The organism is Paracoccus sphaerophysae (assembly GCF_000763805.1).
GTDB lineage: Bacteria > Pseudomonadota > Alphaproteobacteria > Rhodobacterales > Rhodobacteraceae > Paracoccus > Paracoccus sphaerophysae.
Genome location: NZ_JRKS01000001.1, coordinates 1 through 109,810, shown reverse-complemented (window position 1 = coordinate 109,810; position 109,810 = coordinate 1). Strand labels below are relative to the sequence as shown.

Annotated in this window: 116 protein-coding genes, 2 tRNA genes, 1 other RNA gene and 4 pseudogenes (1 of these 123 cut by a window edge); 73 read left to right on the top strand and 50 right to left on the bottom strand. The window is 68.9% G+C overall.

Translation table 11 applies throughout. The features are described from left to right. Window positions 1–1,477, bottom strand: partial view of a methionine synthase gene (gene metH / locus IC63_RS00595; RefSeq protein ID WP_036715939.1) — the start only. Its footprint begins 2,243 nt before the window's first position; 1,477 of the gene's 3,720 nt are visible here — the first part of the coding sequence; its start codon is at window positions 1,475–1,477; its stop codon lies off the left edge, out of view. Between the two features lie 190 nt (window positions 1,478–1,667). Between metH and lipB the strand changes: the two genes are divergently transcribed. From lipB to trpB, 12 genes are all read left to right on the top strand, one after another. Then, window positions 1,668–2,336, top strand: coding sequence for a lipoyl(octanoyl) transferase LipB (gene lipB, locus IC63_RS00590; protein ID WP_036716126.1), 669 nt, complete (start codon window positions 1,668–1,670; stop codon window positions 2,334–2,336). A gap of 114 nt (window positions 2,337–2,450) precedes the next feature. Next, the gene (locus tag IC63_RS00585; protein WP_036715937.1) at window positions 2,451–2,987 is read left to right on the top strand and encodes a c-type cytochrome; all 537 of its coding nucleotides are present in this window, start codon (window positions 2,451–2,453) and stop codon (window positions 2,985–2,987) included. A gap of 222 nt (window positions 2,988–3,209) precedes the next feature. After that, on the top strand, window positions 3,210–4,889 hold the full coding sequence (locus tag IC63_RS00580; protein WP_036715933.1) for a cytochrome c oxidase subunit I: 1,680 nt from the start codon (window positions 3,210–3,212) through the stop codon (window positions 4,887–4,889). A gap of 60 nt (window positions 4,890–4,949) precedes the next feature. Continuing rightward, window positions 4,950–5,363 carry a bleomycin resistance protein gene (locus IC63_RS00575; protein ID WP_036715931.1) on the top strand — a complete coding sequence of 138 codons (414 nt, stop codon included), beginning with the start codon at window positions 4,950–4,952 and terminating at the stop codon, window positions 5,361–5,363. Continuing rightward, a complete protein-coding gene (locus IC63_RS00570) occupies window positions 5,353–5,847 on the top strand; it encodes a DUF2244 domain-containing protein (protein WP_036715929.1) in 495 nt (164 codons plus the stop codon). Before IC63_RS00575 ends, IC63_RS00570 begins: the two co-directional genes overlap by 11 nt. A 170-nt stretch (window positions 5,848–6,017) precedes the next feature. Continuing rightward, a complete protein-coding gene (locus IC63_RS00565) occupies window positions 6,018–7,301 on the top strand; it encodes an MFS transporter (protein WP_232222459.1) in 1,284 nt (427 codons plus the stop codon). 213 nt (window positions 7,302–7,514) lie between these two features. Continuing rightward, on the top strand, window positions 7,515–9,194 hold the full coding sequence (gene rpsA, locus IC63_RS00560; RefSeq protein ID WP_036715926.1) for a 30S ribosomal protein S1: 1,680 nt from the start codon (window positions 7,515–7,517) through the stop codon (window positions 9,192–9,194). Between the two features lie 198 nt (window positions 9,195–9,392). Beyond that, window positions 9,393–9,686, top strand: a complete 294-nt coding sequence (gene ihfB / locus IC63_RS00555) for an integration host factor subunit beta (protein ID WP_036715923.1) — start codon at window positions 9,393–9,395, stop codon at window positions 9,684–9,686. A 67-nt stretch (window positions 9,687–9,753) separates the two neighbouring features. Continuing rightward, window positions 9,754–10,155 carry a LapA family protein gene (locus tag IC63_RS00550; RefSeq protein WP_036715921.1) on the top strand — a complete coding sequence of 134 codons (402 nt, stop codon included), beginning with the start codon at window positions 9,754–9,756 and terminating at the stop codon, window positions 10,153–10,155. A 10-nt stretch (window positions 10,156–10,165) separates the two neighbouring features. Beyond that, a complete protein-coding gene (locus IC63_RS00545) occupies window positions 10,166–10,819 on the top strand; it encodes a phosphoribosylanthranilate isomerase (RefSeq protein WP_036715920.1) in 654 nt (217 codons plus the stop codon). Then, window positions 10,816–11,256 (top strand): GNAT family N-acetyltransferase, encoded by a 441-nt coding sequence (locus tag IC63_RS00540; protein WP_036715918.1) that lies wholly within the window; start codon window positions 10,816–10,818, stop codon window positions 11,254–11,256. The genes IC63_RS00545 and IC63_RS00540 overlap by 4 nt, the downstream gene beginning before the upstream one ends. Before the next feature lie 19 nt (window positions 11,257–11,275). Beyond that, window positions 11,276–12,502 carry a tryptophan synthase subunit beta gene (gene trpB, locus IC63_RS00535; protein WP_036715917.1) on the top strand — a complete coding sequence of 409 codons (1,227 nt, stop codon included), beginning with the start codon at window positions 11,276–11,278 and terminating at the stop codon, window positions 12,500–12,502. A gap of 76 nt (window positions 12,503–12,578) precedes the next feature. Here the strand turns inward: trpB and IC63_RS00530 are convergent, their stop codons facing one another. From IC63_RS00530 to pth, 3 genes are read right to left on the bottom strand one after another with little or no spacing between them, the layout of a single operon-like run. Beyond that, complete coding sequence (locus IC63_RS00530; RefSeq protein WP_036715914.1) at window positions 12,579–13,184, bottom strand: DUF4893 domain-containing protein; 606 nt, start codon at window positions 13,182–13,184, stop codon at window positions 12,579–12,581. Between the two features lie 24 nt (window positions 13,185–13,208). After that, the gene (locus IC63_RS00525) at window positions 13,209–13,583 is read right to left on the bottom strand and encodes a DUF2237 family protein (RefSeq protein ID WP_036715912.1); all 375 of its coding nucleotides are present in this window, start codon (window positions 13,581–13,583) and stop codon (window positions 13,209–13,211) included. A gap of 11 nt (window positions 13,584–13,594) precedes the next feature. Further along, the gene (pth, locus tag IC63_RS00520) at window positions 13,595–14,299 is read right to left on the bottom strand and encodes an aminoacyl-tRNA hydrolase (protein WP_036715911.1); all 705 of its coding nucleotides are present in this window, start codon (window positions 14,297–14,299) and stop codon (window positions 13,595–13,597) included. 186 nt (window positions 14,300–14,485) lie between these two features. Between pth and IC63_RS00515 the strand changes: the two genes are divergently transcribed. Together IC63_RS00515 and clpX are read left to right on the top strand one after the other, a co-directional pair. After that, complete coding sequence (locus tag IC63_RS00515; protein WP_036715909.1) at window positions 14,486–15,115, top strand: ATP-dependent Clp protease proteolytic subunit; 630 nt, start codon at window positions 14,486–14,488, stop codon at window positions 15,113–15,115. Between the two features lie 167 nt (window positions 15,116–15,282). Beyond that, entirely contained in the window at window positions 15,283–16,551 is a 1,269-nt protein-coding gene (clpX, locus tag IC63_RS00510) for an ATP-dependent Clp protease ATP-binding subunit ClpX (RefSeq protein WP_036716122.1), read from the top strand. A gap of 652 nt (window positions 16,552–17,203) precedes the next feature. On the opposite strand, the gene IC63_RS00505 is transcribed toward clpX, so the two are convergent. Continuing rightward, window positions 17,204–18,322 carry a DUF1501 domain-containing protein gene (locus IC63_RS00505; RefSeq protein ID WP_052041744.1) on the bottom strand — a complete coding sequence of 373 codons (1,119 nt, stop codon included), beginning with the start codon at window positions 18,320–18,322 and terminating at the stop codon, window positions 17,204–17,206. Between the two features lie 4 nt (window positions 18,323–18,326). Then, a complete protein-coding gene (locus IC63_RS00500) occupies window positions 18,327–19,754 on the bottom strand; it encodes a DUF1800 domain-containing protein (protein WP_052041743.1) in 1,428 nt (475 codons plus the stop codon). A gap of 309 nt (window positions 19,755–20,063) precedes the next feature. Between IC63_RS00500 and IC63_RS00495 the strand changes: the two genes are divergently transcribed. The 4 genes from IC63_RS00495 (at window position 20,064) to IC63_RS00480 (ending at window position 23,924) form a co-directional block, all read left to right on the top strand. Next, entirely contained in the window at window positions 20,064–21,281 is a 1,218-nt protein-coding gene (locus IC63_RS00495) for a glutathionylspermidine synthase family protein (protein WP_036715906.1), read from the top strand. 4 nt (window positions 21,282–21,285) lie between these two features. Continuing rightward, a complete protein-coding gene (locus IC63_RS00490) occupies window positions 21,286–21,933 on the top strand; it encodes a DUF1190 domain-containing protein (RefSeq protein WP_052041742.1) in 648 nt (215 codons plus the stop codon). Between the two features lie 120 nt (window positions 21,934–22,053). After that, a complete protein-coding gene (locus IC63_RS00485; RefSeq protein WP_036715904.1) occupies window positions 22,054–22,695 on the top strand; it encodes a bifunctional 4-hydroxy-2-oxoglutarate aldolase/2-dehydro-3-deoxy-phosphogluconate aldolase in 642 nt (213 codons plus the stop codon). A 62-nt stretch (window positions 22,696–22,757) separates the two neighbouring features. Continuing rightward, the gene (locus IC63_RS00480; RefSeq protein WP_084115330.1) at window positions 22,758–23,924 is read left to right on the top strand and encodes an MFS transporter; all 1,167 of its coding nucleotides are present in this window, start codon (window positions 22,758–22,760) and stop codon (window positions 23,922–23,924) included. On the opposite strand, the gene IC63_RS00475 is transcribed toward IC63_RS00480, so the two are convergent. Next, the gene (locus IC63_RS00475; protein ID WP_036715902.1) at window positions 23,921–26,758 is read right to left on the bottom strand and encodes a [protein-PII] uridylyltransferase family protein; all 2,838 of its coding nucleotides are present in this window, start codon (window positions 26,756–26,758) and stop codon (window positions 23,921–23,923) included. The two genes, IC63_RS00480 and IC63_RS00475, sit on opposite strands and share 4 nt — an antisense overlap. A 227-nt stretch (window positions 26,759–26,985) precedes the next feature. On the opposite strand from IC63_RS00475, the gene IC63_RS00470 reads away from it, so the two are divergent. The 3 genes from IC63_RS00470 (at window position 26,986) to ilvN (ending at window position 30,316) form a co-directional block, all read left to right on the top strand. Further along, window positions 26,986–27,813, top strand: coding sequence for an arginyltransferase (locus tag IC63_RS00470; protein ID WP_036715900.1), 828 nt, complete (start codon window positions 26,986–26,988; stop codon window positions 27,811–27,813). A 168-nt stretch (window positions 27,814–27,981) separates the two neighbouring features. Beyond that, on the top strand, window positions 27,982–29,745 hold the full coding sequence (locus IC63_RS00465) for an acetolactate synthase 3 large subunit (RefSeq protein ID WP_036716115.1): 1,764 nt from the start codon (window positions 27,982–27,984) through the stop codon (window positions 29,743–29,745). A gap of 10 nt (window positions 29,746–29,755) precedes the next feature. After that, the gene (gene ilvN, locus IC63_RS00460; protein ID WP_036715898.1) at window positions 29,756–30,316 is read left to right on the top strand and encodes an acetolactate synthase small subunit; all 561 of its coding nucleotides are present in this window, start codon (window positions 29,756–29,758) and stop codon (window positions 30,314–30,316) included. Between the two features lie 21 nt (window positions 30,317–30,337). Here the strand turns inward: ilvN and IC63_RS00455 are convergent, their stop codons facing one another. Then, complete coding sequence (locus tag IC63_RS00455; protein ID WP_036715895.1) at window positions 30,338–30,619, bottom strand: hypothetical protein; 282 nt, start codon at window positions 30,617–30,619, stop codon at window positions 30,338–30,340. Window positions 30,620–30,844: 225 nt separating this feature from the next. Continuing rightward, the gene (locus IC63_RS00450; RefSeq protein WP_052041741.1) at window positions 30,845–31,669 is read right to left on the bottom strand and encodes a M48 family metalloprotease; all 825 of its coding nucleotides are present in this window, start codon (window positions 31,667–31,669) and stop codon (window positions 30,845–30,847) included. 152 nt (window positions 31,670–31,821) lie between these two features. Here IC63_RS00450 and IC63_RS00445 point away from each other — a divergent pair, with 152 nt between their 5' ends. Next, window positions 31,822–32,064, top strand: a complete 243-nt coding sequence (locus tag IC63_RS00445) for a hypothetical protein (protein WP_036715893.1) — start codon at window positions 31,822–31,824, stop codon at window positions 32,062–32,064. Window positions 32,065–32,087: 23 nt separating this feature from the next. Here IC63_RS00445 and IC63_RS00440 read toward each other — a convergent pair whose 3' ends face one another. Then, entirely contained in the window at window positions 32,088–32,348 is a 261-nt protein-coding gene (locus IC63_RS00440) for a DUF167 domain-containing protein (protein ID WP_036715890.1), read from the bottom strand. A gap of 105 nt (window positions 32,349–32,453) precedes the next feature. Between IC63_RS00440 and IC63_RS00435 the strand changes: the two genes are divergently transcribed. Together IC63_RS00435 and IC63_RS00430 are read left to right on the top strand one after the other, a co-directional pair. Then, complete coding sequence (locus IC63_RS00435; RefSeq protein ID WP_036715888.1) at window positions 32,454–33,023, top strand: nitroreductase family protein; 570 nt, start codon at window positions 32,454–32,456, stop codon at window positions 33,021–33,023. Beyond that, window positions 33,020–33,748 carry an EI24 domain-containing protein gene (locus IC63_RS00430; RefSeq protein WP_232222458.1) on the top strand — a complete coding sequence of 243 codons (729 nt, stop codon included), beginning with the start codon at window positions 33,020–33,022 and terminating at the stop codon, window positions 33,746–33,748. The genes IC63_RS00435 and IC63_RS00430 overlap by 4 nt, the downstream gene beginning before the upstream one ends. On the opposite strand, the gene IC63_RS00425 is transcribed toward IC63_RS00430, so the two are convergent. Together IC63_RS00425 and mce are read right to left on the bottom strand one after the other, a co-directional pair. Further along, window positions 33,735–33,998, bottom strand: coding sequence for a DUF1467 family protein (locus IC63_RS00425; protein ID WP_036715887.1), 264 nt, complete (start codon window positions 33,996–33,998; stop codon window positions 33,735–33,737). The genes IC63_RS00430 and IC63_RS00425 overlap by 14 nt on opposite strands. Next, entirely contained in the window at window positions 33,998–34,402 is a 405-nt protein-coding gene (mce, locus tag IC63_RS00420; RefSeq protein ID WP_036715886.1) for a methylmalonyl-CoA epimerase, read from the bottom strand. The genes IC63_RS00425 and mce overlap by 1 nt, the downstream gene beginning before the upstream one ends. Before the next feature lie 120 nt (window positions 34,403–34,522). On the opposite strand from mce, the gene IC63_RS00415 reads away from it, so the two are divergent. Then, the gene (locus tag IC63_RS00415; RefSeq protein ID WP_084115287.1) at window positions 34,523–35,251 is read left to right on the top strand and encodes a response regulator; all 729 of its coding nucleotides are present in this window, start codon (window positions 34,523–34,525) and stop codon (window positions 35,249–35,251) included. A gap of 94 nt (window positions 35,252–35,345) precedes the next feature. Further along, window positions 35,346–36,104 carry a GNAT family N-acetyltransferase gene (locus IC63_RS00410; protein WP_084115285.1) on the top strand — a complete coding sequence of 253 codons (759 nt, stop codon included), beginning with the start codon at window positions 35,346–35,348 and terminating at the stop codon, window positions 36,102–36,104. Here the strand turns inward: IC63_RS00410 and IC63_RS00405 are convergent. Continuing rightward, complete coding sequence (locus IC63_RS00405) at window positions 36,067–36,336, bottom strand: DksA/TraR family C4-type zinc finger protein (protein ID WP_036715885.1); 270 nt, start codon at window positions 36,334–36,336, stop codon at window positions 36,067–36,069. The genes IC63_RS00410 and IC63_RS00405 overlap by 38 nt on opposite strands. A 188-nt stretch (window positions 36,337–36,524) precedes the next feature. On the opposite strand from IC63_RS00405, the gene ihfA reads away from it, so the two are divergent. From ihfA to IC63_RS00385, 4 genes are all read left to right on the top strand, one after another. Then, the gene (gene ihfA / locus IC63_RS00400; RefSeq protein WP_036715884.1) at window positions 36,525–36,830 is read left to right on the top strand and encodes an integration host factor subunit alpha; all 306 of its coding nucleotides are present in this window, start codon (window positions 36,525–36,527) and stop codon (window positions 36,828–36,830) included. Continuing rightward, entirely contained in the window at window positions 36,827–37,483 is a 657-nt protein-coding gene (locus IC63_RS00395; RefSeq protein ID WP_036715881.1) for a MerR family transcriptional regulator, read from the top strand. The genes ihfA and IC63_RS00395 overlap by 4 nt, the downstream gene beginning before the upstream one ends. 115 nt (window positions 37,484–37,598) lie before the next feature. Beyond that, window positions 37,599–37,676: transfer RNA gene (locus IC63_RS00390), tRNA-Pro, on the top strand. Between the two features lie 54 nt (window positions 37,677–37,730). Beyond that, on the top strand, window positions 37,731–38,798 hold the full coding sequence (locus IC63_RS00385) for a 2'-deoxycytidine 5'-triphosphate deaminase (protein ID WP_036715879.1): 1,068 nt from the start codon (window positions 37,731–37,733) through the stop codon (window positions 38,796–38,798). A gap of 76 nt (window positions 38,799–38,874) precedes the next feature. Here IC63_RS00385 and IC63_RS00380 read toward each other — a convergent pair whose 3' ends face one another. The 15 genes and pseudogenes from IC63_RS00380 to IC63_RS00320 all read right to left on the bottom strand — a co-directional run bounded on the left by IC63_RS00380 (window position 38,875) and on the right by IC63_RS00320 (window position 51,218). After that, window positions 38,875–39,090, bottom strand: a complete 216-nt coding sequence (locus tag IC63_RS00380; RefSeq protein ID WP_036715877.1) for a hypothetical protein — start codon at window positions 39,088–39,090, stop codon at window positions 38,875–38,877. Window positions 39,091–39,100: 10 nt separating this feature from the next. Continuing rightward, on the bottom strand, window positions 39,101–39,751 hold the full coding sequence (scpB, locus tag IC63_RS00375; RefSeq protein WP_036715876.1) for an SMC-Scp complex subunit ScpB: 651 nt from the start codon (window positions 39,749–39,751) through the stop codon (window positions 39,101–39,103). Further along, complete coding sequence (locus tag IC63_RS00370; protein ID WP_036715874.1) at window positions 39,748–40,530, bottom strand: segregation and condensation protein A; 783 nt, start codon at window positions 40,528–40,530, stop codon at window positions 39,748–39,750. The genes scpB and IC63_RS00370 overlap by 4 nt, the downstream gene beginning before the upstream one ends. A 58-nt stretch (window positions 40,531–40,588) precedes the next feature. Further along, window positions 40,589–40,861 carry a hypothetical protein gene (locus IC63_RS00365; protein ID WP_052041740.1) on the bottom strand — a complete coding sequence of 91 codons (273 nt, stop codon included), beginning with the start codon at window positions 40,859–40,861 and terminating at the stop codon, window positions 40,589–40,591. Window positions 40,862–41,100: 239 nt separating this feature from the next. Further along, window positions 41,101–41,721, bottom strand: a complete 621-nt coding sequence (gene rpsD, locus IC63_RS00360; protein ID WP_036715873.1) for a 30S ribosomal protein S4 — start codon at window positions 41,719–41,721, stop codon at window positions 41,101–41,103. 208 nt (window positions 41,722–41,929) lie between these two features. Beyond that, entirely contained in the window at window positions 41,930–43,138 is a 1,209-nt protein-coding gene (locus IC63_RS00355; RefSeq protein WP_036715871.1) for a multidrug effflux MFS transporter, read from the bottom strand. An 84-nt stretch (window positions 43,139–43,222) separates the two neighbouring features. Further along, window positions 43,223–43,774, bottom strand: a complete 552-nt coding sequence (locus IC63_RS18625; protein ID WP_232222457.1) for an ABC transporter permease — start codon at window positions 43,772–43,774, stop codon at window positions 43,223–43,225. Continuing rightward, a complete protein-coding gene (locus IC63_RS18620) occupies window positions 43,771–43,932 on the bottom strand; it encodes a hypothetical protein (RefSeq protein ID WP_232222456.1) in 162 nt (53 codons plus the stop codon). Before IC63_RS18620 ends, IC63_RS18625 begins: the two co-directional genes overlap by 4 nt. Before the next feature lie 130 nt (window positions 43,933–44,062). Continuing rightward, entirely contained in the window at window positions 44,063–44,743 is a 681-nt protein-coding gene (locus tag IC63_RS00345) for an HlyD family secretion protein (protein ID WP_036716105.1), read from the bottom strand. Window positions 44,744–44,813: 70 nt separating this feature from the next. Continuing rightward, window positions 44,814–45,332, bottom strand: a pseudogene (locus IC63_RS17160) (CerR family C-terminal domain-containing protein); the annotation flags it as partial. 86 nt (window positions 45,333–45,418) lie between these two features. Further along, complete coding sequence (locus IC63_RS16755; protein ID WP_052041738.1) at window positions 45,419–46,561, bottom strand: MlaD family protein; 1,143 nt, start codon at window positions 46,559–46,561, stop codon at window positions 45,419–45,421. A 3-nt stretch (window positions 46,562–46,564) separates the two neighbouring features. Then, on the bottom strand, window positions 46,565–47,341 hold the full coding sequence (locus tag IC63_RS00335; RefSeq protein ID WP_408633535.1) for an ABC transporter ATP-binding protein: 777 nt from the start codon (window positions 47,339–47,341) through the stop codon (window positions 46,565–46,567). Continuing rightward, the gene (locus tag IC63_RS00330; RefSeq protein WP_036715868.1) at window positions 47,338–48,432 is read right to left on the bottom strand and encodes an ABC transporter permease; all 1,095 of its coding nucleotides are present in this window, start codon (window positions 48,430–48,432) and stop codon (window positions 47,338–47,340) included. Before IC63_RS00330 ends, IC63_RS00335 begins: the two co-directional genes overlap by 4 nt. A 334-nt stretch (window positions 48,433–48,766) precedes the next feature. Beyond that, entirely contained in the window at window positions 48,767–49,855 is a 1,089-nt protein-coding gene (locus tag IC63_RS00325; protein ID WP_036715865.1) for an ABC transporter substrate-binding protein, read from the bottom strand. A gap of 109 nt (window positions 49,856–49,964) precedes the next feature. Continuing rightward, window positions 49,965–51,218, bottom strand: a complete 1,254-nt coding sequence (locus tag IC63_RS00320; protein ID WP_052041737.1) for an aminopeptidase P family protein — start codon at window positions 51,216–51,218, stop codon at window positions 49,965–49,967. Between the two features lie 107 nt (window positions 51,219–51,325). On the opposite strand from IC63_RS00320, the gene IC63_RS00315 reads away from it, so the two are divergent. Next, window positions 51,326–52,213, top strand: a complete 888-nt coding sequence (locus IC63_RS00315) for a LysR substrate-binding domain-containing protein (RefSeq protein ID WP_036715864.1) — start codon at window positions 51,326–51,328, stop codon at window positions 52,211–52,213. A gap of 40 nt (window positions 52,214–52,253) precedes the next feature. Here the strand turns inward: IC63_RS00315 and IC63_RS00310 are convergent, their stop codons facing one another. Then, a complete protein-coding gene (locus tag IC63_RS00310) occupies window positions 52,254–53,120 on the bottom strand; it encodes a LysR family transcriptional regulator (protein WP_269634650.1) in 867 nt (288 codons plus the stop codon). 13 nt (window positions 53,121–53,133) lie between these two features. Here IC63_RS00310 and IC63_RS00305 point away from each other — a divergent pair, with 13 nt between their 5' ends. From IC63_RS00305 to IC63_RS00290, 4 genes are all read left to right on the top strand, one after another. Beyond that, window positions 53,134–54,270 (top strand): 4-oxalomesaconate tautomerase, encoded by a 1,137-nt coding sequence (locus IC63_RS00305; RefSeq protein WP_198026207.1) that lies wholly within the window; start codon window positions 53,134–53,136, stop codon window positions 54,268–54,270. Further along, on the top strand, window positions 54,267–55,241 hold the full coding sequence (locus IC63_RS00300) for a Bug family tripartite tricarboxylate transporter substrate binding protein (protein ID WP_036715862.1): 975 nt from the start codon (window positions 54,267–54,269) through the stop codon (window positions 55,239–55,241). Before IC63_RS00305 ends, IC63_RS00300 begins: the two co-directional genes overlap by 4 nt. A gap of 6 nt (window positions 55,242–55,247) precedes the next feature. Then, on the top strand, window positions 55,248–55,772 hold the full coding sequence (locus tag IC63_RS00295) for a tripartite tricarboxylate transporter TctB family protein (protein WP_052041735.1): 525 nt from the start codon (window positions 55,248–55,250) through the stop codon (window positions 55,770–55,772). A 76-nt stretch (window positions 55,773–55,848) separates the two neighbouring features. After that, complete coding sequence (locus IC63_RS00290; RefSeq protein WP_232222455.1) at window positions 55,849–56,469, top strand: tripartite tricarboxylate transporter permease; 621 nt, start codon at window positions 55,849–55,851, stop codon at window positions 56,467–56,469. 133 nt (window positions 56,470–56,602) lie between these two features. Here the strand turns inward: IC63_RS00290 and hchA are convergent, their stop codons facing one another. From hchA to IC63_RS00275, 3 genes are all read right to left on the bottom strand, one after another. Further along, window positions 56,603–57,478, bottom strand: coding sequence for a glyoxalase III HchA (gene hchA, locus IC63_RS00285; protein WP_036715860.1), 876 nt, complete (start codon window positions 57,476–57,478; stop codon window positions 56,603–56,605). Window positions 57,479–57,677: 199 nt separating this feature from the next. Then, window positions 57,678–59,126: an IMP dehydrogenase gene (gene guaB / locus IC63_RS00280; protein WP_036715859.1), complete on the bottom strand. Its 1,449-nt coding sequence runs from the start codon at window positions 59,124–59,126 to the stop codon at window positions 57,678–57,680. A gap of 14 nt (window positions 59,127–59,140) precedes the next feature. Next, on the bottom strand, window positions 59,141–60,217 hold the full coding sequence (locus tag IC63_RS00275) for a TDT family transporter (protein ID WP_084115281.1): 1,077 nt from the start codon (window positions 60,215–60,217) through the stop codon (window positions 59,141–59,143). A gap of 176 nt (window positions 60,218–60,393) precedes the next feature. On the opposite strand from IC63_RS00275, the gene IC63_RS00270 reads away from it, so the two are divergent. The 4 genes from IC63_RS00270 to ppk2 all read left to right on the top strand — a co-directional run bounded on the left by IC63_RS00270 (window position 60,394) and on the right by ppk2 (window position 64,424). Beyond that, window positions 60,394–61,551, top strand: coding sequence for an OmpP1/FadL family transporter (locus IC63_RS00270; RefSeq protein WP_036715856.1), 1,158 nt, complete (start codon window positions 60,394–60,396; stop codon window positions 61,549–61,551). A gap of 141 nt (window positions 61,552–61,692) precedes the next feature. Next, the gene (locus IC63_RS00265) at window positions 61,693–62,568 is read left to right on the top strand and encodes a hypothetical protein (RefSeq protein WP_036715853.1); all 876 of its coding nucleotides are present in this window, start codon (window positions 61,693–61,695) and stop codon (window positions 62,566–62,568) included. Then, entirely contained in the window at window positions 62,568–63,491 is a 924-nt protein-coding gene (locus IC63_RS00260; protein ID WP_036715851.1) for a homoserine O-succinyltransferase, read from the top strand. The genes IC63_RS00265 and IC63_RS00260 overlap by 1 nt, the downstream gene beginning before the upstream one ends. Window positions 63,492–63,494: 3 nt before the next feature. Beyond that, a complete protein-coding gene (gene ppk2, locus IC63_RS00255) occupies window positions 63,495–64,424 on the top strand; it encodes a polyphosphate kinase 2 (RefSeq protein ID WP_084115279.1) in 930 nt (309 codons plus the stop codon). Between the two features lie 9 nt (window positions 64,425–64,433). Here ppk2 and IC63_RS00250 read toward each other — a convergent pair whose 3' ends face one another. Beyond that, entirely contained in the window at window positions 64,434–65,066 is a 633-nt protein-coding gene (locus tag IC63_RS00250; protein ID WP_036715849.1) for a hypothetical protein, read from the bottom strand. A 96-nt stretch (window positions 65,067–65,162) separates the two neighbouring features. On the opposite strand from IC63_RS00250, the gene IC63_RS00245 reads away from it, so the two are divergent. The 3 genes from IC63_RS00245 to IC63_RS00235 are packed head-to-tail and all read left to right on the top strand — an operon-like array spanning window position 65,163 to window position 67,887. After that, on the top strand, window positions 65,163–66,089 hold the full coding sequence (locus IC63_RS00245) for a TPM domain-containing protein (protein ID WP_036715846.1): 927 nt from the start codon (window positions 65,163–65,165) through the stop codon (window positions 66,087–66,089). 25 nt (window positions 66,090–66,114) lie between these two features. Continuing rightward, the gene (locus IC63_RS00240; RefSeq protein WP_036715844.1) at window positions 66,115–66,861 is read left to right on the top strand and encodes an SDR family NAD(P)-dependent oxidoreductase; all 747 of its coding nucleotides are present in this window, start codon (window positions 66,115–66,117) and stop codon (window positions 66,859–66,861) included. Between the two features lie 30 nt (window positions 66,862–66,891). Further along, window positions 66,892–67,887 (top strand): NAD(P)/FAD-dependent oxidoreductase, encoded by a 996-nt coding sequence (locus IC63_RS00235; RefSeq protein WP_084115277.1) that lies wholly within the window; start codon window positions 66,892–66,894, stop codon window positions 67,885–67,887. Window positions 67,888–67,891: 4 nt separating this feature from the next. On the opposite strand, the gene IC63_RS00230 is transcribed toward IC63_RS00235, so the two are convergent. Next, window positions 67,892–68,530 (bottom strand): 5'-methylthioadenosine/S-adenosylhomocysteine nucleosidase, encoded by a 639-nt coding sequence (locus tag IC63_RS00230; RefSeq protein WP_036716091.1) that lies wholly within the window; start codon window positions 68,528–68,530, stop codon window positions 67,892–67,894. Between the two features lie 178 nt (window positions 68,531–68,708). Here IC63_RS00230 and IC63_RS00225 point away from each other — a divergent pair, with 178 nt between their 5' ends. The 13 genes and pseudogenes from IC63_RS00225 (at window position 68,709) to IC63_RS00170 (ending at window position 80,102) form a co-directional block, all read left to right on the top strand. Beyond that, window positions 68,709–69,758 (top strand): ABC transporter substrate-binding protein, encoded by a 1,050-nt coding sequence (locus IC63_RS00225; protein ID WP_036715841.1) that lies wholly within the window; start codon window positions 68,709–68,711, stop codon window positions 69,756–69,758. An 87-nt stretch (window positions 69,759–69,845) separates the two neighbouring features. Then, window positions 69,846–70,988: a TRAP transporter substrate-binding protein gene (locus IC63_RS00220; RefSeq protein WP_084115275.1), complete on the top strand. Its 1,143-nt coding sequence runs from the start codon at window positions 69,846–69,848 to the stop codon at window positions 70,986–70,988. A gap of 59 nt (window positions 70,989–71,047) precedes the next feature. Then, window positions 71,048–71,461, top strand: coding sequence for a PaaI family thioesterase (locus IC63_RS00215; RefSeq protein WP_198026206.1), 414 nt, complete (start codon window positions 71,048–71,050; stop codon window positions 71,459–71,461). A gap of 337 nt (window positions 71,462–71,798) precedes the next feature. Continuing rightward, a pseudogene (gene hemP, locus IC63_RS17155) lies at window positions 71,799–71,935 on the top strand (hemin uptake protein HemP). A 29-nt stretch (window positions 71,936–71,964) separates the two neighbouring features. Then, window positions 71,965–73,221, top strand: a complete 1,257-nt coding sequence (locus IC63_RS00205; RefSeq protein ID WP_198026211.1) for an imelysin family protein — start codon at window positions 71,965–71,967, stop codon at window positions 73,219–73,221. 7 nt (window positions 73,222–73,228) lie between these two features. Next, window positions 73,229–73,480 carry a (2Fe-2S)-binding protein gene (locus IC63_RS00200; protein WP_036715834.1) on the top strand — a complete coding sequence of 84 codons (252 nt, stop codon included), beginning with the start codon at window positions 73,229–73,231 and terminating at the stop codon, window positions 73,478–73,480. A 14-nt stretch (window positions 73,481–73,494) separates the two neighbouring features. Continuing rightward, window positions 73,495–73,980, top strand: coding sequence for a bacterioferritin (gene bfr / locus IC63_RS00195; RefSeq protein ID WP_036715831.1), 486 nt, complete (start codon window positions 73,495–73,497; stop codon window positions 73,978–73,980). Between the two features lie 72 nt (window positions 73,981–74,052). Beyond that, window positions 74,053–75,630: a di-heme oxidoreductase family protein gene (locus IC63_RS00190; protein ID WP_036715829.1), complete on the top strand. Its 1,578-nt coding sequence runs from the start codon at window positions 74,053–74,055 to the stop codon at window positions 75,628–75,630. After that, window positions 75,612–76,580 carry an imelysin family protein gene (locus IC63_RS00185; protein WP_036715828.1) on the top strand — a complete coding sequence of 323 codons (969 nt, stop codon included), beginning with the start codon at window positions 75,612–75,614 and terminating at the stop codon, window positions 76,578–76,580. Before IC63_RS00190 ends, IC63_RS00185 begins: the two co-directional genes overlap by 19 nt. A 3-nt stretch (window positions 76,581–76,583) precedes the next feature. Further along, window positions 76,584–77,642, top strand: a complete 1,059-nt coding sequence (locus IC63_RS00180; protein ID WP_036715826.1) for a DUF1513 domain-containing protein — start codon at window positions 76,584–76,586, stop codon at window positions 77,640–77,642. An 80-nt stretch (window positions 77,643–77,722) separates the two neighbouring features. Further along, window positions 77,723–78,079, top strand: a transfer-messenger RNA (tmRNA) gene (gene ssrA, locus IC63_RS17150). 86 nt (window positions 78,080–78,165) lie between these two features. Continuing rightward, window positions 78,166–78,840, top strand: a complete 675-nt coding sequence (locus tag IC63_RS00175; protein WP_036715824.1) for a glutathione S-transferase — start codon at window positions 78,166–78,168, stop codon at window positions 78,838–78,840. Continuing rightward, complete coding sequence (locus tag IC63_RS00170; protein ID WP_052041755.1) at window positions 78,840–80,102, top strand: glutamate-5-semialdehyde dehydrogenase; 1,263 nt, start codon at window positions 78,840–78,842, stop codon at window positions 80,100–80,102. The genes IC63_RS00175 and IC63_RS00170 overlap by 1 nt, the downstream gene beginning before the upstream one ends. 6 nt (window positions 80,103–80,108) lie before the next feature. Here the strand turns inward: IC63_RS00170 and IC63_RS00165 are convergent, their stop codons facing one another. Further along, window positions 80,109–80,762 carry a histidine phosphotransferase family protein gene (locus tag IC63_RS00165; protein ID WP_052041733.1) on the bottom strand — a complete coding sequence of 218 codons (654 nt, stop codon included), beginning with the start codon at window positions 80,760–80,762 and terminating at the stop codon, window positions 80,109–80,111. A gap of 39 nt (window positions 80,763–80,801) precedes the next feature. On the opposite strand from IC63_RS00165, the gene IC63_RS00160 reads away from it, so the two are divergent. From IC63_RS00160 to IC63_RS00150, 3 genes are all read left to right on the top strand, one after another. After that, entirely contained in the window at window positions 80,802–80,981 is a 180-nt protein-coding gene (locus IC63_RS00160; RefSeq protein WP_036715817.1) for a DUF3553 domain-containing protein, read from the top strand. A 124-nt stretch (window positions 80,982–81,105) separates the two neighbouring features. Further along, window positions 81,106–81,888 carry a GNAT family N-acetyltransferase gene (locus IC63_RS00155; protein ID WP_036715815.1) on the top strand — a complete coding sequence of 261 codons (783 nt, stop codon included), beginning with the start codon at window positions 81,106–81,108 and terminating at the stop codon, window positions 81,886–81,888. Beyond that, window positions 81,885–82,745, top strand: coding sequence for a lysophospholipid acyltransferase family protein (locus IC63_RS00150; protein WP_052041732.1), 861 nt, complete (start codon window positions 81,885–81,887; stop codon window positions 82,743–82,745). Before IC63_RS00155 ends, IC63_RS00150 begins: the two co-directional genes overlap by 4 nt. Window positions 82,746–82,804: 59 nt before the next feature. Here the strand turns inward: IC63_RS00150 and IC63_RS00145 are convergent, their stop codons facing one another. Continuing rightward, window positions 82,805–84,583, bottom strand: coding sequence for an SLC13 family permease (locus IC63_RS00145; protein ID WP_036715812.1), 1,779 nt, complete (start codon window positions 84,581–84,583; stop codon window positions 82,805–82,807). A gap of 128 nt (window positions 84,584–84,711) precedes the next feature. Continuing rightward, window positions 84,712–85,542, bottom strand: a complete 831-nt coding sequence (locus IC63_RS00140; protein ID WP_036715810.1) for a TIGR00282 family metallophosphoesterase — start codon at window positions 85,540–85,542, stop codon at window positions 84,712–84,714. Between the two features lie 76 nt (window positions 85,543–85,618). Between IC63_RS00140 and rarD the strand changes: the two genes are divergently transcribed. Beyond that, a complete protein-coding gene (gene rarD / locus IC63_RS00135) occupies window positions 85,619–86,515 on the top strand; it encodes an EamA family transporter RarD (RefSeq protein WP_036715809.1) in 897 nt (298 codons plus the stop codon). Here rarD and IC63_RS00130 read toward each other — a convergent pair. The 3 genes from IC63_RS00130 to IC63_RS00120 form a co-directional block, all read right to left on the bottom strand. Further along, window positions 86,512–87,561, bottom strand: coding sequence for a histone deacetylase family protein (locus tag IC63_RS00130; RefSeq protein ID WP_198026205.1), 1,050 nt, complete (start codon window positions 87,559–87,561; stop codon window positions 86,512–86,514). The two genes, rarD and IC63_RS00130, sit on opposite strands and share 4 nt — an antisense overlap. Before the next feature lie 142 nt (window positions 87,562–87,703). Further along, window positions 87,704–88,336, bottom strand: a complete 633-nt coding sequence (locus tag IC63_RS00125) for a phosphatase PAP2 family protein (protein ID WP_052041731.1) — start codon at window positions 88,334–88,336, stop codon at window positions 87,704–87,706. A 110-nt stretch (window positions 88,337–88,446) separates the two neighbouring features. Further along, window positions 88,447–89,466 (bottom strand): ribose-phosphate pyrophosphokinase, encoded by a 1,020-nt coding sequence (locus IC63_RS00120; protein WP_036715806.1) that lies wholly within the window; start codon window positions 89,464–89,466, stop codon window positions 88,447–88,449. Between the two features lie 113 nt (window positions 89,467–89,579). Here IC63_RS00120 and IC63_RS00115 point away from each other — a divergent pair, with 113 nt between their 5' ends. Both IC63_RS00115 and IC63_RS00110 read left to right on the top strand, forming a co-directional pair. Continuing rightward, window positions 89,580–90,170, top strand: a complete 591-nt coding sequence (locus tag IC63_RS00115; protein ID WP_036715804.1) for a 2-hydroxychromene-2-carboxylate isomerase — start codon at window positions 89,580–89,582, stop codon at window positions 90,168–90,170. Beyond that, the gene (locus IC63_RS00110; RefSeq protein ID WP_052041730.1) at window positions 90,167–90,967 is read left to right on the top strand and encodes an alpha/beta fold hydrolase; all 801 of its coding nucleotides are present in this window, start codon (window positions 90,167–90,169) and stop codon (window positions 90,965–90,967) included. The genes IC63_RS00115 and IC63_RS00110 overlap by 4 nt, the downstream gene beginning before the upstream one ends. 24 nt (window positions 90,968–90,991) lie before the next feature. On the opposite strand, the gene IC63_RS00105 is transcribed toward IC63_RS00110, so the two are convergent. The 7 genes from IC63_RS00105 to IC63_RS00075 form a co-directional block, all read right to left on the bottom strand. Beyond that, window positions 90,992–91,342 (bottom strand): H-type lectin domain-containing protein, encoded by a 351-nt coding sequence (locus IC63_RS00105; protein WP_036715803.1) that lies wholly within the window; start codon window positions 91,340–91,342, stop codon window positions 90,992–90,994. A 140-nt stretch (window positions 91,343–91,482) separates the two neighbouring features. Further along, a complete protein-coding gene (locus IC63_RS00100; protein ID WP_036715802.1) occupies window positions 91,483–91,932 on the bottom strand; it encodes a F0F1 ATP synthase subunit epsilon in 450 nt (149 codons plus the stop codon). A gap of 9 nt (window positions 91,933–91,941) precedes the next feature. Further along, complete coding sequence (gene atpD, locus IC63_RS00095; protein ID WP_036715801.1) at window positions 91,942–93,363, bottom strand: F0F1 ATP synthase subunit beta; 1,422 nt, start codon at window positions 93,361–93,363, stop codon at window positions 91,942–91,944. Window positions 93,364–93,384: 21 nt separating this feature from the next. After that, window positions 93,385–94,263, bottom strand: coding sequence for a F0F1 ATP synthase subunit gamma (locus tag IC63_RS00090; RefSeq protein ID WP_036715799.1), 879 nt, complete (start codon window positions 94,261–94,263; stop codon window positions 93,385–93,387). A gap of 13 nt (window positions 94,264–94,276) precedes the next feature. Then, window positions 94,277–95,806: a F0F1 ATP synthase subunit alpha gene (atpA, locus tag IC63_RS00085; protein ID WP_036715797.1), complete on the bottom strand. Its 1,530-nt coding sequence runs from the start codon at window positions 95,804–95,806 to the stop codon at window positions 94,277–94,279. Further along, window positions 95,806–96,366: a F0F1 ATP synthase subunit delta gene (locus IC63_RS00080; RefSeq protein ID WP_198026204.1), complete on the bottom strand. Its 561-nt coding sequence runs from the start codon at window positions 96,364–96,366 to the stop codon at window positions 95,806–95,808. Before IC63_RS00080 ends, atpA begins: the two co-directional genes overlap by 1 nt. A 214-nt stretch (window positions 96,367–96,580) precedes the next feature. Further along, the gene (locus IC63_RS00075; protein ID WP_156965306.1) at window positions 96,581–97,414 is read right to left on the bottom strand and encodes a methyltransferase domain-containing protein; all 834 of its coding nucleotides are present in this window, start codon (window positions 97,412–97,414) and stop codon (window positions 96,581–96,583) included. A gap of 102 nt (window positions 97,415–97,516) precedes the next feature. Here IC63_RS00075 and gloB point away from each other — a divergent pair, with 102 nt between their 5' ends. The 8 genes and pseudogenes from gloB (at window position 97,517) to IC63_RS00040 (ending at window position 105,406) form a co-directional block, all read left to right on the top strand. Further along, the gene (gene gloB / locus IC63_RS00070; RefSeq protein ID WP_156965300.1) at window positions 97,517–98,254 is read left to right on the top strand and encodes a hydroxyacylglutathione hydrolase; all 738 of its coding nucleotides are present in this window, start codon (window positions 97,517–97,519) and stop codon (window positions 98,252–98,254) included. Between the two features lie 187 nt (window positions 98,255–98,441). After that, a complete protein-coding gene (clpA, locus tag IC63_RS00065; protein WP_036715789.1) occupies window positions 98,442–100,760 on the top strand; it encodes an ATP-dependent Clp protease ATP-binding subunit ClpA in 2,319 nt (772 codons plus the stop codon). An 802-nt stretch (window positions 100,761–101,562) separates the two neighbouring features. Next, window positions 101,563–101,638: transfer RNA gene (locus IC63_RS00060), tRNA-Ala, on the top strand. Window positions 101,639–101,839: 201 nt separating this feature from the next. Next, window positions 101,840–102,211, top strand: a pseudogene (locus IC63_RS00055) (recombinase family protein); the annotation flags it as partial. Further along, complete coding sequence (locus tag IC63_RS00050) at window positions 102,208–102,588, top strand: hypothetical protein (protein ID WP_036715788.1); 381 nt, start codon at window positions 102,208–102,210, stop codon at window positions 102,586–102,588. The pseudogene IC63_RS00055 and the gene IC63_RS00050, both read left to right, overlap by 4 nt. Window positions 102,589–102,659: 71 nt before the next feature. Further along, window positions 102,660–103,583 (top strand): class I SAM-dependent DNA methyltransferase, encoded by a 924-nt coding sequence (locus IC63_RS19025; RefSeq protein ID WP_198026203.1) that lies wholly within the window; start codon window positions 102,660–102,662, stop codon window positions 103,581–103,583. After that, window positions 103,475–105,097, top strand: a complete 1,623-nt coding sequence (locus tag IC63_RS18615) for an N-6 DNA methylase (RefSeq protein WP_269634649.1) — start codon at window positions 103,475–103,477, stop codon at window positions 105,095–105,097. The genes IC63_RS19025 and IC63_RS18615 overlap by 109 nt, the downstream gene beginning before the upstream one ends. Window positions 105,098–105,145: 48 nt before the next feature. Continuing rightward, on the top strand, window positions 105,146–105,406 hold the full coding sequence (locus tag IC63_RS00040) for a M48 metallopeptidase family protein (RefSeq protein ID WP_084115273.1): 261 nt from the start codon (window positions 105,146–105,148) through the stop codon (window positions 105,404–105,406). 373 nt (window positions 105,407–105,779) lie between these two features. Here the strand turns inward: IC63_RS00040 and IC63_RS00035 are convergent, their stop codons facing one another. From IC63_RS00035 to IC63_RS00025, 3 genes are all read right to left on the bottom strand, one after another. Continuing rightward, window positions 105,780–106,088: a type II toxin-antitoxin system RelE/ParE family toxin gene (locus IC63_RS00035; RefSeq protein ID WP_036715787.1), complete on the bottom strand. Its 309-nt coding sequence runs from the start codon at window positions 106,086–106,088 to the stop codon at window positions 105,780–105,782. A 4-nt stretch (window positions 106,089–106,092) separates the two neighbouring features. Next, the gene (locus IC63_RS00030) at window positions 106,093–106,347 is read right to left on the bottom strand and encodes a ribbon-helix-helix domain-containing protein (protein WP_036715786.1); all 255 of its coding nucleotides are present in this window, start codon (window positions 106,345–106,347) and stop codon (window positions 106,093–106,095) included. A gap of 83 nt (window positions 106,348–106,430) precedes the next feature. Beyond that, complete coding sequence (locus IC63_RS00025) at window positions 106,431–106,754, bottom strand: hypothetical protein (protein ID WP_036715782.1); 324 nt, start codon at window positions 106,752–106,754, stop codon at window positions 106,431–106,433. Between the two features lie 105 nt (window positions 106,755–106,859). Between IC63_RS00025 and IC63_RS00020 the strand changes: the two genes are divergently transcribed. From IC63_RS00020 to IC63_RS00005, 4 genes and pseudogenes are all read left to right on the top strand, one after another. Further along, the gene (locus IC63_RS00020) at window positions 106,860–107,060 is read left to right on the top strand and encodes a hypothetical protein (protein WP_232222465.1); all 201 of its coding nucleotides are present in this window, start codon (window positions 106,860–106,862) and stop codon (window positions 107,058–107,060) included. 15 nt (window positions 107,061–107,075) lie between these two features. After that, window positions 107,076–108,647: a recombinase family protein gene (locus tag IC63_RS00015; protein ID WP_036715780.1), complete on the top strand. Its 1,572-nt coding sequence runs from the start codon at window positions 107,076–107,078 to the stop codon at window positions 108,645–108,647. Continuing rightward, window positions 108,647–109,555 (top strand): plasmid partitioning protein RepB C-terminal domain-containing protein, encoded by a 909-nt coding sequence (locus IC63_RS00010; protein WP_036715776.1) that lies wholly within the window; start codon window positions 108,647–108,649, stop codon window positions 109,553–109,555. Before IC63_RS00015 ends, IC63_RS00010 begins: the two co-directional genes overlap by 1 nt. Further along, window positions 109,552–109,810, top strand: a pseudogene (locus IC63_RS00005) (plasmid partitioning protein RepB C-terminal domain-containing protein); the annotation flags it as partial. The gene IC63_RS00010 and the pseudogene IC63_RS00005, both read left to right, overlap by 4 nt.

The following is a 109,810-nucleotide window of genomic DNA, read 5'->3' as shown; positions in this document are numbered from 1 at the left end:
CGAAGGCCATCACCACGACCGCGGCGCCGTAAAGCCGGCACAGCCGGGCCTGTTCCATGAACGCCGCCTCGCCCTCTTTCAGCGAGATCGAGTTCACCACCGGCTTGCCCTGCAAGCATTTCAGCCCGGCCTCGATCACCTCCCACTTGGAGCTGTCGATCATCACCGGCACCCGGGCGATGTCGGGTTCGGCGGCGATCAGGTTCAGGAAAGTGGTCATGGCGGCGACCGAATCGATCAGCCCCTCGTCCATGTTGATGTCGATGATCTGGGCGCCGTTGTCGACCTGGTCGCGGGCCACGTCCAGCGCGGCGGGAAAGTCGCCCGCGGTGATCAGCTTGCGAAACCGGGCCGAGCCGGTGACGTTGGTGCGCTCGCCCACGTTCACGAAGGGGATGTCGGCGGTCTTGACGAAGGGCTCGAGCCCCGACAGCCGCAGCAAGGGCGCGATCTCCGGCACCTGGCGCGGCGCCTTGCCGGCCACGATGGCAGCGATTTCGGCGATGTGGTCGGGGGTCGAGCCGCAGCAGCCGCCGACCACGTTGACCAGCCCCTCGTCGGCGAAGCCCGCGATCTGGGCGGCCATCGCGGCGGGGGATTCGTCGTATTCGCCCATCTCGTTGGGCAGCCCGGCATTGGGATAGGCGCAGATCAGCGTGTCCGACACCGCCGACAGCTCCGCCAGGTGCGGGCGCATGGCGTTCGCCCCCAGCGCGCAGTTCAGCCCGATGGTCAGCGGGCGCGCGTGACGGACCGAGTGCCAGAACGCCGTCGGCGTCTGCCCCGACAGCGTCCGCCCCGACAGGTCGGTGATCGTGCCCGAGATCATCACCGGCAAGCGCAGCCCGGTCTTGGCGAACACCTCCTCGGCGGCGAAGATCGCGGCCTTGGCGTTCAGCGTGTCGAAGATCGTCTCGATCAGGATCAGGTCGGCGCCCCCGGCGACGAGCCCCTGGATCTGTTCGGTATAGGCCAGCCGCAGGTCGTCGAAGCTGACCGCGCGGAAGCCGGGGTTGTTGACGTCGGGGCTGATCGAGGCGGTGCGGTTGGTCGGCCCCAGCGCCCCGGCGACCCAGCGCGGGCGGCCGTCCTGGGCGGTCGCCTTGTCCAGCGCCTGCCGGGCCAGCCGCGCGCCCTCGCGGTTCAGGTCGAAGACCCGCGCCTGCATCCCGTAATCGGCCTGGGCGATGGAGGTCGAGGAAAACGTGTTGGTTTCGACGATATCCGCCCCGGCCAGCGCATAGCGCAGGTGAATCGCCTCGATCGCCTGCGGCTGGGTCAGGTTCAGCAGGTCGTTGTTGCCCTGCTGCGGATGGTCGCTGTCGATCCGGGCGGCCAGCGCCCCGCCATGACCCAGGAAATCGCCCTCGCCCAGCCCGAGCTGCTGGATCTGGGTCCCCATCGCGCCGTCGAGGATCAGGATTCGCTGCCGCGCGGCCTGACGGATGGCGTCGAAAGCGGGCGAAAGGCGGGACATGGGGACGGCTCCGGTCGGACTGATGCCCATGCTGTATAGGCCAGCGGGCGAGGGAAAGGAAATTCATGTTCTTCAGCGGAAAGATGAAGGACGCTCATGACGACCGGGCAGCCCCGGCGCGACGCTTGCATCCCGGCCGCCGCCGCGGCATCGGATCGCCATGACCCTGCCCACCTCCGACACGACCTCGATGCCCCTCGGCCCCGGCGGCCCGGACTGGCTGGTGACCCCCGGCCTGGTCGCGCATCCCGCTGCCACCGCCTTCATGGAGTCGCGGGTCGCCGCGATCCTCGACGGCACCGCCCCCGAGGCGGTCTGGCTGGTCGAGCACCCGCCGATGTATACCGCCGGGACCAGCGCCCGGCCGGCGGACCTGACCGATCCGGGCCGGTTTCCGGTGTTCCCGACCGGGCGGGGCGGGCAATACACGTATCACGGCCCGGGCCAGCGGGTGATCTATGTGATGCTGGACCTCAACCGCCGCGGGCGCGACGTGCGCGCCTTCGTCCAGCAGCTCGAAGCCTGGGTGATCGACGCGCTGGCCGAGTTCGGGGTCCGGGGCGAGATCCGCGACGGCCGGGTCGGCGTCTGGGTGGCGCGGCCCGACAAGCCTCCCCTGCCCGACGGCACCGGGCGCGAGGACAAGATTGCCGCCATCGGCATCAAGCTGCGCCGCTGGGTCAGCTTTCACGGCATCTCGGTCAATGTCGAACCCGACCTGGACCACTACGCCGGCATCGTGCCCTGCGGTATTTCGGGCCACGGCGTCACCAGCCTGGTCGACCTGGGCCTGCCGGTGACGATGGCCGACCTGGATCACGCGCTGAGGGTCACGTTCCTGCGACATTTTGCGGATTGACGGAGCCATTTGACTTTTGCTGGTGTTGAGCAGCCGAGCGCGTGCTATGCGCATCAGCGAGGGGCCTGCCCCCGCGCAATGACCAACCTGCCGACCTGAGGAAGGGACGACACAATGAAGATCAGCCTCTACGCCACTCTTGCCACGCTCGCCCTCGCCATGCCGGCCGCAGCCCAGGACGCCGCCGCTGGCGATGCCGCGAAGGGCGAGGCCGAGTTCAAGAAATGCAAGGCCTGCCACATGATCCAGGCGCCCGACGGCACCGACATCGTCAAGGGCGGCAAGACCGGGCCGAACCTCTTCGGCGTGGTCGGCCGCAAGGCGGGGACCGAAGAGGGCTTCAAGTACTCCGAGGCCCTGATCAAACTGGGTGAAGCCGGCGAGGTGTGGACGCCGGAGGATCTGGAGCACTACATCACCGACCCCAACAAGTATGTCGAGGAAAAGGTCGGCGACCCGAAGCTGAAGACGAAGATGACCTTCAAGCTGAACAAGAACCAGGCCGACGTCATCGCCTTCCTGACCCAGCATTCGCCTGACGCCGGCGCTGCCCCCGCGGCTGGTGCCGCCCCGGCCGCCGCTGCGCCTGCTGCGGCGCCTGCCGCTGCGGCCCCGGCGGCCGCCACGCCGGCCGCTCCGGCCAGCAACTGATCCTCGCCCGGCGCGGGCGCGCCCGCGCCGGATGCGGAACCCGACCCCGGACCCTGCGGTCCGGGGTCTTTTCATGGACGGCCCGCACCCGTGATCTGGCCCGGCTTTTGTGGCGGGCGCCGTGCCGAACGCATTGCCTCATTCCCATCGGTCGCCTAGAAAGGATCCGAGTCCGCCGGCCACGCCAGCCGGGCCGGTCCCGATTCTGAGGAGAGCATTCGCATGGCTGACGCCGCCGTTCACGGCCACGGTGAGCACCATGACACCCGCGGGTTCTTCACCCGCTGGTTCATGTCCACCAATCACAAGGACATCGGTGTCCTTTACCTGTTCACCGCCGGCATCGTCGGCCTGATCTCGGTCTGCTTCACCGTCTACATGCGGATGGAACTGCAGCATCCGGGCGTGCAGTACATGTGCCTGGAAGGCGCGCGGCTGATTGCCGCAGGCGCGGACGAGGTCTGCACCCCAAACGGGCATCTGTGGAACGTGATGATCACCTATCACGGCGTCCTGATGATGTTCTTCGTCGTGATCCCGGCCCTGTTCGGGGGCTTCGGCAACTACTTCATGCCGCTGCAGATCGGCGCGCCGGACATGGCGTTCCCGCGGCTGAACAACCTCTCCTACTGGCTGTATGTCACCGGCGTCGCGCTGGGTGTCGCCTCGCTGCTGGCGCCGGGCGGCAACGACCAGCTCGGCTCGGGAGTGGGCTGGGTGCTGTATCCGCCGCTGTCGACGACCGAGGCCGGCTATTCGATGGACCTCGCGATCTTCGCCGTCCACGTCTCGGGCGCCTCGTCGATCCTGGGCGCGATCAACATCATCACCACCTTCCTGAACATGCGCGCCCCGGGCATGACGCTGTTCAAGGTGCCGCTGTTCGCCTGGTCGGTGTTCATCACTGCCTGGATGATCCTGCTGTCGCTGCCGGTGCTGGCCGGCGCCATCACCATGCTGCTGATGGACCGCAACTTCGGCACCCATTTCTTCGACCCCGCCGGCGGCGGTGATCCGGTGCTGTACCAGCACATCCTGTGGTTCTTCGGGCACCCCGAGGTCTACATGATCATCCTGCCGGGCTTTGGCATCATCAGCCACGTCATCTCGACCTTCTCGCGCAAGCCGATCTTCGGCTATCTGCCGATGGTTCTGGCGATGGCCGCCATCGCGATCCTGGGCTTCGTCGTGTGGGCGCACCACATGTACACCGCCGGGATGTCGCTGACCCAGCAGGCCTATTTCATGCTGGCCACGATGACGATCGCCGTGCCCACGGGCATCAAGGTGTTCTCGTGGATCGCGACGATGTGGGGCGGCTCGATCGAGTTCAAGACGCCCATGCTGTGGGCCTTCGGCTTCCTGTTCCTGTTCACCGTCGGCGGCGTGACCGGCGTGGTGCTGAGCCAGGCCCCGCTGGACCGGGTCTATCACGACACCTATTACGTCGTGGCCCACTTCCACTATGTGATGAGCCTGGGCGCGGTCTATGCGATCTTCGCCGGGGTCTATTACTGGATCGGCAAGATGTCGGGCCGCCAGTATCCGGAATGGGCGGGCAAGCTGCACTTCTTCGCCATGTTCATCGGGTCGAACCTGATCTTCTTCCCGCAGCACTTCCTGGGCCAGCAGGGCATGCCGCGCCGTTACATCGACTATCCCGAGGCGTTCGCCTACTGGAACAACATCTCGTCGATCGGCGCCTACATCGCCTTTGCCTCGTTCCTGTGGTTCATCGGGGTGGTGTTCTACACCCTGTTTGCCGGTCAGCGCGTGACCCAGAACAACTACTGGAACGAATACGCCGACACGCTGGAATGGACCCTGCCCTCGCCGCCGCCCGAGCACACGTTCGAGCAGCTGCCCAAGCGCGAGGACTGGGACCACGCCCGCGCCCACTGAGCGCGTGACAGACCTGGCGGCCCCGCAGCGATGCGGGGCCGTTTTCATGTGAGGTAAGGCATGGCGGCGCTGGTGCCCGAACTGACGGTGTCGGATTTCCCGGCCTCTCTGGCCTTCTACCGGCGGCTGGGGTGGCAGGTCATATATGACCGCCCCGAGGACGACTTCGCCTGCCTGCGCCTGGGCGAGGCGGAGCTGATGATCGACGGGCTGCCGTTCGGCCGGACCTTCGATCCGACCCTGACCGCCGCGGACCGCCCCTTCGGGCGCGGGATGAACCTGGAAATCACCGTGCCCTCGGTCGCCCCGCTGCTGGCGGCGCTGGAGGGCGCGGCGCTGCATCTGCCGGTGGAAGAGAAATGGTATCGCGCGGGCGACCGGGACCTCGGCGTCCGGCAGTTCGTCGTGGCCGATCCCGACGGCTATCTGCTGCGCTTTTCGGAACCGCTCGGGTCACGGCCCTATGCCCTATGAATGGCAGCCTGACAGCGGCGAAGCGCGCCGGCTGCTGATCTGGCGCCACCGCTCGCTGACGCCGCAGGGGTTTGCCTGGGTGATCGGCGCGGCGGCGGTGGCGCTGGTGCTGCCGCTGGTCGCGGTGATCGGGCGGGCGGTGATGTGGGGGCTGCTGCCCTTCGCCGCTGCGGCGCTGGTCGGGCTGTGGTGGGCGGTCCAGCATGGCTGGCGCGGCGGCGGCCCGTTCGAGGAGGTCACCCTGACCCGCGACCGGATGGGGGTCACCCGCCACGATTCCGGCCGAAAGCCGCGTCACTGGCAGGGCAACCCCTATTGGGTGCGGCTGGCGCTGCACAGCGATGGCCCGGTGGAGGATTACCTCACCCTAAGCGACGGGGCGCGCATGATCGAACTGGGTGCCTTCCTGGCCCCCGAGGAGCGCCGCGCACTGAGGGCCGAGCTGGAAGCCGCGCTGGCCGGCCTGCGGCAGGCGACGGGCTGAGCCCGCAGAGGCCGTCACGCGCCGGGAACGCGACCGCGCCGGGGGCGTTCCGTTGCGAACGTTCCATGCCCGTCAAGTTGGGCCATCTTCCGTCCGGCGCTGCGCCGTGCCACATCAGCCCGTGACCCTCGCCCCATGACGCCCAGCATCCCGACGCAGCTCTCCGCCCGATGATGACCAGCCTTCCCCGCAGCCGCGCCGACCGTCGCCGCGCCGCCTTCCGCCGCAAGGCCGGGCGCGCGGCGCGGATCTTCGTGCTGCTGACGGTGCTGATCGACGCGACCGGCATGGGGCTGATCTTCCCGGTGATGCCCGACCTGCTGGAAGAACTGACCGGGCAGAACCTCGCCGGCGCGGCGATCTGGGGCGGTATCCTCGGCACCGCCTATTCGGCGATGCAGTTTCTATTCGGCCCCATCGTCGGCAACCTCTCGGACGCCTATGGCCGGCGCCCGGTCATGCTGACGGCGCTGTTCGTGATGACGATGGACTACGTGCTGCTGGCCGTTGCCCACACCGTGACGCTGATCCTGATCGGGCGAATCATCGGCGGGATCATGGCTGCAACCCACGCCACCGCGGCCGCCTACATGGCCGACATCTCGACGCCCGAGGAAAAGGGCCGCAACTTCGGCCTGATCGGGGCTGCCTTCGGGGTCGGCTTCGTGCTGGGGCCGGTGCTGGGCAGCCTCGCCTCGGTCATTGACCTGCGGGCGCCGTTCTGGATCGCGGGGGGGCTGGCCGCGGCGAACATGGTGTTCGGCTGGTTCGTCCTGCCCGAGACCGTGACCCGGTCCATCCGCCGCCCGTTCAGCTGGCGCCGCGCCAACCCGCTGGCATCGTTCTCGGCTATCGGCTCGCTGCCCGGCCTGCTGCCGCTGCTGGCGGTGTTCGCGCTGTTCAACCTGGCGGGCTATGTCTATCCGGCTGTCTGGAGCTTCTTCGGCAAGGCCCGCTTCGGCTGGGACCCGCTGCATATCGGCCTGTCGCTGGCCGCCTTTGGCGTCGCGATGGCCTTCGTCCAGGGGGTGCTGGTCGGGCCGGCGATCCGGCGCTTTGGCGTCTGGCGCACGGTGATCGTGGGCTTCGCGCTCGAGATCGTGGCTTTCCTGTTCTATGGCGTCGTGCGCGACCCGGTGGCGGCGCTGCTATTTACGCCGCTGGCCGCCATCGCCGGGCTGGGCGGGCCGGCCTTGCAGCAGATCATGTCGAACATCGCCCGCGACGACCAGCAGGGAGAGCTGCAGGGCGTGCTGGGGTCGGTGGCCGCCGTGGCGATGGGGATCTCGCCGCTGATCATGACGACGATCTTCGCCGTCTTCACCCGCGAGAACACCCCGATCTATGCCCCCGGCATGCCCTTCATCGCCGCTGCCGTGATGATGATGGTGGCGCTGGCGATCGCGCTGTGGGCGCAGCGGCGCCAGCGCGCCCAGCCCCAGCCCGGACCCTGACCCCCGCGGCCTTCCTGCACGGGCCCCGCGGCTTGCCAGCCGGGCGAAATCCGGCTATAGGCGCGCCAGTCTTTACGCGACATGGCCATAACAGGCCGCATCGGACCGGGTCGGGCATCATGCCGCGACCCTTTCGCGTTGCCGAAGGCATCAACAGACCGGCGGAGCCAACCGCCCGGCCCGTAACCCGTGACCAAAGGATCGAACAGCCGCATGGCAAAAGCCGCAACCATGGAGGAATTCGAAGCCCTCCTGAACGAAAGCTTCGAACTCGACACCCCGGACGAAGGTTCGGTCGTCAAGGGCCGCGTCATCGCCATCGAGGCGGGCCAGGCCATCATCGATGTCGGCTACAAGATGGAAGGCCGCGTCGATCTCAAGGAATTCGCAAATCCCGGCGAAGAGGCCAGCCTCAAGATCGGCGACGAGGTCGAGGTCTATCTGGACCGCGTGGAAAACGCCCGCGGCGAAGCCTCGATCAGCCGCGAGAAGGCCCGCCGCGAAGAGGCGTGGGACCGGCTCGAGCAGGCCTATGCCAAGGAAGAGCGCGTCGACGGCGCCATCTTCGGCCGCGTCAAGGGCGGCTTCACCGTGGACCTGGGCGGCGCCGTGGCGTTCCTGCCGGGTTCGCAGGTGGACGTGCGCCCCGTGCGTGACGCGGGCCCGCTGATGGGTCTCAAGCAGCCGTTCCAGATCCTCAAGATGGACCGCCGCCGCGGCAACATCGTGGTGTCGCGCCGCGCCATCCTGGAAGAAAGCCGCGCCGAACAGCGCGCCGAGGTCATCTCGAACCTGACCGAGGGTCAGGTGGTCGACGGCGTGGTGAAGAACATCACCGAATACGGCGCCTTCGTGGACCTGGGCGGTGTCGACGGCCTGCTGCACGTCACCGACATGGCCTGGCGCCGCGTCAACCACCCGTCCGAGATCCTGTCGATCGGCGAGACCGTCAAGGTCCAGGTCGTCAAGATCAACAAGGACACCCACCGCATCAGCCTGGGCATGAAGCAGCTGCAGTCCGATCCGTGGGACACCGTGGCCGACAAGTTCCCGATCGGGTCGGTCCACAAGGGCCGGGTGACCAACATCACCGACTACGGCGCCTTCGTGGAACTGGAAGCCGGCATCGAGGGCCTGGTCCACGTCTCGGAAATGAGCTGGACCAAGAAGAACGTCCACCCCGGCAAGATCGTGTCGACCTCGCAAGAGGTGGACGTGATGGTGCTGGAAATCGACGAGCAGAAGCGCCGCGTCAGCCTGGGGCTCAAGCAGACCCAGCGCAACCCGTGGGAAGTCTTTGCCGAAACCCACCCCGCCGGCACGCCCATCGAGGGCGAGGTCAAGAACATCACCGAATTCGGTCTGTTCGTGGGCCTGGACGGCGACATTGACGGCATGGTCCACCTGTCCGACCTGTCGTGGGACCAGCGTGGCGAAGACGCGATCCAGAACTATCGCAAGGGCGACATGGTCCGGGCCGTGGTCCAGGAAGTCGATGTCGAGAAAGAGCGCATCTCTCTCTCGGTCAAGGCCCTGGAAAACGACACCATGACCGAGGCAGTCGATGGCGTGAAGCGCGGCTCGGTCGTGTCGGTCACCGTGACCGCGATCGAGGATGGCGGGATCGAGGTGGAATATAACGGCGTCAAGTCGTTCATCCGCCGCTCGGACCTGGCCCGCGACCGCCAGGACCAGCGCCCCGAGCGCTTCTCGGTCGGCGACACCGTCGATGCCCGCGTGACCAACATCGACACCAAGACCCGCCGTCTGGGCCTGTCGATCAAGGCGCGCGAGATCGCCGAGGAAAAAGAGGCGATCGACCAGTATGGCTCGTCCGACTCGGGCGCGTCGCTGGGCGACATCCTTGGCGCGGCGTTGAAAAGCCGCAACTGAGGCCGCTTTCGGCGTAAATTCCGGGCCGTCCCCTTCGCGGGGGCGGCCTTTTTGCGTGCAGCCCCATGAGGTTGCCAGAAAATTCTGAAACCAATCCGGCCGGCGTGGCGTTGGAAATCAACGTACCCGCCCTCTGTGATCCCGCTCATCGGGGTCCCGTGCACTGGGACGCGGAACATTCGACAAAACAGGTTAGCCATGATCCGGTCCGAACTGATCCAGAAAATCGCCGAGGATAACCCGCATCTGTTCCAGCGTGACGTCGAACGCATCGTGGCCACGGTCTTTGACGAGATCATCGCGGCCATGGCCCGGGGGGACCGGGTCGAGCTGCGGGGCTTCGGCGCCTTCTCGGTCAAACGGCGCGACGCGCGCATGGGGCGCAACCCGCGCACCGGCGAGGCCGTCGAGGTCGAGCAGAAGCACGTCCCGTTCTTCAAGACCGGAAAGCTGCTGCGCGACCGGCTGAACGGGCTGGACAGCGAGGGCTGAGCGCGGCTAGTCCCTTGCGGGACAACCGGGGGGCCGCGGGGGGCCCGAGGCCGAAAGGGAGCTATCTATGCGCTATCTTCGCATGCTGTTCGTCGCGGTCCTGGCCATTTCGCTGCTGACCGTGGCACTCGCCAACCGCCAGATCGTGGATGTCAGCCTGTTCCCGGGCCAGTTCGGCCAGTATCTTGGCGGCACCTGGTCGGCGCGGATGCCGCTGTTCCTGGTCATCCTGATGTCGCTGCTGATCGGCATGGTGCTGGGTCTGATCTGGGAATGGCTGCGCGAATCCCACCTGCGCCAGGAATCGAACCGCCGCGCCTTTGAACTGCGCCAGCTGGAACGCGAGGTCGGCGGACTGCGCACCACCCATGCCGCGCCCCGCGACGAGGTGCTGGCGATCCTCGACGCCCCCCGTGTGGCGCCTGCGCCGGCGGCGCCGGGGCAGACCACCCTGCCTGCGCCGCGCTGACACCCCTCCCTTGGGTGCTGTCGCCAAGATTTGCGGCCTGACCCGGCCCGAGGACGTTGATGCCGCGGCCGACGCCGGCGCGCGCTACGCAGGGCTGGTCTTCTTCCCCCGATCGCCCCGGCACGTCCCGACACCGACCGCCGCGGTGCTGGCGGCACGTGTGCCGGTCGGCATGGCCAGGGTCGGGCTGTTCGTCGATCCCGACGACGCGCTGCTGGACAGCGTGCTGGCCGAGGTGCCGCTGGACATCCTGCAACTGCATGGCCACGAGACTCCGGACCGCGTGGCGGCGGTCAAGGCCCGCACCGGGCTGCCGGTGATGAAGGCGGTGGGCGTGGCCTCGGCCGCCGATCTGGACGCGATCTGGGATTACGGCCTTGCAGCCGACCTGCTGCTGATCGACGCCAAGCCCGCCCCTGGCGCGGCGCTGCCGGGGGGCAACGGCATCGCCTTCGACTGGCGACTGCTGGTCGGGCGGCGGTTCCTCAAACCCTGGATGCTGGCCGGCGGGCTGACCCCCGGCAACGTTGCCGAGGCGATCCGGCTGACCGGCGCGCAGGCGGTGGACGTCTCGTCGGGCGTGGAACGCGCGCCGGGGATCAAGGACCCGGCCCTGATCCGCGCCTTAGTCGCAGCGGCGGCCGGCGAACCCGGCGCCCCGTGATCTGGCGCGAGGCGACCCGCGTCGACGTGCCCGCCGTCGTCGCGCTGCTGGCCGACGATGTGCTGGGCCACGGCCGCGAGAGCGCCGATCTCGCCCCCTATCTCGCCGCCTTCGACGCCATGCAGGACGAAGGCGGCAACCGGCTGATCGTCGCCGAACAGGACGGCCGCATCGTCGCCCGCTACCAGCTCACGCTGATCTCGGGCCTGTCGCTGACCGCCACCCGGCGCGCCCACGTCGAGGGAGTCCGCGTCGCCGCCGATCTGCGCGGCCGGGGCCTCGGCGCCGCGCTGATGGCCGACGCCGAGGCCCGCGCCCGCGCCGCCGGCTGCCAGCTGATCCAGCTGACCACCAACGCCACCCGCACCGACGCGCACCGCTTCTATGCCCGGCTCGGCTTTACCCCCTCGCATATCGGCTTTAAGAAACCGCTCTGACCCCGGAAGGAGAGCGCCGATGGCCGAGGATCTGATCAACAGCTTCATGACCGGCCCCGACGACCAGGGCCGCTTCGGCATCCATGGCGGGCGGTTCGTCAGCGAGACGCTGATGCCGCTGATCCTCGACCTGCAGGCGGAATACGAAAGGGCCAGGACCGACCCGGCCTTCGCCGCCGAGATGGACGACCTGTGGAAACACTATGTCGGCCGCCCCTCGCCGCTGTATCGCGCCGACCGGCTGACCGAGCGGCTGGGCGGGGCGACGGTCTATCTGAAGCGCGAGGAACTGAACCACACCGGCAGCCACAAGATCAACAACGTGCTGGGCCAGATCCTGCTGGCGCGGCGGATGGGCAAGACCCGGATCATCGCCGAGACCGGCGCCGGGCAGCACGGGGTGGCGACGGCCACCGTCTGCGCCAAGTTCGGGCTGAAATGCGTGGTCTACATGGGCGCCCATGACGTGGAACGCCAGCAGCCCAACGTGTTCCGCATGAAGCTGCTGGGGGCCGAGGTGGTCCCCGTGCGCTCGGGCCGCGGGACGCTGAAGGACGCAATGAACGACGCGCTGCGCGACTGGGTCACCAACGTCCGCGACACCTTCTACTGCATCGGCACGGTCGCCGGCCCGCACCCCTATCCGGCGATGGTGCGCGACTTCCAGACCATCATCGGGCGCGAGACCAAGGCCCAGCTGGCCGAGGCCGAGGGCCGCCTGCCCGACACCGTGATCGCCGCGATCGGTGGCGGGTCGAACGCGATGGGGCTGTTCCACCCGTTCCTCGACGACCGCTCGGTCCGCATCATCGGGGTCGAGGCCGGCGGCAAGGGCGTCGACGCGACCATGCAGCACTGCGCCAGCCTGACCGGCGGCCGCCCCGGCGTGCTGCACGGCAACCGCACCTATCTGCTGCAGGACGCCGAGGGCCAGATCCTCGAGGGTCATTCGATCTCGGCCGGGCTGGACTATCCCGGCATCGGCCCCGAACACGCCTGGCTCCACGATATCGGCCGCGCCGAATATGTCAGCGCCACCGACAGCGAGGCGCTCGCCGCTTTTACGCTGCTGTGCGAGACCGAGGGCATCATCCCGGCGCTGGAACCCTGCCACGCACTCGCCCATGTCGCCCGGATCGCCCCCGACCTGCCCCGCGAGCATCTGATCGTGGTCAACCTGTCGGGCCGCGGCGACAAGGACATCTTCACCGTCGCCCGCCACCTCGGCGTTGAAATATCGGGCTGAGGCCCGGGCTGAGGCACTGCGCTTTGGGCGGTCCCAAATATCCCGGGGTCCGGTGCAGCGCCCCGGTCCGGCCCGCTCAGCGGGTCAGCGTCAGCACGTTCAGGACTGACTCCCGATAGGGACGCGGGAACAGGATACGCGCGCTGCCGGGTCCGGTGACTTCCAGCACCCCGACATCGGGCAACGTCTCGCCGGCAGAAAGATCGACGGTTTCGGGGAAGTCGTCGTAAGCCCTTGGTTCCTCGCCCTGAACGAACGACGAGCCCAGGTAGACGACGCGCTCGCCGTCGCTACGCAGAAAGCCGCGCGTGCGCTGCGAGCCGGTGAGCTTCTCGAAGGTCATCACCCCCTCCATCGCCGCGAAGCGGCAGCGGAAGGGCGGATAGGACACCGCCGGCAGGTTGCCGCCCAGCTTGGTCATCCGGCAGGACCAGTCCCCCGCCAGCGCGGCCACCGAGTCGCTGTCGGCGGCCTGCGCCGCACCGCGCAGCGCACGGGTCGCATCGGCGATCTGCTGGCTGTCTCCCTGCCCCAGCACCTGCCGCAGCGCCTCGCCCGCGGCGGCATTCAGCCCGTCCAGGCGGGCCTGGTCCTCGGCCCGGATCGGAACGACCTCTTGCGCCGACAGCGCCAGCGGGGCGACAAGAGCGGCGGCGAGAAGAGCGGCGGTCAGGCGGATCATCGGCGGTCTCTCCCGGTCAGGCGGTCATGCGCCCCGGTCAACCGCATGGGCGCGCAGCAGTTCCAGCGGCACGATGTCGGTCGCGCGGATGTGCGTGGCCGCCAGCACTACCTGCGGCGCGGCGAATTCCTGCGCCGCCTGCAGGAAGCGCGCGGCGCACAGGCACCAGCGGTCGCCGGGTTTCAGTCCGGGAAAGCGATACTCCGGTCGCGGCGTCGACAGGTCGTTGCCGAGATATTTCGACAAGGCGAGAAATTCGGCCGAGACGACCACGCAGACCGTGTGCCTGCCCCGGTCCTCGGGCCCCGTGTCGCAGCAGCCGTTGCGGTAGAACCCGGTCAGCGGGTCCGCCGAACACGGCTCCAGCGCGGTGCCAAGGACGTTGAGCGACGGTTCCATGTCTCCTCCTGTCAGCGAAAGCGCGCGCCAAGCGCGCGCAGCTTGTCGGAAAGGCCCTGCGGTTCGGGGGCGGGCTCGGGGGCCTTGTTGACCAGGGCGGGCGTCGCGGCGCCCGCGGGGGCGCTCGGCGCCGTGCCGCTGTTGCGCGCCGGCGCCGTCCGCGCCGCCACGGCATTCTGAAAGCGCCCGGCGTCGCCCTCGGCCAGCGCCGGCGCGCCGTCGGAAATGCCGCGAATCATGTCGTCCAGCAGATCCGCCTCGGCCTTGGCGAAGTCGGACAGCACATAGCCCGCCACCCGGTCCTTGTGGCCTGGATGCCCGATCCCGATCCGGACCCGGCCATAGGCCTCGCCGAGATGCTGGTGGATCGAGCGCAGTCCGTTATGCCCGGCGTGCCCTCCGCCCTGCTTGACCCGGACCTTGCCGGGGGCGAGGTCGAGTTCGTCATGCAGGACCACCACCTCGGCCGGGGTCAGCTTCAGATAGCGCATCGCCTCGCCGACCGACTGGCCCGACAGGTTCATGAAAGTGCCGGGCTTGAGCAGCGTCACCCGCGCGTTCCCCAGCCGGCCTTCGGCGACCGACCCCTGAAACCGCGGCCTCCACGGCGAAAAGCCGTGATCCGCAGCGATCCGGTCCACCGCCATGAAGCCGACATTATGCCGGTTTCCCGCATATCTTGCGCCCGGATTGCCCAAGCCCACCATCAGCAGCATCAGCCGGTTTCCCGCAATTCGTCCCGTCTCTTGCAGCCGACGTCGCCCGTAACTAAGACTCTGTCAACCATTCGCCCGTATGAGGGAACCCGTCGGCAGGGTCCGGTGGCGAATCGAAATCAGGCAGGCGCGGCATCAGGCACCGCGCCATCAGACCAGGCGAAATCAGGCAACGACAGGGCGCAGATGCACGATCCGGCAGAATTCTACATGAACAACCTCGTTCCGATGGTGGTCGAACAGACCAGCCGGGGCGAACGCGCCTATGACATCTTCTCGCGGCTGCTCAAGGAACGGATCATCTTCCTGTCCGGCCCGGTCCATGACGGCATGGCCACCCTGGTCTGCGCCCAGCTGCTGTTCCTCGAGGCGGAAAACCCCAACAAGGACATCAGCATGTACATCAACAGCCCCGGCGGATACGTGACCGCGGGCCTGTCGATCTATGACACCATGCAGTATATCCGGCCGCGGATCTCGACCCTGGTGATCGGCCAGGCGGCCTCGATGGGCTCGCTGCTGCTGACCGCAGGCGAAAAGGGCGCGCGCTATTCGCTGCCGAACAGCCGGATCATGGTCCACCAGCCCTCGGGCGGGTTCCAGGGCACCGCCTCGGACATCCTGATCCACGCCCAGGAAACCGCCAAGCTCAAGCAGCGGCTGAACGAGATCTACGTCAAGCACACCGGCCGCACCCTGGCCGAGGTCGAAGAGGCGCTGGAACGCGACCGCTTCATGTCCCCGGAAGAGGCCAAGGAGTGGGGGCTCATTGACGAGATCCTGGCCGATCGCGGCAAGGCCGTCCCCGAAGCATAAGGGGTGCGGCCGGCCCGGATCGGTCGCTTTCGACCGAAAACCGGGATTGTGACTGCCGCGCGCGGTCCCTAACATGGGCGGACGCGACGCCGCCCGATGGGCGGCATTGCCGCCCCCCCTTGCCGGTCCGCCGGCCGGGGGACTTCTGAAAGGCAAGGATGACGACGATGGCGAACCAGCCCGGCGGCGACAGCAAGAACACGCTCTACTGCAGCTTCTGCGGCAAGAGCCAGCACGAGGTCCGCAAGCTCATTGCCGGCCCGACCGTGTTCATCTGCGACGAATGCGTCGAGCTGTGCATGGACATCATCCGCGAGGAGACCAAGACCTCGGGGCTGAAATCCGGCGACGGCGTGCCGACCCCGCGCGAGATCATGGCGGTGCTGGACGACTACGTGATCGGGCAGGAACACGCCAAGCGCGTGCTGTCGGTCGCGGTCCACAACCACTACAAGCGGCTGAACCATTCCTCGAAGACCGACATCGAGCTGGCCAAGTCCAACATCCTGCTGATCGGCCCGACCGGCTGCGGCAAGACGCTGCTGGCGCAGACGCTGGCGCGTATCCTCGACGTGCCGTTCACCATGGCCGACGCGACCACGCTGACCGAGGCCGGCTATGTCGGCGAGGATGTGGAAAACATCATCCTCAAGCTCCTGCAGGCCAGCGAATACAACGTCGAACGTGCCCAGCGCGGCATCGTCTATATCGACGAGGTCGACAAGATCACCCGCAAGTCGGACAACCCCTCGATCACCCGCGACGTGTCGGGCGAAGGGGTGCAGCAGGCGCTGCTGAAGATCATGGAGGGTACGGTCGCCAGCGTCCCCCCGCAGGGCGGCCGCAAGCATCCGCAGCAGGAATTCCTGCAGGTGGACACCACCAACATCCTGTTCATCTGCGGCGGCGCCTTCGCCGGGCTGGACCGGATCATCGCCCAGCGCAACAAGGGCACGGCGATCGGCTTTGGCGCCTCGGTCAAGGAAAACGACGACCGCGGCGTGGGCGAACTGTTCAAGGAGCTGGAGCCCGAGGACCTGCTGAAATTCGGGCTGATCCCGGAATTCGTCGGCCGCCTGCCGGTGATCGCCACCCTCACCGACCTGGACGAAGAGGCGCTGATCACCATCCTGACCGCGCCCAAGAACGCGCTGGTGAAGCAGTACCAGCGGCTGTTCGACTTGGAAGACGTCAAGCTGACCTTCACCGACGATGCGCTGAAGGCGATTGCCCGGCGCGCCATCAAGCGCAAGACCGGGGCCCGCGGCCTGCGCTCGATCATGGAGGATATCCTGCTGGATTCCATGTTCGAACTGCCCGGCCTGGACAGCGTGACCGAGGTGGTGGTGAATGAGGAGGCGGTGGACAACCCTGCCGCCAAGCCTCTCCAGATCCACGCCGAGATGGCGAAGAAGGAACCTGCCGCGGCCGGCTAAGGCGGGCCGCTGAGGGCGCGTCGCTGAGGGCGAACTATGGCACCGGGGGCGAGAGCCCGCAGTCCGGCGAGATGCACCGGCGAGGCACGGCAGGCGCACATTCGCGGACTTGCGTATGATGGCACGCCGCAGGCCGCCGAGAGCGCCGGAAAGCTGCGACTCGCGTGTGACTTGCCGTAGGTGGCGGTTCAGCTGCTCCAATGCCGCACTGGGAGTTTCACCCACCGCGGGCAGCGAGCGGTACGCCGTCGAGCGGCGCAACCTCCGGCCCCGTTGCGGCGAAACTCTCATCTGTTATGGCCGGTAGCCAAGGGCACTTCCGTGAACGACGACAGAGCCCAACGCGCGGCGCGAGGCGGGCACGACCTGTCCAATCGGTCAGGTCAGCCGTCACGAACGGCGCCTCGGGCCGCGGTCACGGAATGTCACTGCGGGTAGCAGAGCTACGCTCACAAGCCGGTCAGATCGCAGCGCGCAGCGACCACGCCGCCCAAGCCCGCGACCGGCCGCGGACGTGCGCCGCTAGACCGGGAGCGGCCGTCACGCCGAACCGCCAGCGGCGCGCCGCGAAGTCGTCGTTAACTCCGCAGCCCCCTGCCCGAGGCACCCTGCAAACCGGGGCGAGGGCGTCCGCGCCTCGCCCCGGCCCAGTTCACGCGGCGACCAGCCCGCAGGCCACCGACGCGCCCGGGAACACGAAGTTCGACAGCAGGTCCGCCGGCACCCCCATATGCGCGTGGCAGATGGCGGCCAGATAGTCCCGCACATCGGCCGTGGGCATGAGGTCGCGGCCGGCATACAGGTCCGTCAGCCCCGGCCAGCGCCCGTGCACCTTGCCGCCGCGCACCGCACCGCCGGCGAGGAACGCCACGCCGCCGGTCCCGTGATCGGTGCCGCCGGTGCCGTTGGCCCGGGCGGTCCGTCCGAACTCGGTCACCACGACCACCACGGTCTTGTCCCAGACCGGGCCCAGCCCGTCGCGCAGCGTCAGGATCGCCTGCGCCAGCTGGCGGAAGCGGCCGGCGATGATCCCGGCCTGCCCGGCATGGGTGTCCCAGCCGTCGATCGAGAAGGTCGCGATCCGCGCCTCGGCCACAAGCTGCCGGGCCACGAAGGCCGCATCCGACCGCGCGGCGGTCTTGCCGCCCTGCGCCGCCTCGGACAGCACCGCGCTTTCCAGCGCCAGCGCAAAGCCCGAATCGGCGCCATAGACGTGGCGCAACAGGCCGATATCGGCCTCGGTCAGGCCCAGTTGGGTCGTCGGCGACCAGTTGGAAAACGGCGCCGGCCCGTTGGCGATCAACGGCCGCATCGCGCCGCTGGACCAGGCGAGCTGCAGCGTCGCGCCGGGAATGCAGGCGACCAGCCGGTTCAGGAAGCCGCTGCGGTCGTCGAGGTCCGGCCGGTCGCGATTGGCGCTGCCGGTGGCCAGCAGGTCCTGACCGTCGAAATGGCTGCGCCTGTCGCGATAGGGGGTCGAGACGGCGTGGATGAAGGACAACTGCCCGGCCCGCCACAGCGGCATCAGGGTTTCCAGCGCCGGGTGCAGCGCGAAGAATCCGTCCAGGTCGAACGCGCCGCCCTCGGGACCGACCGACAGGTCCGGGCCGCGCAGCGCGCGCAACGCGGGATCGCCATAGGGCTGGACCGCGTCCAGCCCGTCCATCGCGCCGCGCAGGTTGATGACGACCAGCCGCGCCTCGCCCGGCGCGGTGGCGACATGCACCAGATCGTCGCCGAGACCGCCTTCGCAGGTGATGTGATTGTCCATCGTGTTATCTCCTCAGGAACTCGGGCGCGCACAGGACGCTGGCGACGCCGAACTGGACCGTCTCGGCGCGCGGCGACCAGGTCACCATCGGGCCGCAGGGCCGGGGAAAATGCCGCGCGATCAGCAAGGCGGGATCGGGGATCTGGCGACCCAGCGCCGCCAGGATCTGTTCCGGGGCGCTGCGCGCCCAGACCAGCCGCGCGGCGATCAGGTTCGGGGCGAGCCATTCGTCCTCGTGTTCGGGCCAGCCGTCGGGCCCGGCGCACTGGTCGAAGGGCTGGCCCATCGCACCCAGCGAATCGACGATGACCCGGTTGAACAGATCGGCCGGCAGCGCCGCGACATCGGCGCCCGACACACCCAGCGCCCGCAGGCAGGCGATGATCCATTCCAGCGGCTGACGCAGCTTTTGCGGCACCGGGCTGCGGTTGACGATCGAGCCGGTGAGCACCTCGTACATCGCCGTCAGGTCGCCGGCGCTGTCCAGATAGGCCTCGGCCATGCGATCGATCAGCGATTGCGGCGGCGTGTCGGCCACGAAATGCACCGCCAGCTTGCGCGCCAGGTGCAGCGCCGTGGCGGGATGCGCGGCGAGGTTGTCCAGCAGCCGGTGAATCTCGGCAACGCTGTCCTCGGGATAATCCACGCCGAGGATGGTCTCGGTCCCCGGCTCGGCGCGCCTGACGTCATAGATGGTGCCCTGGCCGGTCCGATAGATCAGCCCCGCCAGCAGGTTGGCGGTTTCGCGGACATCGTTCTGGTCATAGGGGCCGTCCAGCCCCACCGTGTGCAGTTCCAGCAGCTCGCGGCCAAGGTTCTCGTTCAGCCCGCTATCCGTGCGGCCCGCCGCATAGACAGAGTGGTCACCCACCGACAGGTTCTGATCCAGGTAGATCAGCATCATCGGGTGCAGCGTGACCGCCTTCAGCATGTCCACGAAGCGCCCCGCGACATGCGGGCGGATCGCCTCGTCGGTCAGACTGACCTGCAGCGGCATCGCCTGATAGGATTTCGGCGTGGTCGTGAAGTGATCCGCCCAGAAGGAAAACACCCGCTCGCCGAACCCGACCGGAGAGGTCAGCGCCAGCGCGATGCGGCGACGGATGGCGCCGCGGCGAAAGTCCAGCGCGGCCTCGCGCCAGAATTTGGGCTCCAGCCCGACGCCGGCGTTATAGTCGATGTGGAACTGCCGCGCCTCGGCCTGGGTTGCCTGCGGGGGGTGAAGGGCGGCGGCTCTCACGTCCTCCAGCAGGTCGGAGGCCGAGGGGCCGTAGCCGAAGCGCAGCCCGGTTTCTGCCGCGGGCGGCGGATCGGTATCGAGCCAGCTTTTCAAGCTGGCGGCAATGCGTGACTGCATCAAAGCCTCAAGGTTTGCGAGGGTCAGGCCCGATCGCGCCGCGGCGCGCTGACGGAAAAACCGGGCAGCGGCCATTAGCCCCGACACAACCGCCAGTTGCCCGACGCCGCATTGGGTCGCGCTATCGGTTAGAACATTGTTAACCACTTCCCGGCCGCAGCGACGGTCCCGCCAAGCCCCCGTTATCGCGCCGTATTCACCCCAGCAGTCCCAGCCAGCCAGCTCCGTCGGTGCAAGAGCGTCGCGTCCGAACCCCACGTCAACGCATCGGGCCGCAGGCCAAAGTCGCGCCGTTCCCCCCCTGCGCATCCGAATCGCCGCCCTTGCATCGCCGCGTCGCGCTTGCCACATGCAAGGCCAACCGACGTCGCAGGGCCGCTCCAGATGCAGAAAAAATCTCTTCCCGAACGCCCCGGCTGGCGCGACCGTGCGGCCGAGCTGGGCTTTACCTTCGCCGACATGGGCGGCGAGCCCTATTGGGACGAAACCTCGGCCTATTGCTTCACCCTGCGCGAGATCGAGAACGACATCGAGGACCCGGCGACCGAGCTGCATGCCATGTGCCGCGAGGCGGTGGCCCACGCCGTCACCTCCGAGGAATGGCTGACGCGGCTGGACATCCCCCGCCCCTATTGGGACTTCGTCGAGCGCAGCTGGGCGAATGGCGAACCCGAGCTGTATGGCCGCTTTGACCTCGCCTATGACGGCAGCGGCCCCGCGAAGCTGCTGGAATACAACGCCGACACGCCGACCTCGCTTTACGAATCCGCCTCGTTCCAGTGGCTGTGGTTCGAGGAAAGCCGCGATGCCGGCGTGCTGTCACCGCACAGCGACCAGTTCAACCGCATCCACGAGGCGCTGGTGGAACGCTGGGCGCAGATCTGCGCGCCGGGCGAGGACGTCCATTTCGCCGCCGACCGCGACAACCCCGAGGATTACGCCACCGTCGAGGCGCTGGCCTGGGCCGCGCGCGAGGCGGGCCTCGGAGCGCATTTCACCGCCCTGTCCGAGATCGGGGTCAGCGACGAGGGGCAGCTGACCGACGACAAGGACCGGGTCATCGGCACGCTCTTCAAGCTGTATCCGTGGGAGGACATGCTGCGCGACGACTTCGCGGCCCATCTCCAGCCCTCGCAGACCCGCTTCATCGAGCCGCCGTGGAAGGCGGTGCTGTCGAACAAGGGCCTGCTGCCGCTGCTGTGGCACCTGTTCCCCGGCCACCCCAACCTGCTGCCGGCGTTCTTCGCCAGCGACGTTCAGGCTGCCCGCCGCGGCGAGCCGACCCCGCATGCCGCCGCCATCGCCGAGGCGGAACCGGCGCTGGCCCGCGGCCATGTCACCAAGCCGATCTTTTCGCGCGAAGGCGCCGGCGTCGTCATCACCGAGGCCGGCCGCGAGACCGGCCGCGCGCCCGACGACAGCTATTCCCATCACGCGATGGTCGTGCAGGCGTTGGCGCCCCTGCCGGTGTTCGACGGCTTCCATCCGGTGCTGGGCGCGTGGATCGTGGGGGAAAGCTGCGTCGGGCTTGGCGTGCGCGAGGACCGCGACCGCATCACCCACAACCTGTCCCGCTTCAAGCCGCATTTCATCGAAGGATAATCCGATGCAATCAGCCGATCCGCGCGTCCCGCCGCAGACCTCGCCGCGTCGCAAGCGGTCCCGCCACGTCGCGCTGGTGCTGGCCGGCACGGCGGTCATGGCGCTGTCGGCCTGCGAGGATGACAAGGTCGACGCCCAGGCCTTTCCCGACCTGCAAAGCTGCCTCGCGGCGTCCGAAAAGGACGGGCTGTGGTTCACCGCCGACGATTGCCGGACCCAGTTCGCGGCGGCTGAAAAGGAACACCTGGAAACCGCCCCCCGCTATGAATCCAGGGAGTTGTGCGAACAGGAACACGGCGCGGGCGCCTGTGGCGCCGACCCGGCGCAAAGCGGCGCCCAGCAGCAGCAGGGCGGCGGGTTCAGCTTCATGCCGCTTCTGGTGGGCTACATGATGGGCTCGATGCTCAGCCGCGGCGGCGGCGTATTCAGCCAGCCGATGGTGCGCACGCCCGGCGGGTTCTCGACGCCCTCGGGCAACCAGACCTTCGCCAGCAACACGGGCGCGGGGCGGGTGCCTGCGACGACGTTCAACCGGGCGCCAGCGACAATCGGCAAGGCGCCGATGACCCGCACACAGGTGTCTCAGCGCGGTGGGTTTGGCGCCGGCGCAACCGCCCGTACCGGCACCGGCGGCCGCAGCTTCGGCGGCTGACGGGCGGCCCGGAGGGCGGGCCTGCAAAGGCGGGCGCGGCAAGCGGCGCGGTGTCGCACCGTCTTGCGCCCGCCGTCGCCGCGGCGCAGGCTGGCGCCGATCCCGCGAACGAGGCCCGCCATGACCCCCGACCGCCAATCCGCGCGCATGCGCGACATCTGCGCCCGTGCCCCGGTGATCCCGGTCATCGTGATCGACGACATCGCCCATGCCCAGCCTCTGGCGCGGGCGCTGGTCGCGGGCGGGCTGCCGGTGCTCGAGGTCACGTTGCGCACTCCGGTCGCGCTGGACGCGATTCGCGCCATGTCGACCGTGCCTGGCGCGGTCGTCGGGGCGGGCACGGTGCTCAGCGCCGACGACATCCACCGCGCCCGCAATGCCGGCGCGACCTTTGCCGTCGCCCCCGGCATGAGCGACAGCCTGATCGGGACCTGCGAGAAATGCGCCCTGCCGATGCTGCCGGGCGCGGCCACCGCCTCCGAGGCGATGCAGGCGCTCGAGATGGGCTTCGACATGCTCAAGTTCTTCCCCGCCGGCCCTGCGGGCGGGCCATCCTATCTCAAGGCGCTGGGCGGGCCGCTGCCCGGCATCGGCTTCTGTCCCACCGGAGGCGTCTCGGTCGAGAACGCGCGCGACTACCTGGCGCTGCCGAACGTGCTGTGCGTGGGCGGCAGCTGGGTTGCGCCTGAGGCCATGATGCGCGCCGGCGACTGGGCCGGCATCGAAACCCTGGCGCGTGAGGCCGCGAGCCTGACGTCGTGACCGCCGCCGTCGAGGACACCCCGCAGAACCGCGCCCGCGCGTGGCGCAACCTCGCCGTCCTGATGACGGCGCAGGGGCTGATCGGCGCGCAGATCTCGATGGTGTTCATCACCGCGGGGCTGGCAGGCGCGATGATTGCGCCCAGCCGCTGCCTCGCCACGCTGCCGATCTCGATGGTCACGCTGGGGTCGGCGCTGTCGGCGCGGTTCCTGTCGGGTTTCATGGCCCGGCACGGGCGGCGGGCGGGTTTCACCCTGGCTTGCATCATCGCGGCAATCGGCGCGGCGATCGCCTTCATCGGCCTGCAGACCGCCAGCTTCGTGCTGTTCACCGCCGGCTGCACGCTGATCGGCGCCTACATGTCGGCGCAGGGCTTCCACCGCTTCGCCGCCGCCGACACCGCCCCCGAGGCGCTGCAGCCGCGGATGATCAGCCTGGTGCAGGCCGGCGGGCTGTTTTCCGCCCTCGCCGGCCCGATCATGGCGCGGACGACCGCGGAATCGAGCGCCTTGCCCTTCGCCATGACCTTCGCGGCCATCATCGTGCTGAACATGATCGGGCCGCTGCTGTATGCGCTGCTGCGCATCCCCGTGCTGCCGCAAGCCAGCCACAGCGCCGCCGCCCCCAGGGGGCGCAGCCTGCGCGAGCTGCTGCGCACGCCGGAAATCGCCGTCGCGATGATCTGCGCGATGGTGGCCTATGCACTGATGAACCTGGTGATGACCTCGACGCCGCTGGCGATGGTCGGCTGCGGCTATGACACCGGCGACGCCGCGAACGTGGTGTCGGCCCACATCGTCGCGATGTTCGCCCCGGCCTTCTTCACCGGCCACCTGATCACCCGCTTTGGCGCCCGCCGCGTCGTCGCGGCCGGCCTGCTGATCCTCGCCGTGGCCGGCGGGGTGGCGCTGACCGGGGTCGAGCTGGACCGCTTCTACCTGGCGCTGATCCTGCTGGGGGTCGGCTGGAACTTCGGCATCATCGGCGCGACGGCGATGCTGACCGCCGCCCACCGCCCCGAGGAGCGGGGCCGGATCCAGGGCGTGAACGATGCCGTGGTGTTCGGCGGAGTGTTCCTGGCCTCGCTGTCCTCGGGCGGGCTGATGGGCTGCGCGGGCGGGACGGCGCAGGCCGGCTGGTCGGCGGTGAACATGGCGATGGTGCCGTTCCTGATCCTCGCCGGCAGCGCGCTGATCTGGCTGACGCTGCGGCCGCGCGAGACGCGCTAGTCCGCCGGGGCAGGCTCGGCGGTCGCCGCGTCGATGATCGCGCCCGCGGCCTCGACCGTCGCCTCCAGCCGGGCGGACAGCGCGTCCAGCGTGTCGGCGCCGGTCTCCCGCAGCAGGAAATCCTGCCCGCCACGGCCCAGATGGTCCATGTCCAGCGGCCCGTCGGTCAGCAGCCGCCCGCTGCATTGCAACCGCCACAGGAAGCGCCGCGCGTCGGTCAGCTCCCGCGCCTCGGCCGGAGACACCAGCCCCGCCCGCTGGCCCGCGCGCAGCTGCGCCGTGGCCCCCCGGGCGGGTGATCCTGTGCGCAGGGCCAGCGACTGGGCGAGCAGCTCGAGGTCCTGCAACCGGCCGCGGCCGACCTTGGCCTCCCACCGCCCGTCCGGAGCCTTGGCCGCAAAGATGCGCCGGCGCATGTCGGCGAGGTCGGGCACGACGCGGGGATCGGAGCCGCGGGTTTCCAGCACCTCGACCCGCAGCGCCTCGAGCCGAGCGGCCAGCGGCCCGCCCGCGCCCGCGTCGGCGCCGGGGATGACGCCCACCACGCGGGCGCGGGTCAGGGCGAGATGCTCCCACGTCCAGGCCTCGTCCATCTGATAGGCCCGGAAGGACTCGATCGAGGTCGCGACCGGCCCCTGCCGCCCGGACGGGCGCAACCGCATGTCGACCTCGAACAGCCGCCCGGTCGCCGTCGGCGCGGACAGCGCGGTCAGCAGCGCCTGCGTCAGCCGCGCGTAATAGGACCGCGTCGCGAGCGGCTTCGGCCCCTCGGAGGTCTCTGCGCCCAGCGGGTCATAGATCACGATCAGGTCCAGATCCGACGAGGCGTTCAACTGCCGCGCCCCCAGCGAGCCCATCCCCAGCACCACCGCCCCCGCCCCGGGCGGGGGTCCGTGCCGACGGGCGAACTCGGCCGCGACGACCGGGGCCAGCGCCGCCACGGCGGCGTCGGCCACGTCGGCATAGTGCTGGCCGGCCTCCTCGGCCTCGATCAGCCCGCGCAGGTGGTGGACGCCGATGCGGAACTGCCACTCATGCGCCCATCGCCGGGCGGCATCCAGCGCGCGTTCGTATCCACCTTGCGGGGCGGCGAGGGTCTGGTCCAGCAGCTCCGACAATGCCTCGCGCAGACCCTGATCGCCAGGCCAGGGGGCAAAGAAGCTGCCGGCGAGCACCGCGTCCAGCACCTCGGGGTGGCGCGCGAGATAGCCGGCCAGCGCTGGCGAGGTCGCGCAGATATCGCCCACGAGGTCGATCAGCGAGGGGTTCGATTCGAACATGGAAAACAGCTGCACCCCGGCCGGCAGGCCGCGCAGGAAGCGGTCGAACCGCCCCAGCGCGTCGGCGGCATCGGCGGCCCGGAACAGCGCGTTCAGGATCCGCGGCTCGATTCGGGAAAACAGCTGCTGGGCGCGGGGCGACCGCAGCGCGGGATAGCTTTGCCAGCTTTCCACCAGCGCTTCCTGTTCGGGGGTCAGCTCGGGGCGATCCTCGCCTGCCGCGTCGGGGGCGAAGAAATCGCCGGTCAGGTCCTCGACCCGCGCCAGCCGCACCTCCAGCCGGCGCGACCAGGCGCCCACGTCGTCCGCGCCGTCGAGGTTGACCACGTTCACCATCGCCCCGGGGGTGGCGGGCAGCGTGTGGGTCTGGGCGTCGTTCACCATCTGGATGCGGTGTTCGATCCGGCGATGTTCGGCATAATGGGCGGCCAGTTCCGCCGCGACCTCGTCCGGGATCCAGCCCTTGGCGGCCAGCGCGGCGAGCGCGTCCACCGTGCGGGGCGAGCGCAGGTCGGGGTCGCGCCCGCCCGCGATCAGCTGGCGGGTCTGGGCGAAGAACTCGATCTCGCGGATGCCGCCGCGGCCCAGCTTCATGTTGTGGCCCGGTGCCCGGATGTCCCCGTGCAGGCCCTTGTGGTCGCGGATGCGGCGGCGCATGTCGTGAGTGTCCTCGACCGTGGCGAAATCCAGGTGCCGGCGCCAGACGAAGGGGCGCAGCGCCTCCAGGAAGCTTGCCCCCGCCGCCAGATCGCCCGCGCAGGGCCGCGCCTTGATATAGGCGGCGCGCTCCCAACTGCGGCCCTCGGCCTCGTAATAGGCCAGCGCGGCCGAGGCCGAGATGCAGACCGGCGTCACCGAGGCATCCGGCCGCAGCCGCAGATCGGTGCGGAACACATAGCCATGCGCAGTGAGTTCCGACAGCGTGGCGGCGGCCTTGCGGGTGGCGCGGATCAGGCTGGCGCGGATCTCGTGCTGGTCCTCGGGCGCATAGGCCGCGTCGTCATACATGATGATCAGGTCGATATCCGAGGAATAGTTCAGCTCGCGCGCGCCCATCTTGCCCATCGCGAGCGCAAAGATGCCGCCTGCATCCGGGTTAGCGCCGAGGCGCGGGGCCGGCATCTTGCCGCGGCGCAGTTCGTCGGCGACATGGGCACGCAGGGCCAGGTCGGTGGCGCGGTCGGCGAGCGTCGTCAGGGCCAGCGTCACCGCGTCGAGGTCCCAGACCCCGCCCAGGTCGGCCAGCGCCGCGTAAAGCGCAACCCTCCCCTTGGCCCGCCGCAGCGCCGGGCCCAGGTCGGTCGCCGACAGATCGCCCATCGCGCCCGTCTCGGCGGCGACCAGCGCCTCGGGGGCCGGGTCGCGGGCGATCGCGCCGGGCAGCCACTCCGCCTCGGCCCCGATCAGGCCGGCCAGATAGGGGCTGGCCCCGGCGGCGCCCTCGATGAGGGCGGCCAGCGCGGGATCAGAGAGGGCGACCGCGGCCCGCGCGTGGGCGCCGCGGACGGGGTCGGTGGGGACGGGGCGGGTGGTGATGCGGGCGGCGAAATCCATGCGCGAAGCCTAAGCGCCGCAAGGATGCCGTCAACGGGTCGCGGGAACGTCAGGGCAAGGTGCGCGCGCGCGATCAAAAGCTTTTCCTGCCGCAAATCTGTTGCTAGGGTCCGCCGAAGTATTCCCCTGTCCCGTCAGCTTGGCCCGTATCCGCCCCGTCGCATGGCCCAGAATCGCGCAGCCCTTTCCGGTCCGTTGCCGCCGGTCCCCCTTCGGCCGGGGTGGTGATGAGACATACCCTGCCCTCGGCCCCCCAGTTCTACGTCACCGCGCCGCAACCCTGCCCGTATCTGCACGGCCGCGCCGAACGCAAGCTGTTCACCGCGCTGACCGGCGACCGGGCGCGCGAGCTGAACAACGCCCTGTCCCGGCAGGGCTTCCGGCGCTCGCAGAACGTCGTCTACCGGCCCAGCTGCGAAAGCTGCGTGGCCTGCATGTCGGCGCGCATCCGGGTCCGCGACTTTGCCCCCTCGCGCAGCCAGCGCCGGGTCCGCCGCCGCAACGGGGTCCTCGTGCGCAGCGGCACCAGCGCCTGGGCGACCGAGGAACAGTTCGACCTGTTCCGCCGCTATCTCGACCATCGTCACGCCGATGGCGGCATGGCCGACATGGATATCTTCGAATTCGCCGCGATGATGGAGGAAACCCCCGTCCGCACCCGCGTCTTCGAATATCGCGCCCCGCCCCGGGACGGTCGCGCGCGCCGCGACGGCCCGCTGGCCGCCGTCTGCCTGACCGACGTGCTGGATGACGGCCTGAGCCTCGTCTACAGCTTCTACGATCCGGACCGGATCGCCGACAGCCTGGGGACGTGGATGATCCTCGATCATGTCGAGATGGCGCGCGATGCGGGCCTGCCCTATGTCTATCTGGGCTACTGGGTGCCGGGCAGCCGCAAGATGGCCTACAAGGCCGGCTTCGACGCGCTGGAAATCTACAAGGGCGGCGTCTGGCAGGATATCGGCTGCCCCGAGGATCACGAGGGCGAAACCCACCCGCTGGCAATCGACCCGATCGTCGAACAGGTCGCCCGCATCCACCTGCCGCAGGAGTGACCCGCCCGGCCCCGTGTTCCGCGCAATAATGTTGCGCGGACGCGGTCGAATTGCGTCACTTTTCGCTTTGCGCCGCATTGACCCTATCCTGCGCCCTGACTAGTTTGCGGCGGTGCAGCGGCAGTTTTTCTGCCCTGCCGCAAGCTTTCCATGGATGGAGTCGAGGACATGTCCCGAAGCATGACGGGTGCGAGAATGGTGGTCGAAGCGCTGAGGGATCAGGGCGTCGATACCGTATTCGGCTATCCCGGCGGCGCGGTCCTGCCCATCTATGACGAGATCTTCCAGCAGAACGACATCCAGCACATCCTCGTGCGCCACGAACAGGGCGCCGTCCACATGGCCGAGGGCTATGCCCGCGCGACCGGCAAGCCCGGCGTGGTGCTGGTGACATCGGGGCCCGGGGCGACCAACGCCGTCACCGGGCTGACCGATGCGCTGATGGATTCGATCCCGCTGGTGGTGCTGTCGGGCCAGGTCCCGACCTTCATGATCGGCACCGACGGGTTCCAGGAGGCCGACACCGTCGGCATCACCCGCCCCTGCACCAAGCACAACTGGCTGGTGAAAGAGACCGACGCGCTGGCCGAGACGATCCACAAGGCCTTCCACGTCGCCACCTCGGGTCGCCCCGGCCCGGTGCTGGTCGACATCCCCAAGGACGTGCAGTTCGCCGAGGGCATCTACCTGGCCCCCCGGCAGATCGAGGCGCCGCGCTATCAGCCGCGGAAAAAGGGCGATCTCGCCGCCATCACTCAGCTGGTCGAGCTGATCGAAAAGGCGGAACGCCCGGTGTTCTATACCGGCGGCGGGGTCATCAACTCGGGCCCCGGCGCCAGCCAGCTGCTGACCGAGCTGGTCGATGCAACGGGCTTTCCCTGCACCTCGACGCTGATGGGGCTGGGCGCCTACCCCGCCTCGGGCAAGTCCTGGCTGGGCATGCTGGGGATGCACGGGCTTTACGAGGCCAACATGGCCATGCACGACTGCGATCTGATGATCAACGTCGGCGCCCGCTTCGACGACCGGATCACCGGGCGGGTGGCGGATTTCTCGCCCGGCTCGGTCAAGGCGCATATCGACATCGACCCCTCGTCGATCAACAAGGTGATCCGGGTCGACGTGCCGATCGTGGGCGACGTGGGCCATGTGCTGGAAGACCTGCTGAAGGTCTGGAAATCGCGCGGCCGCAAGACCAACCCCGCCGTCCAGCAATGGTGGGCGCAGATCGAACAGTGGCGGGCGCGGAACTGCCTCGGCTACCGGAACTCGGACAGCGTCATCAAGCCGCAATACGCGATGGAGCGACTCGAGGCGCTGACCGCCGGCCGCGACCGCTATGTGACCACCGAGGTCGGCCAGCACCAGATGTGGGCGGCGCAATACCTGCGCTTCGAGGGGCCGAACCGCTGGATGACCTCGGGCGGGCTGGGGACGATGGGTTACGGACTGCCGGCCTCGGTCGGCGTGCAAGTGGCGCACCCGGACGCGCTGGTCATCAACGTCGCGGGCGATGCAAGCTGGCTGATGAACATGCAGGAGATGGGCACCGCGGTTCAGTTCCGCGCCCCGGTCAAGCAGTTCATCCTGAACAACGAGCGGCTGGGCATGGTGCGCCAGTGGCAGCAATTGCTGCATGGCGAGCGCTATTCGCAAAGTTGGTCCGAAAGCCTGCCGGACTTCGTCAAGCTGGCCGAGGCCTTCGGCTGCAAGGGCCGGCAGGTCAGCGACCCGGCCGAGCTCGACGACGCGATCCGCGAGATGATGGACTATGACGGGCCGTTCATCCTCGACGTGCTGGTCGAAAAGCATGAGAACTGCTTCCCGATGATCCCGTCGGGCAAGCCGCACAACGAGATGCTGCTGGGCGATCAGGAGGCGGCCGAGGACATCGGCACCGCCATCCAGTCCGACGGCGCGGTTCTGGTCTGAGGGGGCGATCATGTCGGCATTGAAGATCGAACGCGGCGCGTCCAGCCATTCCGCCTATGACCTGCGCGACTATCACGCGGCGGGCGAGGAACGGCACACGCTGGCGGTGGTGGTGGACAACGAAAGCGGCGTCCTCGCCCGCGTCATCGGGCTGTTCTCGGGGCGCGGCTACAACATCGACAGCCTGACCGTGGCCGAGGTGGACCACACCGGCCATCGCTCGCGGATCACGCTGGTCACCCGCGGGACGCCCGCGGTGATCGAGCAGATCAAGGCGCAGCTGGGCCGGATCATCCCGGTCCACGAGGTCCACGACCTGACCGTCGAGGGCGCCTCGGTGGAACGCGAGCTGGGCCTGTTCAAGGTCTCGGGGACGGGCGAAAAGCGGGTCGAGGCGCTGCGGATCAGCGACATCTTCCGCGCCAACGTGGTCGATTCGACGCTGGAGAGCTTCGTCTTCGAGATCACCGGGACGTCGGAAAAGCTGGACGCCTTCGCCGAGTTGATGCGCCCGCTGGGCCTGGCCGAGGTCGCCCGCACCGGCATCGCGGCCCTGTCGCGCGGGGCGTGACCGGCGCGGCGGCCGCGGCGGTCATTCGGTCGGGAAGGACGGGCGTTCCGGTTCGGCCTCGTCGCATTCGCGCAAAAGCCGGGGCGCCAGGCTGATCTCGCGCCCCACCTGGGTCAGGCGGATCACCCGCCGCACCCCGCCATCGGTGATCGTCTCGACCTCGACCAGGCTGCCCTCGCCGGGCCACGCGCCGGTCACGGCGGTGCCGACCCGCCCCGCCAGGTAGGCGAGCGGGCCGTGATCCTCGCACCAGATCACCGCCTGCCGGCTGACGGCATTGCTCCACAGGATGACACCCAGCACGACGGCTCCTTTTCGGACCGGACGCGCGAGGCGCGCCGGCCGAGAGAGTTCGACCCGATCAACGCGAAAGAAATTAAACCAGGAAATGAGGCACTGCCGCAGGCGCGGCCCGATGCCGGCGCCACAAGGCCCCGGAGAGCGTCGCTGCGTCAAGTCTCGTCAAGCCGTCCGGCGGCGCATTTTCGGACGGTGCGACGTAGTGCCGCACCCAGAGCGCCGCCCGGTTCAGCGTGCCCGGCCCGACGCCACGTCGGCCACCGCCTGCGCGACCTGCGCCTGCCGCTGCGCGCGGGACGGGTGCGACCCGAGGACGCGGTCGCCCGGATCGGGAATGCGGGCAAAGAACTCGGCGCCGCGGACCGGGTCATAGCCGGCGTTCAGGGTCACGATCGCGCCCAGATAGTCGGCCTGCAGTTCCCAGTCCTTGGAATAATAGCGCGCCCCCACCTGCGCCCCCATCTGCTGGGCGGCGCGGATCGACGCCGCATCGGCGCCATAGGCCGCGGCGATCCCCGACAGGATCACCGCCCCGGCGGTCGCCGCGCCGGATTTCTGTTCGATGTGGTTCAGGATGTGGTGCGACGCCTCGTGGCCCACGACGAAGGCCAGCTCGTCGGTGTTCCGCGTCGCCGCGATCAGCGACAGGGTGAAGCCGATTATCGGCCGGCCGGCATTGTCGAGGGTCTGGAACGCGTTCGGCTCGAGCCCCGGCCGGTCGTCCACGACGAACTGGAAATCGCAGTTGAGCGGCGAGCGGCGGCGCTGGACGCATTCCCGCTCGACGGCGGGCTCCATCGACCGGATCACGCTGACGAAGGCCATCGCCGACCCGCGCGCCGTGTTGGGCGTGTCGGCGCGTATCGGCGCGTTGGTCGGCGGCACCGGCAGCGGGGCCTGGACCGATCCGACATCGGGGACCGGCGCGACGGGCGCACAGCCGGCCAGCGCGGCCGCCGTCGCCGCGACCAGGGCGGACCGGCGCCATGCGGCGCGCCCTGCCCCGCCCCCGATTTCCCGACCCCTTGCCCCTGCGGCCTTGCGCGATGTCATCGTCCGTCCCGTCCCTCTTGCGGCGCGTTGGCGCGCCATGCGTTTGTGGCCACGCTACAGCGCCCGGCCGCCGCTGCAAAGCGCCGCCCTTGCGGCGGCCGCGGGCTCACGCGATTGTTGCCGGTGTGCAGCGTCCTACGGCAGGAGAAAGCATGTTCACCATCGAACACGAATTCGACGCGACCGTGATCACCCTGGTCGACGAGGCCGAGCCGGGCGCGCGGCCGCTGCACGAGGACGTGGTGATCCTGTCCTTCGACGACCGGGTGGTGGTCGAACAGATGGAGCCCCAGGGCGACGGCGTCGCCCGCGTCACGCTAAGCCTGCGGCAGTTGGACGAATTGCGCGCGGCGCTGAACCTGCCCGAGGGGAATTATCGCCTCACCCCCGGCTGACGGCCCCGGCTGGCCTCAGCCGCTCAGTCCACGCGGAACAGCTTGTCGCGGGCGGTGGCGCCGCCGACCAGCGTCAGCCGCGACGGCGCGATGCCCATCGCCCTGGCCAGCAGCTTGCGCACCGCAGCGTTGGCCTTGCCGTCCTCGGGCGGCGCGGTCACGCGGATATGAACCTGCTGCGCCTCGTCCACCGTCACCGCGTCACGCCCACCCCGCGGGGTCACGCGCACCGCGATGCGCTGCCCCGGCACGGCGCGGGCGGTGAGATCGGGCAGCTTGCTCATGCGCCTGGGATGGGGCGGGGCCCGCGCCGGGTCAACCCGCCGTGCTTTCCTTGGCCCGGGCGGCGGGCTATGGCCAAGGCGACAGTTTGCCGACGGAAGGCCGCCATGCAGCATATCGACCCCCAGACGCTTTATTTCCTGCGCCATCGCCGGTCGCATCCGCCGCGGATGCTGCGCGGGCCGGGGCCGGATCGGCACGAGGTGATGAACCTGCTGACGCTCGCCGCCCGCGTGCCCGATCACGGCAAGCTGGAACCCTGGCGGTTCATCGTGCTGGAACGCGCGACGCTGGACCGGCTGGCCCCCGTGCTCGCGCAATACGCCGGCGACCGGGGCGGCGATGCGGCGGCGGTGGAAAAGGCCCGCTCTGCCTTCGACTCGCCCCTCATCGTGGCGGTGGTGTCGGCGCCGGTGGCGCACCCCAAGGTCCCGGAATGGGAACAGTTCCTGTCCGCCGGCGCGGTCTGCCTGTCGCTGGTCAACGCCGCGCTCGCCGCTGGCTACGGCGCGGCCTGGCTCAGCGGGCCGGCCGCCGAGGACGGCTTTGCCCGCGCCCATCTCGGCGTGAGTGAGGGCGAACGCATCGTCGGCCTGATCCATATCGGCCAGCGCGGCGACGGCGAGGTCCCCGACCGCCCGCGCCCCGACGTGGCCGCCAGGACGAGCTTCCTGTGATCGCCGCGACCCGCGCCCTGACCCTGGGCTGGCTGGACCTGCTGCGGCCGCGGGTCTTCGGCGTGCTGGCGAAGGGAATCGGGCTGACGCTCGCCCTGTTCGTGGCGCTGCAACTCGCGGCCTTCTGGGCGCTGCGCGCCTGGGGGCCCGAGGCGATCACCGTGCCCTGGCTGGGCCGGATCGAGTTCGGCGAAGCGCTGTCCTGGGGCTCGCTGGCGCTGTTCCCGCTGATGAGCCTGTTTCTCGCCGCCCCGGTCGCCGCCGGCTTCGCGGGACTGTTTTCCGAACAGGTCGCCGAAACGGTCGAGGCGGCGCACGGCTATCCCGCGGGCCAGGGCATCGACTTTGCCGACGGGCTGATGGATTCCGCCGTGATCCTGGGCGCGGTCCTTGTCGTGGGCATCGTCGTGCTGGTGCTGACGCCCTTCGTCGGCCCGCTGGCGCCGGTGCTGTTCTATGGCGCCAATGGCTGGTTGCTGGGGCGCGAGTTCTTCCAAATGGCGGCCCAGCGGCATCTGGACGGACCCTCTGCCGACATCCTGCGGCGCCGGCGGTCGGGCGCGGTCACGGCCCTGGGCGTGGGCGTCGCCTTGCTGCTGACCGTGCCGGTGCTGAACATCGTGGTGCCGGTGCTGGCCGCGGCGGCCTTTACCCACCTGTTCCACATCGTCGCGCGGACCGAGATCGCCCGCCGCGCCCAGACAGGCCGGATCAGGGGCGGTTGAACTCGGTCAGCCACGCGCGAGTGATCCAGCCCTGCTGGATGACCCACCAGATCCCCAGCACCAGCAGCGCCGAGATCGCCGCCGCGATCAGCGCCTTCTTGGTCATCATGGGCTGATCGGGCGCGCCGGCCGGGGTGCCGGGCACCACCTCTCCGGCCTCCTCCTGGCTGCGGTGGCCCCAGGGCAGCAGCAGGAACAGGACGAGGAAGAACAGCGTGGCGAACAGCACCAGCGCTCCGGTGATCGACATCAGACCTGCTCCAGCTCGATCAGGCAGCCGTTGAAGTCCTTGGGATGCAGGAACAGCACCGGCTTGCCGTGGGCGCCGATCTTCGGTTCTCCGGTCCCCAGCACCCGGGCCCCCGATGCCTTGAGCGTGTCGCGGGCGGCCAGGATATCCTCGACCTCGAAGCACATGTGGTGGATGCCGCCTGAGGGGTTCTTGTCCAGGAACCCCTGGATCGGGCTGGTCTCGCCCAGCGGATACAGCAGCTCGATCTTGGTGTTCGGCAGTTCGATGAAGACGACGGTGACGCCGTGATCGGGCTCGTCCTGCGGCGCGCGGACTGTGGCGCCCAGCGTGTCCCGGTACTGCGCGGCGGCGGATTCGAGGTCCGGCACCGCGATGGCGACGTGGTTCAGGCGTCCGATCATGGCAGTCTCCTTGGCTTTCAGATCCCTTAGAGCGGGCGGCCCCCGGGGAAAAGCCCATTAACCGCTCGTTAGGGACGCGGCGCTAGCCTCGAGAGATGAGCGATTCGAGGGGAAAGCGCCATGGATGCCGACCAGACTGCCAATGACCATGCGGTGCCGTTGTGGCGCGCGGCCCTGCCAGGCCGCCCGCTGACCGGACTGACCGTGCTCGTCGTCGAGGATTCGCGCTTTGCGTCCGAAGCGGTGCGCCTGCTGTGCCTGCGCTCGGGTGCGCGGATTCGCCGCGCCGACAGCCTGCGCACGGCCGCCCGCCACCTGCAGACCTATCGCCCGGCGGTGGTGATCGTCGACATGGGCCTGCCGGACGGGAACGGGGCCGAGCTGATCGCCCGGATGGCGGCGCTGCGGCCGCGCGTGCCGGTGGTGCTGGGGATGTCGGGCAATCCCGACAACGAAGCCGCCGCGATGGAAGCGGGCGCCGACGGGTTCCTGACCAAGCCGGTCGAAAGCATTGCCCATTTCCAGCACCTGATCCTGTCCTCGCTGCCGCCCGAGGCGCAGCCGACCGGCCTGCGGGTGGTCAATTCCGACGTCATCCAGCCCGACCGCGGCGCGCTGCGCGACGATCTCGCCCACGTGGCCGAGGTGCTGTCGGCGGCGTCGGACACGACCGCCATCGACTACATCGCCCGTTTCCTCGCAGGGGTCGCCCGGTCGGCCCGCGACGAGCCGCTGGAAGAGGCGGCGACCGCACTTGCCCGCGACCACTTCGCCGGCCGGGCGCTGGCGGCGGATCTCGCGCGGATCAGCGGGCTGGTGCAGGACCGGCTGGCGGCGGGGGCGATGTAGGCCCCCTTGCGGGCCGGAAGAAAGCGCCCGATGGTCGCCCGGGGCAGGGTGACGCGGTGCACCGCCCGATCCGCCCCACCGCCGGAGTCAGTCGATGTCCACAGCGATAGGTGCCGAGGTCCCGGGGTTCCAGCCACCGCCTGCGCCGGACGATCCGGTCATTACCGGTGACTTCGTGACGCTGGAACGGCTCGACGCCACCCGCCACGCGGCGGACCTGTTCGATGCCAACCGCGGCGCGAACGAGGTCTGGGACTATCTCGGCTATGGGCCGTTCGACGACCTGGACAGCTATCGGCGCTGGCAGGACACGATGGCCGCCGGGACCGACCCGGTGTTCTACGCCATGCGGGATCACCGGACGGGCCGGATCGGCGGGGTGGCCTCGTTCCTGCGCATCGACCGCGCCAACGGCGTGATCGAGATCGGCCACATCCAGATCGCGCCCGTGATGCAGCGCACCCCGGAGTCGTCCGAGGCGATCATGCTGATGATCCGCTGGGCCTTCGAGGCGGGCTATCGGCGCGTCGAGTGGAAGTGCAACGACCTGAACGCGCCCTCGATGCGGGCCGCCGAACGCTATGGGTTCACTTACGAAGGGACGTTCCGCAACCACATGATCGTCAAGGGCCGCAACCGCGACACCGCCTGGTGGGCGATCACCGATGCCGAGTGGCCGGGGCTGGACCGCGCCTATCGCCGCTGGCTCGACCGCGGCAATTTCGACGCGGATGGCCGCCAAAAGGTCGCCCTGGGGACGCTGGTCAGCGAGGCACGCGCTGCCTCGTGCGGCAGACTCGCCGGGCCTTCCCGGCTCACTTCAACTGGCTGTCCTTCGACCCGCGCCGGTTGATCCCGCCCGCCGGCCGGAACGAGCGGTCGGCCTCGGTCTGGCAGGCGATGCACAGCGTGACCCCGGGCACCGCCAGCCGCCTCGCCTCGGGGATCGGCTCACCGCAGTCGGCGCATTCGGCCAGGCTCTCGCCGCCCGCTCGCGCGCGCATCCGCACCCGGGCCAGCGCCTCCTCGGTGCTGATCTCGATCTGCTCGTTCACCGCCCCGTCCGTCGCCCAACCGCCGGCCATGCGCCTTGCCTCCGTTCCCACACCGTGATCCGCACGGTGGTCCGGGAAAGTTAGGAAGCGGCGGCCGGCCGCGCAAGTCGGCCGCCGAACCGGTTGTTTTTGATGCGACTGTCCGGAACCCCGTCCGCGCGCCACGGTTGACTTAAAAACCTGCGCGCCGAACTCTACCCTCAAGGAAAGGCCTCGTGATGAGCGAAAAGACCCTGACCCGGATGGACCTAGCCGAGGCGGTGTTCCGTGAGGTCGGCCTGTCCCGCCACGAAAGCGCCCAGCTGGTCGAAAGCGTGCTCGGCCACGTGTCGGACGCGCTGGTGCGCGGCGAGCAGGTCAAGATCTCGTCCTTCGGTACCTTCTCGGTGCGCGACAAGAACGAACGCATCGGCCGCAATCCCAAGACCGGCGAAGAGGTTCCGATCACCCCGCGCCGCGTGCTGTCGTTCCGCCCCTCGCATCTGATGAAGGATCGCGTCGCGGCGGGCAACAAGCAGGCATGACCAAGTCGCCGCACGCGTTCCGCAGCATCGGCGAGGTATCGCGCCTCGTCAGCGTGGCCACGCATGTGCTGCGGTATTGGGAAACCCAGTTCCCGACGCTCAACCCGGTCAAGCGGCCCGACGGCCGCCGCTATTACCGGCTGGACGACGTGCTGCTGGCGGCCGGCATCTGCGAGGCGCTGCGCGAGGAAGGGCTGACGATCCGCGGCGCGCGACGACTGATCGCCCAGGACCGCGGCGCGTCGTTCCGGGCCCGCGGCAGGCTGCGGCTTGCCGAAAAGCTGGGGTTGCAGGCAGAGGACGTGCTGCCCGCGCAGGCGAAAGCGCCATCCGCGGTGACGGCCCCCGACGCCGACCTCGCCCCCGCCTCGGCCGGTTTGCCGAAATCAGTGACGCCGGGGCCGGCGCGGCGGGTGCGGGCGCCCCGCGCTGAGGCCGCATCCCACACGCTGCCGCTGTTTCCGGACCTGGAGCCCCCGCTCGCCGCCGCACCCACGCCGGTCGACCCGCCCGAGCGCGTCGTCTGGTTGTCGCGGCTGTGCGCCACATCCGGCGCGTTGCGGCGCCGCGAGACGCCGCTGCCCGCTGCGGCGCGCCCGCTTGCCGCCGCGCTGCGCGAAGTCCACGCGGCAGTGGCGACGCCCGAAGCCTGAGCGTCCGCGATCCGGATGCCGGTCCCCTACCTTCCTTCGCCCATGCGGCCCGTCGCGGAAATCGCCGGCCCGACCCCTTGTGCTGCCCGCGGCCTTCGCTCTATATGGCCGGCGTCGGGCCGTGGCGCAGTCTGGTTAGCGCGTCCGTCTGGGGGGCGGAAGGCCGCGAGTTCGAATCTCGCCGGCCCGACCAACACGAACCGCCCACCCCTCGGGGTGGGCGTTTGCATATCCGCAGGGGGTTGATGTGAACGGCGTTCTTCCCGACCGCGCCCTGCGCGAGCTGATCGACGCTGGTGCCATCCGCGCGCCGATCGACCTGTCCCCGGACCAGATCCAGCCGGCCAGCATCGACCTGCGGCTGGGGACCACGGCGTCGCGGCTGCGCGCCTCGTTCCTGGCCGGGCGCGGCCGCAGCGTCGCAGAACGGCTGCCGGATTTCGAGATGCACCGCATGGACCTCAGCCAGGGCGCGGTGCTGGAAAAAGGCTGCGTCTATCTGGTCCCGCTGGTCGAGCGGCTGAGCCTGCCGAAGGGCATCGAGGCGGTGGCCAACGCGAAATCCTCGACCGGGCGGCTGGATCTGCTGACCCGGCTGGTCACCGACGACGGCACCGAATTCGACCGCCTGCCCGACGGCTATGACGGGCCGCTATATGCGGAAATCTGCCCGCGCAGTTTTTCGGTGCTGGTGCGCCCGGGCATGCGGCTGAACCAGCTGCGCCTGCGGCGCGGGCAGGCGGTCCTGGACGACGCCGAGCTGGTGGCGCTGCACGGTGCCGATCCGCTGGTCGACGGCGCGCCGCTGATCGACCAGGGCCTTGGGTTTTCCGTCGATCTGAGGCCCGCCGCGGGCGATCTGGTGGGATACCGGGCGCGGCCGCATACGGGGGTGATCGACCTGGACCGGGTCGGCGCCTATGACGCGCGCGATTTCTGGGACGAATTGCGCACCGGGGACGGCCGCCTGATTCTCGACCCCGGCGCCTTCTATATCCTCGTCAGCCGCGAGGCTGTCGCCATCCCGCCCGACTACGCCGCCGAAATGTCCCCCTATCTCGCGATGGTGGGAGAGTTCCGGGTGCACTACGCGGGCTTCTTCGACCCCGGCTTCGGCCACGGCAGCGCCGGCCGCGGGGCGCGCGGCGTGCTCGAGGTGCGGTGCCACGAGGCGCCCTTTGCCCTGGAACACGGGCAGGTCGTCGGGCGGCTGGTCTATGAACGGATGGCAGCGCGCCCCGACCGCCTCTACGGCGCCGGGATCGCGTCGAATTACCAGGGCCAGGGACTCAAGCTGGCCAAGCAGTTCCGGTAGCGGACGCCGCCCAGGGGCGCTGCCCCTCGGCGCGTGCCGCGCCTCACCCCGGGATATTTCGGCAAAGAAGAAAAGCTCAGCGTCCCATCCGGCGGACGAGTTGGGCGGCCTTGCGGGCGCGCTTGACCGCCTCGCGGTTCGCCTGCGCCTGCTTGCGCTGCTGCGGGGTCATCGGCGCATCCGGCTTGCTGCCGCGCCGGCTTGCGACGTCGATGCCCTTGTTGATCCCCCAGTTCATCAGCCGGTTGGTCAGGATGCGGCCGAACTGGTTGACGATGCTGTTCAGGCTCATGACATTGTCCTCAATCGCCGAAGAGGTCGTCCCCCGGCTCGTTTCCGGGCAGAATATCGGCATCCTCGGCCGACTCGGCAAGCCCCGGCGCATCGGCGAGCGGCGGGCGCGAATCGAGCAGGCCGGCGGCCCGCAACTCGGTCAGCCCCGGCAGGTCGCGGGTCGAGCCCAGGCCGAAGTGGTCGAGGAAGCTGTCGGTCACCACGAAGGTCACCGGCCGTCCCGGAGTCTGGCGGCGACGGCCGAGGCGGACCCAGCCCATCTCGATCAGCTGATCGAGCGTTCCGCGGCTGACGGCGACGCCGCGGATCTCCTCGATCTCGGCGCGGGTGACGGGCTGGTGATAGGCGACGATCGCCAGGGTTTCGGTGGCGGCGCGGGACAGGCGGCGGGTTTCCACGACCTCGTCCTGCATCAGGAAGCCAAGGTCGGCGGCGGTGCGGAAGGCCCAGGCGTCGCCGACGCGGACCAGTTCGACCCCCCGCCCCGCATAGCGGATGCCGAGGAGCCGCAACGCCTCGGCCGGGTCGCTGCCGGTGGGCATCCGCGCCGCGAGGTCGCGCTGGGTCATCGGCGCGGCGCTGGCGAACAGCAGCGCCTCGACCATGCGTTCCTGCACGTCGAGCGGCGGCGGCGGAAACGGGATCACCTCGTCGGTCACCGCAGCCTCAGCGAGATCGGCGCAAACGTCTCGGCCTGGCGCAGTTCGACGCGGCCCTGCTTGGCCAGTTCCAGCGAGGCGGCAAAGGTCGCGGCGGTGGCCGAGCGGCGGCGCGCGGGTGTCCCGGACCAGCCGTCGGGCAGGAACTGCATGAGGTCCGTCCACTCGCCTGCGTAGCCGATCAGCCGGCGCATCGATTCCAGCGCCTGTTCCAGCGTCCAGGTGTCGCGGCGATCGAAGGCATAGGGGCGGAATTCGTCGCGGGTGCGCAGCCGGGCATAGGCCTGCATCAGGTCGATCAGCCCCGCCTGCCAGCGGATGGTCCGGGTCCGGGCGACGGTTTCCGGGGCGCCACGGGCAAAGCGGTCCTGCCCGAGCCGCGCCCGGCCCATCAACCGCGCCGCCGAATCCCGCATCGCGTTCAGCCGTTCCAGCTGAAAGGCGAGATGCGCCGCCATGTCCTCGGCCGACGGACCCTCGGCGTCGGGATCGGGGGGCAGCAGCAGGCGCGATTTCAGGAAGGCCAGCCACGCCGCCATGACCAGGTAATCGGCGGCGAGTTCGATCCGCAGCGTCCGCGCCTCGTCCACGAAAGCGAGATACTGTTCGGCCAGCGCCAGGACGCTGATCTGCATCAGGTCGACCTTCTGCGTCCGCGCGAGCGTCAGCAGCAGGTCCAGCGGCCCGTCATAGCCGGGGACGTCGACGATCAGCGCCTCGTCCGGTCGGGGGTGGTCGGGGCGCGGAAGATCTGGGGCGGGAAACAGCGGCGTGGTCATCCCGTCACCCTTGGAAAGACCGCGCCCCGCTGTCAACGCCGCGTCTGCCTGCGTGGCGTCAGCCGAACCAGAAATCGCTGCGATCGAACTCTCCCACGTCGGCATCGGCGACGATGATCCGGCTGCCGGCGTGCTGAATCACGGTGTTCGCGCCGCTTTGCACGAACGCCAGATCCTCGAACCGCCTGGGCCCCGAGAAGAAATCGATCTTGTCCATGCCGTTCTGGAAATCGGCGATCAGATCGACGCCGTGGCCGGCGAAGAACTGGAACCGGTCCGCGCCCGCCCCACCGTGCAGATGCCCGACTAGTTGATCGCCACCGATCCCCATACCCAGTCTGCGTGATCGGCCACTGTCTCCGCGGCGAGACCGACCAGATCGGTGGGTTTGAAGAACCGTATTGTCGCCATCGTCATCCGTCGCAAAACGCCCTCATCCTGCGCGGACCATAGCCGAACCCTGCCCTGCCGGCTATTTTTCGATGATTACAATGTTATCGTCTCTCGGCGGCCGGACATGAAAAAAGGCCGCCCGATCGGGCGGCCGTGACTGCAACGATCCCGTCCGGATCAGTTCTTGGCGTAATATTCCACGACCAGGTTCGGTTCCATCTGCACCGCGTAGGGTACATCGCCCAACGCCGGCGTGCGCACGAAGGTCGCGGTCATCTTGTTGTGGTCGACGTCCAGATAGTCCGGCACGTCACGCTCGGCCAGGCCCACGGCCTCCAGCACGATCGCCAGTTGGCGCGACTTGTCGCGGACCGCGACCACGTCGCCTTCCTTGACGCGGTAGGACGCGATGTTCACCCGCTGGCCGTTCACGGTGACATGGCCGTGGTTCACGAACTGGCGGGCGGCAAAGATGGTCGGGACGAACTTGGCGCGATAGACCACGGCGTCCAGACGACGCTCCAAGAGGCCGATCAGCATCTCGCCCGTGTCGCCGCGCAGACGCTCGGCCTCGGCATAGATGCGGCGGAACTGCTTTTCGGTCAGGTCGCCATAATAGCCCTTGAGCTTCTGCTTGGCGCGCAGCTGGGTGCCGAAGTCCGACAGCTTGTTCTTGCGGCGCTGGCCGTGCTGGCCGGGGCCGTATTCGCGCTTGTTGACCGGCGACTTGGCGCGGCCCCAGATGTTCTCGCCCATGCGGCGGTCGATCTTGTACTTGGCAGACGTGCGTTTGGTCACAGCTGATCTCCTTTTGTGTGTTTCAAAAGGGCGTTGTCCTCTGGGCTTGCGCCCCGACAGGCTTCCCCTTGCGGGGTCCACCAACACCAATGGAAGCGGCGCTTATAGCCGCGCACCACCCCAAGTCAACCGCACCACTCCCGAAAACCCCTTCTTCTTTGCTCAAATATCCCGCGGGGGTCCGGGGGCGCGAAGCCCCCGGGGCCGGTCAGCGCCGCATGAGCCCCATCAGCGTCCAGGCGGCGATCGAACAGACCAGCGCCGCGATCGCCGCGGGCTGCGCGGTTCCGTCAAAGGCGAGCCCTACCGGCGCCGCGATCATCACCGCGCCCAGCGTCGACAGCGCCGACACGACCGAGGCGGTCATCCCGGCGATATGGCCCTTGCGCTGCATCGCCAGCGCGTTGAGGTTGCCGAAGGTCAGCCCGGCCATGGTGAACACGCTGACTGCCCAGGCGAAGAACACCCCGAAAGCCACGTTGCCGGTCAGCCCCATCTGCAGGCTGACCAGGAACAGGGCGGCGGCGACGATCTGCATCAGATAGGCGCCCCGCGCCATCCGCCGCATCCCCACGCTCATCACCAGCCGCGCGTTCAGCACCGTGCCCGAGGCCGACAGCAGCGCAAGCGCCGCGAACCACAGAGGGAAATGCGCGGCCTTGCCATAGGTCTCGCCGAACAGCTGCTGAGCGGAGCTCAGCAGCGCGAACATCTGCCCGAAGCCCAGCGTCATGACGATGGTGGCCAGCACGATCTCGCGATCGCTCAGCACCTCGCGGATACCGGCCCACAAGGTTGCCAGCTGCAACGGCCGGCGGCGTCCCGGCGGCAGGGTCTCGGGCTGGCGGGTCCAGAACCACGCCCAGCCGATGGCGCCAAAGATCAGGAAGCCGGCGAACACGCCCTGCCAGCCGGCGGCCCAGATGAACAGTTGCCCGATCGAGGGCGCCAGCGCCGGGACGATCATGAACACCATCATCACGAAGCTGGTGATCCGCGCCATCTCGCGCCCCTGATACAGGTCGCGCACCAGCGCCGTGCCCACGATCCGCGGCCCGGCGGCGCCCAGGCCCTGAACGAAGCGCGCCGCCAGCAGCAGTTCCAGCGACAGCGCGAAGATTGCGGCGGCGGCGGCAGCCAGATAGATCGAGAACCCGATCGCCATCGCAGGACGCCGCCCGATGGCGTCCGACACCGGGCCGGCGAACAGCGTCCCCAGCCCCATCCCCGCCACGAAGGCGGTCAGGATCAGCTGGGCGCGGTTGACGTCCTGCGGGGTCAGGTGGGCCGCCAGTTCGGGCAGCGCCGGCAGCATTGCGTCGATCGAGAACGCGACTGTGGCAAACAGAAAGGCAAGCATCGCGATCAGTTCGCCCTGCGGCAGACGACGCGGTGCCGAATCGGCGGGATCGGACATCGGGGAATTCCTTGAATCCCGCTGACCTAAGCCCGCGGCGGAGCCAAGGCAACCCGCCTGCCGGCGATCCGCAGGGTGGCCGGGTCAGTCCAGCGTGCGCTTGAAGCGGCTCAGCGCGGCCAGCGCCACCACCCCCACAATCAGCGCCAGCGCGGCGAACTGGGGCTCGACATCCGCCGGCGCCGCCCCGTTCAGCATCACCCCCCGGACCAGGCGCAGGAAATGGGTGACCGGCAGCGCCTCGCCGATCCACCGCGCCCTATGCGGCATGCCGCGAAAGGGAAACGTGAATCCCGACAGCAGGATCGAGGGCAGGAAGACGAAGATCGAGATCTGCATCGCCTGCATCTGGGTCCGCGACACGGTCGAGATCAGATAGCCCAGCAGCACCAGCGTCAGCACGAACAGGAAGACGCCGCCCAGCAGCAGACCCGGCGCGCCGACGAAGGGGACGTCGAAGATCACCCGCGCGGCGACCAGGATGACGGCGACCTGCACCGCGCCCACGGCAAGGAAGGGGGTGATCTTGCCGACCATGATCTCGCCCGGGGTCACTGGCATGGCCAGCAGGTTTTCCATCGTGCCGCGCTCGATCTCGCGGGTCAGCGCCATCGAGGTCATCATCACCATCGTCATCTGCAGGATGATCCCCAGCAGGCCGGCACGATGTTGATCTGCGTCAGCCCCTCGGGGTTATAGCGGCGATGGACGATGATCTCGGGGCCGGCGGGCCCGGTCACGGCTGACGCGGCACGCGCGGCGCCCAGTTCGCGGGCCAGCGCCCGGGCAGCCACGGTCTCGAGCGTCGAGATCGCGCCCGACGCGGCGGCGGGGTCGGTGGCGTCGGCCTCGACCAGCAGTTGCGCGCGGTCGCCGCGCGGCCAGCGCGGGTGCGGGCACGAACACCGGCAGCCGCACGGCGCCCTAGGCCAGATAGGTCAGGACCGGGGCCGAGGGGCTCGCGATCTCGCCCGGGGTGCGGATGATGTCGGTGACGACGCCGGCGCGGTCGGCCCGGATGCTGCGCTGGTCAAACTGCCAGCGGCCGGTGTCACGCGCCGCGCGGGCCGCGGCGACCCCAGCGCGGGCGGCGGCGATGCGGTCGGCACGGGCCGGCAGGCGCGTGGCGGCCAGCCGGGCCTGCGCTTCGGCCAGCGCTGCCTGGGCGACGTCGGCCGCGGCCCGCAGCGTGGCGCTTTGCGCGGCAGAGCTGAAGCCAAGCGCGCTCAGCCGTTCCTCGCGGGTGGCGTCTGCCTCGGGCCGGGCCGCATGGTCGCGGGCGGCGGTGACCGAGGCCTGCAGCGCGGCCAGTTCCTCGGGGCGGCTGCCGTGGGTCAGGTCGGCCAGTTCGGATTCCGCGCGCTGCAACCCGGCCTCGGCGGCGTCCAGCGCGGCTTGCGCGTCGGCGGTTTCGACCTGCGCCAGCAGCTGCCCCGCCGCCACCCGGTCCCCCCGCCGCAACGCGATATCGCCGACCCGGGCCGCGACCAGCGGCGCGACCTGGACGTATTCGCCTTCGACATAGCCGGTGGCAAGCGGCGGCGGCGGGGCGCAGGCCGACATCAGCGCCGAGATCAGCGGCAGGATGCAGACCAGGCCAGCCATCGCTGTCGCTCAGCATCGCGTCGAGATTGGCCAGCAGCCGGCGCGAGATGGCGCGCGCTTGGCGCGGCGCATAGCCGGCCCAGCCCATCCGCCGCTGCACCAGCGGCGCGGCCAGGCGGAAATAGGCCGCCTGCCCGACCAGCGAAAAGACCGCAATCCGCGTGTCCTCGCTGTCAGGGTCCTGGCCGGTGGCGACCCCCCAGACCGCGCACAGGGCGCGGTGGCGGGGTTCGATCAGGGTATCGTACAGCCGGTCCAGCACCCGGCTGGCGGGGTCGGCCAGTTCGCGCAGCAGGAATCCAACGACATCCGCGGCCGCCGGGGTCACGAGAAACGTCACGAGCCGCCGCATCAGCCGCCGCAGGACCCGGCGCGCGCGGTCGCGGTCCAGCGCGGCCGCCTGCACCGGCAGCGCCTGGGCCACCTGCCCGATCGCGGCCGCCACCGCATCGGCGCAGGCCAGACGCAGCGCGTCCTTGCCGCCGAAGTGATAGGCGATGGACGAGATGTTGGTCCCCGCCCGCGCCGCCAGGGCGCGGGTCGAGGTCGCCTCATAGCCCTGGGGTGCCAAACAGGTGCAGCCCGGCACGGATCAGCTGCTGGTGGGTGGGATGATCGTCGTCGTCCATACCCGCGGCATGTTGACCTGCCGCGCGTCCGCACACAGGCGTCCGCCTAGCGCCCCCGGATCAGCGAGTTTGGCTGCCGCTCGATGGTCCGCGCCATCGACTGCACGGCGGCGGCAGCGTTGGCGATCTCGCGCGCCGCGCGGCGCAGGTCGGTCTGCAGCGCGCCGCGATCGCCCAGCCCCGCCGCGACCGACTGCACCCCCGCCGCCGCCCGGGCGACATGCGCGGCCGCGGGCTGGACGGCGGTCGTGATCCCGTCCGCGGCGCGGCGGAAGGACAGCATCATCTCGTTGAGGTTCCGCGCCGAGCCGCTCGCATGCAGGTCGCTCAGCAGCGCCGAGGCGGATTTCAGCGTCTCCGACAGGCTGCGGGGCAGCTGCGCGGCATCCTCGCTGCCCAGCATGGCGCGCAGATCGGCGGCGATGCCTTCGACCTGGCCGGCGATCTCGGGCAGCCGCATGTCCTCGACGACCTTGCCGCTGCGGGCGATCTGGTCGCCGGCGGCCTTGGCGCTGTCCAGCGCGTCGCGGACCTTTGGGGCCACGCCGTCGAACTGGGCAGCAAAGTCCCGCAGCGTCGTGCCGACCGCGGCCAGCCCCGAGGTCGCCGCGGCGATGTCCTCCAGCGCGGTGTCGAGCTTTGCCGTCGCGCCATCGACGTTGCGCAGGATGCTGGCGACATGATCCCGGTTCTCGTCGCCCAGCATCTGGTTCAGCCGGGTGGCGGCGTCCGACAACTGCTCGACCATCTCGGGGGCGCTGTCGGTGATCGATTCCAGCATCGACCGGCCCGAGCGGATTTCCGGCACCGGCTGATCGGTGGTCTCTCTCAGCAGCGGCGCGGACGGGCTGCCCGAGGACACCGACAGGATCGACAGCCCGGTGATCCCCTGCGGCACCATCGTGGCCACGCTGTCGAGGCGGACCGGCGTATCCTGGCGCAGTTCCAGCTGGACCCGGACCCGCCCGTCGGGGTCCAGCGCCAGATCGACCACCTGCCCGACCGGCACGCCGGAAAACTGCACCTGCGTCCCGGCCGAGATGCCCGAGATTTCGGGAAACACGACCTGGTAATAGTCGTATTGCCGGTTCGATTCATGGCCCGCGAACCACATCAGGAACAGCAGCAGCCCGACAAAGCCGGCCAGTGCGAAGCTGCCGATCAACAGGTAGTTCGCCCGCGTCTCCATCGCCTACAGCTCCTTGCCGGTCGGTTGGTCAAAGGCGGCCCGCGCCCGGGGGCCGTTGAAATAGGCGTGCACCCAGGGATGCGCCAGCCGGCGCAGCTCGGGGATCGTGCCGGTGGCGATCACCCGCTTTTCGGCCAGCACCGCGATGCGGTCGCAGCAGGCGGCGAGCGTGTCCAGATCATGGGTGACCAGGAACACCGTCAGCCCCAGCGCGTCGGTCAGGCCGCGGATCAGCTGGTCGAACTCGGCGGCGCCGATCGGGTCCAGCCCCGCGGTCGGCTCGTCGAGGAACAGGATCGCCGGGTCCAGCGCCAGCGCCCGCGCCAGCCCCGCGCGCTTGCGCATGCCGCCCGACAGCTGCGACGGATACTTGTCGCCCGCATCCGGCGGCAGCCCGGCCATCGCGATCTTGAGATCGGCGAGCTTGCGGCGTACCCCGGCATCCAGCCCCAGGGGTCGCATCGGCACCTCGACATTCTCGCGCACGGTCAGGGTGGAAAACAGGGCGCCGTCCTGGAACATCACCCCCCACATGCCGCGCAGCCGGGCGCGGTCTGCCGGCGGCGCACGCTGGACGTCGACGCCGTCCACGGTGATGGTCCCGGCCGCCGGGGTCAGCAGCCCCACGATGCTGCGCAGCAGCACCGACTTGCCGGTGCCCGACCCGCCGACGATGCCCAGGATCTCGCCGCGCATCACGTCAAGGTCCAGCCCCTCGTGAATGACCTTGGGGCCGAACTGCGTGCGCAGGCCGCGGATCCGGATGATCGGGTCGCTCACCATCCCACCTGCGCGAAGAAGATCGAGAACGCCGCATCGGCGAGGATCACCGCAAAGATCGCCGCCACCACCGAGGCCGAGGTCAGCCGCCCCAGCGATTCCGTATCGCCGCCGACCTGCATCCCGGCCCGGCAGCCGATGACCCCGATCAGCAGCCCGAAGATCGGCGCCTTGATCAACCCGACCACGGCGTGCGTCACCGCGATCCGGTCCCCCAGCCGTGCCATGAACATCGCCGGAGAGATCCCCAGCGCCCCCCAGGACATCACCGCCCCGCCCAGCAGCCCGGCCAGGTCGGCGATCAGGGCGAGGATCGGCATCATCAGGACCAGCGCCAGCACGCGCGGCAGCATCAGCGCCATGTCCGGGTCGATGTCCAGCGTCCGCATGGCGTCGATTTCCTCGCGCATCTGCATCGCGCCGATGGCGGCGGTGAAGGCCGCGCCGGTCCGCCCGGCGACGACGATGGCGGTCAGCAGGATGCCCATCTCGCGCAGGACCGCGATGCCGATCAGATCGACGGTGAAGATCTCGGCCCCGAAGGCGCGCAGCTGGAAGGCGCCCTGATAGGCCAGCACCACGCCGATCAGCGCCGAAATGGTGGCCACGATGGGCACCGCGGCCAGCCCGGCCTGCTGGCAATGATGGACCAGCGCGGTGAAGGGGAACTGCGCCGGATGCCGCAGCGCCCGGCCCAGCGCGGCGAGGAAGCGGCCCAGATACTCGACGAGCCCGGCGGCGCCCGACGCCGAGACGACGACCTTGCGGCCGAGGTCTTTGACCAGGTCGCGCAGCCCGCGCCGGGGAGGGGCGGGCGGCGGCGCAGGCACGGCCGCGGCCACGGCGTCGAGCACGGGGCGCAGCCCGGCCGGCAGCCCCACCAGCTCGGCGCCGTTCCGGCGCGCGTCGTCCAGCAGCCAGGCCCCGGCGGTGTCGAGCCCCGTCAGCCCCGACAGATCGACCTGCCTGGCGCCCCGGAACGCGTCCGGCGACGGCAGGGCGGTGATCGCGAGCCGGCCCGAGAGGACCCGCCGGTCCCCCTCGCCGCGCATCTGCAGCGCAGCGTCAGGCCGGGGCTCAGCGGCGCGCATCGTCGAGGGCGGGCCGGCCGGGTTGCGCCGCGGTTCTGCGGTCCTTAGCGGCGTGGGCCAAAGACGTGCCGGGCCGCGCCGCATCGGTGATCGGGCAAGTCGGCGCCGCATCTGTCTGGTTCATGTCACACCTTTCGGGCGGGTCTCGGGGCAGACGGCCGGTCGGCGGCGCCTCGGGACATGAACCGTGACTAGGTCAAAGGGGCGCAGCTGTGCAAGCGACGCCCTTGCGGCACGCAGGGGCGCGAGGGTCTGCGGCTGACTTCAGGGCAGCGGTCCCCACCTCCCGCGAGATTAGCGGGGACAGGCGAGCCGTCCCGCCTGCCCGCCCAGGTCAGCTCGCGCTGACCCAGGATTCGAACCGCTCGGTCAATTCGGCCTCGTGATCGACCCAGAAGTCATAGGACGAGCCCAGCGCGTTTTTCATGTTGTCGGGGTTGGTCGGCATGTTCGGGGCCATCTCGGTCTTGCCGTCGTGGTACAGCCCGACCAGCGGCGCCGAGGACTTGCGCGCCGGCCCATAGGAAATCCACTTGGCTTGGTCGGCCAGGCGCTGGGTGTCGGTGGCGAACTTGATGAACTCCAGCGCCGCGTCCTTGTGGGGCGCTCCCTTGGGGATGGCGAACAGGTTGTATTCATAGACCTGCCCGTCCCAGACGATCTCGAACGGCTTGCCCTCGGTCACGGCGGCGTTGAAGATCCGGCCGTTATAGGCGGTGCTCATCGCCACCTCGCCATCGGCCAGCAGCTGCGGCGGCTGGGCGCCAGCCTCCCACCAGACGACGTCCTTCTTAATGGTGTCGAGCTTCGCGAAGGCGCGGTCCACGCCCTCGGGGGTGCCCAGCACCTGGTAAACCTCGGCCGCCGGCACCCCGTCGCCCATCAGCGCCATTTCCAGCAGCGCCTTGGGCGCGCGCTTCAGCCCGCGCTTGCCGGGGAACTTCGCGGTGTCGAAGAAATCCGCGATGGTCGTGGGCTTGGCGTCGGGGAACTTGGTCTTGTCGTAGGCATAGATCGTGGAAAACACGATCGAGCCCACGGCGCACTCACTTAGCCCCTGGGGCAGGAAATCCTCGGTCGCCGGGGTGCCATCGGGGGCGGGCGGCAGGCTCGCCGGATCGATCGGCTCCAGCAGGCCCTCGTCGCACATCCGGATGGCGTCGGGATATTCGATGTCCACGACGTCAGTGGTAACGTTCTTCGCCTCGACCTGGGCCTTGATCGGGATCGCCGGGTTGTCGCTGTCCACCGCCTTCACGATGATCCCGGTCGTTTCGGTGAAGGGTTTGACATAGGCCTCGGCCTGGCTTTTGGCGTAGGTGCCGCCCCAGGTCAGAAGCGTGATTTCCTCGGCGTGCAGCCCCGTTGCCAGCCCCGTCGAAAGCAGGGCCAACGCCGACGCGAAGGTAAGGGTGGCTTTCATGGTCGATCCCCTGTTGTTGCGTGTCGCGTGATCCGCCGGTTCCGGCGGCACCCCTTCTGCGGGGGCGTTCGGCGCGCCGGGCTGGTGTCCGGCGCGCCCATCATTGCCGTCAGCCGGCTGCCAAGGCGGCCACGGCCGGCGAGGGGGCGCCCGGGCCGACGATCAGGTGCTCGGGCCCATAGGGGAACCCGGTGATGTTGCGGTTGCCCTGGTCGGTGATGACGAGAATGTCGTGTTCGCGATAGCCGCCGGCGCCCGGCAGGTGGTCGGGAATGGTGATCATCGGTTCCATGCTGACGACCATGCCGGGTTCCAGCACGGTGTCACAGTCCTCGCGCAGCTCCAGCCCCGCCTCGCGGCCGTAATAGTGGCACAGCACCCCGAAGCTGTGGCCATAGCCGAAGCTGCGGTACTGCAGCAGGTTCTCGGCCGCATACATCTCGTTCAGCTCGCGGGCGATGTCCGAGCAGCGGTTGCCGGGGACCAGAAGCTCCTTGCCACGGTCGTGGACGCGGCAGTTGAAGTCCCACAGCCGCAGGTGCTCGTCGCTGGCGGTTTCGGCGAACAGCGTCCGTTCCAGCGCGACATAATAGCCCGCGACCATCGGGAAGCAGTTGAGCGACAGGATGTCGCCGCGCTCGATCCGGCGCGAGGTGACGGGGTTGTGGGCGCCGTCGGTGTTAATCCCCGACTGGAACCAGGTCCAGGTGTCCAGCAGTTCGGCGTTCGGCCAGACGCGGGCGATCTCGCGCACCATCGTCGCGGTGGAATGCAGCGCGACCTCGTGCTCGGGGACGCCGACCGCCACCGCCTCGACCACCGCGGCGCCGCCGATGTCGGCGATCCGGGTCATCTTCTCGATATGGGCGATCTCTTCGGCCGACTTGATCATCCGCAGCTGCATCGCGGGCTGGGCGATGTCGACGAACTCCATCCCCGGGAACTCGGCCTTGAGCAGGTTGAGCAGGTCAATGTTGACGTGGTCGAACTCGATCCCCAGCCGGCGCACGCCGCCGGTCAGCTGGCGGACGGCGTGGAAATAGTTGTCCTTCTGCCAGTCGGTATAGGTCACGTTGCGGCCGCCGAAGGTGCGGCGCCACGGCTGGCCGCCGTCAATCCCGGCGGAAATCGAGGTGCTGGCGTCCGGGGTCACGACCAGCCCATAGCGGCGGCCGAAATAGCAGAACAGGAAATCCGCGTAATAGTTGATGTTGTGATAGCTGGTGAACAGCGCCGCATCGATGTTCAGCTCGGCCATCGTGCGGCGGATGGCATCCAGCCGCCGCTGCATCTCGGGCGCCGAGAAGGTGGGCTGCACCGGGGTTCCGTTGCCGACATAGTCCTGAAGCCGTTCGCGTTCCATCGTGGTCCTGTTCCTTGGCCGATACGCCGAAAGCTCGGCAGTCCGCGCCTGCTTGTCAAAAGACCGTTTCTCACCCGAAGATGAGAAAATCTCATACGAGGAGCGTCATGACGTCGACCCCACCCCTGAACGCGCTGCGGGTCTTCGAGACGGTGGTCCGCGCCGGCTCGTTCAGCGCCGCGGCGGATGAGCTGTGCGTCACCCAAAGCGCGATCAGCCACCAGATCCACGCGCTCGAGGCGTGGTTCGGGGCCAAGCTCTTTGACCGCGAGGGGCGCCGGCCGCTGCCGCTGCCGCACGCGGTCGACCTTGCGGCGAGCCTGTCGGTCGCGCTGGCCGACATCCGCGCCGCCTGCCGCCGCGCCCGCGAAAGCGGCATGTCGCAGCCGCTGGTCATCGCCGCGATCCCCTCGGTCGCCGTCTGCTGGCTGATCCCGCGGCTGGCGCGGTTCCGGGCTGTCCACCCCGAGATCGACCTGCGCATCATCTATGCGGTCCACGGGCAGAGCATCGACTTTCAGGACGTGCATCTGGCCTTTGTCTTTTCCCGCGGTGTGCCGGAGTTGCCGGGGGTTGCGGCCACCCGGTTCCTGCCCGGAATTTCTGCGCCGGTGTGCAGCCCGCAGCTTGCCGCGCGGCTTGGCGACGCCCCGACCCCGGCCGAGATCGTGGCGCTGGGCCTGCTGCACGATTCCGACCTGTCGGGCTGGCGGGCCTGGTTCGACCGCGCCGGCCTGGGCGACCGTGAGGTTCCGCCCGGCACGGTGTTCGAGGATTTCAACCTGATGCGCGCCGCAGCCCTGTCGGGGCAAGGCGTGGCGCTGTGCCCCGAGGCGATGATCCGCCCGGACCTCGAGGCGGGGCATCTGGTCCGCCTGTCCGGCATCCAGGTGCTGGAGGATTGCGGCTATTACATCCTGTCCGGCGCCCGCGCCGACCGCGCCGGGACCGACGCGCGCGATTTTCTGGACTGGGCGCTGGGCGAGCGGGGCTAGTAGGGAGCGAGGCGGGAGCGTCGAAGGGCCCGACGCAGGGTCATGTCCCCTGCCCGCCCTGCCGCCATTCGTCCAGCAGCATCTGCCGCAGCCGCTGGGCCGAGGGCGACAGGCGGCTGCCGCAGCGCTCGACCAGCCCGATCGTGCGGGTGACCAGCGGATCGTCCAGTTCCACCACCGCGATCAGCGGGTGTTCGCTCTGCGGGGTGGCAAGCCGGGGGACGACGGCGATCCCCAGCCCCGCCTCGACGAGGCCCAGCGAGGTCGACAGGTGGTTCACCTCGTAAAACCAGTTCAGGTCCAACGGCCGGCCGGCCTGGGCCAGCGCGTGGTCCAGGACCGTGCGGTTGCCCGAGCTCTTGGCGACGCCGATCAGCGGGTGGCCGGCCAGCGCGTCCCATTTCAGCCGGCGGGCCTGCGCCAGCGGGTGATCGCGGCGGCAGGCCAGCACGAATGGATCCTCGATCAGCGTCGTGAACACCAGATCGTCGCGGGTGGCGCCGATGATGTTGATGCCGAATTCGACCTCGCCATTCGCCACGGCGTCCAGCCCCTCGTTTGCGGACAAGTCGAGGATGCGAAAGCGGATGCCGGGATAGCGGGCGTTGAAGGCGCCGATCACGCGCGGCAGGAAGTAGAAGGCGGTCGGCACCGAGGCGAGCGTGATCTGCGCCCGGTGCCGGCCGCCCAGATCGGTGATCGACAGGATCGATTCCTCGAATTCGTCCACCATCCGGCGCACCAGCGGGGCGAGCTGCCGGCCGACCTGCGTGGGCGCCACGCTGCGGGTGGTGCGTTCGATGAGCTGGGCGCCGACCGCCGCCTCGAGCCCCTTGATCCGCCGCGACAGCGCGGGCTGGGACAGGTTTAGCTGCCGCGCCGCCGCGCCGAAGGACGACAGGTCCAGGACCGCGACTCGGGTGGACGACCTGTTGCGAATTCCGTGTGTCCTGATGCGGGGCGGTACCTCGAAGGGGCCGTTCTTCCTGCGCGACGATCTGCCCGCGGACGCGGCGCGCCGCGATGCGCTGCTGATCGAGATCATGGGCGGCGGCCACCCGCTGGAAATCGACGGGATCGGCGGGGGCAACACGCTCAGCTCCAAGGTGGCGATCGTCGGCCCGCCCACCCGCGATGGCGCCGACGTGGATTATCTGTTCGCCCAGGTCGCGGTGGACCGGCGGCTGGTCGACACCGGCCCCAACTGCGGCAACATGCTGTCGGCCGTGGGCCCCTTCGCGATCGAAAAGGGCCTCGTCGCCGCCGAGGCGGACGGAACCCGGGTCCGCATCCACAACACCAACACCGGCAAGATCATCGAGGCGCTGGTCAGCACCCCCGGCGGCGCGCTGCGCTATCAGGGCGACGCGGCCATCGACGGCGTCCCCGGCACCGCCGCGCCGGTCTACCTGGCCTTCCGCGAGGCCTCGGGTGCCAAGACCGGCAAGCTGCTGCCCTCGGGCAGCCCGCAAGAGGTGATCGCGGGCGTGCCGGTCTCGCTGATCGACGGGGCGACGCCGGTGGTGATCGCGCGCGCCGAAACCTTCGGCCTGACCGGATCCGAGCCCGCGGCGGCACTGGACGCGGATCGCGGCTTCATGGCGCGGCTGGAGACGATCCGGCTGGAAGCGGGGCGTCGGATGGGCCTGGGCGATGTCCGCGACCAGGTGCTGCCCAAACCGGTGCTGATCGGGGCGCCGGCCGCCGGGGGCGATCTGGCGGTGCGCTATTTCACCCCGCACGCTTGCCACACGGCGTTGGCCACCACCGGCGCGGTCACGGTCGCGATGGCCGCGACCCTGCCCGACAGCATCGTGGGCGGCGCGCTGCCGGGGCTGGCGCTGCCCGCCGCGCTGGGGCTGGAACACCCCACGGGCCGCATGGATGTGCGGATCGAACGCGATCCGGCAACCGGCGAGCCGACCGTCTTCGTCATGCGGACCTGCCGCAGCCTGTTCGAGGGCGCGGCGCTGGTCCGGCGCAAGTCCGACGGACCGGCGGGGCCGCCCCGCCTGTCCATCTGCAACCTGTCTGTCGTCACTGGGAGGAAACCATGACCCACCTTACCCGCCGTTCCCTGCTCGCGCTGGCCGCGGCCGCGTCCTTCCTGGGCGCCGCCCTGCCCGCCGCGGCGCAGGAATATCCGTCCAAGCCAGCGACGCTGATCGTGTCCTATGCCGCCGGCGGCGGCACCGACGCCATCGCCCGCGTCTTCGCCGCGCGGCTGGAAAAAGCCCTCGGCGGCCGCGTCATCGTCGAGAACCGCCCCGGCTCTGCGGCCAATATCGGCACCGAGGTCGTCGCTTCGGCCCCGCCCGACGGCTATACGCTGCTGATCGGCAACCAGGGGCCGATGGTCGTCAACCCGCATATCTTCAACCTCAAGCACGACCCGGCCGAAGCGCTGGACCCGATCGCGACGATCGCGGATGCGTCGCTGGTGGTGGTGGTCGGCCCGCGCCTGCCCGTCACCTCGATGGGCGAGCTGATCGAGAAGGCCAAGGCGGGCGAGCTGGTCTATGGCTCGGCCGGCAATGCCTCGGCCAGCCATGTCGCCACCCTGCTGCTGGGCCAGAAGGCCGGGCTGAAGCTGAAGCACGTCCCCTACAAGGGCGCGGGCCCGGCGGTGAACGACCTCGTGGGCGGGCATATCGACTTCATGGTGACGACGATCCCGTCGGTCATCGGGCTGGTCGAGGACAAGACCCTGACCGCGCTGGCGGTGACCGGCAAGGAACGTTTTGCCGCCCTGCCGGACGTGCCGACCGTCGCGGAATCGGGAGTGGCCGGCTATGACGCCTCGGCGTGGTACGGCCTGCTGGGCCCCAACGGCCTGTCCGAAGACGTGCGCGCCAAGCTGGTCGCCGCCACCGGCGAGACCCTGGCGGATCCCGAGTTCGTCGCCAAGCTGGGCCAGGACGGCGCGGTCCCCTTAACCCTGACCGGGCAGGCGTTCGCCGATTTCATGGCCGCCGAGCGCACCCGCTGGGGCGAGGTCGTGAAGGCCGCCGACATCAAAGTCGAGTAAGCGACGATGCAGCACGAGCCCGATCATGACGCGGCCCTGCCGCCGCGTTCCCCCTGGGCGGGCCGCGAACGGATCGCGGGTCTGACCCTCACGCTGTTCGGCCTGTTCGCCCTATGGGCGGGCCATGACCTGCCGTTCATGACCGAGCGGGGCATGGGGTCGGGGCTGATGCCCCGCGCCCTCGCCATCCTCATCATCCTGTGCGGGCTGATCCAGATTGCGCTGTCGTGGCGCGATTCGGGCCCCTCCACCGGCACCTGGCCGATGGGCCGCAACCTCCCGGTGCTGGCGGGGGTGTTCCTGTTCGCCGTCACGATCCGCGGCTATCAGCTGGGGCCGCTGACGATCCCGCCGCTGGGGCTGGCCGTGGCCACGCCGCTGGCGATCGTACTGTCGGGCCTTGCCGCCGAGGACGCGCGGCTGGGCGAGCTGGCGATCTTTGCCCTCATCATGACGCTGATCTGCATCGGCCTGTTCCGGTTTGCGCTGGGCCTGTCGATCCCGGTCGCGCCCTGGCTGATCGGATACTGACATGATGGAGATCATCGACCACCTAGCCCTGGGCTTCAGCGTCGCGCTGACGCTGAAGAACATCGAGCTGTAATTTGTGGGCTGCCTCGTCGGCACGCTGATCGGCGTCCTGCCGGGCGTGGGGCCGGTCGCCACCATCTCGATCCTGCTGCCGGTGACGCTGGCGCTGGACCCGACCGGCGCGCTCATCATGCTGGCCGGCATCTATTACGGCGCCCAGTATGGCGGGTCGACCACCGCCATTCTCGTCAACATCCCCGACGAGGCGACCGCGGTCGTCACCGCCATCGACGGGCAAGAGATGGCCAAGCGCGGCCAGGCGGGCCTCGCCTTGGGTCTCGCGGCGGTCGGGTCGTTCATCGCCGGCACCGTCGCCACCATCGTGATCGCGGCGCTTGGCGTGCCGATGACCCGGCTGGGGCTGCTGTTCGGGCCGGACAAGTATTTCTCGCTGATGGTCATGGGTCTGGTCCTGGCCGTCGTGCTGGCGCATGGCTCGGTTCTGAAGGCGATCGCCATGCTCCTCGTAAGGCGAAATGCGAGCCGGGGCCGCTGCTGCTGGGCTTCGTCCTCCGCCCGCTGCTCGAGGCGAACCTGCGCCGGACCATGCTCATCACCCAGGGCGATCCGTCGATCTTCGTCGAGCGCCCGATCAGCCTGGTCATGCTGCTGGCAACCGTGGTTCTGCTGGCGCTGATGATCCTGCCCAGCTTCCGCAAGACGCGGGACGAGGCCTTCCAGGAGGAGGACGGGTGAGCGGCCGAAAGCCGGAAAGCGCCCGGTCGCACGGTTGCGCTCCCTCGGCTACTCCGGCTCTCCGGGCTGAGCCGTCAGGCGGGCCTGTCCTCCCCGTACGCCGCCAGCAGTTCCTTCGCCGCCAGCTTGCCCAGCTCGTTCGCCGCATACGGGCTGGCCCCCGTCAGCAGCTTGCCGTCGGCCTGGGTGGAATCGTCCGGCTTGCTGTTGACGATCTCGACGCCAAGCGCCTCGAGCCGCTGGCCGAAATGCCAGGTCAGGTGGCCGGGCATGTATCCGATCTCGGGCGTCATGCGATCGACATCGTCCGGGAACGCGGTGATCTTGCGCCCCGCGAACGGGAACTGGCCGTCTTTCGTCTCGCAGGCCAGCAGCGCCGCCGGTCCGTGGCAGATCGAGACGATGTGCCGGTCCTTCGCCAGCGCCCAGCGCAGCACCGCCGCCACGTCCTTGCTGAACGGCAGTCCGACGAGCGGGCCGTGACCGCCGGGGATGAAGACCGCGGCATAGTCTGCCCCACCCTCGAGCGCGGCGACGACATCGGACAGTTTCAGCGGCTGCACGAACCGCGCCAGCAGGTCACGGTGGAGGCCGGTGATCGCCTCGTCCTCGTCTGGCATGGCCCAGAACTCGAACATGAGGCCGTTGCCGGACACCGTGGCGATGTCGAACTCGAAACCGGCCTCGCGCAGGTGATACATCGGCACCAGCGTCTCGACCGGATGGTTGCCGGTGGAAAAGAGCGTCCCGTTCTCCATCCGCAGGTAGCGTTCGTCGGTGCCGATCACCAGAACCCGCAGCGGACCCTGGTAAGGTTGCGGATAATGCGCGTCAGCGAGGTCGCTATTGGGGCTGGTGAACTGCTTCAGCGACGCCTTCGAGGGGAAAAAGGCATTGTATTCAGCCTCGTCCGGCCGCGCGTCCTTGCTGAGGGGGAGGATACTGATCATCTGGGGGCTCCGGTCTGGGTCGGGAGTAACCCCGGGCCGTCCGGTTCGTTCCCGGGGACCGGACGCCGCCCCGTCCGCGTCAGGAAATCGCCTACCTTTTCTGCGTTAGTTGGCGGCGCAGGAACTCGGGTAAGCCATTGATTTCCGGTGCGCCGACCTTCAACCATGGCGGCGCCCCGAAAATCCTGCAACCCATTGATTATCCAAGCCTATAATTCGGGCTCTCGCGCGTGATCTGAACATCGTGCACGTGGCTTTCCTTCAGCCCGGCGCCGGTGATGCGGACGAACTGGCAGCCGCGGCGCATCTGTTCCACCGTGGCGCAGCCGGTATAGCCCATCGCGGCGCGCAGGCCACCGACGAGCTGGTGGATCACCGTCGCGGCGGGGCCCTTGTAGCTGACCTGGCCCTCGATCCCCTCGGGCACCAGCTTGTCCGAGGCCGCGTCCTTCTGGAAATACCGGTCCGCCGAGCCGCGCGCCATCGCGCCCAGCGAGCCCATGCCGCGATAGGACTTGAACTGCCGGCCCTGATACAGGATCACCTCGCCCGGGCTTTCGTCGGTGCCCGCGATGGCCGAGCCGACCATCGCGCAGCTGGCGCCGGCCGCGATCGCCTTGGCGAAATCACCGGAAAACTTGATGCCGCCATCGGCGATCACCGGCACGTCGCCGGCCCCCGCCACCGCGTCCATGATCGCAGTCAGCTGCGGCACCCCGACCCCGGCGACGATCCGGGTGGTGCAGATCGAGCCCGGGCCGATGCCCACCTTGATCGCGTCCGCCCCGGCATCGACCAGCGCGCGGGCTGCCTCAGCGGTGGCGACGTTGCCGGCGCAGATCTGCTGGTCGGGGAACGCCTCGCGCAGCCGGCGGACGGCGCGGGCCACGCCCTCGGAATGGCCGTGGGCGGTGTCGATCACCACCAGGTCCACGCCGGCGTCGATCAGCGCGCTGCTGCGCTCGAACCCTTCGTCGCCGACGGTCGAGGCCGCGGCCACCCGCAGCCGTCCGTGATCGTCCTTGCAGGCGAGCGGGTTCAGCACCGACTGTTCGGTGTCCTTCAAGGTCAAGAGGCCGGTCAGCTTGCCCGCCTCGTCCGTCACCAGCAGCTTTTCGATCCGGCGCGCCTTCATCAGACTGATCGCCTCGTCGCGGTCGGCGGGCTCGCGCAGCACGGCGAGGTTGTCCTGCGTCATCATCACGCTGACCGGGGTGCGGTCGTCGCTGGCAAAGCGCATGTCGCGGTTGGTGACGATGCCGACCACCCGGCCCTGCCCGTCCACGACCGGAAAGCCCGTGACGTTATAGCGCTCTTGCAGCGCCTTGGCGTCGGCGAGAGTCTGGTCGGGGCTGAGCGTGATCGGGTTATAGACGATGCCGCTTTCGAACCGCTTGACGCGGCGGACCTCGTCGGCCTGCTGTTCGGTGGTCAGGTTGCGGTGGATGACGCCGATCCCGCCCGCCTGCGCCATCGCGATCGCCATGCGGCTTTCGGTGACGGTGTCCATCGCCGACGACAGCAGCGGGATGTTCATCCGGATCTTGCGGGTCAGCTGGGTGGTGACGTCCGCGGTCGAGGGCATCACGCTGGATGCGGCGGGAACCAGAAGAACGTCGTCGAAGGTCAGCGCCTCGCGAATCTGCATCGGATGTCATCCTGTCAGGGGCTCGTTTGGCAGTTCCCCTTTTCACGGGTCGCGGGGAAAGTCCAGCGCCCGCCCCGCGGTCCGGCGATGGCGGCGTTGGACTTGACCGCCAGCCGGCCCTGCGCCCAGGCCCGCAGCACCAGAAACAGGATCGGGACGACCACCAGCGTGGCCGCCGCCAACAGGGTTCCGGCGATGATCCGGTGGGTTTCCGAGGGCACGGCCGACCACAGCGTGACCCACAGCCCGGCGGTGGCCGCGGCCGGAAAGGTCAGCGCTCCCCAGAAGGGCGAGAACCCGTCGGCCAGCAGCCAGCGCGCGCTTGCCGCCAGCGCCAGCAGCACCGCGAGCGCCAGCCAGGCGAGCGCGGTCCCGGCCGCGGTCCAGCCCAGCCCCAGCGCCACGGTCCCGAACAGCGCCAGCGGGGCAAGATGGATCGCCAGCAGCGGCCGCAGCGGCGCTGGCACCCGGCCCGACAGCGCCTGCCGCAGGCTGACCGCATAGATCGCCAGCGCAGCGATCGCCGTCGGCCAGACCAGCCACCCGGCCAGCCCCGGCCAGCCCAGCACCAGCACCGCCCGCGCGGCCACGATCGGGCCGGTGAAATTGAGATGCCACGCCGGAGTCACCCGGCGCTGTTCGGGCGCACCGCGGCGCAGCACGCCGACCAGCACGACCAGCAGGACCGCGTGCAGCAGCAGCCCCGCGACCAGCAGTGCCCGGCCCGCAGCGGGGTTCGTCAGGGCCCCGACCAGCGCCGCCATCAGATAGACCGTCAGCACCGCCGCCCCGACCCCGGCGCGGCCGGGAAGGATCGACAGCTCTTCGGCCAGCACCGCGGGGCGGCGCGCCAGCTTGACGCCATAGGCCAGCAACGCGAACGCCGCCACGGCGACGACCATCCCGGCCATCAGCTCGGCCAGCGCCGGCGGCAGGGCAAATGCGCGCACGCCGCCCAGCCAGGCCAGCGCCAGTCCCGCAGCCCCCAGGATCGGCGGAAAGATCGCCGGGGGCACGCGGCGCCACAACCCCGGCGGGACCGGACGAGGCATGGCGAAACGCAGGCGGGCGCGAGGCGTGTCGTGTGTCATGGCGCCATCCTTGCCGGACCGCCCCGGTGATGCCAAGCGTTGCGGATGCGCCACGTTGTCTCGCCCCCCGCGGCGGGACGCAGCGTCATTTTATCGACATGATTGACCCACCGGCGCAGAGTTCCGCTAGAGTTGTCGGCAAGGACCCGCCGATGCGCGCCCTTGGGAGGAGAAACATGAAACACACGCTCACCGGCGCCGCGGCACTGTTGCTGTCCGCCGCCCCCGTCTTTGCCGGCGCGATCGAACGCGCGCCGCAATCGCTCAGCATCCTGTTCGAGGACGGCAATTACGTCGAATTCGGCGCCGGACGGGCGAGCCCCGACGTCTCGGGCCGCGATCTGGCGATCTATGGCGGCAGCCGCACCGGCAATGTCGCGGACGACTACAGCTTCTTCAGCCTCGGCTACAAGCACCAGTTCAATGACCAGCTGTCGGGCGCGCTGATCGTCGAACAGCCCTTCGGCGCCGACGTGCATTATGCCCCGGTGACCGAGGGCGGCAGCTTCATGCTGGGCGGCACCAGCGCGGTGGTGAACTCGACCACCTATACCGGCCTGCTGCGCTACAAGTTCAACGAGAACTGGGGCGTGCATGGCGGTCTGCGCGGGTCGCGGGCGGACGCCAACGTCACCCTGAGCGGCCAGGCCTATGGCCCGCTCAGCGGCTATAACGTCGACCTCGACAGCGCCTGGGGCTGGGGCTACGTGCTGGGCGCCAGCTGGGAACGGCCGGACATCAAGGCCCGCGTCTCGCTGACCTACAACTCGCCCATCGAGCACGAATTCGACACCACCGAGACGCTGGGCGGCGCGCCGCTGCGCGCCGGCGAAACCCGGACCACGGTCAAGACCCCGCGGTCCTGGACGCTGGAAGGCCAGACCGGCGTTGCCGCCGACACGCTGGTGTTCGGGTCGGTCCGCTGGGTGAACTGGTCAGAATTCCAGGTCCGCCCGGCCGCGCTCTCCTGCTCGCCGGCCTCGCAGCTGCCGCCTTGTTTCGGGGTCACCGAAGGGCTGGTGTCGCTGGAGGATACCACCACCTGGACCCTGGGCGTCGGCCGCAAGTTCAACGACAACTGGTCGGGATCGCTGTCCTTCGCCTATGAAAAGGCGGGCGACAAGCTGATGTCGCCGCTGTCGCCGACGACCGGGCGCAAGTCGGTCTCGCTCGCCGCGATCTATACCCAGGACCAGTGGAAGATCACCACCGGCCTGACCTATGCCAAGCTGGGCGACGCCGATCCCGAAACCGGGACGCCCGACGTCGCGCGGGCCCAGATGCGCGACAGCGATCTGCTGGGCTTCGGGATCCGCGTCGGCTACCGCTTCTGATCCCGGCCACACGGCAACCCAAGGCCCCGCCCTACCCGGCGGGGCCTTCTTCTGCGCGCCGATCCCCCTTTCGTTCGCCGGTTCCGCGGCTTACCTGTCGGCTGCGCGACGATATGGCGGCGCGCGGACGGGGACGGCGACATGATCCATCACAGCGGACAGGCGTGGCGGGATGCGCCCGAAAAGCGGGTCATGCTGTTGGGCATGTCGGGCCTGGGCAAGACCCACATCGCCTCGATGCTGCGGCGGTCGGGGGACTGGTTCCACTACAGCGTCGATTACCGCATCGGCACGCGCTACATGGGCGAGCTGATCGCCGACGACTTCAAGCGCCACGCCATGCAGGTGCCGCTGCTGCGCGAGCTGCTGATGACCGATTCCGTGCGGATCGAATCGAATATCACCTTTCACAACCTCGCGCCCCTTTCGACCTATCTGGGCAAGCCCGGCGATCCGTCCCGCGGCGGGCTGGACTTCGCCGACTACATGACCCGCCAGAACCAGCACCGCGCGGCCGAGATCGCCGCGATGGAGGACAGCGCCCGGTTCATCGACCGCGCCCGGGCGCTGTATGGCTATCCGCATTTCGTCTGCGACACCTCGGGGTCGATCTGCGAGGTGGTCGATCCCGACGATCCCGACGATCCGCTGCTGGCCCGGCTGTCGGCGCTGATGCTGCCGGTGTGGATCCGCGGCACCGAGGCACATACCGCTGAACTGGTGCACCGCTTCGACGCCGCGCCCAAGCCGATGTATTATCAGCCGCAGTTCCTGCATGACGCGTGGCGCGACTATGGCCGCGACCATCCCGGCCCGGTCGATCCCGACGCCTTCGTGCGCTGGACCTATGCCCGGGCGCTCGCCCATCGCCAGCCCCGCTATGCCGCGATGGCCCGCCGCGGCGTCACCGTCGAGGCCGACGAGGTCGCCGCCCTGACCCACCCCGCGGATTTCGAGGCGCTGATCGCCCGCGCCATCGACCGAAAGACCACCGGATCAACCCCCGAGGACACCTGATGCCCATCACCCTGCCCCCGACCCTGCCCGCCTTCGACATCCTGTCGCGCGAAGGGGTCATGGTGATGTCCCCGGACCGCGCCGCCAAGCAGGACATCCGGCCGCTGCGCATCGCGCTGCTGAACCTGATGCCCAAGAAGATCCAGACCGAGAACCAGTTCGCCCGGCTGATCGGCGCCACGCCCCTGCAGATCGACCTGTCGCTGATCCGCATGTCGGATCACGCAAGCCGCAACACCGCGGCGGATCACATGGAATCCTTCTACCGCCCCTTTGCCGAGGTCGAGGCCTCGGGCGACCGCTTCGACGGGCTGATCGTCACCGGCGCCCCGATCGAGCATCTGCCCTTTGCCGAGGTTACCTATTGGGACGAGCTGCGGCGGCTGTTCGACTGGGCCGACAGCCATGTCCATTCGACCTTCGGCGTCTGCTGGGGCGGGATGGCGCTGGCCTTTCACCGCCACGGCCTGCCAAAGCACGACCTGCCGGCGAAGGCCTTCGGCTGCTTCCGCCACACCAACCTGGCCCCCGCCTCGCCCTTTCTGCGCGGGTTCTCCGACGACGTGCTTATCCCGGTCAGCCGCTGGACCGAGGTGCGCCAGTCCGACATCGACGCCCGGTCCGGGCTGACGACGCTGCTCGCCTCGGACGAGGTGGGGCCCTGCCTGGTCGAGGACCGCGGCCGGGCGCTCTATATCTTCAACCACCTGGAATACGATTCCGGGACGCTGAAAGAGGAATACGACCGCGACGTGGCGGCCGGAAAGCCGATCGCGGTGCCGGCGAACTATTATCCCGGCGACGACCCGTCACGGACCCCCACGAACCGTTGGCGCAGCCACGCCCATCTGCTTTATGGTAACTGGATCAACGAGATCTACCAGACCACCCCCTTCGACCTGCGCGACATGGAAAGGTCCTGACAGATGGCAAAGGACACGGCACGGAAATCGGACAAGACTGCCGGCAAGAAGCCCGCGCGCCAGCCCGAGATTCCCTTCGTCGGCGAGATCAGCGACTATTTCCGCACCGGCGCCCCCCCGGACATCCGCGCCGCGATAGAGAAGGCCGGCAAGAACGACATCCTAGATGCCAGCTATCCCTATGACGTTGAGATGGAAAAGGCCGAGTACCAGGCGCGGATGGAGGCGCTGCAGGTCGAGCTGGTCAAGATGCTGCGCGACCTGATTTCCACCGGCAAGCGGCTGGTGGTGCTGTTCGAGGGCCGCGACGCTGCCGGCAAGGGCGGCAGCATCGAGGTGATGCGCGAGAACCTGAACCCGCGGTCGGCCTATATCGTGGCCCTGCCCAAGCCGACCGAGCGCGAGGCGGGCCAGTGGTATTTCCAGCGCTACACCGCGCTGCTGCCCGCCGCCGGGGAAATCGCGCTGTTCGACCGCAGCTGGTACAACCGTGGCGTCGTCGAGCATGTCTTCGGCTTTGCCACCGATCACCAGCGGCAGCATTTCTTCCGCCAGCTTCCCGACTATGAAAAGCTGGTGGTCGAGGACGGGATCATCCTCGTCAAGCTGTGGCTGAACGTGGGCCGGGCCGAGCAGCTCAGGCGCTTCCTCGACCGCGAGAAGGACCCGCTGAAGCAATGGAAGCTCAGCTGGATCGACGTCGAGGGGCTGGCCAAGTGGGACGAATACACCGTCGCCATCCGCGAGACGCTGTCGCTGACCCACACCCCGGTCGCGCCGTGGACGGTGATCCGGTCCGACGACAAGCGCCGCGCGCGGATCGCCGCGATCCAGACGGTGCTCAGCCGCGTCGACTATTCCGGCAAGGACCACGATGCTGTCGGCCGGATCGACGCACAGATCGTCGGCGGCCCCGAGATGCTGGCGCGCTGAGGGCTGCAGTCAGTAGGTCGAGAAGCTGACACCGATAAAGGTTTCGTCCTCAACGAACTTGTGGCCGAAGCGGACCGACAGCCGCTTGGTCAGCGACTTGGACAGCATGATCGTCGGCGTCACCGCGCCCCCTTCCTCGTGCCAGACAGAGATCTGGCCGCCGATTCCGCTGGGCAGGTGGGTCAGGCCCAGCACGCCCAGCTTGGCGTTGTCGATGCTGATCCAGTCGGCCATCACGAAGGTGCCCCAGCGCCCGTATTCGGCCCAGCGATCCACCGACAGCCGGGCGCCGAATTCCAGCGCCCCGCACATGTCGGGGTCCGCGGGCAGGCAGTGCGCCAGGTCGTGATCCTCGATCTCCCACGCGGGGATCTGTTCGGCGCGGGCCGCGACGCCGGCGCGCAGCTTCCACGGCGCCTTCTCGGGGCCGAACTGCCAGGTGCGCAGGACCGAGGCGCGGCTCCACCATTCGCCGTCATCCTTGCCGGCCGCGGTGCCCAGCACCCACGCCCCGCGTTCGACGTTGGTCACCCACTGGACGCCCCTGGCCCAGACATCGACCTGCGTCCAGGTGCCGTCCCCCGCCGCCGCGGCGCGGGTAAAGGCCAGCATCACGGCCAGCGCATATCCGAGCAGGCGCATCTTCCACCCCCGTTTTCACGCGGGTTAACAGGGGAATGGTTGACAGGCCGTTAACGGGCGGCGACCGTCCGCCCAAATCGCGCAAGGCACTCTTTCATGCGACGCCTCCTGATCCCGCTTCTTCTCGCGCTGTCGGTCCTGGCCGGCCCCGGCCCGGCCGTGGCCCAGACAGCGCCTGCGCCCGCGGCGACCCAGGCCGCCCTTCCCGACTGGCAGCACACCTCGATCAACGACTTCGCCGGGCTGCTGACCCAGGCGGACACCCAGGCGCTGGACGAGGCTCTGATCGCGCTGCACGGCCAGACCGGGGGGCAGGGCACCGTCGTCACCATCACCGACCGCGCCCGCTATGGCGGCACCGACGGGCTGGAACGCTTTGCCACCCGGCTGTTCAACCACTGGGGCGTGGGCGACGCGACGCGCAATGACGGCTTCATGCTGCTGGTGTCGCGCGACGACCGCGAGGCGCGGATCGAGCTTGGCCGCGCCTATCCGCCGGAGGCCGGACTGCTGGCGCAGGACATCATGAACCGGGTCATGCTGCCCTCGTTCCGCGAGGGCGACTATTCCCGCGGCCTGCGCGAGGGCACGCTGGCGGTCATCGACCGCATCGCCCGTCCCCATGCCGCGGGCCAGCCCGAGACGGCGCCGCGCGAGTCGCGCGGCATCCCGCCCTTCGCCCTGTTCCTGGGCGCCGCCGCGGGGATGTTCGGGCTGTCGCGCTGGGACCGCCGGCGGCGCAACCGCTGCCCGCAATGCGGCCACCAGGGCCTGACCACGACCGGCACGCCGCTGCGCGAGGATCGGCCCGGCGGCGGCTGGCGCACCGCGATGCAGACCCGTGCCCGCATCTGCCCCAGCTGCGGCTGGCAGGACAGCCGCATCGTGCCGCTGCCGGTCATCACCTATTACGACCTGCACGGGAACCGCGAACGCGTGGTGCCGGTGCGCGCCACCAGCACCGGGTCTGCGGGGTTTGGCGGCGGCTCGTCTTCGGGCGGCGGCGCCTCGGGACGCTGGTGATCCCACATCTGAAACGGAGGAACTCATGGACCTGTCCACTGCCCGCGCCATCGTCACCGGCGGTGCCTCGGGGCTTGGCGCGGCGACTGCGCAGCATTTCCGCGACCGCGGCGCCCGGGTCACCATCCTGGACCGCGAGGCCTCCGGCGCGGATTTCGCCGACCGGATCGGCGCGCATTTCGCCCGGACCGACGTGACCGACGAGGACTCGGTTGCGGCCGCCATCGGGCTGGCGGTGGACCGGATGGGCGGGATCGACGTCTGCGTGAACTGCGCGGGCATCGTGATCGGCGAAAAGACCCTGGGCCGCGAGGGGCCGCACCGGCTGGACGGCTTTCGCCGCACCATCGAGGTCAACCTGATCGGCAGCTTCAACGTCCTCCGCCTCGCCGCCGCCGAGATGGCCCGCAACGGCCGGGCCGAGGATAACGGCGTGATCGTCAACACCGCCTCGATCGCGGCCTTCGACGGCCAGGCTGGACAGGCGGCCTATGCCGCGTCCAAGGCCGGAATCGCCGGGATGACGCTGCCCATCGCTCGCGACCTGGCCCGCAGCGCGATCCGGGTCTGCGCCATCGCCCCCGGCATCTTCGGCACCCCGATGCTGCGCGGGCTGCCGGCCGAGGTCCAGGACAGCCTCGCCGCCGAGGTGACGAACCCCAGGCGGCTCGGCGATCCGCAGGAATACGCGCGGCTGGCAGCGTTCATCGTCGAAAATGCCTATCTGAACGGCGAAACGATCCGCATCGACGGCGCGTTGCGGATGAGATGACGGCACGGGGCCGTCGCATGGAACCCACCGATGACCCTGCCTGCCGATCACGAAGACCACTGGCCAGAGACCCGAGCCGAGGCGCGCGCGCCCGTCGAACCCGAGGCTGACCGCCCGCTGGACTGCGTGATCGTGGGCGGCGGCGCGGCCGGGCTGACGGCGGCGATCTATCTCGCCCGGTTCCGGCGCCGGGTTGTGGTGGTCGACAAGGGTGACGGGCGGCTGCGGATGATCCCGCGCAGCCACAACCACGCGGGTTTCCCGCAGGGCGTGGTCGGCATCGAGTTGCTGGGCAACATGGCCCGGCAGGCCGAGCAATACGGCGCCGTGCTGCGCAACGGCGAGGTCACCGGCCTGTCGCGGAAGGGGAAATCCTTCGTCGCCGAAACCGAGGCGGGGCCGCTGCGCGCCCGCACCGTGCTGCTCGCCACCGGCGTGGTGAACCACCGCCCGCCCCTGCCCGAGGATATCCATGACGACGCGGTCCGGCGCGGGCTGCTGCGCTATTGCCCGATCTGCGACGCCTTCGAGCAGATCGGCAAGCGCATCGGCGTGCTGGGCGGCGACCGCCACGGGCTTGCCGAGGCGCTGTTCCTGCGCAGCTATAGCCCCGACGTCACCCTGATCTCGCTGACCGGCGAGACCCTGACCGAGGACGAACAGACCGAGGCCGACATTGCCGGCGTCACCGTCATTCCCGCGGCCGTGTCGGGCTTTGATTTCCCCGACGAGACCGTGGTCCTGACGCTGGCCGATGGCGGGCAGGTGACGCTCGACACGCTGTATGTGGGGCTGGGGTCGCATACCCGCAGCGATCTGGGGCTGGGGGTCGGCACCGACCTGGTGGGCGACCAGTGCTTCGTCACCGACGAGCATCAGCGCACCACCGTCGAGGGTATCTATGCGGCCGGGGACGCCGTGCAGGGGCTCGACCAGATCAGCGTGGCGATGGGGACCGGGGCGCGGGCCGCGGTGGCCATCCACAACGACCTGCGCAAGAGCGACGGCCAGACGCTGGAGGACTGAGCGGTCAGCCCAGCAGGCCGCGGGCGAGTTCCGCCTCGACCACGTCCAGCGCCGCGGCCAGGCGGTCGTCGATGACGTCCAGATAGCGCGTCCAGTCCAGCATCCCGCCCAGCGGCGCCTCGCCGTCGGAAATTCCGCGCAGCCCGATCAGTGGCACGCCGTGCGCCATGCAGGCCCGGGCCACGGCATAGGTTTCCATGTCCACCATGTCGGCGTCGATGGCGTCATAGCCCGCGCCCGACACCACCGAGGCCCCCGTCGCCAGCCGGGCCGCCGGCAGGCCGGGCACCTGCAGCAAGGGCAGTTCCGGCGGCAGGTTCGACAGCGGCGTCACCCCGCGCGGAAACCCCAGCGCCGAGGCGTCCATGTCGCGATAGGCCACCCGGCTCGCCTGGTAGACCGCCGTCTGTTCCAGGTGCCGCGCCCCGGCACTGCCGAGGCAGATCACCAGGTCCGGCAGCGCATCCGCCGCCGCCAGCCGTGCCAACGCGGCGCCGGTCGCCAGCGCCGCCTCGACCGGCCCTACCCCGGTCATCAGCGGCGTGATGCGGCCCTGCAGCGCGGGGCCGTATTCGGCGGGCACCGCCATGACGAACAGCACCGCGAGGCCCGCGATCCGGTCGATGTGAGGCAGCGTCTGCATCGGTCCCGGCTCCTTCTGCTGGCGGGCCATCTGCACCAGCCGGGCGCCCGGGCGCAAGCCTTGCCCAAGGTTGCGCCAGCCGCGCCCGTTCACGCCCCGCTCGCGGCATCGCCGCTTGCCCCGCGCCGCCGCCGCCGCTAGCGTCCGGCCAAAGCACCAACACCGGAGGAACCCTGCCTTGACCCTCATCCGCTCGACCGCGATCGCGCTTGCGCTGTCCGCCATCACCCCGGCGGCGTTTGCCGCCGATAAGGAACTGACCGTCTTCGACTGGGCGGGGTTCGAGGAACCGTCGATCTTCCAGGGCTATATCGACAAGCACGGCGACAGCCCGACCTTTGCCTTCTACGGCGACGACGACGAGGCGTATCAAAAGCTCGCCTCGGGCTTCAAGGCCGACATCGCCCATCCCTGCAGCCAGATGGTGTCGAAATACCGCGATGCCGGGCTGATCGAGCCGTGGGATGCCGCCCGCATCCCCGCCGTGGCCGACATCGACCCCAAGTTCCTGAACTCGCCGGTGTTCAAGGACGACAAAGGCCTGTGGTACATCCCGACCGACTTCGGATCGACCGCCATCGCCTATAACACCGAAAAGGTGCCGGCCGAGGACGTGTCCACCCTGCAGGTCTTCGTGAACCCGGCCTACCAGGGCCGCACGACGCTGCCCGATTCCGCCGATGACGTCTGGGCGCTGGCCTATCTGGCCACAGGCGTGACCGACTGGACCAAGGTCACCGACGAACAGTTCCAGAAGGCCGCCGACTGGCTGCGCGAGGCCCACAAGAACGTCAACGCCTATTGGGCGGACCCCGCCGACGAGGCGCAGCTGATGGCGTCGGGCGCGGTCGACGTGGCCTGGTCGTGGAACGACGTGCTCGCGCTGCTGGCCAAGGAAAACTACCCGGTCGGCTATCAGCGCGCGGCCAAGGAAGGGTCGTCGACCTTCTTCTGCGGCTTCATCAACCTGAAAGACGGGCCGGGCAACGAGGACAAGGCCTACGACTTCATCAACGCTTGGCTGGACCCGTCCTCGGCCAAGGGGCTGCTGGACACGATCGGCTACGGCTCGACCAACACCAAGGGTCTGGCGACGGTCGCCGACGACCCCCGCGTCAAGAACGGCCTGGGCGACGCCGGCGGGCCGATCCTGGCGCAGACCCCCAACGACCCGGCGCAGCGCGAAAAGCAGCTGGCCGAGTTCGAAAAGATCAAGGCCGGGTTCTGATCCGCGCCCGATGATCCAGGACGGGCGGCCGCGCTGGCCGCCCCTTTTCCTTCGGCGCCCCCCGCGCCGTCACGCAAGGAGCGATCCATGAAACGCCGCGTCTTCCTGTCCACCGCCGCGATGGGCAGCGCCGCCTCGATGCTGGCCGCCCCGGCCATCGCGCAGGCCGCCCCGCAGGTCAGCTGGCGGCTGACCTCGAGCTATCCGAAAAGCCTCGAGACGCTCTACGGCATTTCCGAACAGGTCTCACGCCGGATTTCCGAGATGACCGATGGCGGCTTCCAGATCCAGCCCTTCGCCGCCGGCGAGATCGTGCCCGGCCTGCAGGCCATCGACGCGGTCAGCGACGGCACCGTGGAATGCGCCCATTCGCTGGGCAGCTTCAAGATCGGCGCCGACCCGACCTGGGCCTTCGACACCTCGCTGCCGTTCGGGCTGAACACCCGCCAGACCATCGCCTGGCTGTATTACGGCGGCGGGCGCGAGCTGGTGAACGAGTTCATGGCCAAGTCGAACCTGTGGTCGATCCCGTCGGGCAATACCGGGGCCCAGATGGGTGGCTGGTATCGCAAGGAGATCACCTCGCTCGAGGATCTCAAGGGCCTCAAGCTGCGGATCGCGGGGCTGGGCGGGACGATCCTGCAGCGGCTGGGCGTCGTGCCCCAGCAGATCGCCGGCGGCGACATCTATGCGGCGCTGGAACGCGGGACCATCGACGCGGCGGAATTCTCGGGGCCGTTCGACGACGAGAAGCTGGGCTTCCAGAAGGTCGCGCAGCATTACTACTACCCCGGCTGGTGGGAAGGCACGGCGAACGTGGGGCTGTACGTCAACCTCGACAAGTGGAATGGGCTGCCCAAGCATTATCAGGCGGCGCTGGAGGCTGCGTGTTCCGAGGCGATGAGCCACTGCATCGCCAAATACGACAACGGCAACCCGGATGCGCTGATGCGGCTGGTCGGGTCCGGCGCGCAGCTGCACGCCTTCCCCGACGACGTGCTGGCCGCGGCCTTTGCCGAGTCGCGCAAGGTCTATGAGGAATTCGCCGCCTCGAACGAGGGCTTCCGCAAGATCTATGACAACTGGTCGGCCTATTGGCAAAAGCAGCAGCAATGGCTGCGGGTGGCCGAGCTGCCCTATGACTTCGTGACCTCGGGGCAGGCCGCGTCGGCGGCCCAGGCGCCGGCAGCGCCAGCCGAGGCGCCCGCAGCCGAGGCACCCAAGAACTGACGCCAGGCGGGGCGGGGCGGCACCTTCGCCGCCCCGCCCCTTCGCAGAAAGGACCGCCCGTGGAGCGTGAGGAACAGGAACGCATCGCCTTCGACCAGCCCGCCTTCGCGCGGCTGCTGGGGTTCCGGCTGGTCTCGGTCGCCCCCGACGAGGTGGTGGCCGAGATGGCAGTGACGCCCGATCTCGCCAACCGCAACGGGGTGATGCACGGCGGCGCGATCATGGCGCTGGCCGACAACCTCGGCGGCACGGCGACGATGATCAACCTGCCCCCCGGCAAGACCACGACCACGATCGAGAGCAAGACGAACTTCCTGCGCCCGATCCGCATCGGCGACACCGCGACGGCGCGGGCCGTGCCGCTGCACAAGGGGCGCACGACGATGGTGTGGCAGACGACGATCACCCGCCCCGACGGCAAGCCCGCGGCGGTCGTTACCCAGACCCAGCTCACCATCGACTGGAAGGACTGAGGCTCAAGGCCGGCGGCAGGCCGTTCCCGTCCTTGCCGGCCCGCTACTGCGCCGACAGGTCGTCATGGTCCGCCGCGATGCGCTGCATCCGCGCCTGCAGTTCAGGCTGCGCATCCGCCTCCTCCGCGTCACCGACCGCACCCGACAATTCGACTGCCGGTATCCGCGGGGTCGAGCGTGCGCGGCGGCGGAGGGAGCGGCCCAAAATCTGCTGTACCCACAACTCCCTTGACATCCCACATCCGACGTAAATAGTCAGGCATAGTATCCGACTAAACCAGTCACCTTAGGCATCTGCATGAACGACCTCAGCTTTCACGGCAGCGACCGCACCGCGATGCCCGTCGCCCCCGCCCGGCCGCTGCACGACGCAACCGCGCTGACCGAGGGCGGCAACCTCGCCCGAACGCGCTCGATGGGCAGGTCTACACCCTGCGCATCACCCGCGCCGGCAAGCTGATCCTGACCAAGTAACCCAAGCAATTCGGAGCCCGGCGATGCGCCTGACCCCCTCTCTCGTCGCCCTGACGCTCACTGTCTCTCCGCTCGCCGCAGTGGCGGGTCTTGTCACGCCGGATGCGGTCGTCGCCCATTACGCCGACATCGCCGCCGCGGCCTATGACGACAGCGTCACCACGGCGCAGGCGCTGCAGCAGGCGGTGGCGGCGCTGGTCGCCCAGCCGTCCGAGGCCACGCTGGGCGCCGCCCGCAGCGCCTGGACCGCCGCGCGCGTGCCCTATCAGCAGACCGAGGCGTTCCGTTTCGGCAACCCGATCGTCGATGACTGGGAGGGCCGGGTGAACGCCTGGCCGCTGGACGAGGGGCTGATCGACTATGTCGCCGAGGGCACGCCCTCGGCCGAGGATAACGAGCTGGCGCAGCTGAACGTCATCGCCAACCCGGACCTGAAGATCGGCGCCGACACGCTGGACGCCGCGACCATCACCCCCGACACGATCCGGGCGCTGCACGAGGCCGGCGGGATCGAGGCGAACGTCGCCTCGGGCTATCACGCCATCGAGTTCCTTCTGTGGGGCCAGGACCTGAACGGCACCGGCCCCGGCGCGGGGAACCGGCCGCACACCGACTATGCCCGGGGCGCGGACTGCACCGGCGGCAATTGCGACCGCCGCGCGCAGTATCTGACCGCCGCGACCGACCTGCTGGTGGCCGACCTGCAGGAGATGGCCGCCAACTGGGCCCCAGGCGGCGCGGCCCGCGAGGCCGTGACCGAGAACCCGCAGGCGGGGCTGAACGCCATGCTGACCGGCATGGGCAGCCTCAGCTATGGCGAGCAGGCGGGCGAGCGGATGAAACTGGGGCTGATGCTGAACGACCCCGAGGAGGAGCACGACTGCTTCTCGGACCAGACCCATCTGAGCCATTATTACGACGGGCTGGGGATCCGGAACGTCTATCTGGGCAGCTATGCGCGCCCGGATGGCAGCACGGTGGAAGGCCCCTCGCTGTCGGCGCTGGTCGCCGCCCGCGATCCGGCCGTGGATCAAGCGCTGCGCGCCGATCTGGACGCGACGATGGCTGCGCTGGGCAAGCTGCGCGACACCGCCGAGGGGGGCATGGCTTATGACCAGATGCTAGCCCCCGGCAACGACGCGGGCAACGCCGCGATCACCGCTGGCATCGACGCGCTGGTCGCGCAGACCCGCAACATCGAACGCGCCGTGGCCGTGCTGGGGCTGGACAAGATCGCCTTCGAAGGCTCGGACAGCCTCGACAACCCCGACGCCGTCTTCCAGTGAGCCCGCGATGATCGTCTGCCACTGCACGGGAATCACCGACCGGCAGATCCGCTCTGCCGTCGGCTGGATGCGCGCGTCTGATCCGGATACAATCGTGACGCCCGGCAAGATCTATCACGCGCTGGGCCGCCGCGCCGATTGTGGCGGCTGCATGAAACTTTTCGTCGCCACGATGCGGGCCGCGGAAGGGTTTGCCGTGGATGCCGGACCGGCATCCGTTCCGGCGATCCTGCGCGGACTGTCTCGGGCGGCAGTTTGAAGGAGAGGCGGACCATGAAGGGTGATCCCAAGGTCATCGACTATCTGAACGCGGCGCTGCGGTCGGAACTGACCGCCGTCAGCCAGTACTGGCTGCATTACAGGCTCCAGGAGGACTGGGGCTACGGCCGCATCGCCAACAAGTCGCGGGCCGAATCGATCGAGGAGATGAACCACGCCGACCGGCTGATCCAGCGCATCATCTTTCTGGAAGGCCACCCGAACCTGCAAAAGCTGGACGCGCTGCGGATCGGGCAGACCATCCGCGAAACGATGGAGGCGGATCTCGCCGGCGAACATGACGCGCGGACGCTGTATCTCGAGGCACGGCAATACTGCGCGCAGGTGAACGACCAGGTGTCCAAGTCGCTGTTCGACGACCTGATCGCCGACGAGGAAGGCCATATCGACTTTCTGGAAACCCAGCTGCAGCTGCACGACGAAATCGGCGCCCAGAATTTCGGCCTGCTGAACGCCAAGCCGGCCGACGAGGCCGAATGAGTCCCCCCGCGGTCCCGGCCTGCCACGGCCGGGATCGCCCCTCTGCCCGGGGCAAAGCCGGGCCGGACGACCATGAACCCCGCTCCGCTTCTCTGGCTGTGCCTGCTGGCCCTCGGGGCCACCGCCTCTGCGGAAACCCCCGCTGACGCCGTCCGCGCCGTCCCGGTCGCCCCGGACGCGGCCGCGGCGACCGCCTGGCAGACCGAGCCGCATCTGTCCGTCATCCCCCGGACTGAAGCCGAACGCGCCCGGATCGCCAAGGTGCTGGCCCCGCCCACCGACTTTTCCGCCCCCGAGCCGTTCGAGACAAAGCCGGCCGGGGCAGCGACCACCCGGCTGATGCCCGGCACCGAGGCGTTTTCGCAGTTCTCGCCCAACATGCCGGTCGACCGCGAGATGGACTTCAAGATCGGCAACGGCATCTTCCGCAAGCTGTGGGTCGGCGCGCCGTCCTCGACCAGGGGCAGCGACGGGCTCGGGCCGCTCTACAACGCGCGGGCCTGCCAGAACTGCCACATCAAGGACGGCCGCGGGCACATGCCGGACGGCCCCGATGACAGCCGCGTGTCGGCCTTCCTGCGCCTGTCGATCCCCGGCGGCCCGGACCGGCCCGAGATCCCCGGCTATATCCCGACCCAGCCCGATCCGGTCTATGGCGGGCAGCTGCAGGACCTGGCGCTGGAAGGCTATCTCGCGGAGGCCCGGATGGGGGTCAGCTGGACCGAGATGCCGGTGACGCTGGCCGACGGGTCGGTCGTCAGCCTGCGCCGCCCGGCCTATGCGGTCGAGGCGCCGGCCTATGGCCCGCCGCACCCGGCGCTGCAGGTCTCGCCCCGGGTCGCGCCGCAGATGATCGGGCTGGGGCTGATCGAGGCGGTCCCGGTCGCCGACATCGTCGCCGGCGCCGACCCCGAGGACGCCGATGGCGACGGCATCTCGGGGCGTGAGCAGATCGTCTGGTCCAGCCAGTTCGACCGGCCGATGCTGGGCCGCTTTGGCCACAAGGCGGGCAACGCCACCATCCTCGAACAATCCGCCAGCGCATTTTCTGGCGACATGGGCCTGTCCACGCCGCTGTTCGACTCACCCTCGGGGGAATGCACCGACGCGCAGACGGACTGCCGCAGCGCGCCGTCCGGGCAGGAACCCGGCATCCGCGACGGGCTCGAGGTGGACGGCGCCAGTCTCGATCTGGTCAATTTCTATTCCCGCAACCTCGCCGTGCCGGAACGGCGCGGGGCCGACGATCCGCGCGTCCTGCGCGGGAAAGAGATCGCCTACACGATCGGCTGCACCGCTTGCCATCGGCCGAAATTCGTTACCCATCGCCTCAAGGACCAGCCCGAGCAGAGCTTTCAGCTGATCTGGCCCTATACCGACCTGCTGCTGCACGATATGGGCGAGGGCCTGGCCGACGGCCGCCCCGAAAGCCGCGCCGACGGGCGGGAATGGCGCACCGCGCCCTTGTGGGGCATCGCGCTGAACGGCAAGGTGACGGGGGTGGAATCCTATCTGCATGACGGCCGCGCGCGGTCGCTGATCGAGGCGGTGCTGTGGCATGGCGGCGAGGCTCAGGCCGCCCGCGACGCCGTGGTGAACCTGCCCGCCGAGGACCGAAAGGCGCTGATCGCATGGCTCGAATCGCTCTGATCCTGACCCTGCTGGCCTCTCCCGCCGCGGCCGATGTGGCGCAGGCGGTGGATGTGATCACACCGGCCTATGCGGCGCTTGCCGACAGCGCCGCTGACTTGGCCCGGGCCGCCGCCGCGGATTGCGCGCCCGAAGGGTTGCGGCCGGCCTTTCAGGCGGCGTGGGACGACTGGGCGCGAATCGACTTCCTGCGCCTCGGCCCGGTCGAAACCGACGGCCGCGCGCTGGCGATGGCGTTCTGGCCCGATCCCAAGGGCTCGGGCCTGCGGGCGCAGCAGGCGGCGCTGGCCGAGGGCGCGGCGGTGGCCAGCGACCCCGACCGCTTCGCCAGGGCCTCGGTCGCGATGCGCGGCTTTGCCGGGCTGGAGCGGCTGCTCTACCCCTCGCCCCTGCAGGGCGCCGAGGCCGAATTGTGCCTGCTGACCCGCGCCACCGCCGCCGATCTGGCCCGGATGGGGGCCGACATCGCGGCGGAGTGGCCTGCCCATGCCGAGTTGCTGACCCATCCCGGAGAGGGCAACGCCGCCTACCTGACCCCGACCGAGGCCCGGCAGGCCCTGTATACGCAACTGGTCACCGGCCTGTCGGCGCTGGAAAAGAACCGGCTGGGCCGGCCGCTGGGAACGTTCGACAAGCCGCGCCCGGACCGGGCCGAGGCCGTCGCCGCGGGCCGCAGCCTGCGCAACGTGGTGCAGTCGCTGACCGGAATGCGCGATCTGGCGCTGGCGCTGCACAGCCCGGCGCCGCAGACCCAGGCGGCGTTCGACCGCGCGCTGGACTTGGCCGAACGGCTGGACGATCCGGTCCTGGCCGGCGTCGCCGATCCGCAGCGGCGGCTCAAGGTCGAGATCCTGCAGCAGGCGGTGAACTCGGCCAAGGTCGCGGTGGAGACCGAGATCGGGCCGGCGCTGGGCGTCAGCGCGGGCTTCAACGCGCAGGACGGCGACTAGGCGATGACCGACCGCCGCACCCTGCTGAAGGGCCTCGCCGCCGCCATGCTGCTGCCCGGGCGCGGCTGGGCGGCCGCCGGCGCGCCGGTCTGGGTTGCCGCCGCCCGGGATCCCGATGGCCGCCACGCGCTGCACGGCATCGCGGCGGATGGCGGCCTGACCTTTGCGGTCCCGCTGCCCGGGCGCGGCCACGCCGCCGCGCTGCACCCCGAACGCGCCGAGGCGGTGGCCTTTGCCCGCCGCCCCGGCACCTTCGGCGTGGTGCTGGACTGCCGCACCGGCGCCGCGATCCGCAGCCTGACCCCGCCCGAGGGCCGGCAGTTCAACGGCCACGGCGCCTTCTCGCCCGATGGGGCGCTGCTTTACACCTCCGAGGTGGCGGCCGAAGGCTCGGCGGGCCGCGTCGGCATCTGGGACACCCGCCATTATGCGCGTGTGGGAGAGTGGGACACGGGCGGGATCGGCCCGCACGACCTGCGGGTGCGACCGGACGGCACGCTGGTCGTCGCCAATGGCGGCATCGCCACCGACCCGCAGGACCGCACGCCGCTGAACCTGGGCACGATGCGGCCGAACCTCGCCACGCTGGACGGCGGGGGCACGATCCTGACCCGGCAGGAGCTGCCGGGCGCGCTGTGCGCGAACTCGATCCGCCATCTCGCGCTGCTCGAGGACGGGGTGGCCTTTGCGATGCAATGGCAGGGCGACGCGGCTGAGCCGGTGCCGCTGCTGGGCATCGCCCGCGGCGAGGACATGGTCACCTGCGGCGTCCCGGAGCAGGACGCCTTCGCGATGCAGGGCTATGCGGGGTCGATCGCCGCGGCGGGCGATGCCATCGTCGTCACCTCGCCGCGGGGCGGGGTGGCGATGATCCACGGCCGCGACGGCGCCCACCGCGTGACCCTGCGCCGTGCCGATGTCTGCGGCGCGGCGGCGGGCGTCGACGCGCCGTTCACGCTGACCGACGGCGCGGGCGCGATCTGGGCCGCCGACACCGGCGGCCTGCGGCTGATGGCGCGGCACGAGCTTGCCTGGGACAACCACCTGATCGCCGTGGGGTAAGCGAGAACAGGCGTGGCGCGTCGGGGTGTGACGCGGCAGTCAACAGCTTCGCGCGCATCGGCCCTGACCCGGCCCTCGCGCCACTTGCGTCAGCCGCAACCCGGCCCTATCTTTGCCCTTGTCCGGGTTCGCCCGGACTATGGACATAAACGCGCAGGTAATAAGCGGATTGGACCCGGGGGCGGTACCCGGCGGCTCCACCAAAATCCCTTCGTTGGGGGCAAATGGGGCCGAAACAGGATCGACAAACGTCTAAAGCTGTTTGCTTTGTCTCGGTGAGCTACCACCGTTATCGGTGCAAAAAGTACAGTTGCCAACGACAACCGTGCTCCGGTGGCTCTGGCTGCGTAAGCAGTTCGAGTTATCGAAACCTAAGTCCTTGCGCTTAGCCGCGTAAGGCGGGGCCCCCAGGCGCCTGGCAACAGAAGCCTGGGACTTTCCTTGTCATGTCACGAGACCCGTCCGGGCTTTCGCTTGTCCCCCCGCTGTGGCACCAACACGCCACATCGCAAGGCGGGCCTTCATGCTGACCATCCATCACCTGAACGAAAGCCGCTCGCAGCGGGTCATCTGGCTCGCCGAGGAGTTGGGCCTGCCCTACGAGCTGGTCCGCCACCAGCGCGACCCGCGGACGATGCTGGCGCCCGCCTCGCTCAAGGCGCTGCACCCGCTGGGCAAGGCGCCGATGGTCGCCCATCGGGGCCGGGTACTGGCCGAGACCGGGGCGATCGTCGCGGCGCTCGCCCGCGGCTCGGCGCTGCTGCCCGACGAGGGAACGGACGCGGGCGACGCGGTACGCTACTGGCTGCACTATGCCGAGGGCTCGGCGATGCCGCCGCTGGTGATGCGGCTGGTGCTGGGGCGCATCCCCGCCTCGGTCCCGTGGCCGCTGCGCCCGGTGGCGCGGGCGATCACGCGCGGGGTCGAGACCGCCTATCTCGGCCCCGAGATGACCCGCCAGCTCGACTGGTGGGAGGCGAGCCTGACCGGCGACGGCTGGTTCGCCGCCGGCCGCTTCACCGCCGCCGACGTGATGATGAGCTTCCCGGTCGAGATGGCGGCCCTGCGCGGCGGGCTGACCGACCGGCCGGCGACGCGCGGCTGGCTGGACCGCATCCACGCCCGCCCGGCCTATCAGCGCGCGCTGGTGGCGGGCGGCCCCTATTCCGGCGCCGGCACTGGCGAGAGGACCGCATGATGACGACCGAGACCCCTGACGCCCTGATCGCCCGCCTTGCCGCCGCCGCGCGCGAGGCGGCGGCCGCGCTGGCCCATGCCCCGGCCGACCGCAAGCAGGCGGCGCTGACGTTCGCGGCGCAGGCGATCCGCGACGCCGAGGGCGCGATCATGGCCGCCAATGCCGAGGACCTGGCCTATGCCGACGGCAAGGGCCTGTCGCCCGCGATGGTCGACAGGCTGCGGCTGGATGCCGGCCGCATCGCCGCCATTGCCGATGGCCTGCGTGCCGTGGCCCGGCAGCCCGACCCGGTGGGTCGGCTGCTGGCGGAATGGGACCGCCCGAACGGGCTGCACATCCAGCGCGTCTCGACTCCGCTGGGGGTGCTGGGGGTGATCTATGAAAGCCGGCCCAACGTCACCGCCGATGCCGGCGCGCTGGCGCTGAAATCCGGGAACGCCGTGATCCTGCGCGGCGGCACCGACAGCATCCATTCATCGGCCGCGATCATGGCCTGCATGACCGAGGGGCTGCGCCAGGCCGGCCTGCCCGACACCGCGATCCAGATGGTGCCGACCCGCGACCGCGCCGCGGTGGGCGCGATGCTGCGCGCCCAGGGGCTGATCGACGTCATCATCCCGCGCGGCGGCAAGGGTCTGGTGGGGCTCGTCCAGTCCGAGGCGCGGATCCCGGTCTTTGCTCATCTGGAAGGCATCTGCCACGTCTATGCAGATGGCGAGGCCGACCTGGACAAGGCCCGCCGGGTGGTGCTGAACGCCAAGACCCGGCGCACCGGGGTCTGCGGCGCGGCCGAATGCCTGCTGATCGACCGCCAGTTCTATGCCCGCCACGGGGCGGTGCTGATCGAGGACCTGCTCGCCGCCGGCGTCGAGGTCCGCGCCGCGGGCGATCTGGCCCGCATCCCCGGCACCGTGCCCGCGCAGCCCGACGATTTCGGTCGCGAGTTCCTGGACATGATCATCGCGGTCAAGCTGGTGGACGGGGTCGACGGGGCGATCGAGCATATCCGCCGGCATGGCAGCCAGCACACGGAAAGCATCCTGACGGAAAACGACACAACCGCGGCGCGGTTCTTTGAACGGCTGGACAGCGCGATCCTGATGCGCAACGCCTCGACCCAGTTCGCGGATGGCGGCGAATTCGGCATGGGCGCGGAGATCGGCATCGCCACCGGCAAGATGCACGCCCGCGGGCCGGTGGGGGCGGAACAGCTGACCAGCTTCAAGTATCTGGTGACCGGCGACGGCGCTGTCCGCAGCTAGGGCCGCTCAGAAGGTGATCTCGCCCCCCGAGGCGTCCACCTCCCACGCGATGGGGCGGTCGTTGCGCGCCGACAGCACGCCGAGCATTGCGAAATGCACCTCGGCCGCGACCGGCATCTGCGGCGGGGCCTCTGGCCGGTGGTCCAGCCAGCTCCACGAGGCGGGCTCGAACCGGGTGCGCGACGCTTCGCCCACCAGGCGCCAGCCATTGCCGGTGCGGCAGACCAGCACCCGCCCGCCCCAGGGCATGGCGCTGTCCATGCACATCAGCGCCAGCAGGATCATCCTCGCCTCGGGGCGCGAGACGTCGCCGCTGCCGTCGAGTTCGACGGTCAGCCGGCCGCCGGCGGTGAAATCCGCCATGAGCTGCCCGATCTCGGACACCGCGACGCGCTGGTCTGGGGGGGCGTGGCCGAAGGCGGTGCGAAAGAACCGCACCCGCGCCCGCGCCGCCTGCACGCTTTCGGTGATCAGGGCAAGTTCGGGGGATTTCGATATCCCCGGAAAGTCGCCCGACATCTCCAGCAGTTCAACGCCGTTCCCGATCGCGCCCAGCGGCGAGACGAGGTCATGGCACAACCGGGCCGCGACCAGGCTGGCCAGCTCGGCTTCATCGCGGGCCGGCTGCGGGCGGCCGTTCGGCATTGTGACGGCCGTCATCGTCCGTTAGCCTCGGCGGCCAAGGCGGGGGCGGCAGACATGACCAACGACATTCTCGAACCCGGCATGCTGGTGCGCCATCCGGCGGCGCCAGAATGGGGGATCGGACAGGTCCAGTCCCGGATCGGAGACCGCATCACGGTGAATTTTCCAGAGGCGGGAAAACAGGTGCTGGACAGCCGGAATGTCGCACTTGAACTGGTCATGATCCCTTCCTGACGTCCGTGATGTATACAGTGTCTTCAGCACAACCTTCAGATGTGTCAAGCGAATATCCGCCACTTTTCATATATCAATCGGCGGAGTGCCGCTTGGTTGCAACGCCGCCCCGAACGAGTGAACGATGAAGTCCGAACCCGCCTGGCTTGACGTCCGCCTTGCCGAAACCCAGCCCGACCTGCTGGCCGCGCAGCGGCTGCGCTATCGCGTCTTCGTCGGCGAGCTGGGCGCGGACGGCCCGCTGGTGGATCACGACGCACAGCTGGAACGCGACGAATTCGACCCCATCGTCGATCACCTGGTGCTGGTCGACACGCGCCGGGACCCGGCGGCGGGGAACCATGTCGTGGGCGTCTATCGGCTGCTCAGGGGCGATGCGGCGGAACGCTTCGGCCGGTTCTATTGCGACGACGAATACGACCTGACGCCGTTGCGCGGATCGGGGCGGCGGTTGGTTGAGCTGGGGCGGTCCTGCGTGGATCCCGCCTATCGCGGCGGGTCGGGCATGTTCATGCTGTGGAACGCGCTGGCCGACTATGTGCTGGACAACGGGATCGAGATCATGTTCGGCGTCGCCAGCTTTCACGGCACCGATATCGAGGCGCTGGCGCCGGCGCTGTCCTGGCTGCACCACCACCACCTCGCCCCGCCCGAACTGCGCCCGACGGCACGGCCGCCGAATGCCCAAACCATGGACCTGATCCCGGCCGACCGGCTGGACCGCCGCGCCGCGATGACGGTGATGCCGGCGCTGATCAAGGCCTATCTGCGGCTGGGCGGCGTGGTGGGCCAGGACGCGTGGGTCGACCACGCCTTCAACACCACCGACGTGTTCCTGCTGATGGACACCGCCGCCATGTCCGAACGCCACCGCAAGTTCTATCAGGACCGCTGGCAGGGCGCATGAGCGCGCATCCTTCTCCGCCAACCGGGCCGCCATCCCGGGCACCATCCGGGACATGGCGCGGAGAAACCCCGCCGCCCCCTGCCCGCCCCGGCCCGCTGGGCTGGGCACTGGCCCTGTCGCGCGGGCTGTCGGTGATCTCGGTGCTGCTGATCGGGGTCATCCTCATCCTCCCCCTGCGCGCCATCGAGCGTCTGTTTGCCGGCCCGCGCCGGCCGCTGACCGGGCCGTGGGTGCAGGGCGTCTGCCGGCTGTGCCTGTGGCTGATGGGCATCGGCTGGCAGCGGATCGGGACGGCCATGCGCGGCCCCGGCGCGATGGTCGCCAACCACTCCAGCTGGCTCGACATCTTCGTGCTGAACGCGGCGGCGCCGCTGTTCTTCGTCAGCAAGGCCGAGGTCGCGGGCTGGCCCGGCATCAACATCCTGACCCGGGTGACCAACACGCATTTCGTCACCCGCGACCCGCGGCTGGCCCGCCAGCAGGCCGCCGAGTTCGCCGCCCGCACCGCCGCCGGTCACCGGCTGCTGTTCTTTCCCGAGGGTACCTCGACCGACGGCCTGCGCGTCCTGCCCTTCAAGCCGACGCTGTTCCAGGCCTTCCTTGACCCGGATCTGCCGCCGGGGCTGGCGATCCAGCCGGTCAGCGTCCGCTATCACGCGCCGTCTGGCCGCGCGCCCGGCTTCTATGGCTGGTGGGGCGACATGGCGCTGGGGCCGCATCTGCTGGCCGTCCTGGCCCAGGCGCGCCAGGGCGGCGTCACGGTCACGCTGCACCCGCCGATCCCGGTCGCCGGCCACAGCCGCAAGTCCCTTTCCGCCGCCGCCGAAGCCGCCGTCCGCGCGGGCGGGCCGGGCTGAAGAGCTCGAGCGGTCTCAAATGTCCCGGGGGTCCGGGGGGTGGCCCCCGGTCGGGACGCTTACAGCGGCCAGAACAGCGGGATCGTCAGGCACGCCACGATGCCGGTGACGATGTCCAGCGGGATGCCCATGCGCATGAAGTCGGTGAACTTGTAGCCGCCCGGTCCATAGACCATCATGTGCGTCTGATAGCCGATCGGCGTCGCAAAGGCGACCGAAGCCGAGAACATCACCGCCACCACATAAGCGCGCGGATCGTGGTTCAGCTGCTGCGCCAGCTCGATGGCGATCGGGGTCAGGATCACCGCGACGGCATTGTTGGACAGCAACTCGGTCATCGCGAGACCGAGGAAATACACCGCCACCAGTGTCCAGAACGGTGACAGCCCGGCCAGGAACGGCGCGATGGCGTCCACGATCAGCTTGACGGCGCCGGTGGCGTCCAGCGCCTCGCCAATCGCCAGCATGGCGAAGATCATCGCCAGCAGCCGCGCCTCGACAAAGCCGAAGGCCTCGTCGGGATCGACGCAGCCCGAGATCAGGATGATGGCCGCGGCCAGGAACGACAGCGCCATGATCGGCGCGACGTTGAAGGCGGCCAGCACCACCACCCCCAGCAGCGCGGCGGCGGCGATGGGGGCGTGCTTGCGGCGGAACGGCTTGGTCGTCGGATGGGTCACGTCGACCAGGTCCATGTCGGCGGCGAGCCGGGCGATGTCCTCGGCCGCGCCTTCCAGCAGCAGCGTGTCGCCGACGCGGATCTCGAGGTCGTCCAGCTGGCGGCCGATGTTCTGGTTCCGGCGATGCGCCGCGATCGGATAGACCCCATAGCGGCGGCGCAGGCGCAGGTCGCCCAGCCGGCGCCCGATCATCCGCGCCCCGGGCGAGATCAGCACCTCGACGGTCTCGGTCTGCACCGAGGACAGCTTGTCCAGCGCCCGCAGGTCCCTGTTCTGCTGCATTTCCAGCAGGTCGGCCATCACCGACCGGATCACCACCCGGTCGCCGGACTGGAGCACCACGCTGTCCATGTCGCGCCGCAGCGAGGCGTCCCCGCGCAGCACGTCGATGACGCGCACGGCCTCGCGCTGGAACATCTTCACGTCCGACAGGTTCATGCCGACGATGCCGCTATCCTCGGGGATGGCGACCTCGGTGAAATACTTCATCTGCGAGCGGTCGGTCAGGAACGACGCCATCGAGCCGCGATCCGGCAGCAGCCGCCAGCCGACAAGGCCGATGAAGGCGGCGCCGGCGAGGGTAACGGCGATCCCGACCGGGGCGATGTCGAAGATGCCGAACGGCTCCATCCCCTTGGCGCGCACGACGCCGTCGACCAGCAGGTTGGTCGAGGTGCCGATCAGCGTGATCATGCCCCCCATGACGGTGAAATAGCTGAGCGGCATCAACAGCTTGGATGCCGAGATATTGGCCTTCTTGGCGACCTGGATGACGATCGGGATCATCACCGCCACCACCGGCGTGTTGTTCATGATCGCCGAGGCCAGGCAGACGAAGGCGAACATCACCGCGATGGTCAGGATCGGCTGGGTGCCGGCCCGGCTCGCCACCAGCCGGCTCAGCTGGTCCAGCGCGCCGGTCCGCAACAGCCCGCCCATGGTGATGAACATGAAGGCGATGGTCCACGGCGCGTTGTTCGACAGCACGCTGCCCGCATCCTCGACCGGCAGCAGGCCCAGAATCATCATCAGGGCGGCAGCGCCGATGGCGATGACTTCCGGCGGCTGATCCTCGCGGATGAACATCACGAACATCACGGCGATGATCACCAGGGTCGCGATCGCACCCGCCTGGCCGGTCAGGGCAATGCCAAACATTCACTCACCTCGAACCAACTGCGCCGGCGAACCGGCTGGCGGCAGCGTTGCCCCATTTCCTACTTGCCCGCAAGGTAATGCCGCCGGCGCGCGGTGGGGCCGCAGCGTCAGGCAAGAACTCGCCGCCCTCATCCGGGGGGCATCGCGTCGGGGATCGTGGCAGCCAGCCGCCCGCCCTCGCGCACGGGATGGACCGACCGGGCCAGCCCGCTGCGGTCGTCGGTGACGACCAGCACGCCCGAGATCGTGGCCTCGCCCTCGGCCGGGGTAAAGCGGCCCTGCGCCATCCCGGTCAGGAAGCGCCGCATCGGCTCGGTCTTCTCCATGCCGATGACGCTGTCGTAATCGCCGCACATCCCGGCATCGGACTGATAGGCCGTCCCCCGCCCCAGCACCTGCGCATCGGCGGTCGGGACATGGGTGTGGGTACCGACGACGAGGCTGGCGCGGCCGTCGCAGTAATGGCCCATCGCCATCTTCTCGCTGGTCGCCTCGGCGTGGAAATCCAGGACCGCGGCCTGCACCCCGCCGCCCAGGACATGGGCGCGCAGCACCGTGTCGACGGCGCTGAACGGGTCGTCGAAGGGGCGCTTCATGAAAACCTGCCCCAGCGCCTGCGCCACCAGCACCCTGCGGCCGCGCTGGTCGGAAAACACCCGTGCCCCGCGGCCGGGGGCCTCGCGGGCAAAGTTCAGCGGCCGGATGATCCGCGGCTCGCCGTCGATGAAGGACAGCATGTCGCGCTGGTCGAAAGCGTGGTCCCCCAGCGTCAGCACGTCTGCGCCCGCATCCAGCAGCAGCGTGGCATGGGCCGCCGTCAGCCCCATGCCGCCGCTGGCGTTTTCGCCATTGACGATGGTGAAATCCGCCCGCAGCCGGGATTTCAGCGCCCCCAGCCGCTCGACGATCGCCCGCCGCCCGGCCCGTCCCATCACGTCGCCCAGAAAGAGAATCCGCATGGCCCTTGGCTAGAACCTTCCGCGCGGCGCCTCAACCCCGCTGGCAGCCGCCGGCGCGCGAAGCTATGTCCGGGCCATGTCCGCCACCGATTCGCAGACCGACTCGCCCCGCGGCCTTGCCCTGGCCATCGCGACCTATGTGTTCTGGGGCTTCCTGCCGCTTTACATGCGCGAGATGGCGCATATCCCGCCGTTCGAAATCATCGCCCACCGCATCCTGTGGTCGCTGCCTATCGCGCTGGCCGTCGTCGCGTCGCGGGGCGGGCTGGACAAGGTGGTGCAGACGCTGCGCCAGCCGGCCCTGGTGCGGATGGCGGCGCTGACCGCGGTGCTGATCTCGGTCAACTGGCTGATCTATGTCTGGGCCGTCACCAACGGCCGCGCCATCGAGACGGCGCTGGGCTATTACATCAACCCGCTGTTCTCGGTCGCTCTGGGCGCGCTGCTGCTGGGCGAGACGCTGACCCGGCCGCAGATCGCGGCCATTGCGCTGGCGGCGGCCGCCGTGCTGCTGATGACCTTTTCCGCCGGGGGGCTGCCGGTGGTGGCGATCGGGCTGACGCTCAGCTGGGGGCTGTATGCGTTCTGCAAGCGCAGGCTGCCCTTGCCCGCGAACGAGGGCTTCACGGTAGAGATCCTGGCCCTCGTGCTGCCGGCGCTGGGCTATGTGCTGTGGCTGGCGGCAACCGGGCGCGGCCATTTCGGCGCCAACCTGCACGACACCGCGTTCCTGGTCGGCGCCGGCGCGGTTACCGCGATACCGCTGATGATGTATGCCAACGCCGCCAAGCTGATCCGGCTGTCCACCATCGGTATCCTGCAATACATCGCGCCGACGCTGATCTTCCTGACCGCGGTGCTGATCTTCCACGAGCCCTTCGGCGGGGTGCGCAGGATCGCCTTCCCGATGATCTGGGCGGCGCTGGCGATCTATAGCGCGACGCTGCTGCGCCGGTGGCCCGCGCGCGGCTAGCCGCCCAGCCCCTGCAGGAACGCCGTCAGGCTGGGGTCGAGGACGTCGATCCCGTAGCCGCCCTCCTGCACGATCAGGGTCGGCAGGTCCAACCGCGAGACGGCCTCGCCGATCGCGGCGAAGTCGCCGCTGTCGAGCGCCAGGACGCCGATCGGATCGGCACGATGGGCGTCGAACCCCAGCGCCACGACCAGCGCCCGCGCGTCGAATTTCCGGATCGCCTCTGCCGCCAGCTGCAAGGCCGCCTGCATGGCGCCTGTCCCCGAACCATGCGGCAGGGGCAGGTTGAGGTTGGCGCCCGCGCCAGCGCCAGCGCCGGCCTCATCGGCATAGCCGGTATAGAAGGGGTAATAATCCGCCGGGTCGGCGTGGATCGACGCCGTCAGCACGTCTGGTCGGTCATAGAAGATCTGCTGGGTCCCGTCGCCGTGATGGGCGTCCACGTCCAGCACCGCCACCCGCCCGAACCGCAGCGCCAGCCGTGCCGCCGCGATGGCGCTGTTGTTCAGGTAGCAGAACCCCGACGCCCGGTCGGCCCGCGCGTGGTGGCCCGAGGGGCGGCACAGCGCATAGGCCAGCCCGGCCCCATCGGCGACGGCCTCGGCCCCCACTACGGCCGTCTCGGCCGATTGCCGGATCGAGGTCCAGCTATGCGCATCCAGGGGCACCGACATGTCGCCCAGATACCAGCCGAGCCGCCCGAGGAGGCCCGTGGGCCGCGGGGCCGGCCGGGCGCGTCGCTCGGGCCGCCCGCTCCAGTAAGGAAAAGTGGCGGGCCAGACCTCGGGGCCGCGGTCCTCGGGCAGGGTCTGCCACTGGTCCCAGGCGGTGCGCAGGAACTCGACGTAATCGGCGGTATGGACGGCAAGGATGGGGTCCATACCGACAGGCGGGGGCGTCTCGACCGGGATGCCCCGCCCGGCCAGCGCCTGAAGGAGACGCTCGGTCCGCTCGGGCAGATCCCTCGCCCGGACGACGCGGCCGAAGCGCATGTATTGCTGGGGCGCGTGCAGCGCCTGATGGGGGTGGTAGAAGGCGCGCATCATCGGGTCCCTTCGGCTGGTGGTGAGGCTGGCGATGGGCGTGCGGACCGCAAGCGCCGGCGGTGGAACCGGGGCGCTGCCCCGGACCCCGGGATATTTGCGGACAAGAGATGCAGGCAGCAGGACCTGGATGGCCGGCCATGCCTCAGGCGTCGTTCTCGGACGCCCCGCGGCGGCGGATCAGGGCGCGGCGGCCGGCGCGCACCCGGTCGTCGGGCAGGGCCTGCAGCGCATGGTGGACCACGGCCTCGGCGGCGATGCCGACCGCCGCACCGGCGATGACGTCGGCCAGGTGGTGGGTGGCGCGCGGAACCTGGACCAGCCCGATCAGGGCCGCGAGACCCAGCAACGGCCCCTTGGCCCCCGGGGCGACGCGACCGATCGCCCGCGCCGCCGCAAAGGCGTCGGCCGTATGACCCGAGGGAAACGAGTTGTAGGGATGCGAGTCCGGGCCGTTCACCCCGGTCTCGTAATGCCCTTCCTCGAGCAGCTTGTAGGGGCGCGTCCGCACCACGACGCTCTTGATCGCCGACTTGGTGCGGGTAGCCAGCCACAACGCCGCCAGGGCCCGCCCCCCGCCTTCGGCCAGCCGCGGTCGCCTTGACAACAGCCCCGCCCCCAGCGCGATGGCGGCGAGGGTGAAGGCCGGCGGCTGGTCGGCGATCTCGCTGGCGGCGCCCGCCGCCGCGATCACCGGGTGGTCGCGCATCTGGCCGGCTTCGACCGACAGCGCCACATCGGCGGCATGAAGCTGGTCGATCACGCTGTCTTCGGTCATTCCGGGCCCCGCCCCTGATCCGTCATCTGCCCCCCGAACACCGCCCGGCGGCCCGGGGTTGCCCCGGCTGACATAAATCACCCGTGCGCTCGGCGCCCGCCCGCCGCCGATCAGACCGAGCTGTACATCCCCTCGTAGACCGGCTGCAGCGTATCCAGCTCGAACAGCGACGACACCGAGGTGCCGTTCCAGATCGACATGATCGCCTGTGCGAACAGCGGCGCCGTGGGGACGATGCGGATGTTGCGGGCGTTGCGGACCGGCTCGGGCTGGTTGATGGAATCGGTGATGACCAGCGATTTCATCACCGACCCCTCGATCCGTTCGACGGCCGGGCCGGACAGGACGCCGTGGGTGATGTAGGCGTGGACCTCGGTCGCGCCGTGATCGGCCAGCAGCTGGGCGGCCTTCACCAGCGTCCCCGCAGTGTCGCAGATGTCGTCCACGATGATGCAGGTCTTGCCCTCGACATCGCCGATCACGGTCATGTCGGCGATCTCGCCGGCCTTTTCCCGGCGCTTGTCGACGATCGCCATCTGGGCGTCGATCCGGGTCGCGATCTCGCGCGCCCGCCCCACCCCGCCCACATCGGGCGACACCACCATCAGGTCGTCGGCCTTGCCTTTGAACTGGTGCATGATGTCCAGCGAAAACACCGGCGCGGCATAGAGGTTGTCCACCGGGATGTCGAAGAACCCCTGGATCTGCGTCGCGTGCAGGTCCAGCGTCAGCACCCGGTCCACCCCGGCCTCGGTCAGGATGTTGGCGACCAGTTTGGCCGAGATCGGGGTGCGCGCCTTGGCCCGGCGGTCCTGGCGGGCATAACCGAAATAGGGGATCACGGCGGTGATCCGCGCTGCGCTGGACCGGCGCAGGGCGTCGGCCATGATCAGCAGCTCCATCAGGTTGTCGTTGGCCGGGTTCGAGGTCGGCTGGATGATGTACATGTCCTCGCCGCGGACGTTCTCGTAGACCTCGACGAAGATTTCCTGGTCGTTGAACCGTTCGACCCGCGCGTCGACCAGGCCGACATTCATCCCGCGATGCATCGACATGCGCCGGGCGATGGCCGTGGCGAGCGGTCGGTTGGCGTTTCCGGCGATCAGCTTGGGTTCGGTCATGGCGGGCATAGTCATCCTTTCCGCAGCTGCCGGCCGGATTCGGCGCGGATTGCGCCCCGATTAGCACCGCGCTAGCGTCCCGGCAAACCCCGCGCGGCAGGCAGGAACGAGGGACAATGCGGATGCGCCAGATCGACTATTACCTCTCGACCATCAACCCTTGGTGCTATCTTGCAGGCGACCGGCTGGAACGGATCGCGGCTCGGCATGGGGCCCAGATCACCTATCGCCCGCTGGACCTGATGCAACTGTTCGACCGCACCGGAGGCACCCGGCCGCAGAACCGCCACCCCGCGCGGATTGACTATCGCAATCAGGAACTGCCCCGCTGGGCCGAACACCTGGGTGTGCCGCTGCGGCTGGACGTGCCGATGACGAACATGGCGCCCTCCTCGTACGCGGTGATCGCCGCGCAAGAGGCGGGGGGCGACGTGGGCGGGCTGGTGCAGGGGTTTCTGCGCGCCCGCTTTGCCGACGGCCGCGACATCGCCGAGGACGGGGTGATCCGCGAGGTGCTGCCGGCGCACGGCTTTGATCCTGCGCTGGCCGACACCGGGCTGTTCGTCGGCGCCGAGACCTATGCCCGCAACCTGGAACGCGCCGTCGAGGCGGGGGTGTTCGGCGCCCCCTTCTATCATGTCTTGGACACCGGGCAGAAATTCTGGGGGCAGGACCGGCTCGACTTTCTCGAGCGTCATCTGGCGACGCTGTGACGCTGTTTCGCCGGCATTTCCCCGGCGACCGGCGCCGCCCGGCGCTGGCGCTGCACTGCATGATGGGCAGCGGCGCGGGCTGGGGGCCGATCGCCGAGGGCTTGGGCGGGCGCGTCGATCTGCACGCGCTGGACCTGCCCGGGCATGGCCGCAGCCCGCGGCTCGCGGCGATCGCGCCGGGCGAGATCATGGCGACGACCCTGACCGCCGCGCGGGCCGAGGCCGAGCGCCTGGCGGCGGGATCGGCGGATCACCGGGTCGACCTGCTGGGCCATTCCTTCGGCGCGGTGGCGGCGCTCGCGCTTGCGGTGGTGGACCCCGCGCGTGTCCGCAGCCTGACCCTGATCGAGCCGGTCATGTTCGCCGCCCTGCCCGCCCCGGCTCGCGACCCGGACGGTCTGCTGGCCGCGCTGGAGCGCTTCGAGGCGGCCGGTGACAGGGCCGGCGCGACGGCGGCGTTCCTGCGCTATTGGGACGGGCCGGACCTGAATGCGGTGCCGCCACTGACCCGCGACCAGCTGATCGCGCAGATGGCGGCGGTGCGGGATACCATGCCCGACATCTATCACGACCGAGCCGGGATCCTGGCGCCGGGCGGCCTCGAACGCCTTTCGGCGGCGGTGATGTTCATCACCGGGGCGTCCTCGCCGCCGGTCATTGCCGAGATCGCCGCAGCCTTGGCGGCGCGCCTGCCGGATGTCGGCCGGGCGACCGTCCCGGGCGCGGGCCACATGGCCCCGTTGACGCGCCCCGCCACCGTTGCCGAGCTGATCGCGGTCAATCTGGACCGGGCCTGACCCGCGTGCCCGCGATTGCAGCGGTCAGTCGAGCAGAAAATCGTCCTCGTGCTCGGTCGGCCCGATGGCCATCCACGACACGCGGGCACGGGCGACCCGGGTATCGCCCCAGGTGCGGAACAGGATCACGAAGCCCTGAGGGGTGATCTCGTCGGCGCTGACGTCCACCCGCTGGTTGCTGTCCATCGCGATGTCCCACATCGACAGCCCCACATGCACGGCCGGAACGCCAAGAAAGGGCGTCGGAAACCGGACCGCGCAGCGTTCGACACGCGGCCCCGACCGGGTCCACATCGGCCCGCCATCCTCGAAGGCGGTGAACAGCATCTCCGTGCCCTGCTGGACGCCGACGGCGGTATGACTGAAACGGAGCATCGGCGTCCCAAATCGATAGAAGGCGGCCCGTCGCCTGCGGGTCCGGCATCAGACCTGCCCGACATACAGGAAGGCCCCATCCTGAAACCAGAGGACGGGGCCTTCAACTAACTAAAATCTTTCGCGCTTCGCGGTTGGGATCAGTCCGGGATCGTCGCCTGGTTCGGGTCGAGGCCGATATGGGTGCCCAGGGCCTCCATGTCGCCCAACAGCTTGGCGGCCGCGGCGACGACCTCGTCCCCCACCGTCTCGCGCCGGGTTTCGGCCGAGCGATGGGCGCGGCGGGCGTCCAGGACCATCTCGTTATAGATGTCCTGGGTGATCTCGGCCCGCGCGTGGCCGCGTTCGGCCAGCAGGCTGACCGATTCCCCGGTGATCTCGGCAAAGCCGCCGGTCACCGCAAACTCGGTCGCGTTGCCCTGCCCGTCGACGACCGTGACCATCCCCGGCCGCAGCGTGACGATGGTCGAGGCGTGGCCGGGCATGGCGGTCAGATCGCCATCGGTGCCCGGCAGACGGACCTCGCGCGCCGGGACGGAAACGAGGCTCCGTTCCGGCGAGACGAGGTCGAACTGCATCGTGTCGGCCATGTCGCCCCCTTACGCCGCGTCCGCGGCGAGACGCTGGGCCTTGGCCTTCACCTCTTCGATGCCGCCGACCATGTAGAAGGCCGCTTCCGGCAGGTGGTCGTATTCACCGGCCACCACCGCCTTGAACGAGCGGATCGTGTCCTCCAGCGGGACCTGCACCCCGTCCGAGCCGGTGAAGACCTTGGCCACGTCGAAGGGCTGCGACAGGAAGCGCTGGATCTTGCGGGCGCGGGCAACGGTCAGCTTGTCCTCTTCGGACAGTTCGTCCATCCCGAGGATCGCGATGATGTCCTGCAGCGACTTGTATTTCTGCAGGATGCCCTGGACGTCGCGGGCGACGCCGTAATGCTCCTCGCCGACCACGGCCGGGTCGAGGATCCGGCTGTTCGAGTCGAGCGGGTCCACGGCCGGGTAGATCCCCAGTTCCGAGATCGCCCGCGACAGCACCGTGGTGGCGTCGAGGTGGGCGAAGGTGGTGGCCGGGGCCGGGTCGGTCAGGTCGTCGGCCGGGACGTAGACGGCCTGGATCGAGGTGATCGAGCCGTTCTTGGTCGAGGTGATGCGTTCCTGCATCGCGCCCATGTCGGTGGCCAGCGTCGGCTGATAGCCCACGGCCGACGGGATGCGGCCCAGCAGAGCCGACACCTCGGACCCCGCCTGGGTGAAGCGGAAGATGTTGTCGACGAAGAACAGAACGTCGGTGCCGGTCGCATCGCGGAACTGTTCGGCCAGGGTCAGGCCGGTCAGCGCCACGCGCATCCGCGCCCCCGGAGGCTCGTTCATCTGGCCATAGACCAGCGCCACCTGCGATTCCGCGAGGTTGTCTTCCTTGATGACGCCCGATTCCACCATCTCGTGGTAGAGGTCGTTGCCCTCGCGCGTCCGCTCACCCACGCCGGCGAACACGGAGTAGCCCGAGTGCACCTTGGCGATGTTGTTAATGAGCTCCATGATCAGCACGGTCTTGCCCACGCCGGCGCCGCCGAAGAGGCCGATCTTGCCGCCCTTGGAATAGGGCGCCAGCAGGTCGATGACCTTGATGCCGGTGACAAGGATTTCCGAGCTGGTCGCCTGCGCCGCGAATTCCGGCGCCGGCTGGTGGATGGCGCGGGTTTCCGTCGCCGTCACCGGGCCGCGGTCGTCCACCGGCTCGCCCACGACGTTGAGGATGCGCCCCAGCGTCGCGTCGCCGACCGGGACCGAGATCGGCCCGCCGGTGTCGCGCACGGCCTCGCCGCGGACCAGACCTTCGGTCGCGTCCATGGCGATGGCGCGGACCGTGTTCTCGCCCAGGTGCTGGGCCACTTCCAGCACCAGCTTTTTGCCGTTGTTCTCGGTTTCCAGCGCGTTCAGAATCGCCGGCAGGTTGTCGTCGAACTGCACGTCGACGACGGCGCCGATGACCTGAGTGATCTTGCCCGTAGCTGCCATCTATCTACCCCTGCGTTACGGTCAGAGCGCCTCGGCGCCCGAAATGATTTCAATGAGTTCCTTGGTGATCGCGGCCTGACGCGAGCGGTTGTACTCGGTCGTGAGGCGGTCGATCATGTCGCCGGCGTTGCGGGTCGCGTTGTCCATCGCGGTCATCCGTGCGCCCTGCTCGGACGCGGCGTTTTCCAGCAACGCGGCAAAGACCTGGGTCGCCACCGAACGCGGCAGCAGGTCGGTCAGGATCGCTTCTTCGCCGGGTTCGTAGTCGTAAAGCGCGCTGGCGCCACCGACCTCGGTGCCTTCCTCGACCACCGCGGGGATGATCTGGCGGGCGGTCGGAACCTGGCTGATAACGGATTCGAAGCGGCTGTAGAATAGCGTCGCCACGTCGTAATCGCCCGCGTCGAAGCGGTCGAGGATTTCCTGCGCGATGGCGCGGGCGTTGTCATAGCCCACGCGCTTGACCTCGGACAGGTCGACGTGATGGACGAACCGGTCGGAATAGTCGCGCTTCATCTGCTCGCGGGCCTTCTTGCCCACGGTCATGATCGCGACGTCCCGGCCCTGGCCGCGCAGCTCTTCGGCCCGCTGGCGGGCCAGCTTGACGATCGAGCTGTTGAAGCCCCCGGCAAGGCCGCGTTCCGAGGTCAGCACCACCAGCAGGTGGCGCTGATCCGAGCCCGTCCCGGCCAGCAGGCGCGGTGCGCCCTCGGACCCGGCGGCGGCCGCGGTCAGGCCCGCCATGACGGCGGACATGCGGTCGGCATAGGGGCGCGCAGCCTCGGCCGCTTCCTGTGCGCGGCGCAGCTTGGCGGCGGCGACCATCTGCATCGCCTTGGTGATCTTCCGCGTGTTCTTGACGCTGCCGATCCGGTTTTTCAGATCCTTGAGGCTGGGCATGCTCCGCTCCTCCTCAGGCGGCGGTCTTGGCGTAGGCGTCCAGAGCAGCCTTCAACCGGGATTCCGCCTCGCCCTTGATCTTGGGATCCTCGCGGGTCAGCCAGTGCAGCACGTCGCCATGCTGGTTGCGCAGGAACGACAGCAGACCGGCTTCCCACTTGCCGACCTCGCGGACCGGTACGTTGTCCAGGTAGCCGTTGGTGCCGGCATAAATGATCGCGACGATCTCGGCGTTGGTCAGCGGCGAGTACTGAGGCTGCTTCATCAGCTCGGTCAGGCGCGCGCCACGGTTCAGCAGCTTCTGCGTCGCGGCGTCGAGGTCCGAGCCGAACTGTGCGAAGGCCGCCATCTCGCGGTACTGCGCCAGTTCCAGCTTGACGGGGCCGGCGACCGACTTCATCGCGTTGGTCTGCGCGGCAGACCCCACCCGCGACACCGACAGACCGGTGTTCACGGCCGGGCGGATGCCCTGGAAGAACAGATCGGTTTCCAGGAAGATCTGGCCATCGGTGATCGAGATCACGTTGGTCGGGATATAGGCCGACACGTCGCCCGCCTGCGTCTCGATGATCGGCAGCGCGGTCAGCGAGCCCCCGCCGTGATCCTCGTTCAGCTTGGCCGACCGCTCCAGCAGGCGCGAATGCAGGTAGAACACGTCGCCCGGATAGGCTTCGCGCCCCGGCGGACGGCGCAGCAGCAGCGACATCTGGCGGTACGCCACGGCCTGCTTGGACAGGTCGTCATAGATGATCAGTGCGTCCATGCCGTTGTCGCGGAAGTATTCGCCCATCGCGGTGGCCGAATAGGGGGCGATGTACTGCATCGGCGCCGGGTCCGACGCGGTCGCGGCGACCACGACGGTGTATTCCATCGCGCCGGTTTCCTCGAGCTTCTTGACCAGCTGCGCGACGGTCGAGCGTTTCTGCCCGATGGCGACATAGATGCAGTAAAGGGTCCGGTGCCCTTCCTTGCCGTTGTAGTTCTGCTGGTTGAGGATCGTGTCCAGCGCGATCGCGGTCTTGCCGGTCTGGCGGTCGCCGATGATCAGTTCGCGCTGGCCGCGGCCGACCGGGATCATGGCGTCGACCGACTTGAGGCCGGTGGCCATCGGCTGGTGGACCGACTTGCGCGGCATGATGCCGGGTGCCTTGACGTCGGCGCGGCGCATCTCGGCGCCCTCGATCGGGCCCTTGCCGTCGATCGGGTTGCCCAGCGCGTCCACGACGCGGCCCAGCAGCGGCTTGCCGGTCGGCACTTCCACGATCGAGCGGGTGCGCTTGACGGTGTCGCCTTCCTTGATCGAGCGGTCGTCGCCGAAGATCACGATTCCGACGTTGTCGGTTTCAAGGTTCAGCACCATGCCGCGGATGCCGCCGGGGAATTCCACCATCTCGCCGGCCTGCACCTGGTCCAGACCGTGCACGCGCGCGATGCCGTCGCCCACCGACAGCACCTGGCCAACCTCGGCCACCTCGGCGTCCTGGCCGAAATTCTTGATCTGATCCTTGAGGATCGCCGAAATCTCGGCAGCCTGGATTCCCATTATCCGACCTCTTTCATGACATTCTGCAGGGAAGCGAGCTTCGAGCGGATCGAGCTGTCGATCATCTGCGAGCCCAGCTTGACAATCATTCCGCCGATCAGACCTTCATCGACGCGGGTGTTCAGCTTGACCGTCTTGCCGGATTTCGCGGCCAGCGTCTCGGTCAGCTTGCGTTCCTGTTCGGCGCTCAGCGGGGCGGCGGACACGACCTCGGCCGTGACCTCGCCGCGCGCCTCGGCGATCAGTTCGCCCAGGCGGGCCACCAGCTGCGGCAGGGCGAACAGGCGGCGGTTCTGCGCCATCAGCCGCAGGGTGTTGGTCAGCACCGGCGACAGGCCCATCTTGCCGGCGATCGCGCCGATGGCGTTTTCCTGCTGCTCGCGCGAGAACAGCGGCGAGGCGATCAGCTTGCGCAGGTCTTCGCTGTCCTTCAGCGCGGCGCCCAACGACTCGACCTGGCCGGCCAGCGCGTCGACCGCGCCCTGTTCCCGGATCAGGTCAAAGACGGCTTGCGCGTAACGCCCGGCGATGTTGGCGGAAATCGAAGCGTTATTGGCCACGGACACCCCTTTGCTTTGCGCGTAGCCCCGCAGGCCGGGCCGGCGTCGGGGCCGGTCAGTCACGGGGCGCGGACGGTGGAGCGGCGCCGGAACGGACGAAGCCCCCTGAAATCTGCGGCGTCTCTAACAGCAGTTGAACGGCATGTGCAACTGTCACAAGCCGCGAAAGAGCGCCGTTTCCGACCAAAGACGGCGGTACCCGGCGCGGGTTGCGCTAACAGCCGCGATCGGGCGCGGAATTCGTCTCGTCCCCGGCCCGAGGCGGCACCGCCCGGCCTACGGAATTGCCGTGCGCGGGCCGCGCGGCGGGGCGCGGACGCCGAATCCCCTCGAGCACCTCGAGCGGACTTGGCACCAGAACCGCCCGGCCCGGACCGACCGGGGCGCTGACCTGCTTGACGAATTCGGTGATGACCACGCCGGCGATCAGAAGGCGGGCGATGCGGGTGCCGGTGCGTTCCCACATCTGCGCGCTTTTCAACCAGAAGCGCCGGTCCGAGGGCGGGATGTACAGCGCCGCCCCCCCGCCCTCGGGGACGAAGCCCGTCGCGCGGGCCTGCGCCTCCAGCTGGCCGCGGGTATAGCTGCGGCCGATCCCGAACGGCGTCGTCTCGCTTTGCGCCCACAGCCCGGCACGGTTCGGCACCATGATGGCCATCCGCCCCCCCGGCCCCAGCGTGCGCCACGCCTCGGCAAGGGCGGCGGCCGGGTGGTCGGCGGTTTCCAGCCCGTGTAGCATCACCAGCCGGTCAATGCTGCCGGTATCCAGCGGCCAGGCCTCCTCGTCGCAGATCACGCTGTGATTGGGCGCCCCCGCCGGCCAGGGCATCACCCCCTGCGGGCCCGGCATCAGCGCCGTCACCCGCCGCGCGCAGGCCAGATAGGGGCGCAGCAGCGGCGCCGCGAAGCCGTAGCCCGCGACGGTCATCCCCGAGGTCTGCTCGGGCGGCCAGATCGCCGTCATCCGGTCCCGCAGCACCCGCTGCACCACCCGGCCAAGGGCGCGCTGGTAATAAAAGCGGCGCAGGTCGACGACATCATGATGCATGGCGCCAATGGGCCGGGTCCGGCGCCCGAGGTCAAGCATCACGGTTTGCACCCCGGGCCGGCAGCCCCTAACCTGGTTCCGATGCCCAACGGAGCCTTCGACATGACCGACCTGGTGACGATCCGCTGCCTGACCGACAATTACGCCTATCTGGTGCATGGCGGCGGCCAGACCGCGCTGATCGACGCGCCCGAGGCGGCGCCGATCCTGGCGGAACTCGACCGCCGCGGCTGGGGGCTGGACGCGATCCTGCTGACCCACCACCACGACGACCACATCCAGGCCGTGCCGCAGATCGTGGCCGCGACCGGCGCCACCGTTTGGGGAAACGCAGCGGATGCGGCCCGCCTGCCGGCGCTTGACCGACCGCTGACCCCCGGCACGCCGGCCGAGTTCTGCGGCGAGCGGGTCGAGGTCATTGACGTCCCCGGCCACACGGTGGGCCACGTGGCGTATCACCTGCCCGGCGCCGGGCTGGCCTTCACCGCCGACAGCCTCATGGCGATGGGCTGCGGGCGTCTGTTCGAGGGCACGCCCGCGCAGATGTGGGACTCGCTCTCTCGGCTGGCCGCCCTGCCCGACGAGACGCTGATCTGTTCGGGCCACGACTATGCCCGCGGCAACGGCGCCTTTGCGCTGGCGGTGGACCCGGACAACGCGGCGCTGCGGCAGCGGCTGGACGCCACGCTGGCGGGGCAGCGCCCGGCCTCTCCGGCGACGCTCGCCGACGAAAAGGCGACGAACCCTTTCCTGCGCGCGGCGGCGCTGGCCCGTCCGGGCGAGGATGCGGCGGCCGCATTTGCCCGGCTCAGGCGCGAGAAGGACGGCTTCCGTGGATAGCCTGGGCGCCTTGAAACAGGCCACCCGCGTGATCACATCTGTCAAAACCGCCGCCGCTTCGGCTGCCCAGGGGTCAGAAACCCCTTGCGTCAGGCCGAAATGCACCAATTCTTAACCGTATCGTGACAGTCTGGTCAGGTGGACGAGCCAACGTCCAGACCGCCAGCCGACTGACAGGAGCAGTGTCGTGCCGTCCTTCTCGAATACCCTGGAACAGGCGATCCATGCCGCCCTGTCGCTGGCCAACCAACATCGGCATGAGCTGGCGACGCTGGAACATCTGCTGCTTGCGCTGACCGAGGAACCGGATTCGGTGCGGGTCATGCGGGCCTGCAACGTCGATCTGGACGAACTGCGCCGCCTGCTCAGCGATTTCATCGAAGACGACCTGTCCACGCTGATCACCGACGTCGAAGGCTCGGAGGCCGTGCCCACCGCCGCCTTCCAGCGCGTGATCCAGCGCGCGGCGATCCACGTCCAAAGCTCGGGCCGCAACGAGGTCACCGGCGCCAACGTGCTGGTCGCGATCTTTGCGGAACGGGAATCGAACGCCGCGTTCTTCCTGCAGGAACTGGACATGACGCGCTATGACGCGGTGAACTTCATCGCCCACGGCGTGGCCAAGAACGCGTCCTTCTCGGAACCGCGCAGCGTGCAGGGGGCCGAGGATGACCACGCCCGGGCCGAGGAAAAGCCCGCGCCCAAGGACGAAACCGCGCTGGCCAAATATTGCGTCGACCTGAACGCCAAGGCGTCCGAAGGCGACGTGGACCCGCTGATCGGCCGCGCCGACGAGGTCGAGCGCTGCATCCAGGTGCTGTGCCGCCGCCGCAAGAACAACCCGCTGCTGGTCGGCGATCCCGGCGTCGGCAAGACCGCCATCGCCGAAGGCCTGGCGCTCAAGATCACCCGCGGCGAAACCCCGGACGTGCTGTCGGGGGCCACGATCTATTCGCTGGACATGGGGGCGCTGCTGGCCGGCACCCGCTATCGCGGTGACTTCGAGGAACGGCTGAAGGCGGTCGTGAAGGAACTCGAGGACCACGACGACGCGATCCTCTTCATCGACGAGATCCACACCGTCATCGGCGCCGGGGCGACCTCGGGCGGGGCGATGGATGCGTCGAACCTGCTGAAACCCGCGCTGTCGGGCGGCAAGCTGCGCTGCATGGGGTCGACCACCTACAAGGAATTCCGGCAGCATTTCGAAAAGGACCGCGCGCTGAGCCGTCGGTTCCAGAAGATCGACGTGAACGAGCCCTCGGTGCCGGACGCGATCAAGATCCTGATGGGGCTCAAGCCCAGCTTCGAAAAACATCACGACCTGCGCTACACCTCGGACGCGATCAAGACCGCGGTGGAACTCGCGAGCCGCTACATCAACGACCGCAAGCTGCCGGATTCGGCGATCGACGTGATCGACGAGGCGGGGGCTGCGCAGCATGTCGTCGCCGAAAACCGCCGCAAGAAGGTCATCTCGCCGAAAGAGATCGAGGCAGTGGTCGCCAAGATCGCCCGGATCCCGCCGAAGAGCGTCTCCAAGGACGACGCCGAGGTGCTGCGCGACCTGGAAAAGACGCTCAAGCGTCTGGTGTTTGGCCAGGATGCCGCGATCGAGGCGCTGTCCTCGTCGATCAAGCTGGCCCGCGCGGGGCTGCGAGAACCGGAAAAGCCGATCGGCAACTACCTGTTCGCCGGCCCCACCGGCGTCGGCAAGACCGAGGTCGCCAAGCAGCTCGCCCACACGTTGGGGGTAGAGCTGCTGCGCTTCGACATGTCAGAATACATGGAGAAGCACGCGGTCTCGCGGCTGATCGGCGCGCCTCCGGGTTATGTCGGCTTCGACCAGGGCGGGCTGCTGACCGATGGCGTGGACCAGCATCCGCATAGCGTGCTGCTGCTGGACGAGATCGAGAAGGCGCACCCGGATGTCTACAACATCCTGCTGCAGGTGATGGACCACGGCAAGCTGACCGACCACAACGGCCGGCAGGTCGATTTCCGCAACGTGATCCTGATCATGACCTCGAACGCGGGTGCGGCCGACCAGGCGCGCGCGGCGATCGGGTTCGGCCGCCAGCGTCGCGAGGGCGAGGACAAGGAGGCGATCGAGCGCACCTTCACGCCGGAATTCCGCAACCGGCTTGACGCGGTGATCTCCTTTGCGCCGCTGCCGCGCGAGGTGATCGTGCAGGTGGTCGAAAAGTTCATCCTGCAGCTCGAGGCCCAGCTGATGGACCGCAACGTCCACATCGAGCTGACCTCCGAAGCCGCCAACTGGTTGGCCGAAAAGGGCTATGACGACAGGATGGGCGCCCGGCCGCTGGCCCGGGTCATCCAGGAATCGATCAAGAAACCCCTGGCCGAAGAGCTCCTGTTCGGCCGCCTGGCCAAGGGCGGGGTCGTCAAGGTCCGCATCGAGGACGACAAGCCCGTCTTCGACATCGACGGCCCCGGCGCCCCCCGCCTCGGCCGCGACAAGACCCCGCTGCTGACCGCGGAGTAGCCGGGTAGCCGGCGGCCTGCGAGACTGGCCCCTCGGCGCCAAGGCGCCGGGGACTGTCTGCGAGGATGCAGGGGTGGTCCACGGGATCGCTCGGCCTCCTGGGCCAGTCTGGCGCCACGCTCTCGCGTGGTCCACCGCTGGTGTCCGCGGGTCAGCGAACAACGCCTCACTTTCAGGCTTTGCCTGTCCGCTGGGCGAGGCGGCCCTGAGGCTTGCCTGTCGGCCACGCCTGCTGCACGCGGAGACGCCGCGGGAAGGTGCACATATTTGGCGCCCAGCCATCGCACACCCGAAGATACGATCAGCGAGTATGCCGCGAACCTCGTAGCGGTTGGTCACGCCGAACCCAGCGGGGCCCGGCAGCTCCTGGACGACATAGTCGCACATCCGGAAATGCGGTTTCCACGGGTCGTCCGTCGCGTTGACGTAGAACCCGGTGCCCTGTCCCAGGTCACCTGTCCGCTTCGCCGATCAGCGCCACGTCGTGGCTCTCGAAGCGCAGATGACTGCAGCAGATTTGATGCGATCAGGCACAGTATCCAACATTTGGACACAGCGGCGCTCACGCCGATGAACACGTTATCGCTTCTCCGCCGGCGTGTATCTGTCACAGAAGCGTTCCCGCGATTGCACCTCCGCGACGAGCCGTCCCGAAATCCCCTTGTGCCGAGCCGCTCTTCCTCCTTTTCCAGCGGCCCCAACCAAGATCGTCCCGCCCTGTTTTTTCCGCTTGCGGCCCGCCAAGCCAGCCCCTATACGACCCCCCACGCGGGCGGCAGGTGCTGCTGCCCGGACCTCCGGTGGGGCCATAGCTCAGTTGGTAGAGCGCTTGAATGGCATTCAAGAGGTCAGGGGTTCGACTCCCCTTGGCTCCACCAGATATTCAAGATTACACTAGTCATTTCATTACGTTAGTGCTGTCTCGCCGAGACAGGTCCGCCTTCTCTTCCCCCACTTCATCCTGGACGCCCTAGGACACTGGCGCACTTCGCTGGGCTGTGGGAAAGAATCCTGCCGTAGCAGCTGCGACGCTGTGACTGAACAGCTCCCCTCCCGTGCCCACTGCGACCAAGGCCGTGTACTACGTCAGCAAGACAGTGCTGAAGCACGGCGCGGGGTCCTGCCCGGTCGGCCGCGTGCCCGCCGGCGAAAACGAGGCCACCGTCATCGACCAGCTGCGCGCCGTGTTCCGCCAGCCGGAGATCGTCGTGGCCACCTGGAAGGCCGCGCGTGCCCACGCCGACGACATCTCTGAGGCCGACGCCCGCGCGGCGCTGACCCGGCTGGATCCGCTGTGGGACGAACTCTTCCCGGCCGAACAGGCGCGCATCGTGGCGCTGATGATCGAGGGGGTCGAGATCGTCACGGAAGGCCTGAACGTCCGGCTGCGTATGGACGGACTGGCCGGGCTGGCGCGCGAAATCACCGCCGACATAGGAGCAGCCGCATGACCCGCGCCACCCCGGTCCCCGATACTGTCACCATCCATGTCCCGTTCCGCCTCGTGAAGCGTGGGGGGCGGAAGGAGATGCAGTTGCCCGAAGGCGCGTCCACCCCGCGCCGCCCCGATGACGCACTCGTCAAGGCACTGGCCCGCGCGTTTCGCTGGAAGCGGATGCTGGACTCGGGCGAGTTCGCGTCGATTTCCGAACTGGCTGAGATGGAAGGGATCGCCTTCACTTACATGGCTCGCCTCTTGCACCTGACCCTTCTGGCGCCAGATATCGTTGAGGCGATCCTGGATGGAAGGCAGCGGCCGGAGTTGACACTTGCGCGGGTTCTGGAGCCGTTTCCGGTTGAATGGTCAAGACAGACATCGGATAGATAGCGCAATCCCCTGAGCACCCTATCCAAACCGTGCCGCCAAGATGGGGCATCAGAAATTGGCAGGGGCATCAATTGGCCATCAAGAAGAGCGACATATACCGATCCCTTTGGGAAAGCTGCGACCAGCTTCGCGGCGGCATGGATGCCTCGCTTTACAAGGATTACATCCTCACCCTTCTCTTTGTGAAATACGTCTCCGACCGCGCGGGCCAGCCCGACGCGTTGATCGAGGTGCCGCCAGGCGCATCCTTCGATGACATGAAGGCCCTGCGCGGGTCCAAGAACATCGGCGAGGGGATGGACACGATCATCGCCCGCATCGCCGAGGAGAATGACCTCAGCGGCGTGATCGACCGGGCCTTCTTCAACGACGCAGAGAAGTTCGGACGCGGCCAGAAGATGATCAACACGCTGACCGCGCTGATCAACATCTTCAGCCGTGAAGAGTTGAATTTCTCGAAGAACCGGGCTGACGGCGACGACATCCTCGGCGACGCCTACGAATACCTGATGCGCAACTTCGCGACAGAGGCGGGCAAATCCAAGGGACAGTTCTATACCCCGGCCGAGGTGTCGCGCGTCGTCGCCGCCGTGGCGGGCGTCAGCCGCGCGACCAGCCCGAAGCAAACCGCCTACGACCCGACCTGCGGCTCGGGCTCGCTGCTGCTGAAAGCTGCCGAGACCGCCCGCGTGCCCATCACCATCTTCGGGCAGGAGATGGACATCGCCACCCGCGGCCTGGCGCGCATGAATATGATCATGCACAACCGCGCCACGGCCGAGATCGCGCAGGGCGATGTCATCGCCGAACCGCATTTCCTGGCCGATGCCCACACCCTGCAGACCTTCGACTTCGTCGTAGCCAACCCGCCCTTCTCGGCCAAGGCCTGGGCCGCGGGGAGACGGCCGAGACGAAATACGGCCGCTTCGACGATGGCGAACCGCCCGCCAAGAACGGCGATTTCGCCTTCCTTCTGCACATCCTCGCCTCGATGAAGGCGACCGGATCAGGCGCGGTCATTCTGCCGCACGGCGTGCTGTTCCGCGGCAATGCCGAGGCAAAGCTTCGCGAAAAGATCCTGAAACGCGGCTACATCAAGGGCGTCATCGGCCTGCCCGCCAACCTGTTCTACGGCACCGGCATCCCCGCCTCGATCATCGTGCTCGACAAGTCCGAGGCTATCGCCAACCGCCCCGTCTTCATGATCGACGCCTCCAGGGGCTTCATCAAGGACGGCAACAAGAACCGCCTGCGCGAGCGTGACATCCACAAGATCATCGACGCCTTCACCCGCCAGCAGACGATCCCCGGCTATTCCCGCCTCGTGCCATTCGACGAGATCGCCCGCAACGACTTCAACCTGAACATCCCCCGCTACATCGACGGCTCCGACCCCGAGGATCTGCAGGACATCACCGCCCACCTGCATGGCGGCGTGCCGGAGCGGGATATTGACGCGCTGGGCGAGTTCTGGGCCGTGATGCCCACGCTGCGTGCCACTCTCTTCGGGCCGAACCCGCGCCCGGGCTATGCCGATCCGCTGGTGGTGCCCGATCAGGTGCGCGCGACCATCCGCAACCATGCGGATTTCGCGGCCTTCCGCGCGCAGGTCGCGGCGATCCTGGACGGCTGGATCACCGCCAACACCCCTCTCCTGATGGGCATCAGCCAAGGCGACCACCCGCGCGACCTGATCCACACCATTGCCGAGGATATGCTCACCCGCTTCGACGCCGCCCCCCTCGTCGACAAGTATGAGGCCTATCAGCGCCTGATGGCCTATTGGGCCACCACCATGCAGGACGATGTGTTCATCATCGCGGGCGGCGGCTGGCTGGCGGCGCGCGAGTTGCGCGAGGCGCGAAAAGAGACCAGCGACGACGGCAAGGTGACATGGCTGGAAGAGGGCGACCTGACGGTGAACAAGGTCCGCCTTGTGGCCGACGTGATCCCGCCAGCCCTGATCACCGCGCGCTTCTTTGCCGGCCTCAAGGCGGCGCTGGATCAGGCCACCGCCCGGGCCGAGGAACTGGGGCGCGAGATCGAAGAACTGGCCGAAGAACACGGGGCCGAGGGCGGGCTGTTCGAGGAACTGATGGCCGATGGGGCCAAGCTGACGGCGGGCGGGGTGAAGGCGCGGCTGAAGGACAGGGGCCTGGAGCCAGACGAAAAGGCCCTGCTGAAACAGGTGGCCGCGCTGTTCGAAAGCGAGGCCGAGGCGAAGCGCGCGGCGAAAGAGGCCGAGGCCCGGCTGACCGAGGCCGTGCTGAAGAAATACCCCACCCTGACGATGGGCGAAATCCAGACCCTTGTGGTGCAGGACAAGTGGCTGGCCGACATCACCGCTGCCATCGGGGCCGAGGTCGAGGCGCGGACGGAAACGCTCACCGCCCGCGTGCGGGTGCTGACCGAACGCTATGGCCAGACCCTGCCGCAGATCATGAAGGATCTGGTCGGGCTGGATGTGCGGGTGGCCGGGCATCTGGCGGCGATGGGGGTGGCGGGATGAGTGCCGCGGAAGCTCTCCCTGACGGGTGGGAATTGGTCAAGCTCTCGGATGGGCGTACCGGTACCGCGGTGGGGCATCAGGTTGATGAAGACGAAGTGGGGCAGCTGCAATCCCGCAAAGGGGCTGGTGTGGCTGAACCTCGACCTGGCGAAGAAGCCTCTGGCCGCCCTCGACTACGTCATCCTGCATGAAATGGCCCATTTCATATCACCGCGACACGACGAGCTCTTCTTGAACACCGTCGATCGAAACATGCCGGGGTGGCGACAAATCCGGTCAGACCTCAACGCGCTTCCCCTGTCGGATTGAAGCTCGCTGCAGGAGTTCGATTTCTGTTCCATCTCACGAACGCCACCGGCGTCGAAGTGTTCAGGTGGCGCGAGGATCTGCCCCAATATTTTCAATCGGTTACGGGCTCTACACCGGATGCTAGTAGTCGAGAGGTCCGGAGAATATCGGGCTTTAGAGAACCATTCCGGCTGCTGCAGCGAGGACGCCAGTGCAAAGTCAACCGCGCATAACCCTCGAAAGCAACGGGAAAATCCGGCCGCGGCGGGATCGGGAGAACGATTCCTTGAAGGGAACTGGCGGAGGGAGCGGGACCGGAATCCAACGTTCTCCAAGTCTGACCCGTAGGCCGCAGTACCCGCGCTATCCAGAAAAATTACTTCTGGACTGGGACTTAACCGAAATCCTCCTTGAGACGATCAAACTGATGCATCCGCTCGTGGAGGATCGTGACAATGCCGATGTCGCCGTTGGAGAGGTGCCTCCAACACACAAAATGCCGCTCGTAGCGGAAGAAATACCCCTCCACTCCGAATTCGGCCGGCACGGGCCTCGACATGACGCCGCGTGTCTCGATCTGTTCGAAGGCGGCGAACAGATTGGTGATGTAGGTTTCGGACTGCGCATCGCCCCAGCGGTCGCGGGTGTATCGGTAGATCTCGTCGAGACGCAGTGAGGCCGCCTCCTGGACCCGGATCGCCATGGGCTCAGGTCCGGTTCCGGGCGATCACCTCAGCAGCGGTCAGCGGCTTGTAGCTGTCCTCGGGCGCGGCGAAGGCACGATTCAGTTCGGCCTTCAGACGATCGAACGCTTCGCGCTCCGCACGCTCCTTGTCGCGACGGATCAGGTCACGGATATACTCGCTCACGTTCTCGTAGGCGCCGTCCTCGCCGACGTTGGCCGCAACGAACTCGCTGAGGGCGCCGCTCACGCGAACGGTCATGGTGGTGGTGCGAGGCATGGCGCTCTCCCTGCTCGGTGTGTATTCAAGATAACCAAAATCGAACACGATACAAGAGTAGCGAGGCCGCGCGACACGACTCCCTATCGGCGCTGCTGGTCCTCGGCCTCCTCCACAATCAACCGGCCTGCCAGCGCGAGCAGTGCGATCAGCACGACATCGGAATGACGCGCGAGCGACACGAGGTGATCGCCGCTCGGCCCCCGCTCGCCCGCGAACCAGTATTTCACGGTCCGCTCGCTGGCACCTGTCCACCGCATGGCGGACTTGATCGCCCGGTGGGTCGATCCGAGCTCAGCGTGCAATGCCACGGCCATGGCGGCGCGATAGTCGCTGGGGATCTCATCGAGGTGCACAACTGTGCCCATCTTCGGCAAAACTGTGCCCATCTTCACGCGCATCTTCATGTTTCTCTCCGCTAAATCTTTGGAGAGCCATGAAAACGGCAGAATCCATCTGTTCCCGCGGCGGTTCTGTTTAGCCGCCTGTTGGAACGGACCACTCACTTGAAGGTGGCCGATATGAACTGCGAAACGGGACCGGAGATGATCGAGCGCGTGGACGGCCGCGCGCTGCAGGGTATCCGCCAATGCGGCGAGCACGGAAAGGAATTGCCCTTTTCCGGAAACGACTTTCCGGCGCTCGCATGCTCGAATGATCGCGGCAGCATGCACAACGGTCCGGACCGTCCCGACCGGATTGCTGCGACGTGAACTGGAGCCGGGCAGATGCGAGGGCGTGAGGCAAGCAGGGAGACTGGCGCCAGCCAATCAGAGCCCGACGTGCCCGCCGTCGCATACGTCCGGATGTCGACCGATCACCAGAAGTATTCGACCGAGAACCAGCTGGACGTCATCCGCAGCTATGCCGCCGCCCGCGGCCTGCAGATCCTGCGTGTGTTCGAGGATTCAGGGCGTTCCGGGCTGCGGCTCGATGGCCGGGAGGCGCTGCAGAACCTGATGGCCGAGGTGCAATCCGGCCAGGCCGATTTCAAGGCGATCCTCGTCTATGACGTCAGCCGCTGGGGCCGGTTTCAGGACGCTGATGAAGGCGCCTATCACGAGCATGTCTGTTCCCGCGCCGGGATCCGGGTGCACTACTGCGGCGAGCAGTTCGAGAACGACGGCAGCATCGGCTCGAACCTCCTGAAAACCGTGAAGCGCGTGATGGCCGGCGAGTACAGCCGCGAGTTGTCGGTGAAGGTCTTCGCCGGGCAGTGCCGCCTCGTCGAGCTGGGCTATCGCCAGGGCGGCGCGGCAGGATACGGGCTGCGGCGGGTGCTGATCGACGAGCACGGCAACCCCAAGGGCGAACTGTCCCGCGGCGAGCAGAAGAGCCTTCAGACCGACCGCGTCATCCTGGTCCCCGGCCCCGAGGAGGAACGGCGGGTCGTCCAGCGCATGTACGAGATGTTCGTGAACGAGGAGCGGTCCGAGCGCGAGATCGCGGAGCTTCTGAACTCCGAAGGGCACCGCACCGATCTCGACCGACCGTGGACCCGGGCGACCGTCCATCAGGTGCTGACCAACGAAAAATACATCGGGAACAACGTCTTCAACAAGGTGTCCTTCAAGCTGAAGCAGCGCCGCGTGGTGAACCCGCGCGAGATGTGGATCCGGGCCGAGGGCGCTTATCCGGCAATCGTCGATCAGGCGCTCTTCCTGCGTGCGCGGGAAATCGTGGACGCCCGAAGCCGGCATTTCTCGGACGAGGAACTGCTCGACGCGCTGCGCGCAATCCTTCAGCGACAGGGCGTGCTTTCGGGCCTAATCATCGACGAGGAGGACGACCTGCCGTCCTCCAGTGCCTATCGCAGCCGCTTCGGCAGCCTCCTGCGCGCCTATCGTCTGATCGGCTACGAGCCGGACCGCGACTACAGTTACATCGAGGTGAACCGGGCGCTGCGGCAGGCGCATCCGCAGGTCGTGGCCCAAATCATCGCCGGCATCACCCGACACGGCGGGTCGGCCGTACAGGACCCAGACACCGATCTGGTGCGCGTCAACGACGAGTTCACTGTGTCCATCGTTCTGGCCCGCTGCACCGCGACGGCGGCCGGGTCGCTGCGCTGGCGCATCCGCCTCGACACTGGCCTGGTGCCGGACATCACCATCGCCGTACGCATGGACGAGTTGAACGAGGCGCCGCGCGACTATTTCGTGCTGCCCAGCATCGACATGACATTCGCGAAACTGAAATTCGCCGAGCAAAACGGCCTCGCTCTAGATGCGTACCGGTTCGACACGCTCGATTTCTTCTACGCGCTCGCCTCGCGGGCCAGGATCGCGGAGGTGGCGTGATGCCCGACGACATGGAACCGACCAGCCAAAAGCAGGTGACCCTGATCCCGACCGAACGGATACGGGTTCTCAATCCCCGTGTCCGCAACCGTCGCACGTTCGAGGCGATGGTGGAGAATATCGCGCGCATCGGCCTGAAGCGCCCGATCACCGTGGCACCGCGCCCCGGGACCGATCCGCAGGAGTACGACCTCGTCTGCGGTCAGGGCCGCCTCGAGGCCTTCGTCGAACTGAGGCAGGACCACATCCCCGCCATTGTGATCGACGCTGACGAGAGCGATTGCCTCGTGATGAGCCTCGTCGAGAACTGTGCGCGGCGGCAGCACAACCCCATCGACCTGATGCGCGAGATCGGCGCGCTCCGCCAGCGCGGCTACAACGACCGTCAGATCGGCGAGAAGATCGGCGTTTCCACCGAATATGTGAACATGATCGCGGGGCTGCTGGAGAAAGGCGAGGAGCGCTTGGTCTCGGCCGTGGAAACCGGGGTGCTTCCGCTGAATCTGGCCATCCAAATTTCCAAGACGGACGCCAAGGGCGCACAGAAGGCACTGATGGACGCCTATACTCAGAACAAGCTGCGGGGACGGAAGCTGGCGCTGGTGCGCCGCCTGATTCAGCAGCGCGAACTGCGCGGCCCGCAGCTCCACAGCAACCAACTCGGACGCAAGCCTCCGAAACGGGCGCTGACGAGCGAGGGCCTTGTCCGGGCGTATCAGCAGGAAGCCACGCGCCAGAAGCTTCTGATCAAGAAGGCCGAGCTCACCCAGAGCCGGCTGATCTTCGTCCGCGAGGCCTTCCGCAAGCTCTGTGCGGATGCGCATTTCATGACCCTGCTCCGGGCGGAGGGGCTTGAGACGATGCCCGCCGATCTCGCGCGGTCCGTGACCGAGGGGACATTGGCATGAAGCGCGACGCTCGCGACGTCCCGAAGAGCGTCACGCTCGGGTTCGAGGACGACTGCGTCACCCTCCCAATCGACGCGATCCTGCCGCTGCGCGCTCTTGGCAAGTCCGCGAAATCCAGCCGGAAGTACCGGCAGATCGTGGCTTCCATCGCCCAGATCGGGATCGTCGAGCCGCCCGTCGTCGTCCGGAACCCCGACAAGTCCGCGACCTGGTTGCTGCTGGACGGCCACCTGCGGATCGAGGCGCTGAAGGACG

Excerpts from the sequence above, each read along its gene's own strand:
- lipB (WP_036716126.1), top strand. The coding sequence starts at position 1,668 with ATGCCCCTCGGCCCCGGCGGCCCGGACTGGCTGGTGACCCCCGGCCTG.
- IC63_RS00585 (WP_036715937.1), top strand. The coding sequence starts at position 2,451 with ATGAAGATCAGCCTCTACGCCACTCTTGCCACGCTCGCCCTCGCCATG.
- IC63_RS00580 (WP_036715933.1), top strand. The coding sequence starts at position 3,210 with ATGGCTGACGCCGCCGTTCACGGCCACGGTGAGCACCATGACACCCGC.
- IC63_RS00575 (WP_036715931.1), top strand. The coding sequence starts at position 4,950 with ATGGCGGCGCTGGTGCCCGAACTGACGGTGTCGGATTTCCCGGCCTCT.
- IC63_RS00570 (WP_036715929.1), top strand. The coding sequence starts at position 5,353 with ATGCCCTATGAATGGCAGCCTGACAGCGGCGAAGCGCGCCGGCTGCTG.
- IC63_RS00565 (WP_232222459.1), top strand. The coding sequence starts at position 6,018 with ATGATGACCAGCCTTCCCCGCAGCCGCGCCGACCGTCGCCGCGCCGCC.
- rpsA (WP_036715926.1), top strand. The coding sequence starts at position 7,515 with ATGGCAAAAGCCGCAACCATGGAGGAATTCGAAGCCCTCCTGAACGAA.
- ihfB (WP_036715923.1), top strand. The coding sequence starts at position 9,393 with ATGATCCGGTCCGAACTGATCCAGAAAATCGCCGAGGATAACCCGCAT.
- IC63_RS00550 (WP_036715921.1), top strand. The coding sequence starts at position 9,754 with ATGCGCTATCTTCGCATGCTGTTCGTCGCGGTCCTGGCCATTTCGCTG.
- trpB (WP_036715917.1), top strand. The coding sequence starts at position 11,276 with ATGGCCGAGGATCTGATCAACAGCTTCATGACCGGCCCCGACGACCAG.
- IC63_RS00530 (WP_036715914.1), bottom strand. The coding sequence starts at position 13,184 with ATGATCCGCCTGACCGCCGCTCTTCTCGCCGCCGCTCTTGTCGCCCCG.
- IC63_RS00525 (WP_036715912.1), bottom strand. The coding sequence starts at position 13,583 with ATGGAACCGTCGCTCAACGTCCTTGGCACCGCGCTGGAGCCGTGTTCG.
- pth (WP_036715911.1), bottom strand. The coding sequence starts at position 14,299 with ATGCTGCTGATGGTGGGCTTGGGCAATCCGGGCGCAAGATATGCGGGA.
- IC63_RS00515 (WP_036715909.1), top strand. The coding sequence starts at position 14,486 with ATGCACGATCCGGCAGAATTCTACATGAACAACCTCGTTCCGATGGTG.
- clpX (WP_036716122.1), top strand. The coding sequence starts at position 15,283 with ATGGCGAACCAGCCCGGCGGCGACAGCAAGAACACGCTCTACTGCAGC.
- IC63_RS00505 (WP_052041744.1), bottom strand. The coding sequence starts at position 18,322 with ATGGACAATCACATCACCTGCGAAGGCGGTCTCGGCGACGATCTGGTG.
- IC63_RS00500 (WP_052041743.1), bottom strand. The coding sequence starts at position 19,754 with ATGGCCGCTGCCCGGTTTTTCCGTCAGCGCGCCGCGGCGCGATCGGGC.
- IC63_RS00495 (WP_036715906.1), top strand. The coding sequence starts at position 20,064 with ATGCAGAAAAAATCTCTTCCCGAACGCCCCGGCTGGCGCGACCGTGCG.
- IC63_RS00490 (WP_052041742.1), top strand. The coding sequence starts at position 21,286 with ATGCAATCAGCCGATCCGCGCGTCCCGCCGCAGACCTCGCCGCGTCGC.
- IC63_RS00485 (WP_036715904.1), top strand. The coding sequence starts at position 22,054 with ATGACCCCCGACCGCCAATCCGCGCGCATGCGCGACATCTGCGCCCGT.
- IC63_RS00480 (WP_084115330.1), top strand. The coding sequence starts at position 22,758 with ATGACGGCGCAGGGGCTGATCGGCGCGCAGATCTCGATGGTGTTCATC.
- IC63_RS00475 (WP_036715902.1), bottom strand. The coding sequence starts at position 26,758 with ATGGATTTCGCCGCCCGCATCACCACCCGCCCCGTCCCCACCGACCCC.
- IC63_RS00470 (WP_036715900.1), top strand. The coding sequence starts at position 26,986 with ATGAGACATACCCTGCCCTCGGCCCCCCAGTTCTACGTCACCGCGCCG.
- IC63_RS00465 (WP_036716115.1), top strand. The coding sequence starts at position 27,982 with ATGTCCCGAAGCATGACGGGTGCGAGAATGGTGGTCGAAGCGCTGAGG.
- ilvN (WP_036715898.1), top strand. The coding sequence starts at position 29,756 with ATGTCGGCATTGAAGATCGAACGCGGCGCGTCCAGCCATTCCGCCTAT.
- IC63_RS00450 (WP_052041741.1), bottom strand. The coding sequence starts at position 31,669 with ATGACATCGCGCAAGGCCGCAGGGGCAAGGGGTCGGGAAATCGGGGGC.
- IC63_RS00445 (WP_036715893.1), top strand. The coding sequence starts at position 31,822 with ATGTTCACCATCGAACACGAATTCGACGCGACCGTGATCACCCTGGTC.
- IC63_RS00440 (WP_036715890.1), bottom strand. The coding sequence starts at position 32,348 with ATGAGCAAGCTGCCCGATCTCACCGCCCGCGCCGTGCCGGGGCAGCGC.
- IC63_RS00435 (WP_036715888.1), top strand. The coding sequence starts at position 32,454 with ATGCAGCATATCGACCCCCAGACGCTTTATTTCCTGCGCCATCGCCGG.
- IC63_RS00425 (WP_036715887.1), bottom strand. The coding sequence starts at position 33,998 with ATGTCGATCACCGGAGCGCTGGTGCTGTTCGCCACGCTGTTCTTCCTC.
- mce (WP_036715886.1), bottom strand. The coding sequence starts at position 34,402 with ATGATCGGACGCCTGAACCACGTCGCCATCGCGGTGCCGGACCTCGAA.
- IC63_RS00415 (WP_084115287.1), top strand. The coding sequence starts at position 34,523 with ATGGATGCCGACCAGACTGCCAATGACCATGCGGTGCCGTTGTGGCGC.
- IC63_RS00410 (WP_084115285.1), top strand. The coding sequence starts at position 35,346 with ATGTCCACAGCGATAGGTGCCGAGGTCCCGGGGTTCCAGCCACCGCCT.
- IC63_RS00405 (WP_036715885.1), bottom strand. The coding sequence starts at position 36,336 with ATGGCCGGCGGTTGGGCGACGGACGGGGCGGTGAACGAGCAGATCGAG.
- ihfA (WP_036715884.1), top strand. The coding sequence starts at position 36,525 with ATGAGCGAAAAGACCCTGACCCGGATGGACCTAGCCGAGGCGGTGTTC.
- IC63_RS00395 (WP_036715881.1), top strand. The coding sequence starts at position 36,827 with ATGACCAAGTCGCCGCACGCGTTCCGCAGCATCGGCGAGGTATCGCGC.
- IC63_RS00380 (WP_036715877.1), bottom strand. The coding sequence starts at position 39,090 with ATGAGCCTGAACAGCATCGTCAACCAGTTCGGCCGCATCCTGACCAAC.
- IC63_RS00370 (WP_036715874.1), bottom strand. The coding sequence starts at position 40,530 with ATGACCACGCCGCTGTTTCCCGCCCCAGATCTTCCGCGCCCCGACCAC.
- IC63_RS00365 (WP_052041740.1), bottom strand. The coding sequence starts at position 40,861 with ATGGGGATCGGTGGCGATCAACTAGTCGGGCATCTGCACGGTGGGGCG.
- IC63_RS00355 (WP_036715871.1), bottom strand. The coding sequence starts at position 43,138 with ATGTCCGATCCCGCCGATTCGGCACCGCGTCGTCTGCCGCAGGGCGAA.
- IC63_RS18625 (WP_232222457.1), bottom strand. The coding sequence starts at position 43,774 with ATGACGATGGTGATGATGACCTCGATGGCGCTGACCCGCGAGATCGAG.
- IC63_RS00345 (WP_036716105.1), bottom strand. The coding sequence starts at position 44,743 with ATGGCTGGCCTGGTCTGCATCCTGCCGCTGATCTCGGCGCTGATGTCG.
- IC63_RS16755 (WP_052041738.1), bottom strand. The coding sequence starts at position 46,561 with ATGGAGACGCGGGCGAACTACCTGTTGATCGGCAGCTTCGCACTGGCC.
- IC63_RS00330 (WP_036715868.1), bottom strand. The coding sequence starts at position 48,432 with ATGCGCGCCGCTGAGCCCCGGCCTGACGCTGCGCTGCAGATGCGCGGC.
- IC63_RS00325 (WP_036715865.1), bottom strand. The coding sequence starts at position 49,855 with ATGAAAGCCACCCTTACCTTCGCGTCGGCGTTGGCCCTGCTTTCGACG.
- IC63_RS00320 (WP_052041737.1), bottom strand. The coding sequence starts at position 51,218 with ATGGAACGCGAACGGCTTCAGGACTATGTCGGCAACGGAACCCCGGTG.
- IC63_RS00315 (WP_036715864.1), top strand. The coding sequence starts at position 51,326 with ATGACGTCGACCCCACCCCTGAACGCGCTGCGGGTCTTCGAGACGGTG.
- IC63_RS00300 (WP_036715862.1), top strand. The coding sequence starts at position 54,267 with ATGACCCACCTTACCCGCCGTTCCCTGCTCGCGCTGGCCGCGGCCGCG.
- IC63_RS00295 (WP_052041735.1), top strand. The coding sequence starts at position 55,248 with ATGCAGCACGAGCCCGATCATGACGCGGCCCTGCCGCCGCGTTCCCCC.
- hchA (WP_036715860.1), bottom strand. The coding sequence starts at position 57,478 with ATGATCAGTATCCTCCCCCTCAGCAAGGACGCGCGGCCGGACGAGGCT.
- guaB (WP_036715859.1), bottom strand. The coding sequence starts at position 59,126 with ATGCAGATTCGCGAGGCGCTGACCTTCGACGACGTTCTTCTGGTTCCC.
- IC63_RS00275 (WP_084115281.1), bottom strand. The coding sequence starts at position 60,217 with ATGACACACGACACGCCTCGCGCCCGCCTGCGTTTCGCCATGCCTCGT.
- IC63_RS00270 (WP_036715856.1), top strand. The coding sequence starts at position 60,394 with ATGAAACACACGCTCACCGGCGCCGCGGCACTGTTGCTGTCCGCCGCC.
- IC63_RS00265 (WP_036715853.1), top strand. The coding sequence starts at position 61,693 with ATGATCCATCACAGCGGACAGGCGTGGCGGGATGCGCCCGAAAAGCGG.
- IC63_RS00260 (WP_036715851.1), top strand. The coding sequence starts at position 62,568 with ATGCCCATCACCCTGCCCCCGACCCTGCCCGCCTTCGACATCCTGTCG.
- ppk2 (WP_084115279.1), top strand. The coding sequence starts at position 63,495 with ATGGCAAAGGACACGGCACGGAAATCGGACAAGACTGCCGGCAAGAAG.
- IC63_RS00250 (WP_036715849.1), bottom strand. The coding sequence starts at position 65,066 with ATGCGCCTGCTCGGATATGCGCTGGCCGTGATGCTGGCCTTTACCCGC.
- IC63_RS00245 (WP_036715846.1), top strand. The coding sequence starts at position 65,163 with ATGCGACGCCTCCTGATCCCGCTTCTTCTCGCGCTGTCGGTCCTGGCC.
- IC63_RS00240 (WP_036715844.1), top strand. The coding sequence starts at position 66,115 with ATGGACCTGTCCACTGCCCGCGCCATCGTCACCGGCGGTGCCTCGGGG.
- IC63_RS00235 (WP_084115277.1), top strand. The coding sequence starts at position 66,892 with ATGACCCTGCCTGCCGATCACGAAGACCACTGGCCAGAGACCCGAGCC.
- IC63_RS00230 (WP_036716091.1), bottom strand. The coding sequence starts at position 68,530 with ATGCAGACGCTGCCTCACATCGACCGGATCGCGGGCCTCGCGGTGCTG.
- IC63_RS00220 (WP_084115275.1), top strand. The coding sequence starts at position 69,846 with ATGAAACGCCGCGTCTTCCTGTCCACCGCCGCGATGGGCAGCGCCGCC.
- IC63_RS00200 (WP_036715834.1), top strand. The coding sequence starts at position 73,229 with ATGATCGTCTGCCACTGCACGGGAATCACCGACCGGCAGATCCGCTCT.
- bfr (WP_036715831.1), top strand. The coding sequence starts at position 73,495 with ATGAAGGGTGATCCCAAGGTCATCGACTATCTGAACGCGGCGCTGCGG.
- IC63_RS00190 (WP_036715829.1), top strand. The coding sequence starts at position 74,053 with ATGAACCCCGCTCCGCTTCTCTGGCTGTGCCTGCTGGCCCTCGGGGCC.
- IC63_RS00185 (WP_036715828.1), top strand. The coding sequence starts at position 75,612 with ATGGCTCGAATCGCTCTGATCCTGACCCTGCTGGCCTCTCCCGCCGCG.
- IC63_RS00180 (WP_036715826.1), top strand. The coding sequence starts at position 76,584 with ATGACCGACCGCCGCACCCTGCTGAAGGGCCTCGCCGCCGCCATGCTG.
- IC63_RS00175 (WP_036715824.1), top strand. The coding sequence starts at position 78,166 with ATGCTGACCATCCATCACCTGAACGAAAGCCGCTCGCAGCGGGTCATC.
- IC63_RS00170 (WP_052041755.1), top strand. The coding sequence starts at position 78,840 with ATGACGACCGAGACCCCTGACGCCCTGATCGCCCGCCTTGCCGCCGCC.
- IC63_RS00165 (WP_052041733.1), bottom strand. The coding sequence starts at position 80,762 with ATGACGGCCGTCACAATGCCGAACGGCCGCCCGCAGCCGGCCCGCGAT.
- IC63_RS00160 (WP_036715817.1), top strand. The coding sequence starts at position 80,802 with ATGACCAACGACATTCTCGAACCCGGCATGCTGGTGCGCCATCCGGCG.
- IC63_RS00155 (WP_036715815.1), top strand. The coding sequence starts at position 81,106 with ATGAAGTCCGAACCCGCCTGGCTTGACGTCCGCCTTGCCGAAACCCAG.
- IC63_RS00150 (WP_052041732.1), top strand. The coding sequence starts at position 81,885 with ATGAGCGCGCATCCTTCTCCGCCAACCGGGCCGCCATCCCGGGCACCA.
- IC63_RS00145 (WP_036715812.1), bottom strand. The coding sequence starts at position 84,583 with ATGTTTGGCATTGCCCTGACCGGCCAGGCGGGTGCGATCGCGACCCTG.
- IC63_RS00140 (WP_036715810.1), bottom strand. The coding sequence starts at position 85,542 with ATGCGGATTCTCTTTCTGGGCGACGTGATGGGACGGGCCGGGCGGCGG.
- rarD (WP_036715809.1), top strand. The coding sequence starts at position 85,619 with ATGTCCGCCACCGATTCGCAGACCGACTCGCCCCGCGGCCTTGCCCTG.
- IC63_RS00130 (WP_198026205.1), bottom strand. The coding sequence starts at position 87,561 with ATGATGCGCGCCTTCTACCACCCCCATCAGGCGCTGCACGCGCCCCAG.
- IC63_RS00125 (WP_052041731.1), bottom strand. The coding sequence starts at position 88,336 with ATGACCGAAGACAGCGTGATCGACCAGCTTCATGCCGCCGATGTGGCG.
- IC63_RS00120 (WP_036715806.1), bottom strand. The coding sequence starts at position 89,466 with ATGCCCGCCATGACCGAACCCAAGCTGATCGCCGGAAACGCCAACCGA.
- IC63_RS00115 (WP_036715804.1), top strand. The coding sequence starts at position 89,580 with ATGCGCCAGATCGACTATTACCTCTCGACCATCAACCCTTGGTGCTAT.
- IC63_RS00105 (WP_036715803.1), bottom strand. The coding sequence starts at position 91,342 with ATGCTCCGTTTCAGTCATACCGCCGTCGGCGTCCAGCAGGGCACGGAG.
- IC63_RS00100 (WP_036715802.1), bottom strand. The coding sequence starts at position 91,932 with ATGGCCGACACGATGCAGTTCGACCTCGTCTCGCCGGAACGGAGCCTC.
- atpD (WP_036715801.1), bottom strand. The coding sequence starts at position 93,363 with ATGGCAGCTACGGGCAAGATCACTCAGGTCATCGGCGCCGTCGTCGAC.
- IC63_RS00090 (WP_036715799.1), bottom strand. The coding sequence starts at position 94,263 with ATGCCCAGCCTCAAGGATCTGAAAAACCGGATCGGCAGCGTCAAGAAC.
- atpA (WP_036715797.1), bottom strand. The coding sequence starts at position 95,806 with ATGGGAATCCAGGCTGCCGAGATTTCGGCGATCCTCAAGGATCAGATC.
- IC63_RS00075 (WP_156965306.1), bottom strand. The coding sequence starts at position 97,414 with ATGCATCATGATGTCGTCGACCTGCGCCGCTTTTATTACCAGCGCGCC.
- gloB (WP_156965300.1), top strand. The coding sequence starts at position 97,517 with ATGACCGACCTGGTGACGATCCGCTGCCTGACCGACAATTACGCCTAT.
- IC63_RS00050 (WP_036715788.1), top strand. The coding sequence starts at position 102,208 with ATGACCCGCGCCACCCCGGTCCCCGATACTGTCACCATCCATGTCCCG.
- IC63_RS00040 (WP_084115273.1), top strand. The coding sequence starts at position 105,146 with ATGGGCGTACCGGTACCGCGGTGGGGCATCAGGTTGATGAAGACGAAG.
- IC63_RS00035 (WP_036715787.1), bottom strand. The coding sequence starts at position 106,088 with ATGGCGATCCGGGTCCAGGAGGCGGCCTCACTGCGTCTCGACGAGATC.
- IC63_RS00030 (WP_036715786.1), bottom strand. The coding sequence starts at position 106,347 with ATGCCTCGCACCACCACCATGACCGTTCGCGTGAGCGGCGCCCTCAGC.
- IC63_RS00025 (WP_036715782.1), bottom strand. The coding sequence starts at position 106,754 with ATGAAGATGCGCGTGAAGATGGGCACAGTTTTGCCGAAGATGGGCACA.
- IC63_RS00015 (WP_036715780.1), top strand. The coding sequence starts at position 107,076 with ATGCGAGGGCGTGAGGCAAGCAGGGAGACTGGCGCCAGCCAATCAGAG.
- IC63_RS00010 (WP_036715776.1), top strand. The coding sequence starts at position 108,647 with ATGCCCGACGACATGGAACCGACCAGCCAAAAGCAGGTGACCCTGATC.